Origin of the sequence: Flavobacterium rarum (SeqCode) (genome assembly GCF_965234445.1) — a bacterium.
In the GTDB taxonomy this organism is placed as follows: domain Bacteria; phylum Bacteroidota; class Bacteroidia; order Flavobacteriales; family Flavobacteriaceae; genus Flavobacterium; species Flavobacterium rarum.
Genome location: NZ_OZ248504.1, coordinates 115,343 through 230,685, shown reverse-complemented (window position 1 = coordinate 230,685; position 115,343 = coordinate 115,343). Strand labels below are relative to the sequence as shown.

Here is a 115,343-nt window from a genome sequence, read left to right as displayed (position 1 = left end):
ATAAAATGAGTACAAAATTTACTGAATACAAAGGACTTGACTTGCCAACAGTGGCGTCAGAAGTACTGAATTTTTGGAAGGAAAAAAACATCTTTGAGAAAAGTGTAACCACTCGCGAAGGACATGAGCCTTTCGTGTTTTTTGAGGGACCGCCTTCGGCTAATGGTTTGCCAGGAATTCACCACGTAATGGCACGTGCGATTAAAGATATTTTTTGCAGATATAAAACCCAAAAAGGATTCCAAGTAAAGCGTAAAGCCGGTTGGGATACGCATGGTTTGCCTGTAGAATTGGGTACAGAGAAAGAACTTGGAATTACCAAAGAAGATATTGGAAAAAAAATAACCGTAGAGGAGTATAACGAAGCGTGCAAAAAAACTGTTATGCGTTATACCGATGTATGGAATGACCTGACCGAAAAAATGGGATATTGGGTCGATATGGAAGATCCGTACGTGACATACAAATCCAAATACATGGAGTCAGTTTGGTGGTTGTTGAAGCAAATCTACAACAAGGATTTGATGTACAAAGGCTACACCATTCAGCCGTATTCTCCAAAAGCAGGAACTGGTTTGAGTTCCCATGAAGTGAATCAGCCTGGAAGTTATAGAGATGTTACAGATACAACGGTTGTTGCACAGTTTAAAGTCTTGGAAGATCAAAAAGAATTGGTTTTCAATACCTTTTATGATTACATCAGCTCCAATAATTTAAAACATTACAAGTTCGAAAGATTAGACTTGGATGAAATTCATTTCTTGGCTTGGACAACTACACCTTGGACTTTGCCAAGTAATACGGCCTTGACCGTTGGTCCTCGAATTGAATATGTTTTGGTAAAAACATTTAATCAATATACATTCCGTCCCTCGAATGTGATTTTGGCTAAAAATCTCGTAGGTAAACAATTTGGCAAAGGATTTTTTGAAAGTAGTGAACCATCCGATTTTGAAAATTTTAAAGAAGGAGACAAAAAAATTCCATTTCATATTCTTGCCGAATGCAAGGGAGCTGATTTGGTAGGAATCCGTTACGAGCAATTAATGCCGTTTGTGTTGCCGTACCAAAATCCAGAAAATGCGTTTAGAGTAATTTCAGGAGATTTTGTAACTACCGAAGACGGGACAGGAATTGTACATACTTCACCAACTTTTGGAGCAGATGATGCCAAAGTTGCCAAAGAAGCAAAACCCGAAGTTCCTCCGATGTTAGTATTGGATGAAAATGATAACCCAGTCCCATTAGTGAATTTACAAGGTAAATTTATTGAGGGATTAGGACAGTATTCTGGTAAATATGTTAAAAACGAATATTACACTGCTGCAGATGGAGCTGCTCCAGAGCGTTCCATAGATGTAGAAATTGCTATTCAGTTAAAAGAAGAAAATAAAGCATTCAAAGTAGAGAAATACGTGCACAGTTACCCACATTGCTGGAGAACAGATACACCTATATTGTATTACCCTTTGGATTCTTGGTTTATAAAAATCACGGAGGTTAGAGACCGTATGTTTGACCTTAACGAAACCATCAACTGGAAACCAAAGGCAACAGGAGAAGGGCGTTTTGGAAATTGGTTAAAAAATGCCAACGACTGGAATCTATCCCGTTCTCGTTTTTGGGGAATTCCATTACCTATTTGGAGAACCGAAGACGGAACTGAAGAAATTCTAATCGGATCGGTAGAAGAATTGTATAATGAAATTGAAAAAGCGGTTCAGGCTGGAGTTCAAGATGAAAATCCTTTTAAAGATTTCCAAATTGGAAACATGTCGGAAGCCAATTATGATTTGATTGATTTGCACAAAAATGTGGTCGATGAAATCACCTTGGTTTCTGCTTCTGGAAAAGCGATGAAGCGTGAAGCCGATTTGATAGACGTTTGGTTTGATTCAGGTGCAATGCCTTATGCACAATGGCATTATCCTTTTGAAAACAAAGAAAAAATAGACGAAAACAAAGATTTTCCAGCCAACTTTATTGCCGAAGGAGTAGATCAAACCCGTGGATGGTTTTATACTTTGCACGCTATCGGGACTTTGGTTTTTGATAAAATTGCGTATAAAAATGTAGTATCAAACGGATTAGTTTTGGACAAAAACGGGCAAAAAATGTCCAAACGTCTAGGTAACGCCGCCGATCCTTTTGAAACGTTAAAAGAGTATGGACCAGATGCAACGCGCTGGTACATGATTTCGAATGCGAATCCTTGGGACAACTTGAAATTCGATTTAGAGGGAATCGCTGAGGTACGTCGTAAGTTCTTTGGAACCTTATACAACACTTATTCGTTCTTTAGTTTGTATGCCAATATTGATGGTTTTAAATACGCAGAAGTTGAAATTCCAATAAACGAAAGACCTGAAATTGATCAATGGATTATTTCAGAATTGAATACTTTAGTGGCCGATGTAGATGGATTTTATGACGACTACGAACCAACAAAAGCGGCTCGTGCGATATCTGAGTTTGTCCAGGAAAACTTGAGTAACTGGTACGTTCGTTTGTGTCGTCGCCGTTTCTGGAAAGGCGAATATGCACAAGATAAAATTGCTGCTTATCAAACACTTTATACTTGTTTGTTAACCATAAGTAAATTGGGTGCCCCTATTGCTCCATTCTTTATGGATAAACTTTACAAAGATTTAACAGGAGCAACACAGAGCGAAAACTTTGAGTCAGTACATTTGGCCCAGTTTCCGGTTTCAGTTGAAAAGTATGTTAATAAAAAGTTAGAGAGCAAAATGCAGAAAGCGCAGACCATCTCATCACTTGTTTTATCGCTAAGAAAAAAAGAGATGATTAAGGTGCGTCAGCCACTGCAAAAGGTAATGATTCCGGTACTTGACGACAATCAAAAACTTGAAATAGAGGCAGTTTCGGAACTGATAAAAGCAGAAGTAAATGTGAAAGAAATCGTACTTTTGGACGATGCTTCCGGAATTTTGATCAAACAAATTAAGCCGAATTTCAAAGCTTTAGGCCCACGATTTGGAAAAGATATGGGGTTGATTTCCAAAGAGATACAAAAATTAAGTACAGAACAAATCGCACAATTTGATAAGGAAGGTGCGATAACCATTGTAATTGCTGGAAATAGCGTAATTTTATCACTAGAAGATGTAGAAATAACGTCTCAAGATATTGAAGGATGGCTGGTTGCTAATTCAAACGGAATAACAGTTGCGTTGGATATAACCATTTCTCCAGAACTGAAAGAAGAAGGAATTGCAAGAGAATTGGTGAATAGAATTCAGAATATTCGTAAAGATGCCGGATTTGAGGTAACGGATAAAATTAAAGTGCATTTGCAAAAAAATGATACTTTGGAAACAGCAGTAAAGGCCAACGAAGACTATATAAAATCGGAAACACTTACAGAAGTACTTGTTTTTGAAGATACTATAGCTCAGGGCACGGAAATTGAGTTTGATGGAATAACAACAAATATAATCATAACAAAAAATTAGTATTATGGTAGATGAAATTGCAAGATACTCTGACGCTGATTTGGCAGAGTTTAAGGAGATCATTCAGAACAAAATCGAAAAGGCGCAAGCCGATTTGGATTTGATAAAAAGTGCCTACATGAATGACCTTAACAATGGAACGGATGATACATCTCCCACATTTAAAGCATTTGAAGAAGGTAGTGAAATCATGTCCAAAGAAGCTAACTCTCAGTTGGCTATTCGACAAGAAAAGTTCATTCGTGATTTAAAAAACGCACTTTTCCGTGTTGAAAACAAAACGTACGGAGTTTGTAGAATATCAGGAAAATTAATCGGGAAAGAAAGATTAAAAATAGTTCCTCATGCTACAATGAGTATCGAGTCTAAAAATTTACAACGATAAATTTATTTTCATAAAATAATTAACGCTCCTTTGGGAGCGTTTTTTTTGATTAAATTAGTACTTTTACGCCATAAAATTTTCAAAAATGTCATTATTCAAAGCATACTTTCTCATCATTATAATATTATTAGTTGATCAATTTTCTAAAATTTATGTAAAAACAAATTTTATTTTAGGCGAAGAAGTTCAGGTATTCAATTGGTTTCAAATTCATTTTATTGAGAATGAAGGAATGGCATGGGGAACCAAAATCCCCGGTGAAAACGGTAAATTAATCTTAACCGTTTTTAGACTTTTCGCTGTAACTGGAATTGGCTATTGGTTGTGGGATGCGGTAGAAAGAAAAAAAAGCTCGAATTATCTTATTGTAGCCATTGCTTTGATACTTGCAGGTGCATTCGGGAACATAATCGACTCTGTTTTTTATGGAGTAATTTTTGATGACAGCCACCAGCAATTAGCTACTATATTTACAGACAAGCCTTATGGAACTTGGCTAAACGGACAAGTTGTTGATATGTTTTATTTTCCTTTCATAAAAGATTATCCAATGCCAGAATGGGTTCCGTTTTTAGGCGGTCGTAATTTTACTTTTTTCAATGCTATTTTTAACGTTGCCGATATGGCTATTTCAACAGGAGTTGGGATTTTGATCGTTTTCAACAAAAAAGCATTTCATAAAGAACATTAATACCACTTGCTCCTAAATTTCAAGGAGGATTTGGGCAAGACCACAATAAAAAATGGGGCTACTTTGCATTCGTGCTAGTGGCCCCATTTTTTATTGCGGTCGGGCTATTGCCATTACTTCGGTAATTTGGCGCTATCCCTCTTGCGGTCGTAAACCTAGATGATTCTTTTATTTAGGAGCAGTTTGTTTTTTTATTTTTAAACCGTTAAGTAAATTATCTTTGGTTCACTTCTATCATCTCTTTCGAAAAAATAACAAACCACACTTCTTTTCCCTTATTTTTGTAAAAGAACAAATCGAGAATAAATGAGAACATTAGTAATAGGCGATATACATGGTGGTTTGCGTGCTTTACATCAAATTTTGGAAAGAGCTAGAGTAACTCAAAAGGACAAACTGATTTTCTTAGGAGATTATGTGGATGGATGGAGTCAGTCACCGCAAGTAATCAATTTTTTGATTGAATTAAAAAAAACGCATGAAATTGTTTGTATTCGTGGGAATCATGACGAATTGTTACGAGAATGGCTTGAAGACAGCAAAGACAACGAGCAATGGTACCAACATGGTGGCGAAGCTACTGTTTCGGCTTATCAAAATGTGAAAGGTGAAACCAAAAATAGTCATGTAAAATTTTTGCAGAATCTTCAAGATTATTATTTGGATGAGCAAAATAGATTGTTTATTCATGCTGGATTTACCAATATGAACGGGGTGAATTTTGAATATTTCCCTAAATTGTTTTATTGGGATAGATCACTTTGGGAAACTGCATTGGCTTTGGATCCAAATATGAAACCGGACCACTTGTACTACCCCAAAAGATTAACATTATACAAAGAAATTTATATTGGTCACACACCTGTTTCCAGAATAGGTTTAACTATTCCGGTACAAAAAAACAATATTTGGAATATTGACACTAGTGCAGCTTTCAAAGGCCCACTGACAATTCTGGATGTGGACAGCAAAGAATTTTGGCAAAGTGAACCTTTACCCAGTTTATATCCTAATGAGAAAGGCAGAAATAGAATCTAAATAGTATATTTGCCAAAAATTTAGCACTTAATTTATATTATGAAAAAAATTATTACACTATTAGTATTAGCTTCTTTTGGTTTGACAAATGCTCAACAAGCCTTTAAAGGTAAGGGAGATGCAAGATTTAATGTTGGAGCAAACATTCAAGACGGCGGAACTGGAATTCAGATTTCAACTGATTTTGGATTAGGCGAAAACTTATCTTACGGTTTAGTAGGTTCTTATTTATTAAGCGTTGACGAAGTTTTAGGTCAAACACCAGAATTTCACGATCGTTTTGATGCCAAATTTAGAATCAATGCCAACTTGGGAAGCGTTCTTAACATCGACGAAAAATTAGATATTTATCCAGGTTTGAATTTAGGTCTAAAAAACTTTGGTGGTCATATTGGAGCTCGTTATTTCTTTACTGAAGGATTTGGACTTTTTACCGAAGCTGCATTCCCAATTGCAAAATACAATACAGACGCAGATGGATTTGAAAAATTAAACAACCAATTTACATTTAATATTGGTGCTTCTTTTAGCATGTAAGTTAAACCCAGAATCCGCATTAGACTTCGTAGCGAAACTGAATTATTCAATAAAAGAAAGAGCTCACGGACTATTTTTGAAGATGTAATACTTTTGTATTTTGAATTTAAAAATGGGAGTAAGTTCTTGGTTTTGAAGAAGAATTTAGTTGTAATAGATTTCTAATTCGGAATCTGGGTTAAATGGTAATAAATTAAAAAGCGTCTTGTTAATTAAAACAAGACGCTTTTTTTGTGAATTAATAATTTACTACAAATCAAATTTGATTCCTTGTGCCAAAGGTAAACTTGTAGTGTAGTTGATGGTATTGGTTTGACGACGCATGTACACTTTCCAGGCATCAGAACCAGATTCTCTACCGCCACCTGTTTCTTTTTCTCCACCAAAAGCTCCACCAATTTCGGCACCTGAAGTTCCAATGTTTACGTTTGCAATTCCACAATCCGATCCTACTACAGATAAGAAATGTTCTGCTTCACGCAAATTGTTGGTCATAATCGCAGAAGATAATCCTTGTGCTACACCGTTTTGGACATCGATAGCATTTTCTACAGTTCCAGAATATTTTATTAGATACAAAACAGGAGCAAACGTTTCGTGTTGTACAATTTCGAATGAATTCTGTGCTTCAGCAATTGCTGGTTTTACATAACAACCGCTTTCGTATCCTTCACCTGTAAGTACGCCACCTTCAACAAGGATTTTTCCACCTTCGGCAACAACTTTTGTTAATGCGTTATTATACATATCTACCGCAAGAGTGTCGATAAGTGGTCCAACGTGATTGTTTTCGTCTAATGGGTTTCCAATTCTCAACTGACCATAAGCAGATACTACAGCATCTTTTACTTTATCATAAATACTTTCATGAATAATTAAACGACGAGTAGATGTACATCTTTGTCCTGCCGTTCCTACGGCTCCAAAAACGGCTCCAATAACGGTCATTTTGATATCGGCATCTGGTGTTACAATGATTGCATTGTTTCCACCTAATTCCAACAATGATCTTCCTAAACGACCCGCAACATCTTGTGCTACAATTTTACCCATACGAGTAGAACCCGTAGCCGAAATTAAAGGCACACGTTTGTCGGCAGTCATTAATTGTCCAATTGAATAATCTCCGTTGATTAAACAAGAGATTCCTTCTGGAAGGTTATTTTCTTTAATTACTTCGGCAATGATATTTTGACAAGCAATTCCACACAATGGTGTTTTCTCAGATGGTTTCCAAACGCAAACATCACCACAAATCCAGGCTAGCGCTGTATTCCAAGCCCAGACTGCTACTGGAAAATTAAATGCTGAAATGATTCCAACCACTCCCAAAGAATGGTATTGCTCATACATTCTGTGTCCTGGGCGCTCTGAGTGCATGGTTAGTCCGTGCAATTGACGTGACAATCCAACTGCAAAATCGCAGATGTCAATCATCTCTTGTACTTCGCCATATCCTTCTTGCAATGATTTCCCCATTTCATAAGAAACCAATTTTCCTAATGCTTCTTTATTTTGACGCAATTTATCTCCAAACTGACGTACAATTTCGCCACGTTGCGGTGCTGGCATTAATCGAAATGTTTTGAAAGCTTCTGTAGCAGTTTGCATTACTTTTTCGTAATCTGCCGGTGTACTCGTTTTCACAGAAGCAATTAATTTTCCATCTACTGGCGAAAAACTTTCTAGGATTGCTCCGTTTGAAAAATGGTTAATTCCTGTCGAAGTTCCTTCGTTTATGGCTTTAACTCCCAATTGCGCTAATGCCTCTTTCATCCCAAATTGATCTGCTATTGTTGTCATTGTAACTTTTTTGGTTAAAATTGTTATATTTTTGCGTAAAGATATTATTTTAAGATTAATATTTATAGTCTTTAGAGGTTAAATTCATATTTGAAATTAAATCACCTTCTTTAGAAACATCAATCCTAAATTTAAAGAATAGTAAAATTATACCATTTTAATGGGTTGTTGTCATTTTTTATAAAAAAATACGACTATTAAAAAAGAAGAGAGTAATTTTATAAACTGTTATAAAATTAAAAAAAAACTCTTCAAATATGACTTTTATTCATCGTTCTCTTATTGGTTTGTTTTTAATGTCACTTCCATTATTCGCTCAAAAAAGTGCTTTTCACGTTGTCCCTTTGGGTATAAAAGGAGGTATTGACGAAAAAAATCTGTCGGCCTATTTGGTTGCTCCCATAAACACACAAGATTACATTTGTCTTGATGCAGGAACAATAAATGCTGGGATTGAAAAAGCCATTTCGAACAAAGTTTTCAAAGTTTCGGAAAGTGAAGTTTTGCGAAAATACATTAAAGGATATTGTATTTCTCATGCCCACTTGGATCATGTTTCGGGTTTGATTATCAACTCTCCGGCAGATTCTTCCAAAACGGTTTATGCCACCAAAAAATGTATGGAAATGATGCAAAAGCATTATTTTAATGGAGAGACTTGGGCCAATTTTGGAGACGAAGGTGCGGGTTTTCAGATTAAAAAATATCATTTTCAAACGCTCATTCTCGGAGAGCAAACCAAAATTACCAATACCACAATGACGGTAAAAGCCTTTCCGCTAAGTCATGTAAATCCTTTTGAGAGTACCGCTTTTTTAATCCAAAACGAATATGATGCTGTATTGTATTTGGGGGATACAGGTCCTGATTCCGTTGAAAAAAGCAATGATTTAAATGGCTTATGGAAATCCATCGCTCCTTTGATTCAGAACAAACAGTTAAGAGGAATTTTTATTGAAGTATCATTCCCAAATGAGCAACCGGATAATTTATTATTTGGTCATTTAACCCCCAATTATTTAATGACAGAATTGCATAAACTGGAAGATTTGACTGGTAAAGGAGCTTTGAAGAACTTCAAAATTATCATCACGCATTTGAAACCACCTACCAAAAATATGATAAAAATTAAAGAGCAATTGAAAAAACAGAATGATTTGGGAGTGGAACTTATATTCCCAGAACAAGGAAAACGTTTTGAATTGTAGCTGTTTGTCAGCATTTTTTACTGTTAAAAGATGAAGATTTTTTAAGATATATAATCTCACAAGCTGATGAATAATCTAACAAAAATATAGAACTGTAACAAATTCTAAAATCAAATGTCTATTATAAGAACTAACATTTTCTATATTATAAAAAATATGAAACCAAAAAACATTTGCTTAATCGGATTGTCATTTTTTGTTTTAAGTTATATCCTGTTTTCCCAAGGTTCTAAATTAGATTATTTTAAAAAACCGGTAGATTTTGCGCATTGGTTTAACTTGATTGGAGCTATATTACTGATTTCATTCAATAAAGTATTTCCAAAGAATAATCTTAATTCAGTAGCCTCTTTTTTAACAGCTTTAGGAGTTATTGCTCATATAGGTCTTTGTACTATTGACTTTATGATGTGGAGTTTTGGGAATGATGAAATTGCTAAAACAGAATTAAGCAACCATATAAGTAATACTCCATCTATTTTGTATCCTTTCGTTATTATTGGACCTTCTATGCTTTTTGTTGGACTAGCAGCGCACGCATTAAATTTCATCAAAACCCATACTATAATAGCTGCAATGGTTATTATTGGAGCACCCTCCGTTGGTTTTTCTTTTTTTATATTGAAAAATGGAAATTTAATGCTATTAAGTTGCTTACTTTTTGCTTTGGGATTAGTTTTGCTACTTTACAGAAAGGAAAACGTAAAAATTATAACCGAATAAAATCTTTAAAACTTCATTTTCTTTCTTTTATCAAATAAATATAAACCGGAAAGTGGTCGCTGAAACCAATTTCTGTGAGGGAATGCCGTAAAGGATAGCCCTTGTATTTGCCATTTTTCTGGATTAAAAAAGGTTTATTGTAAATTCCTGCTTTCCAATATTGAAACGAGCTGTAATCCTTTTGCAACAGCGAACCCGAAACTAAAATTTGATCAAAAATATCCCAAGAATCCCGAAAAGCAATTGTTCCGAGTCCCTTATTGGCCATTTCTTCGAAAGGGTTGTAAATTCCTAATGGATTAACATCCTGAATTTTGCCTTTGGCGCCCATTGCTTTTTTCACACTATTATTAAAAGGACTGTCGTTTAAGTCGCCCATGGTAATAATCTTAGTATTAGGATTGATGTGTTGCAAAGAATCGATTATTTTCTTGTTCAACACTCCTGCTAACTCACGGAACGGACTTGTTTTCTTTTCGCCTCCAGAGCGCGATGGCCAGTGATTGACTATAATATGAATTTCTTCCCCATTCAAAAAACCAGTCACCAGCAATTGATCTCTGGTATAAACTCGATAATTTTTGGTGTTGAGTTGGATAACATCTTCGGTTTCTACATTCTCAGATGAATCCGTTTTTGCTACTTCTTTCGTCAGTTGCTCTCCTTTATATACATACAACGGAATGTTCAAATAACTGGTAGGTTGAAACTGTTTTTTTTGATATAACAAGGCAACGTCGATTCCTCTTTTATCAGGTGAATCAAAATGAATGATTCCATAATCCTTATCAATCAATTTGGGCTGTTTAATTAAATCTTCAAGTACTGTTCTATTTTCAATTTCGACACCACCAATAAATGTTGGAGAATTCGAATTTTCTGAGGTTCCAATCTCGGATAATACACGGGATAAATTTTCTAATTTTTGATGGTATTTTTTGGAGCTCCAATGTTGGTCTCCCTTTGGTGTCCATTCTTCGTCATTGGTGATTGGATCGTTAATGGTGTCAAAAAGGTTTTCGAAATTATAAAAGGCAACGGTATGAATCACAAAAGTTTTGTTCTGTGCATTTCCTTTAAATAAAAAAAGAATTACAAATAAGAATGAAACGCTTACTTTTATCATTAGTTAAGGTGTAAAATTGGGTTAGTCTTTTGTAAAAATAGTAAATTGATTACAATAATTTGGTTTGTTTTAGAATTGTCTATATTTGTTTTTGTCTTTTATAAAAACATTTATTCCAAAAATTAAGCATGCATACTATTCCATTTCCATTTATGACAAACAAATGCGTTTTGTATCAATTTCTATTGCTTATTTTTGTTTTACAATCTACAAACAGTCAAGCTCAAACTACTATGATTACACCACCCTATTTGCAAAAAGGAGACACTATTGCTATTGTGGCAACTGCTCGAAAAAATGTTGATGACAACTTGAAACCTACAATTGACTTACTGCATTCGTGGGGTTTGGAAGTTGTTATTGGGAGCACTATCGGATTGGATTTGAATCAATTGGCGGGAACAGATGAACAACGTGCATCCGATTTTCAAAAACAAATGGATAATCCAAATATCAAAATGATTTGGTGCGCTCGTGGCGGATATGGTACAGTGCGTATGATTGATTTGTTGGATTTTTCCAAATTCAAACAACACCCAAAATGGTTAGTAGGATTTAGCGATGTAACGGTTTTGCACAATCATCTCAATACCATGGGTTACAAATCGATTCATGGAACAATGCCAGTAAGTATTGAAAGAACAGCGCCCGAATCTATTGAAACGTTGAAAAAAGCATTGTTTGGACAACCACTTGAATATAAAATTGACCCTTTTACGATGAATCGTTTTGGAAAAGCAACAGGCGAATTAGTTGGTGGTAATTTATCGATTTTGTACAGTTTGTTGGGATCTAAATCGGCAATTGATTGTACCGATAAAATTTTATTTATCGAGGATTTGGATGAATATCTTTACCATATTGATCGAATGATGATGAACTTGAAACGCAATGGCTGTCTGGAAAGCATCAAAGGAATTATTGTAGGCGGAATGACCAAAATGAAAGACAATGACATTCCGTGGGGAAAAAATGCGATGGAAATTGTGCAAGATGTGACTCGAAAATACAATATTCCGGTGCTTTATAATTTTCCTGCAGGACACGTTCATGATAATCGAGCTTTGATTATGGGGAATGTTGTGAGTATGGACGTTAATGAGAGTTGCAATACGGTGACTTTTAAATAAAAAGAATATAGAGTAAAGAGTACAGAGTAAAGAATAAAGAAAATAGACTTTTCGAAAATTAGATAATCTTAGACGATCTTATATTTGACTTGAACTCCCATTTAAAATCTATATTCTATGTTCTCTTTTCTTTTTTCTAAAATCTAAAATCTAAAATTTCTATGGCTTCACACAACGAACTGGGAAAACTGGGAGAAGAACTTGCCGTAGAATATCTTCGGGAAAACGGATATACTATTCTGGACACCAATTGGACGTTTCAAAAAGCTGAGATTGATATTATTGCCCAAATAGAAAATACACTAGCCATTGTAGAAGTCAAAACCCGTTCGTCTCTCGAATTTGGATTGCCCCAAGATTTTGTAAAACCAAAAAAAATTCAACTTTTGGTAAAAGCAGTAGATGCATACGTAATTGAAAGAGATTTGGATATTGAAGTTCGGTTTGATATTATTGCCATCAATAAAGAGGACAAATCCTTTGCAATTGAACACCTTATAGATGCTTTTTATTATTTTTAAAGAAATTTAACAATGTTATATTTGTAACAAATTGTTTTTTGCGTATCTTTGTGCAGAAATTAAGCCCAAAAACTAAGTACTAACTACGTAAAAACCACAGTGAATTATGAAAACAGTTTCTTCAATTGTTGAAAATTACATCAAAACTAAACCCTTTTTGTTAAATGCTTTATCATTAGGCATAATCAACTTGACTTCATTGTCAAGGAATATAATGAACGAATTGGAAAGTGAATTTGGAAAAGAGGTAAAACAAGGAGCTGTAGTAATGGCGCTTAAAAGACTTACAGAAGAATTAGATTTTAGATTGAATCATAAAATCAATAAAGTAATAAAAAACATTGGTGAAATTACCGTTCGTTCGGCTTTGACGGATTATACATTTGCTGTTTCGGACACCGTTTTGAACAAACAAGCCGATTTAATTACTGATATTAATTCTTTACCTGATATTTTTTATACTTCGTCCAAAGGAGTGAATGAGACTAACATTGTGGTAAGCAATAGCGTAAATCACTTGGTTGAAAAACATTTTGCTACCGAAAAAATGATTCAGAAATTGGATAATTTGGCTTCCATAACTGTAAAATTGCCCAAAGAGAATATGGTTGTTCCTGGAATTTATTATTTCATTTTTCAACGTTTGGCTTGGGAAGGAATTATAATCAATGAGGTAATTTCAACATCGAATGAGTTTACGATTTTGGTAAGCGAAAATGAAGTTGATGTTGCTTTTAAAGTGATTAAAGATTTGAAAAACTAGAAAATTTATGTGATTTCAACAAACAAATAGCTAATAATGGCAATACAGTTAACCGCAGATTCGCAGATTATTTTATAATCTGCGAATCTGCGGTTAACTATTTAAAACAAAACTATAATCACTAAAAAGCGCTTTGTTTTAACTATTTTTGAAACTTAAAATTTTTTCTTAATTATGTTAGCTCCATCCTTTCAAAAGTTAAAAGACAAATTATCGGTATCTATTGATCCCAAACGTATTTTGACCAATCCGTTGCAAACGCTTGCTTATGGAACCGACGCCAGTTTTTACAGACTGATTCCAAAAATCGTAATTCTGGCCCACAACGAATCGGAAGTTATCGAAATTATAAAACAAGCCAAAATACTTGATATTGCTTTGACATTTCGTGCGGCCGGAACTAGTTTGTCAGGGCAAGCTATTTCTGATTCTGTTTTGGTAGTGGCTACACATGGCTGGAAAAGTTTTGAGCTTTTGGATAACAATACTAAAATAAAATTAGAGCCTGGAATTATTGGTGCCAAAGCCAACAATTATTTAGCGCCTCATGGCTTGAAAATTGGCCCTGATCCTGCTTCAATAGGAGCGGCTATGATAGGCGGCATTGTCGCTAACAATGCAAGTGGAATGTGCTGCGGAACGGCTCAAAACTCTTATCAAACCATAGCAGATATCCGAATTGTATTGCATGACGGAACCATTCTAGACACTTCAAATGAGAAGAGTATTGCTGCTTTCCAAAAAGATAAAGCGGTTTTAATTGAAGAAATTGAAAATCTCAGAGATACAATCAAAAGCAACGAAATACTGTATCATCTTATCAAAAATAAATTCAAAATAAAAAACACCACAGGCTACAGCATCAATGCATTGGTTGATTATCAAGATCCCATTGAAATCATCAAACATTTGATGGTAGGGTCGGAGGGGACATTGGCTTTTATTTCTAATGTGACTTTCAAAACGGTTATTGATGAAAAACACAAATCCTGTTCTTTACTCATTTTTAATACGATACAGGATGCCTGCAATGCCACTATTTTATTAAAATCTGCACCCGTTGCAGCGGTTGAATTGTTGGACAGGGAATCGATTCGATCTGTAGAAAATGACGATGATGCGCCAGACTATTTCAAAATATTACCCGAATCGGCATGTGCTTTATTAGTCGAATGCAGGGATAACGATCTGGATACTATGTTGGTAAAACAACTAAAAGTTCGTTCAGAAATTGAATCTATTCCCACTTTTTCGGAATATGAATTTACTTCAAATCCCAAGCAATATTATTTCAATTGGAAAGCCCGAAAAGGATTGCTACCAACAGTTGGGGGACTTCGAAAAAACGGAACAACCGTGATTATAGAAGATGTTGCTTTCCCTTTGCCACAACTGGCCGAGGCTTGTCTGGCATTGAAAGATTTGTTTAAAAAATACGAATACCATGATGCTGTTTTATTTGGTCATGCCTTAGAAGGAAACCTGCATTTTGTGTTTTCTCAGGATTTTTCGAACCAAAATGAAATCGATAGGTACGAAAAATTAATGTCCGAATTGGCTGTTTTGGTGGTCGATCGTTTTAATGGTTCTTTGAAAGCCGAACACGGAACAGGTCGCAATATGGCACCTTTTGTAGAAAAAGAATGGGGAACTGCCGCTTATGAAATCATGAAACGTATCAAGACTATTTTTGACCCCAATAACAAAATAAATCCAGATGTACTCATTAATCCCGATCCCAAAGCACATCTCAAAAATTTAAAACCACTCCCCGAATCCAATGCAATTATTGACAAATGCATGGAGTGCGGATTTTGTGAACCGCATTGCGTATCGGAAGGACTGACTTTGTCTCCAAGACAACGCATTGTGATTGCCAGAGAAATCAGCCGATTGGAAAGCACGAATGATGATCCGAAGCGATTGGCAGACATTCAAAAAGAGGTTACGTACCAATTGGATGAAACCTGTGCAACCGATGGACTTTGTGCTTTGGCATGCCCTGTACATATTGATACCGGAAAATTTGTAAAAGAATGGCGCGCCAATGAATTGGATTCAGGGAATAAAAAAGTGGCTACATATATTGGTTCACACATGGCGGGAACAACTGCAATTTTGAGAGTTGGATTGAAAATAGTTACTGTTTTTCATATTATTCTTGGAACCACTATCATGACAGCATTGTCCAATGCATCCCATTTTATAACCTTTGGAAAACTTCCGAAATGGATTCCCGAAATGCCAAAAGGAGCCAAAAAAATAAACACCAAAAAATTAACCGCTGATTCGCAGATTATTTTTTAATTTTCACTCAAAGATTTAAAGAATTTTAAATTAAAATCTGCGGTTGACCTTTTAATACATAACAAATGAATACAACCTCTGATTTAAAAGTCGTTTACTTTCCTTCTTGCATCAATAGAAGTATGGGTAAAAATAGTTTTCAAAACTCAGATGATCTTCAATTGACCGCGCTAACTCATCAATTATTGGTTCGTGCCGGTTTTACAATAATTTATCCTGAAGCTTTAGACACGCATTGCTGCGGAATGCCTTTTTCGAGCAAAGGTTATGCCGAAGCCAATCATGCACAATCTGAAGCTTTAGAAAAAGACCTTCTGAAAGTTTCAGAAAACGGAAAATATCCTATTTTGTATGACATGAGTCCTTGTTTTTACCATTCGAAAGAGGAATTTTCGAAAACGCTAAAAATTGTCGATCCTATTGACTTTATGCTCGATTATGTGATGCCTCTTTTAACGGTAAAAAGTAAAAAAGATACGATAGCGGTTTTCCCGGTTTGCTCGGTTAAAAAAATCGGAAAGATGGACCAACTACTTGCTTTATCCCAACTCTGTGCCAATAACGTAACTATTATTGACAGCAATTGTTGCGGTTTTGCAGGAGATAGAGGTTTCCTTGTTCCTGAATTGAACGAACACGGATTACGAGAATTAAAAGCTCAAATTCCCACCAGTTGCAAAGAAGGGTATTCCACCAGTAGAACCTGTGAGATTGGATTAGAAAGAATGAGCGGTATTGATTTTAAATCTATTTTTTATCTGATTGAAGAAGTGACGAGGTAAAAATTTAGATTGAAAAAAAGATATTCCACAATAAGTAATAATTAAAAAGTTGAAGTTAGGTTTTTATTATTTCAAGTATATCTCAATACATTTAGCATTGCCAATTATACTTTTTGATAAGTGATAAAATATAATAAATGATTTTATTTCTGCATGTTTTATCACTTAACGTGTGGTTTTGGTCTAAAATATAACATAAAAGACATATTTATTGTCTAAAAAACAAATACTTTCGCGCCATTCTATATTGGTTATAGTTTTTATTTTATAATTATACTTGAGAAATTGAATCATCAATCTTGTGTTAGTTTTATATTGTAAAGCCACAAGGGCACGCAAAAATTTATTTCATAAACTTTCTTGTTTAAATTAATTGGATTGTTTGTTTAAGTTTTTAATACTTCGAAACTATGTGTCTTTGTGCGTCTTTGCTTTTTTCGGAAGAAAAAATTTATTTTTTAACATTGAAGCTCTTTTTATTTTTAATAAAAAAGAGGGAATAATAAATTATATCACCTTTGAAAAGGCAATTTGTTTTTTAAATTATAAAATGGATTTTCTTACTGTTGTTGCTGTTGTTCAATATAGCTAATTTGCTCTTTAACTTCTTGTGGAATTTATTCAAAAACGACATTGTTTATTTCTTCATAATGCCTGCCATCTTCGTAGCCAATAGAGACACAGACCGATAAAGTTTGTATGGCGAATCCTTTGAAAGTTCCTTTTATAGGGGTGCAATCATAAAAATTTCAACAACATTAGCTTCGACAATGGTGATTCCCTTAATGTAAGTAATTTTTTCGAATTACATGTTGCACCACTTTTCTATTGTGCTTGATTTTGCTATAACTTTTAAGATAGAGTTCATAAACAGATAATGAGAGTAATAATCTTCGCCAATACATTACGTCCTCATTTCCGTTTAGATTGTAATTGATAGGAGCATAATAAGCCTGTGTCATAAAGATAGTTTGCAAACACCTTTCTATCAATTTTCCAATATTCGAAAAGCTCCAGCCCAGTCCCCTAGGCATTGTTACTTGCAATATTCCATTGTAAAGTAAGAGGTCTTTGTTGAGTTTGTTTGCAATTTTTAATGCATCAGATGTTTCCAGTTTTTTGGGAAGATCAGGAGAATTCATAAAATGATACAGCGAATTGATGTGCTCCCATAATTCTTTTGTTATTTTATCTTGAGAACCTCGAGCATTTTCGCGTGCTTTTATAACCAGATTTATAACCGAATTATGATTCAAATTGTCGCAAATAATATATTTAAGGACATAATTAGTGTCATATTGGACCTCATTAATTTGGTCGTAGGTTAAGTCGGTATAGCATCTTAATAAAAGTTTGTATCCTTGACAATCATCAGTTTCTTTGTCAAAGGACAGGATGTAACTGGTGTTAAGAGTTAGCAACATGCCATCGGTTCTTTCCATATATCTGTTGAGCCAAAACATTCCGTCTGCAACTCGACTTAGCATATTTGCTTTCATCTAATTCGATTTATAAATTGTAAAAAAAGCTTTTTAGTAGTAATAGGACAATTGTAGTTTTTTCGATCATAATTTTTTGGGCGTGACCCTGTTGAGCAAAGGGGCTTATTTGTAGAACCGCTTATACAGCCCCTTTGCTCAACAGCGTCGGGCTATCACGAGCGCATGGCGCCTTGCTTTATCCCTCACGCGATTCCGTAACTCATCATCAGCTAGGTGCATACAAGTTCACACCGGCCGAAAATTGTGGCCTAAATAGTTCTCTATTTTAGCACTTGTAGATAATAGGTTCTACAATAGTTTCTATTATAGATTCTATAATAGGAGCCTGAGATTGTTTTAATTGGTGAGCAAAAACATTTCGGTTGTAACCCCACTTTGCATTGTTGTTTTCATTTGAATGGATTTTAAAAGTGATATAAATTTTTTAGAAATCGGATAATTGTGTTTTCTTTATTAACACTTGTTGATAATGGGTTTTACAATCGTTTCTATTTTAGATTCAATAATAGGAGCCTGAGATTCAAATCGACTTAGCATGTTTGTTTTCATTTTGATTGATTTAAGAATTGAGATAAATAGATTTTGATTTTATTTGAAAATCTTGTAATAAAATTGTTTTCTGTTTTATTGTTTGGTTTTTCCAAAACAATAGGTTCAACAGTAGTTTTAATAGGTTTTGTTTTTTCTTTTTTCGGGATGATTTCAATATTTGAATCTTCTAAATTAGGTATTTCAGGTTCTGCTGATATTGTTATTTTTTCGATTACAGGTTCGTTTGAAATTGCTGCTGTAAGCTCAGTTGGTGTCGCTTCATTCAAATGGTTTAAAACCATTTCTGGTAAAAAGGCAAACATTGGCTTGTCGTTTTTTTCTGTGTTTAATGTCTTTGTTTTCATTTTATTCATTTTAAATTTTAAAATGAAATTACTTTATGATCCAAGTGTCTTTGCTTCCTCCGCCTTGTGAAGAGTTGACTACCAATGAGCCTTCTGTTAATGCGACTCGAGTTAGTCCTCCAGGCACTATTTCTACTCCATTGGGCCCGCATAAAGCATAAGGTCTTAGATCTACATGGCGTAATTTCAATTGGCCATCTATTAAGCAATGGATTGTACTAAGTTGAATAATTGGTTGTGCTATAAAATTTCTGGGATTGGCTAGAATGGCAATTTTTCCATTATCAAGTTCTTCTGGGTAGCTTTGTTTCCCATGATCATTCCGTAACCGCCACTTCCATTGGTTTCTTTAATTGCCATATTTTCTTATCGGCAAATACCAATTCTCTTTCTTCTTTGTTTTCCATTTGGTATGTTGGAACATTTTTAAGTATAGGTTCTTCGTTAAGGTAATATTTTATCATGTCTGGAACATAATTTTCTACCATGCTTACTTTGTTTGAGGTAAGCATGTCTGGGAAAATCCGTTTGGTAATTTCTCGATTTTCCAATATGTAACTCACGCCACTAGGACATCATAGGTTGTCTTCCAGTACATAAAATTCACCCATTGCCCCTCGAATTAAATCAATTCCAGCAATATGGACATGAATGTTATGAGGCGCTTTTATCCGTGAGCTTCCTGTATATAATTTGGGCAAGAGGCTATTAATGAAGCAGGGATTATTTTGTCCATTATATACATCTTCCAAAAACAAATTAAGCGCTTTTAATCGCTGTTTGATTCCAGTTTGGACTTCGCTCCATTCTGCTTTTGTAATGATATCAAAAGGAAAAATTCTTTCTATTTCTTATTCGTCGTCACTATAAATGGTAAATGTTATACGCTGATTCATGAACTAATCGGAAGCCTGAATTTGTTTAGTGTTTAGATTTTCTGGATTTAAATTCTGTAAAGTTTGAAGAACTTGAGCATAAGAATCTCTCACGCCTTCATTCGAGAACATCTCGTCCCAACTTTTTGGGTTCAGTTTTGGCATCACTTTCATCATATTTCTCAGTAATAAATAATTAATTAATGAGTATGACATATAATGGCTTTTGGAGCTTCATTTTGAACTAAATTATTAAATTATTATAACCGAAATAAACAAAGTTGTGATTATTTAGTAATTTATATGACTTTCTTTTTTAGCTAATCTTTTTTTTGTCAATTCTAATTTTTTTAATTGAATTTTTTTTCGATTTCGCATTGGCTATGTCGATGTTTTAAATACAACCCCCATTTGGTATTGGGTGTTTTGTTGTTTGAATGGTTGATTTTTAAAGATATTCTGCTTTTTATATGGGGAAGCGATAATCAGAATAAAAAAGTGGGTTTAAACAAAAAAAAAGACCATCATTGCTGATAGTCTTTTTAATAATGCTCCCTCTCTTGGGCTCGAACCAAGGACCCTCTGATTAACAGTCAGATGCTCTAACCAACTGAGCTAAGAAGGAAAGTGTGATTCACTTTTAAAGCGGTGCAAAGATATGATTTTATTTGAATGTACCAAATGTTTTTTGAAAATTTAATAAAGTCTTTTGAAGCGTTGGTTTTACTGGGGTTAAGCCAAAAAAGCCTGACATTGCTGTCAGGCTTTTAATAATGCTCCCTCTCTTGGGCTCGAACCAAGGACCCTCTGATTAACAGTCAGATGCTCTAACCAACTGAGCTAAGAAGGAAAGTGTGATTCACTTTTGAAGCGGTGCAAATATATAAATTTATTTAAATGTGGCAAACAAAAAATGCAAAAAAAGCATTCTTTTTTACTTGCCCACTATGGCTTTGTAAATATCATTTCCATTGGCAAAAAGCAATAGACTGATAAGTAATACAAAACCAACCATTTGAGCATTCTCTAGGAATTTATCACTTGGTTTTTTACCGCTTACGATTTCAAATAATAAAAACATTACATGTCCACCATCAAGTGCTGGAATAGGCAATAAGTTCATAACTCCAAGCATAATCGATAATATCGCTGTAATGCTCCAGAAAAGTTCCCAGCTCCAAGAACTTGGAAAAATGTCAAATATCGCTTTAAAACCGCCTACTTGTTTGTATGCTTTGGTTTCTGGATTGAAAATCATTTTCAATTGTTTTCCGTATCCTACCAATTGATCTTTTCCTTTTTGAATACCAAAAGGAATCGATTCCATAAAACTGTATTTTTGATGTGTAATTTTGTAATAACCTAATTTTTCAAGTGTTTCAAGTCCTAAACCACCAAGTTGAACACCAAGTTTGCCTTCATTGTTCACTTTTACATTTACAGCTACTTGTTTTTGATCTCTCAAAACTATTGCAGAAATTGTTTTATTTTTGTTGTTTTCTAAAACTGATTTGGCTTGATCAAGATATTTTGTGGTTTGACCATTTAGAGACAAAAGAATATCTTTTGCTTTAAGGTTTATATTCAACGATTCATCTGGTATATTTCCGATAGCAAAAGGAATTCGAATAGTAGCTAATGGAGCTTTCTCGAATTTAGACAATTGATCCACAAAATCATTTGGCATTATAATGGTTTGTTCTATACCATTTCTGTCGATAACCACTTGTTTGGCCAAAATAACTTTAGAACTGATTTCCTTGTCAAAACGCACAATTTTTTCGCCATCAACAGCAACGATTTTGTCTCCTGATTTGAATCCAGCATTAATCATCGCTTGGTTTTCTATCAACAGACCGTCTTTCATATCGGCATTTGAAATATAGGAATCCCCATAAGCATAAGCCATGCCTATATAAATGATAAAAGCCAGTATAAAGTTAACAGTTACTCCACCCAACATAATAATCAAACGTTGCCAAGCTGGTTTGGACCTAAATTCCCAAGGCTGTGGTGGCAAAGCCATTTGTTCCTTGTCCATGCTTTCGTCAATCATTCCGGATATCTTTACATAACCACCAAGAGGCAACCAGCCAATACCGTATTCGGTTTCTCCAATTTTCTTTTTTAGAAGGGAATATTTAACGTCAAAAAACAAATAAAATTTCTCGACTCTGGTTTTGAATAATTTTGCAGGGATGAAATGTCCTAATTCGTGAAGTATAATAAGTAATGATAGGCTCAATAAAAATTGAGAAAGCTTGATAACTATTTCCATTTTTTAAATTTCGGTTCTTTAATGACGGACAAAAGTACTATTTTCTATTTTATTATTTACGCTATATTTTTGGGTATCGTTTTAAATGTTTGTTAATTAATGCGTTTTTCATTTTTATTTTCATGTTAGTACGATAACTTTACTAGATATAAATCTTGTTTTAATACAATTTGAATTAAAACACTAATATCCTTGTATTTATGTCTTCACAGTTATTTTCTCCTCTACAAATAAAAAGTATTACGTTCAAAAATAGAATTACAGTTTCGCCTATGTGCCAGTATTCCTCAGAAGATGGATTTGCCAATGATTGGCATTTGGTGCATCTTGGCAGTCGGGCAACAGGTGGTGCGGGTTTAATCATTCAAGAAGCGACAGCCGTTTCACCAGAGGGAAGAATTTCTCCAGGTGATTTGGGTATTTGGAGTGATGATCACATCAAAAAACTACAATCTATCACTAAGTTTATCAGTAGACAAGATTCGGTTCCAGGAATCCAATTGGCTCATGCTGGAAGAAAAGCCAGTGTTTCATCTCCTTGGTATGGCAATAAAAAACTGGCTCAAAATCAAGGTGGTTGGGAAACAGTTGCGCCAAGTGCTATTGGGTATCACGATAATGAACAAGGGCCAACTGCATTGGATAAAGCAGGAATTCAAAAAGTAATTTCTGATTTTAAATTGGCAACTAGAAGAGCGGAGCAAGCAGGATTTCAAGTGCTTGAAATTCATGCGGCGCACGGTTATTTATTGCATCAGTTTATGTCACCTTTGTCGAATACTAGGACGGATGAATATGGCGGTTCTTTTGAAAACCGTACTCGATTGCTTCTGGAAGTACTGCATGTCGTTCAATCAGAATGGTCGAAAGAGTTTCCTTTAATGGTCAGAATCTCTGCTACAGACTGGGCAGATGGCGGTTGGAACGCTGAAGAATCAGTACAACTTTCTAAAATTTTAAAAGAGAAAGGAGTTGATTTAATTGACGTTTCTTCAGGCGGATTGGTGTCGCATCAACAAATTCCGTTGGGACCTAATTACCAAGTTCATTTTGCCGAAAAAATCAAAAAAGAAACGGGAATTTTGACAGGAGCAGTTGGTTTGATTACCACTTCTCAGCAAGCCGAAGCTATTATAGCAAGTGGTAAAGCCGATCTGGTTTTCTTCGCTAGAGAGTCGCTTAGGAATCCAAATTTAGGTTTGACTTTTGCACAAGAATTAGGAGTTGATGTTCAATGGCCAAAACAATACGATAGAGCAAAAACAAGATAAGCTACTGTCTAAACGATTTTCCTGCGAGGTCTTTTTTTGACCTTGTAGGTATTCAACTTAAAGGTTATTCAATCAATCGTGTGCGTTTTAAAAATTAAAAATTTAATTTTTCTATACACCATTAAGATATTAAGGTTCATTAAGTCTAACAAAACTTAATTTTTCTTAATCACTTAATGGTAAAATTTTTCTTTTTTTTTACCCACAAGATTGAGTGTAGAACCAATTTAAAAATCAATCCTTCAAGGATTTGGAAATCTTGCAGGATTGTAAACTACTATAAAAAAATATGCAAAAAATTAAAACGGCACTATTGTCATACGGAATGTCTGGAAAAGTCTTTCACGCTCCTTTTTTGGAATTTCATACAGGTTTTGAACTGGTTGGTTCTTGGGAAAGAAGCAAACAGTTGATTCAATTGGATTATCCAGATGTAAAAAGTTATCCAACACTTGAAACTTTGCTTCAGGATGATATTGATTTGGTCATTGTAAATACGCCGGTAGGAACTCATTTTGAATATGCTAAGCAGGTTTTGCTTGCCGGGAAACACGCTGTAGTAGAAAAAGCCTTTACGACTACAGTCGCCGAAGCTCAGGAATTGGTGAATTTGGCCAAAGAAAAAGGATTGAAATTATCGGTTTTCCAGAATAGAAGATGGGACAGTGATTTTAAAACGGTTCAAAAAGTGGTGAAAGACAAAGTGTTGGGAGAATTGGTAGAAGCGGAATTCCATTTTGATCGCTACAATCCGCTATTGAGTCCGAAGGGGCATAAAGAAACGGTTAATTCGGGTGCAGGAATTTTAAAAGATTTAGGACCTCATATAGTTGATCAGGCGTTGTCGTTATTTGGATTTCCCCAAAGTGTTTTTGCCGATATAAGAATCACACGTGCGCTTTCTTTGGTAGATGATTGGATAGATATTGTGCTGTATTATCCAGCTTTTAGAGTGCGGTTGAAAGCAGGCTTTTTTGTTCGAGAAGCCAATCCTGCCTATGTTATTCACGGTAAAAAAGGGTCTTTCCTGAAACCACGAGGTGACGTACAAGAAGACGAATTGAAATTGGGTAAGAAACCCAATCTGAGTTCTTGGGGAACAGAAGCTCCCGGAAATGAAGGATTGTTGCATACGGAGATAGATGGCAAGATTATCAAAGAGAAGGTTCCAACTTTACAGGGTAATTATTATGATTTTTTTGATGGCGTCTATCAGTCGATTGTGAATGACACCAAAGAACCGGTTTCTGCTCTTGAAGGTTTGCAGGTGATGCAAATTATTGAAGCTTCTATTCAAAGTAATGCGAAAGGGGAAGTGGTTGTGTTTTAACCCTTTGGTGAATGGTGATTAGTTTTTAATTGCCTCCAGCTTTAGCTGGAGAAATAAAATTGGAATAGTTGTTAATGGCTTTAGCCAAAATAGGATGCTATTTTGGCTAAAGCCATTTTGATTTTCATTCAATTTTCCTCCAGATAAAGCTGGAGGCAATTCAATTTTCTAATTCTAAGCTCATTTTAATAATCAATATCTCGTTTTGCAGTTTGGGTGAGGGATTACTTCACTATACATTTATTTTCATAGGTGTTCAGTGAATTTCATTTGAAGCTAGCTACCAAAGTAGCGCGGATAGCCCGACAGCATAAGGGAAATGGGCCGACTAAGCGATATGCTGAGTTGGCCCATTTTTCTTATGGTGGCACCCCCAAATTATTCAAATAGGTTACTGTTTTTTCAACAATAACGTTGTAATTTATTGTATTAATGCTGTTTGAGTCTTTGGATTGTTTCTTTTCGTACTTTTGACACAAAGGATTTCCAAAAAAACAATTATTTTGATAGATTTAAATTTTATAGGAAGAACACGAACCAAGGCCAAATACAAGAAAACGTATAAAGATGTCAAAGCCTCGTATTTGTTACGAATTCGATTGGCAGTTTCTATGTTTTATTTTGGTATGGGTTTGAGTTTTGCCACTTGGGCGAGTAGAATTCCGGATATTAAAACGATGTTGCATTTGAGTGATGGGAGTCTGGGTAGTGTGTTGTTTGCTATTCCGCTTGGACAACTGGTAATTATGCCTTTTTCAGGAAAATTGGTTACTCGTTTTGGCAGTTACCGCGTTTTGATTTTCTCGTTGTTATTCTATCTATTTAGTTTGACCAATTTGGGTTTGGCCAAAGAAGTATGGCAATTATCTCTTGGATTATTTCTCTTTGGGATATTTGGAAACTTAGCCAATATTGCCGTAAACACTCAGGGCGTTTATACCGAGGTGCTTTTTAAAAAAACCATTATGTCTTCCTTTCATGGAATGTGGAGTTTAGCAGGATTTACTGGAGCTGTGATTGGTTTGGGGATGCTTGCATTGCATTTAACTCCTTACGAACATTTTTTAGTAGTTGCTGGAGTTGTACTTTTGTTAATAGCTTTTAACTATAAATTTTTAATAAAAGCCAAAGAAACTTTGAAACCCGAAAAGAAAAAATTGTTTTCAAAACCGGATAGTGCTTTGCTTTGGTTGGGAGTGATTGGTTTTTGTTGTATGGCAAGTGAGGGAGTGATGTTTGACTGGAGTGGTGTTTATTTTAAAGATGTGATTCAAGTACCTGGACCATTGGTTATCTTGGGCTACACCTCGTTTATGATTACGATGGCGAGTGGGCGGTTTTTTGGAGACCATCTGATTCATCGATTTGGTAAACAGTTAATTCTTAAAATTGGTGGGATTCTAATTTCGGTTGGGCTTTTTACATCCGTTCTTTTTCCTTATTTAATTCCTTCTACCATTGCTTTTATGCTGGTTGGATTTGGTGTTTCTACCATCGTTCCTACGCTTTATAGTGTTGCGGGAAAAAATCCAACGGTTCCTGCAGGAGAAGCTTTGACTATTGTTTCGAGTGTGAGTTTCTTAGGTTTTTTGATGGGGCCTCCTATAATTGGTTATATTGCTGAGATTTCAAGTCTGCGATATTCTTTTGCTTTCATTGGGATTTTTGGTTTTTTCATCGCTTTTATGGTAAGCCGAATTAAAGCCATTGAATGAAAATAAGAAAATAAATACTTTTTAGATACAACTTGGCAGTTTTTTACTTAAGTTTATAACATGAATAGCAGGCGAGTATTATTTCTATTCGATTAAAATTCAAAATACCACTTTTTTTCCAAAACTTTTTTTTCTTTTTTAAACGAATCTAATTCTTGGATACGCGATTTATTGTGTCCAAATAATTTTTCAAAATAAGTATGGGTAAATCTTTGTTAGGAATGCTTTTTTTATTGAAAATCACTTTTGTATTTGCCCAAAAACCTACAGGAATTAAAGGGAAAATCATTGATGTTAAAACTCAAAAGCCAATAGAAAATGTTGTGGTTACGATTGAAAACACACAGTTGATGCAACTCACAACAGCTGATGGTATTTTTAGTTTTTATGCAGTAGTCCCTGGAAATCAATTATTGCTTTTGCACAGTCAAGGGTTTAAGGACGCATTACTGCCCGTTTTGATCGCCAAAGATGAAATGCTAGATTTGGGCAATGTTCCATTAGAAGACAATCAAACTTCCGAGCAACAAACAGGAATAATTACACTTCTTGAAAGCGATTTGAGCGATGATAATAGTGGATCTGAAAGTACTTCGGGACTTTTACAATCTTCCAGAGATGCTTTTCAGCAAGCAGCAGCTTTCAATTGGGGGCAGGCTCGTTTTAGAATCCGAGGCCTGGACAGTCAATATGCGACAACCATGATTAATGGGGTTACGATGAACAAACTGTTTGACGGTAGGCCACAATGGGGTGATTGGGGAGGCTTGAACAATGTGGTTCGGAATCAGGAATTTACTGTGGGTTCTTTTCCTTCAGATTATGCTTTTGGCGGAATTTTGGGTACTCAGGAAATTAATACCCGCGCTTCGATTTACAAACCAGGGACGATTCTTTCTTTTACGGGGACAAATACCAATTATTCTTGGCGAATGGTAGGAACTTATGCATCAGGAATGAATAGCAAAGGGTGGGCATTTGTGGTTTCGGCAGGAACTCGCTGGGCTGATGAAGGGTATTTTGAAGGCACTAATTACAATGCTTTAGCCGGTTTTATAAGTGTTGAAAAGAAGGTTAACGACCATCATTCTTTGAATTTTTCTGGATTCTACACGCCCAATTCCCGGGCTAAAAATTCACCAAATACTGCAGAAGTTACCGAATTAACAAGCAAGAAATACAACTCTTATTGGGGTTGGCAAGACGGCAAAAAGCGAAATGCCAGAATAAAAACCATCGAAGAACCCATCTTGATGCTGAATCATTTTTATACAATCAATGAATTCACAACTCTGAATTCAAGTTTGACCTATCAATTTGGGAAAATCACCAACAGTAATATTGATTACCAAAATGGTAATAGTCCCGATCCCACTTATTATAGAAAAATGCCTAGTTATTACAGTTCCTTGTATGCGCCAGATAATGGTGAGTTTTCGGGAGCGTTTACTCCCGATTATGAGAATGCAGAAAAAAGCAAAGAACAGTTTCTAGCCAATAATCAAATCGATTGGAAGGCGATGTATTTTGCAAATCAATCTCCGGTTTTGGATGGCAACGGTCAAATAACCGGTTATGTTCCCGCCAAAAGTAAATATGTTTTGTATGAAGACCGAACGGACGATCAAACGATAACGGCCAATTCTACTTTCAATACACAAATAAGTGATAATCTTTTCTTGACGGCTGGAGGTTTTTTTTGTAATTTAAAATCCCATAATTACCAACAACTGACAGATTTGTTAGGAGGTTTGTATTTTGATGATGTCGATGTTTTTTATAATGGAAGTCAAGCGCAATCCGATTTGAATCATCCCGATAGACAAGTTGTGGAGGGAGATGAATATGGTTATAATTTTAATTATGATGCGAATACGATAAACCTTTTTACCAACTTTAAATTCACTTATGATAAAGTTGATTTTTATTTGGCGCAAAATTTTATAAGCACCAATTATCAAAGGGAAGGTTTGTACCAAAACGGAATTTACGCTACCAATTCTATTGGCAAAAGCGAGAAAGTGCAATTTGAGAATTTTGGTTTTAAGGGCGGAATTCTTTTCAAAATTTCGGGTAGGCAACAGTTGAATTTTAATGGAGCCTATCTTTCAAATGCGCCAACAATCCGAAATACATTTCCGAATTCAAGATTGAACAATTCGGTTGTAGATGGATTAGAAAGTGAGAATATAAGCAGTTTGGATGTGAGTTATTTTTATCGAACACCAAAATGGCAAACGCGTTTGACTCTCTTTTATGCCAAAATAAAGAACATCACCCAAACCTCTTTCTTTTATGCCGAGGGAATTTTTGATGACGGAGCAGGATATGCCAATACAGATGCTTTTGTAAGTCAGACCTTGAAACATTTGGATAAGAAAAATTTAGGAGCCGAATTCAATTTTCAATACCAATTGAATCCAACATTAATGACTAATTTCTCGGCTGGATATGGTCAATATACAATTGACAGTAATCCAAATGTTACGATTACCAATGATGCTCAGGCAACTTCTGAAAATCCAAATCCCGTATTTGATTTTGGAACAGCATCATTAAAAAATTACCATCAGGCGGGAATGCCTCAGCAGGCTTTTGCTTTAGGAATCGAATACAGAGACCCTAAATATTGGTGGATTGGTGCCAATATTAATTATCTAGCCGAAAGTTTTATAGATATTTCTCCTATTTCCAGAACAGCAACTTTCTATAAAAATCCAGCCAGCGGTTTTAATTTTCCAGAAGCCTCCGAAGAAAGAGCGAAAGAATTATTGAAACAAGAAGCATTTGAGCCAACAACTTTGTTAAACATTTCAGGAGGTAAATCCTGGAGAATAAAAGGTAAGAATATTGGACTTTTTGCAACCATAAATAATGTTTTGGATTTGACTTATAAAACTGGAGGGTATGAGCAAGCTCGAAATGCCAATTTCAGACAACTCAATCAAGATGTTTCCAGCGGAACGCCCAATTTTGGAAACAAATATTTTTATGGTTACGGGAGAACGTATTTTGTTAATCTTTACATCAATTTATAAATTTTAAAATAAAAGAATATGAACTTAAAATTCTATACTGTTTTTTTAGGAATTGCATTTACTTTTGGCAGTTGTGCTAAAGAAGAATTTGATGTACCAAAACTGACTTGCAATCAACCCGATTTGAAAGTAAATCGCACCGTTGAAGAAGTCCGAGCCGTTACAGGTTCCATCGTAACACAATATACTTACGATGATATTATTGAAGCTTATGTGGTTTCGAGTGATGAGGCTGGAAATTTTTTTAAGACGATTTCGTTTCAAACTTTGGCCACAGCCACAACCCCAGCAATAGGCTTTAGTGTTCCTGTAGATGCTTCGAATACCTATATTGATTTTCGATTAGGTAATAAAGTCTATATTAAGATGAAAGATCAATATAGTGATATTTACTTTGGAGGAATGCGCATTGGAAGTATTTATGTCAACACGTATAATGAAGGAGGAGTTGGCCGAATTTCTCCAAATGATTATAAAAAAGTACTTAATGCTTCCTGCACAATGGTGAGTGAGGAGCTTTTGGTGCGCACTATTTCTATAACTGATTTGTTGCAGGATTCGAACATTAATACACTGGTAGAATTGTCTGATGTGCAATTTACTTCTGATGCAATTGGGCGTCATTATTATGAAGAATCCAATGATGTTGGAGGAGCGACCAACTGGAATTTGACCGATAGATTGGGGAATCAAGTGTTATTTAGAACCAGTAGCTTTGCTGATTTTGCCGATAAAATTGTTCCAGACGGAAGCGGAAAAGTACGAGGTGTTTTGACCAAATTCGGATCTGATTTTCAATTGTTACCGCGTTCCGAAAAAGATGTTGTGTTTTCAGGTACAGCAACAGTGCCGTTCTTTGCAGAGAATTTCCAAAGTGTGGAAACCAATACTAAACTCAATTTACCGGGTTGGTCAAATATGGTTCAGAAAGGAACAAAATTTTGGTTGGGCACTGTATATGCAGGAAATGGATATGCCGAGTTTAATACCACAGGAACCAAAGTGGCATCGAATATCGCATGGCTGATTTCTCCAAAAATTGATATGGATATTTACATCAAAGAAGTACTTACTTTTAGATCTGCCCAACATCATTTGGATGTCGATTCACCCTTAAATTCAATTGAAGTATATGTTTCTAATAATTTCGACGGTTTAAATATTGATAAGGCTACTTGGATTTCGCTAAAAGTTATATTGCCTAAACAAGCTACGCCTTGGTATCAGTTTGTGGGTTCGGGAGGAGTTGATTTGTCATCGTATACTGGAAAAATAAACATTGCTTTCAAGTACACCGGCTCGGGTAAAAATCTTGCCTTGGATGGTGCTTTTCAAGTAGATGATGTTCAGATTTATGGGGATAAATAATGTATACACTTTAAAATTTTAAACCATTAAGACATTAAGGCTCATTAAGTTTTTAATCCTTAATGAAGCTTAATTTCTTAATGGTTCAGTTTTTTAATCCGTTCGGATTATGAAAAAATTATTTCTTATTTTCAATAATACTAATCGCATAACCACCTCCAGCTGCACTTAGTTGAGAAAGTTTAGAAGTATTGGTTACCTGTATTTTTCGAACGGTGTATGCTTGTGGATTCGTTTTGTAATTGGCGTCTTTTCCATCAGCATAAATCGTGGCGGTGTATTTTTTTCCTTTTTCCAAGAAAGCAAAATTGATGCTTGAAGTTCGAGGTTCGTATCCATTTACATTCCCAATAAACCAGTTGTTGGTTCCTTTTGCTTTTCTGGCAACAGTTACATATTGACCTGGCTCCGCTTCCAGATAATTGCTTTCGCTCCAATCTACCGCTACGTCTTTAATGAACTGGAATGCATCAGGAAATTTATTGTAGTGTTCAGGAAAATCAGCAGCCATTTGCAACGGGCTGTAAAGGGTTACATACAGCGCCAATTGATTGGCAATCGTACTGTTTACATGCGATTTATTGTTGGTACTAAATTTACTTAAATCCATTTCAAAAATACCTGGGGTATAATCCATCGGTCCACCAATTAATCGGGTAAAAGGCAATAATGTTACATGGTTTGGTTTTGAACCGCCAAATGCTTGGTATTCTGTTCCTCGAGCCGCTTCGTTACCAATTAAATTCGGGTAGGTTCTGCAAATTCCTGTTGGTCGAACTGCTTCATGGGCATTAACCATTATTTTATAATCAGCAGCTTTTTCAATTGCATATTGATAATGATTGATCATAAATTGGTTATAATGATTATCGCCATTAGAGATGATGCTACCAACATAACCGCTTTTTACAGCGTCGTACCCATTGTCTTTCATAAATTGGTATGCTTGATCCATATGACGTTCATAGTTACGAACAGCTCCAGAGGTTTCGTGGTGCATAATCATTTTCACGCCTTTGGATTTTGCATATTCATGCAAACCTTTCACATCAAAATCGGGGTAAGGCGTTACAAAGTCAAAAACATAATCTTTGGAATGACCAAACCAATCTTCCCAACCTTCGTTCCAGCCTTCGACTAATACACCTCCAAATCCGTTTGCAGCAGCAAAATCAATGTATTTTTTTACATTCGCATTATTAGCACCATGGGTTCCGTTTGGTTTTGATTTAGAATAATCAGTAACGCCAAGTTGTACCGATGGAAATTCATCGGTGTATGACCAGGAACTTTTTCCGCTAATCATTTCCCACCAAACACCAACATATTTTATGGGTTTAATCCAAGAGGTATCTTCGATTTTGCAAGGGTCATTTAAGTTTAAAGTCATTTTGGAAGCCAGAATTTCTCGAGCATCATCACTTACAATAATGGTGCGCCAAGGAGAATGCGTTGGTGCTTGAATGTTTCCTTTATCTCCTTTTTCGTCAGGAGTTAACCAAGATTCAAAAACCAGATTTTTATCATCCAGATTTAAGTGCATGCATGAATAATTTATCAATGCAGCTTCGTGTAAATTGATGTACAATCCGTCTGCAGTTTTCAGCATTAGAGAAGTTTGAACACCAGTTGGTGAAAAGGATGTTTGCGATAAATTATCGGTTTTTGCTTTTTCGGTTAATACTCTTATTTCAGATAATTTAGATGTAGTGTAATCATATTCTTGGGTATCATAATCTCCCGGAATCCAAAAAGCAGTATGATCTCCCGTCATGGCAAATTGTGTTCTTTCCTCTTTTATAACAAAATAAACCAAGTTTTTCTGGGTTGGAAATTCATATCGAAAACCTAATCCATCATTAAACAATCGGAAACGGACGATGATTTGTCTCTCTGTATCTTTCTGGTTTAACGTAATTGCCAACTCATTAAATTGATTTCTAATACTCTCGACTTCTCCCCAAACTGGCTTCCAAGTCTCATCAAAAGTGGCAGTTTTGCTGTCAATTATAGTAAAATCATTCAACAATGATTTTTTATCATTTTTAAGTTCAAGTCCTAATTTACTTGGTTTTATAACAGCTTTGTCTTTATAGTTTAAACTATAACTTGGAGTGCCGTCATTTTGTAATGTAAAGTTCATCGTGAATTTTCCATTAGGAGATTTCAACTGTTGTGAATTCGCGCAATGCAAAACCAAAAAGTAGAACAGCGCTGTATAAAGTAAATGTTTCATTTTTTAAAAATAAATTAGTGGTTGATTTTTGAATAGCTTTTAACGAAAACCAATTATTAATTGAGAAAAGAGATATATCGTTTTCGTGAAAGTAAAAGTAGATGCTTTGTAGTTCAAAAAAATAAGTTGATTTAAAAAAGTAGATTTTAAATTCGAAAATACATTATAAACCGTTCGTAATGAATAATTTACATCTATTTAAATTTAAAAAAAAGTGGTAATGAAGTAGGTCAAAAATTTAAAGAATCATGATTTTAATTGAAATAAAGTTCTAAAATGAGAAGTCTTTATTTGCTGTTTGTTCCAATTTGCATTACTTTTTCTTCAAACTCGTCTCTTGGTCCAGCCGATTTATTTTTGAGTTGCGAACGGTAATTGTAGATAGTTGAAATTGAATAGCGAAGAAAAACAGCAATTTTGGCGCTATCTTTTATTCCCAAACGAATGAGCGCAAAAATCCTCAATTCGGTATTGAGTTGCTCGTCATCTTTTAATTGAATGGATTCTTCCGGAATTAATAAGGAATTAAAATCAATAATGAAATTAGGAAAGAGTTGCAAAAAGGTTTTGTCGAAGTTGTTATAAAACTCTTTTAGTTCATTCTCAATATATTCTTTTGATTTTACGGTGCTTACCAAATCATTAATTTTTCCTGTAGTTGCCAATACATTTAATTTTCGTTGGTATTCATCCAGTTTTCCTAAATAATCGGAACATTGATCCATGTAGCGACCAATATATATTTCTTTCAAAAAATTAGCTTCTGTCAAGGTGTTGTTCGAAAGATTTAATTTTTCATTAAAAGTATTTAGTTCAACATTCAATTCTGAAAGTTTATCATTAGCAAAACTCAAGTCCTTTTTGGCGCTGGATAATTTTTTCATTTGTTGGAATAACAAAAGCAAAAGTGCTAGAAGAATTAGAACCAATAAACCAGCACTGATTAAAAACACAACCAATTGAAATCTATTGGTTTCATTTTGCTTTTGATACGATTCACTGATGATGGGCAGCATCTTTGAAATCGCGTAAGTTCTCAAGCGAGCATTACAAAGAACTGCATCATCGAGTGAACGTTTGATATAAGTATAGGCTCTGTCGATATCACCCTTTTCATATAGCAGGAACGCTAGTGAACGCAACGAAATGTATTCTTTTTTGGCTAACTGTAAATCAGATAATGCCGAAATACTGAGCCATTTTTCCTCCTGATTCTTATCTTTTTTTTGTTTATATGCTTGCGAAATGATATAGGCTATAATTGCCCGATTGGGATCGTTTTGATGAATCTTTGGAAAATAAGGAAGCAGTAAATCAAGCGTTTTTTTATGTTTTTTATGATCCAAATACCAATCGGCCTTTGCTATAATGTATGGTGTAGAATTTGTTGGATAAAAATTGACGCACGAATCACGGTATTGTTTGGAAAGCAAAAGATATTTTTCTTTTTCGTGTTGCGAAGAAGCATTATCGGCCATTTGTCCATAAATGACTCTTGTCACACCATAAAAAGAACCTTTTAAATTGGGAGTCGATCCAATTTTTATAGCATTCAATGCATCAATTCCTTCTTTGTACATGCCTAAAGTGCCCATTATGGCTACGAGATTCAATTTGGAGTGATTAAATTTTTCAGGTTCGTTTAAATCTTCTGCTATCTGTAAATTTCTTTTAGCATAAACCAAAGCCGAATCCGATTGGTACGACTTGTAATCATCATATAATTTTCTCGTAATCTCATACTTTTGAATCGGTGTGTCTTTATACTTTTCTATTTTTTTTAGTTGGGTAATTTCGTGTTCTTTCTTTTGAGTATAAAAAGAATTGTTTTCAATAGTTTTGTCAATTTCAAGCAATAGTTCATCTGAATTATTTTGGGCAAATAAAGGGAAAGATAAAATTGAAATTGTAACCAAAAGTAGGAAGCGATTCATTCAAGTAGGATTTGTTTTTGTAAAAATAATCAAAAAATTAAAAGCAAAAACCGCCTTGAATCATAAAAGATACAAGACGGTTTTATATTTTAAAGAATAAAAAATTTATTCTATTTCTGAAACTCTTAAGGTATTTACCATTCCTTTATCAGTAATTGGCATTGCGGCAAGGTTAATTAAGAAATCACCTTTTTTTACAAATCCCTTTTGTTTAACGATATTATTCACATCAGTTACAGTGTCGTCAGTACTCACTGATTTTTCATAATAAAAAGATTTTACTCCCCATAATAAATTTAGTTGAGTTAAAATTCTTTTATTGGAAGTGAAAACTAGAATATGTGCAGAAGGTCTCCAAGCCGAAATTTGGAAAGCAGTATATCCACTATTGGTTAAAGTACAGATTGCTTTCGCCTTAATGACATTCGCCATAATAGCTGCATGTTGACAAATAGTTTTTGTAATAAAACGATTGGTTCTTACTTGTGGAGAATTTTGAGGCACTTGGATAAGTGGAGAGTCTTCAACTGCTTCAATGATTTGAGTCATTTTTTGAATAACTTGTACTGGATAATTACCAGTAGCAGTTTCTCCAGAAAGCATTACAGCATCAGCACCATCCATTACAGAATTTGCAACATCATTTACTTCGGCACGTGTTGGTGTTAAACTTGTAATCATTGTTTCCATCATTTGAGTGGCAACAATAACAGGGATTCTAGCAGTTTTGGCTCTTCGGATTAATTCTTTTTGAACTAATGGCACTTCATGTGCAGGAAGCTCAACACCTAAGTCACCACGAGCAACCATCAATGCATCACAATAAGCAACAATTCTATCAATGTTTTCTAATGCTTCAGGCATTTCGATTTTAGCAATAATTGGGATTTTATAATCAGAATGTTTTGCTATTAATTCTTGCAAATCTTGTAAGTCTCTTGGTGTTTTTACAAATGAAAGTGCAATCCAATCTAGTTTTTGTTCAATTGCAAAAATGGCATCAGCAACATCTTTCTCTGTCATTGCAGGTAAAGAAATCTTTGTGTTAGGTAAGTTCACCCCTTTCTTAGATTTCAATTCGCCACCTTGTATAACTTTGGCAACTACTTCTGTTTTTTTGTCTGTTTCTACGATTTCGAAAATTAGTTTTCCGTCATCTAGTAATATTCTCTCACCAGGATTTACGTCATTTGGAAAGTTTTTATATTTCATGAATACTTTCTTTGAAGTACCTAAAATATTTTCTGCAGTGGTAAAAGTGATTAAGTCACCATCATTAACTACTACACCATCTTCCATAACTCCAACACGAAGTTTTGGTCCTTGTAAATCACCAAGTATTCCAGTAGTATATCCAAATTCTTCATTTATTCCACGTATAATGCCTATTTTGTTTTTAACATCTTCGTAATCGGCATGTGAAAAATTTACTCTAAATACATTTACACCTGCTTCAATCATGTCTTTAATGATCTCTCGTGTACTACATGCAGGCCCAAGTGTGGCTACAATTTTGGTTTTTTTGTTTGTAAGCATTTGTATTAAAAAATTAAATTGTTTTTAGATTTTATTTTATTTGTATCAATAATATATATTGTTGCAATATTATAAATGGTATTCAAAGCATTCTGTATTCTCAATATATTTAAATCGTTCTCACTATTATCTACTTTCAAAAAGTAATCTACTTTTTTAAATTCAGGAAGCATATATACCTTTGTGGCTACTTCTAAATTTACATTCGAAAATAAACTTTGATTACTTTCATTTTGTATTATAATAACTTCATTTTTATTCTGAATTAAATCCCAAGAAATGTCATTCTTTGTTTCATAATAATGAAATCTAGAAAAATGTGCTTCTCCTTCTTTAACTGTAATTTGAATTTCCTTATCAGATTTATTCAAATTTACATTAAGTTTTTGATTGATATAATAAGCCAATCTATAGTCTTCTAATGAAGTATGTATAGCAATTAGACAGTAATCTATTTCGTCAAATTCGCCAATATCTAATTTGTGAACTGCCATTTCATTAAAAAATAAGATGTAAATATAGCATTTCTATTCAAGCAAAGAGTCGCCAAATAGCTATGATTTTGATATTTTATTAACGAAAACGATGTAGTTTTAATAACGGAATAGTTATTTTCTGTCAATTTTTTCTTGAAATGCAAAGTAGGCTCTTTGAGAAGCCTTTTCTTCTGCTTTCTTTTTTGAAGTAGCTCTTGCTTTTGCTATTACTTTTTCGTCAATACTAAGTTTCACTCCAAATAGTCGCTGTCCGTCAATAGCATTGTCTTCAAAAATGTCATAATTAAAAAGTTTTTTTTCTTTTTGACACCATTCGATTACTAAACTTTTATAGCTAATAACTTTTCCTTCTAGTCTTGCAATATCCACATAAGGAATGATTACTCTTTTTTGTATGAATTTTTCACAGTATTCGTATCCTCGGTCAAGGTATATAGCCCCAACTAATGATTCAAAGATATTGCCATGAATATTTTCCCCAAAATGATGGACAGGGACTTTGCTTTCGATAAATCGGATAAGATTTAAATCTTTTCCTAACTCATTCAAATGTTCTCTACTTACAATTTTGGATCGCATTTTTGTTAAATATCCTTCATCTCCTAGTGGAGCTTCATTAAATAAATAAGCAGCAATTACTGAGCTCAACATTGCGTCTCCTAAGAATTCAAGTCTCTCATAATTAACAGGATTCCCTTTTATATCCAGCTTGTTGGAAGAGCGATGGGTGAAGGCTTTTTTATAAAATTCTAAATTTATTGGGCTGAAACCAAGTATTGGCTGTATGGTATCAAAAAAAATCCCGTCTTCTAGAGAACGGGATTTCGAGAATATTTTTCTAATTATACGCATTAAGCTTTAAAATCTAATTTTTTAACCAATACACAAGCATTATGACCACCAAAACCAAATGTGTTACTCATAACTACATTCATTTCTCTTTTTTGAGCCACATTAAAAGTGAAATTCAATTTAGAATCAATGTTTTCATCATCTGTAAAATGATTAATAGTAGGAGGTACAATTCCGTGTTGTAATGAAAGGATAGAAGAAATTGTTTCTATTGCACCTGCTGCGCCAAGTAAATGCCCTGTCATTGATTTTGTAGAATTCAGATTCATAGTGTAAGCATGATCACCAAATACATGTTCAATTGCTTTAGATTCTGCTAAATCACCAAGAGGTGTTGATGTACCGTGCATGTTTACACCATCAACATCTGTTGGTTTTAAACCTGCATCTCTTAGACAGTTTAACATTACGTTTTTGGCACCCAATCCTTCTGGGTGTGGTGCAGTAATATGATAAGCATCTGCAGACATACCGCCTCCACCAATTTCACAATATATTTTTGCCCCACGAGCTACAGCATGTTCGTATTCTTCTAGTATTAAAGCACCAGCACCTTCGCCTAATACAAAACCATCACGGTCTTTATCCATAGGTCTGGAAGCTGTTTTAGGATCATCATTTCTAGTTGATAAAGCGTGCATTGCATTAAATCCACCCATACCTGCAATTGTTACAGCTGCTTCAGAACCACCAGTAACCATTATATCGGCATGCCCTAAACGAATATAATTGAATGCGTCTATAATAGCATTTGTAGAAGAGGCACAAGCAGATACTGTTGCAAAATTGGGTCCTCTAAAACCGTATTTTATAGAAATATGCCCGCAAGCAATATCTGAAATCATTTTAGGAATAAAGAAAGGGTTGAATTTTGGAGTACCATCACCAGCAGCAAAATTAAGAACTTCTATTTGAAAAGTTTCTAAACCACCGATTCCAGATCCCCAAATTACTCCTGCGCGATCTTTGTCTATGGTATCCAAATTAAAATTAGCGTCTTTCATAGCTTCGTCTGAAGAAACCATCGCATATTGCGCATAGCGATCCATTTTACGGGCTTCTTTTCTGTCGATAAATTCTTCAACATTAAAGTTTTTTAATTCACAAGCAAAATGTGTTCTAAACTTTGCAGCATCAAAATAGGTTATTGGTGCCGCACCGCTAATACCGTTAATAAGACCATTCCAATATTCTTGAATATTATTTCCAATGGGAGTAAGAGCACCTAATCCTGTTACAACAACTCTTCTTAAAACCATAACGTTTTTGTTTTGTTATCTTTAAACAAATAAAGCCCATGCTTTCTATACTTTAAAAGTATTATAAAAGATTCATGGGTATTATAATATAAATATAGTTTGATTGAAATTCAACCGAAAATTTAATTTAAAAAAATAATAACACCCGAATACAAAAGTATATTCGGGTGCTTATTTATTATTTTTTAGCTTCCTCGATGTATGAGATAGCTTGACCTACAGTAGCAATGTTTTCTGCTTGATCGTCTGGAATTTGAATATCAAATTCTTTTTCGAATTCCATAATAAGCTCTACAGTGTCTAATGAGTCAGCTCCTAAATCATTAGTGAAGCTTGCTTCTGTTACAACTTCGTTTTCGTCAACACCTAATTTGTCTACGATAATCGCTTTTACTCTTGATGCAATGTCTGACATAATCTTTTAATTTTAGAATTTAATTTGTTGGCAAAAATAAAACAACTTTATTTTAAAACAACTATTTAGTTAATAAATGTGAGCACTAATTTATAAAATTAATTTCAACAAAGATTTCTTATTCCTATTTATTTTCATTTTTTATGCCTTTTTTTGCATAAATTTAAATAATCGAATTATGAAAAAAATACTGATATTTGCTTCTGGATCGGGGACTAACGCTGAAAATATTATAAAATATTTTGACAATAGAACTACAGGAACTGTAGTAGCAGTTTTTACAAATAATTCAAATGCAACTGTACTTGAAAAGGCTAAAAAATTATCGGTTCCGACCGTTATTTTTTCAAAAGAAGAATTATTTAAAGGAAATGTATTACAAAAAGTCGCAAATTTTCATCCTGATTTAATTGTTTTAGCTGGTTTTTTGTTAAAATTTCCTGAAAATTTGATAGAAAATTATCCAAATCAAATCATAAATATACATCCGGCACTGTTACCAAAATTTGGAGGGAAGGGAATGTATGGAATGCATATTCATAATGCCGTAATCGAGAATAGAGAAATAGAGACCGGAATTACTATTCATTATGTAAATGAAAATTATGATGAAGGAAATATTATTTATCAACAGAGCGTCTCTCTTTCTGAAACAGACACGCCCGAATCGGTTGCTGCTAAAATCCATACTTTGGAACAGCGCTATTTTCCAGAGGTAATTGAAAAACTTATAACTTATAACTTATAATTTCAGACTTTGAAATACGACGTACATATATATACAGATGGGGCTGCAAAAGGCAATCCTGGAAACGGCGGTTATGGTGTTGTTATGGAATGGGTTGGAAAACCTTATAAAAAGGAATTCTACGAAGGTTTTCGATATACAACCAATAATAGAATGGAGCTTTTGGGTGTTATAGTTGGTTTGGAAAAGCTCAAAAATGAGAATACTTCGGTTTTAGTAATTTCAGATTCTAAATACGTTGTAGACTCTGTACAAAAAAAATGGGTTTTTGGCTGGGAAAAAAAAGGCTTTGTAGGTAAAAAAAATCCAGATCTTTGGAAACGTTTTTTAATTATATACAAAAAACACCAAGTAGATTTTAAATGGATAAAAGGGCATAATAATCATCCACAAAATGAAAGATGTGATGAATTGGCTGTGATGGCCGCAACACAAAAACAACTTTCGATTGATGCATTTTACGAAAAAGAAGAAGGGAAATTTTTGTGAAAACTTTGAGAGAATCAATCTTTGCTATTTTGCAACTTTAGAAGTATCTTTGCACCCTAATTCGAAACTCATCAAATGAATAAATTATTGATTGTTGGAACAGTAGCTTTCGACGCAATTGAAACTCCTTTCGGGAAAACAGACAAAATTCTAGGTGGAGCTGCCACTTATATTGGAATTTCAGCTTCTTTTTTTAATGTAAAATCGGCTATAGTATCTGTAGTTGGTGATGATTTTCCACAAGTATATTTGGATTTGTTGACCGATAGAAATATTGATATTTCTGGAATTGAAGTTGTTAAAGGAGGTAAAACTTTTTTCTGGAGTGGGCTGTACCACAATGATTTGAATTCAAGAGACACTTTGGTTACCGAACTTAATGTTTTGGCCGATTTTCAACCAAAAGTACCTCAAGATTATAAAAATGCCGAAATTGTGATGTTAGGAAATCTGCATCCTTTGGTACAAAGCAGTGTTTTGGATCAAATGGAAACAAAACCCAAATTGGTTGTTTTGGATACAATGAATTTCTGGATGGATTGTGCTTTACCAGAATTATTGGAAATCATCAAAAGAGTGGATGTAATTACAATTAACGATGAAGAAGCGCGTCAACTTTCTGGAGAATATTCATTAGTAAAAGCAGCTGCGAAAATCCATGAGATGGGACCAAAATATGTGGTAATCAAAAAAGGAGAACATGGCGCTTTGTTGTTTCATGGAGAAGAAATTTTCTTTGCTCCAGCATTACCATTAGAAGAAGTGTTTGACCCAACAGGAGCTGGAGATACTTTTGCAGGAGGTTTTGCAGGGTTTATTACTCAAAGCGAAAATGTTTCTTTTGACAACATGAAAAAAGCGGTAATATACGGTTCAAATTTGGCCTCGTTTAGTGTTGAGAAATTCGGAACCGAAAGAATGATTGATTTAGATAAAAAGGAAGTGGTCTCAAGGTTGAAACAGTTCAAATCTTTGACCCAGTTTGAAATAGAATTGTAAAGTTCTGAAGCCTCGGAAACGAGGCTTTTTTGATTACTACAGTCAATTAGTATAAAAAAGAGTACGAATTTACGCGATGTGAATTCTTAAAAATATTTTGTTACCATTTAAATACCAATAACTACAAACACAAACACAATGAGCGACGCTTTAAAACACGAATGTGGTATAGCTTTAATAAGACTTCTTAAACCTTTAGAATTCTATAAAGAAAAATACGGGACCGCATTCTATGGCATACAAAAAATGTATTTGCTTATGGAAAAACAGCACAACCGTGGTCAAGACGGTGCAGGTTTTGCAAGCATAAAAATGGATGTGGAGCCAGGTGAAAGATACATAAGCCGCGTTCGATCCAATCATGCGCAACCGATTCAAGATGTTTTTAAACAAATAAACGATAGAATAAACGAAGAAATGGTGGCTCATCCTGAATATGCAGATGATGTTCCACAACTGAAAGCCAATATTCCATACATTGGAGAATTGTTTTTAGGCCACGTTCGATATGGTACTTTCGGAAAAAATAGTATCGAAAGTGTGCACCCTTTTCTACGTCAAAGCAATTGGATGCATCGAAATCTAATTTTAGCTGGAAATTTTAATATGACCAATGTCAAAGAACTTTTCCAAAACTTGGTAGAATTAGGACAACATCCAAAGGAAATGGCAGATACCGTTACTGTAATGGAAAAAATCGGTCATTTTTTGGATAAAGAAGTGATGCAATTGTATCAAGATTGTAAATTGGAAGGACTATCAAAAAGAGAAGCTTCACCAGTAATTGCAGAACGATTGGATGTTGCTAAAATATTAGAACGATCTTCCAAAAATTTGGATGGAGGATATGCAATGGCTGGCCTTTTGGGTCATGGAGATGCTTTTGTATTTAGAGATCCTGCCGGAATACGACCTGCATATTATTATCAAGATGATGAAATTGTTGTAGTGGCTTCTGAACGTCCCGTAATTCAAACTGTTTTTAATGTTCCTTTTGACAAGGTTAAAGAGATTGATCCAGGAAGTGCTCTTATAATTAAAAAAAACGGAGACGTTTCTATGAAAGAAATTCTAACTCCTACTGTAAAAAAAGCTTGTTCTTTTGAGCGTATCTATTTTTCTAGAGGAAGTGATGCAGAAATCTATCAAGAAAGAAAAAAATTAGGAAAACTTATCTTGCCTGCTGTTTTGGAGTCTATAGACAACGACACAGATAATACGGTATTCTCCTATATTCCAAACACTGCCGAAACTTCTTTTTATGGATTAGTAGAAGCAGCTCAAGATTTCTTGAATCAAAGAAAGAAAAATTATATTCTTCAAAACAGAGATCTATTAAATGAAGAAACACTTGAAAAATTACTTTCAGTAAAAATTAGAACAGAAAAAGTAGCTATAAAAGATGCAAAACTAAGAACTTTTATTACAGAAGACAGTAGTAGAGATGACTTAGTAGCTCACGTTTATGATGTTACTTATGGAGTCATAAAACCAACTGATAATTTGGTTATAATTGATGACAGTATAGTAAGAGGGACAACCCTAAAAATGAGCATCATCAAAATGATGGATCGTTTGAATCCAAAAAGAATTGTAATTGTTTCTTCTGCACCACAAATACGTTTCCCGGATTGTTATGGAATTGATATGGCAAAACTGGAAGGATTAGTAGCTTTCAAAGCAGCATTAGAGTTGTTGAAAGAGAGAAATCTATATCATGTTGTAGACGAGGTTTATGCAAAATGTAAAGAGCAGGAAAATTATCATGATAATGATGTTGTAAATTATGTAACAGCAATATACGAACCATTTACTCCACAAGAAGTTTCTAATAAAATTGCTGAGTTATTAAGTTCACCAGACATTAATGCTGAGGTAAAAATTATTTTTCAAACTGTAGAAGATTTACATGTTGCTTGTCCTAAAAATCTTGGAGACTGGTATTTTACTGGTGATTATCCTACTCCTGGAGGAAACAGGGTTGTAAACAGAGCTTTTATGAATTTTTATGAAGGGAAAGATGCCAGAGCATATTAACGATATTCACCAGATAAACGGGTTTGTAGGTATTTCATCGAGTTTATTTTAAAAAAATTATTTCTCAAGTTATATTTGTACCACCATGATTTTAGTAGGTTAAGTTTATGGTAGATTTGGGGCAAAAAGGGTGAAAGTAACATTTCACCTTTTTTATTGGAATAAAGTCAAGGTGTTTTTTTTGTTTATAATATTTTTATTTGAAAGTTTTATTGATAAATACGCTGGTAATCAGAAATATAGCTTTTTAACGAGTTTAATGAACATTCATCGAATAATTTTTTTTAATCTATATAGCCACAGTATATTTGACCACCATGATTTTAGTAGGTTAAGTTTATGGTAGATTTGGGGCAAAAAGGGTGAAAGTAACATTTCACCTTTTTTATTGGAATAAAGTCAATGCATTTTTTTGTTTATAATATTTTTATCTGAAAGTTTTATTGATAAATACGCTGTTAATCAGAAATATAGTTTTTTAACGAGTTTAATGAACATTCATCGAATAATTTTTTTTAATCTATAAAGCCACAGTATATTTGACCACCATGATTTTAGTAGGTTAAGTTTATGGTAGATTTGGGGCAAAAAGGGTGAAAGTAACATTTCACCTTTTTTATTGGAATAAAGTCAAAGCATTTTTTTGTTTATAATATTTTTATCTGAAAGTTTTATTGATAAATACGCTGATAATCAGAAATATAGTTTTTTAACGAGTTTAATGAACATTCATCGAATATTTTTTTTCAATCTATAAAGCCACAGTATATTTGACCACCATGATTTTAGTAGGTTAAGTTTATGGTAGATTTGGGGCAAAAAGGGTGAAAGTAACATTTCACCTTTTTTATTGGAATAAAGTCAAGGTTTTTTTTGTTTATAATATTTTTATCTGAAAGTTTTATTGATAAATACGCTGATAATCAGAAATATAGTTTTTTAACGAGTTTAATGAACATTCATCGAATAATTTTTTTTAATCTATAAAGCCACAGTATATTTGACCACCATGATTTTAGTAGGTTAAGTTTATGGTAGATTTGGGGCAAAAAGGGTGAAAGTAACATTTCACCTTTTTTATTGGAATAAAGTCAAGGTTTTTTTTGTTTATAATATTTTTATCTGAAAGTTTTATTGATAAATACGCTGATAATCAGAATATAGTTTTTTAACGAGTTTAATGAACATTCATCGAATAATTTTTTTTAATCTATATAGCTAATGTATATTTGACCACCATGATTTTAGTAGGTTAAGTTTATGGTAGATTTGGGGCAAAAAGGGTGAAAGTAACATTTCACCTTTTTTATTGGAATAAAGTCTCGAAAGAGAATAGAAAAGAGAGAATAGAAAAGAGAGATAAAAAAAATAGACGAACAAACCCAAAGTTCATCCGTCTATTCTCTATATTTTGTACTCTATTTTCTCCTAAACTATTTCTCTAAAGCAAAACGTCTTGATACTTCAGTCCAGTTAATAACATTAAAGAAAGCTTCAATATAATCGGGTCTTCTATTTTGATAATTCAAGTAATAAGCATGTTCCCATACATCCATAGCAAGTATCGGAGTACCATCACAACCAACTTCTGGCATCAACGGATTGTCTTGATTTGGAGTTCCACAAACTTCTAGTTTACCCCCTTTTTGCACACATAACCAAGCCCATCCAGAACCAAATTGTGTAGCTCCAGCTTTAGCAAATTTTGCTTTAAATTCTTCAAAAGTACCAAATGAACTTTCAATAGCCTCTAGCAATTCACCAGTTGGTAACCCACCGCCATTTGCAGACATCACAGTCCAAAACAAATTATGATTGTAAAAACCACCACCATTATTACGAACCGCTGCATTCGTTTTATCTAGGTTAATTAAAATGTTCTCGATAGTTTTTCCTTCTAAATCAGTCCCAGCAACCGCTGCATTCAAATTTGTTGTATAAGCATTATGATGTTTAGAATGGTGAATTTCCATCGTACGAGCATCAATATGAGGTTCTAATGCGTCATACGCATAAGGTAATTGTGGTAATTCAAAAGCCATAATATAGTTGTTTAATGATTTATAAATATTTTATTCAAATTTAAACATTTAACTTTGGAATATAAAATTCTATTTTGTTATAATTTCATCAAATAAAATGATAGTTAAATTCGGTTTAAACAAATCCCTGTAATTAGGAGCTATTTCCTGCTATCCGTTGCAATCTTTTCTTTTTTTAAAGAAAAAAAAGAAAAGGATTTCTACTGCTATCAGGGCTAGGGCATCAGGGTTTTCAGGAAGCTTTAGTATATATCAGAAATCTAAAATCGTTAATCAACATTCTAAAATCCAATGGAAAGACCTTCTTTCGCTATATATGACGCTTCCGCAGGTTCCGGAAAAACATACGCTCTTGTCAAAGAATACCTCAAAATCATTCTCACGGCAAATAAGAATGACGCATATCGCAATATCCTAGCCATTACGTTTACCAACAAAGCGGTGCATGAAATGAAAAGCCGAATCGTAGGCAGTTTGTCCGAATTTGCCAAAGACGAACCCAATGCCAAAGCGTTGGATTTAATGAAGGATTTGGCTGTGGATACAGCGCTTTCAATCATTCAGATTAAAACCAAATCACAGCAAATCATCAAACACATTATTCACAATTATGCTGCTTTTGATATTTCGACCATTGATAAATTTACGCATAAAGTGATTCGTGCTTTCGCCCACGATTTGGGGTTGCCCATGACTTTCGAAGTAACTTTGGATACCGAAAACTTATTGATTGAAGCCGTAGATGCAATCATTGCACAAGCAGGAGAAGACGAAACCCTGACCAAATTACTTATCGATTTCACGATGGAAAAAACCGATGATGATAAATCTTGGGACATCTCACGGGAAATTCTAGAAACAGGAAGATTAGTCCTAAATGAAAATAATCGAAACGAGATTGTTCAATTTCACGATAAATCGATAAGTGATTTTATAGCTGTAAAAGAAAAATTAGTTAAAGTATGTGCAGCTTTAGAAAAAGAAAATGCAACCCTTGCCGAAACATCGTTATCATTAATTGAAAAAAATGGAATTGATTTAAAATCATTCTCCAGAGGAACTTTTCCAAATCATCTTCAAAGTATTGCGGATGAAAAGTTCAATCCAAAAAATAAAATGTTTCGCGAGTTCGAAGACATTGCTATTAATAAAACAGCCAAAGACAGAGCTTTAATAGAAAATATCATTCCCGATTTACTAAATACTCTTGCAGAAATTTACAAGAACTTCGAAAAACGGAATTTCTACAAGGCATTCTTAAAAAACATAACCCCTTTATCTTTATTGAATACGGTAAGCAATGAATTGGCCAAAATTCAGAACGAGCAAAACGTACTTTCGATAACGGAGTTCAATGCGATTATTCATCGCGAAATCCAAAACCAACCTGCTCCTTTTATATATGAACGATTGGGAGAACGCTACCGCCACTTTTTTATAGACGAATTTCAAGATACTTCCGAAATGCAATGGCAAAACCTTATTCCGCTCATTGATAATGCGCTTTCGGGTCAAGATGATTCGGGTCAAAAAGGGACATTGATGATTGTTGGCGACCCCAAACAATCCATTTACCGCTGGCGAGGTGGAAAAGCAGAGCAATTTATAGAATTAAGTAAAGACCAAAACCCTTTCAACAATCCCGATAAAAAATTAGAACATTTAGACAAAAATTATAGAAGTTTTTCGAAGGTAATCGAATTCAATAATGATTTCTTTCAATTGTTGTCGTACGAATTTAACAACGCTGATTATAAAGATTTATATGAAAATCACAGCCGTCAGAAGATTAATAATAAAGAAGGTGGCTATGTGAATATTTCTTTTTTGCCCAAAATTGAAGAGCAAGAAAGTGACGATGAAGAGACTCTGGATAAAACGGCACAATATGTTTTAGCGACTTTAAACACCATTCAAAAAGTTATCAACGAAGGATTTGAATTCAAAGACATTGTAATTCTCACTCGAAAAAGAAGTCAAGGAATAGCTATTGCCAATTATTTGACAGAACAAAGCATTCCGCTTTTGTCCTCCGAAACTTTGATGATTCAAAACGCGACCGAAGTTCGGTTGATAATTCACCTATTAAAATATTTAAAAAACAGTTCCGATTTAGAATCAAAAGCCAACGTTTTACAATACTTGGCACAAAACAAACAAAAGGAATTGCCTGTTCACGATTTTATAGCCAAAGGAATGGAATTGAAAGAGGAACTGGCTTTTGAACAATGGTTAGAGAACTGCAATATTGCGCTTTCGTTTCAAAACATTAGGAAAAAATCATTGTACGAAGCAGTTGAAATTATTGTTTCAAAATTCCTAAAGATCAATGAAACTGAAAATTCATCTTCGATAGGAACAGCATATGTTCAGTATTTCCTAGACATTGTTCTCGAACGTGATGTCCGCAATCAAGCGGGTATTTCGGACTTTCTTAATTATTGGGATAAAAATTCAGAGAAATTTAGCATTCCTTCTCCAGAAGGGACAAATGCCGTACGAATTATGACGATTCACAAATCAAAAGGATTAGAATTTCCAGTTGTGATTATGCCATTTGCCGAAGAAGATTACAACAGAAAACCGAAAGATAAATTGTGGCTTAACTCAGAAGAACAAGATTTTGACATGCCAAAAGTGCTGGTGGATAACAGTAGCGCTATTGAAGAATTTGGTTCAGCAGCTTCGGCGGTTTATAATTTAAAGAAGCAAGAAGAATTGTTGGATAATATTAATGTGTTGTATGTGGCTTTGACCCGAGCCGAAGAGCAATTGTATATTATTTCTCAAAATGTTAAGCCAAGGAAGGATGGAGAATATCCGAGTAATATGGCTTCTTTTTTTATAAAATATTTGATTCAGCAAGGGCTTTACGATGAAAATCAATTGGAGTATCCTTTTGGAAATCCTGCAAAGTTGTCTGTCAAAGAAAAACATATAGATACAACAAAGAATATCCCAGTAGTTTTGGAGGTATTGAACCCTAAAAATATAAAAATAGCACAAAAGGAAGCATTAATGTGGGGAACATACCAACAGGAAGCAATTGAATTTGGTAATGTAATTCACGAAATTCTTTCTTTTGTAACCACAAAAAATGATGTAGAACAAGCTATAAATAAAGCCCTTGAAAACGGATTAATTTCGACACTTCAGAAGGAAATTGTTTACAATACGATTATTGAAATCGTAAATCATAAAGATTTAGAAATGCATTTTGCTGAAGGTAACGAGGTTTTGAATGAAAAAACGATTATTCAAAAAGAAGGAGGGACAATAAAACCTGACCGAATAGCGATTAATAAAGAAAGAGAAGTTTTTTTATTGGATTACAAAACGGGGCTTTCTAATGCAAAGTATAAATTTCAATTGGATAATTATCAAATGGCTATTGAGAAGATGGGCTACAAAGTAGTAAAAAAAGCTTTGGTATATATAGGAACCGAAATCGATGTAGTACATTTGTAAAAAATAAATTAATTGTCAAATAATAGAAGTTTGAAGTACTTTTGGGCTCTAAACTTTTAGCTTTTAAATCAAAATAAAATGTACGGTAAAATTCAACAACATTTACAGTCTGAACTTCAAACTATTGAGGAAAACGGAATTTTCAAAAAAGAAAGAATAATTACTTCGCCACAAGGAGCTGAAATTACTATTTCAACAGGAGAAACCGTTTTAAATTTTTGTGCCAATAATTATTTGGGACTTTCTTCACATCCAGAAGTAGTTCAAGCGGCCAAAGACGCTATGGATACACATGGTTTCGGAATGTCATCGGTACGTTTCATTTGCGGAACACAAGATATTCATAAAACTTTAGAAAAAAAGATAGCCGATTTTTACGGAACAGAAGATACTATATTATATGCTGCGGCTTTTGACGCCAATGGAGGTGTTTTTGAACCTTTGTTTGGGGAAAATGACGCCATTATATCGGATAGTTTAAATCATGCTTCTATTATAGACGGTGTTCGTTTGTGTAAAGCAGCTCGTTATCGTTATGAAAATAGCAATATGTACGATTTAGAACAGCAATTAATTAAAGCAAATGAGGCAGGAGCTCGTTTTAAAATAATAGTTACTGACGGTGTTTTCTCAATGGATGGAATTGTAGCGCCATTGGATAAAATATGTGATCTTGCGGATAAGTATGATGCATTGGTAATGGTGGATGAGTGTCATGCAGCTGGTTTTATAGGTGCTACAGGAAAAGGGACTCTCGAAGCCAAAGGTGTAATGGGGCGTGTCGATATTATTACGGGAACTTTAGGAAAAGCACTAGGAGGTGCTATGGGAGGTTATACGACGGCCAAAAAAGAAATTATAGAATTGCTACGTCAACGTTCTAGGCCTTATTTATTCTCCAATTCTTTGGCTCCAGCAATTGTGGGTGCCTCAATTAAGGTTTTTGAATTATTAGAAAAAGACACTTCACTAAGAGATCAATTAGAGTGGAATACCAATTATTTCAAAAAAGGAATGAAGAATGCAGGTTTTGACATTGTAGAAGGAGATTCAGCAATTGTTCCAGTGATGTTATATGATGCAAAATTGGCTCAAAATATGGCCAATGAGTTATTGAAAGAAGGGGTTTATGTAATTGGTTTCTTTTTTCCTGTGGTCCCTAAAGATAAAGCTAGGATTAGAGTGCAATTATCCGCGGCCCATACAAAAGACCATTTGGACAAGGCAATTGAAGCCTTTGTGATTGTAGGTAAGAGACTTGCTGTAATATAATTGTTAAATTTTCTGTTTTGGGATTGTATTATTTAACATTTTATTTTGAAGTTACAGAAATTCATCCTACTTTTGTTTGAAATTAACTAATTGTAATTAAAAAAACAAAGTATGAAACATCTTAACAAACTTTTAGTTGCTGGTATGATGGTGATGGGATTGAGTTCTCAGGCACAAGACAGTAACAATAAATGGGCTATCGGTTTCGGAGTAAACGCGATTGACTACAGATCTAGTGCTGGTGGAGACTTTATGAGTCATTTTGATCAGCCATTTAAAGTAAGTGACAACTGGAACATTCTTCCTTCAGTATCTTACCTAAACGTTTCAAGATATGTGGGTTCTGGTTTTATTGTTGGAGTAACGGGTTCTATCAACCAAGTTGATAAATATGTAATTCCAGTTGCAGGACTTACTCCAGATAAAAATGATTATTTAGCTGTAAATCCTGGAGATTTAATGTACTACGGAGTAGATGCAACTATAACTTATAGTTTCATGTCATTAATTAAATCTAAAGTAATTGAGCCTACGTTAAGCGTTGGTGGAGGTTATACTTTCTTAGGTGACGAAAGTTACGGAACTGTAAATCCTGGTGTTGGATTAAACCTTTGGTTTACAGAAAACGTTGGTCTTTCTTTATTAGGAGTGTACAAAAAATCTTTTGGGGATAGAAATTATCCAGGTGCAATTCAAACTCCAGATGCTCCTTCTTACACTCAATATTCTGCAGGACTTACTTTCAAGTTTGGTGCTAAAGATACTGATGGAGACGGAATCTATGACAAAGATGATGCTTGTCCAGAAGTTGCAGGTTTAAAACAATTCAACGGTTGTCCTGATACTGATGCTGATGGAATCGAAGATTCTAAAGACAGATGTCCTACAATTGCTGGTCCAGCTGAATTCCAAGGATGTCCTGATACAGACGGAGACGGTGTAGCAGATATTGATGACGCTTGTCCTACTGTTGCAGGTTTGAAACAATTTAAAGGTTGTCCAGATACTGATGGAGATGGTGTAACTGATGCTTTAGACAAATGTCCTACTGTTGCAGGTCCTGCTTCAAATGATGGTTGTCCAATTCCTCCAGTTTTAGATGCTGATAAAGATGGTGTTCCAGATTTAGAAGACGCTTGTCCAATTGTAGCTGGTCCTGCTAGCAACAAAGGTTGTCCAGAGGTTACTCAAGAAGTAGTTGAGCAATTAAGAGTTCAAGCTAGATCTATTTTCTTTGTAACAGGTAAATCAACTTTAGATGCTGCTAAACCTGCAACTGCAACTAGTTTGGATGCTATCAAAGAAATTTTGAAAAACTACCCACAAGCTAGATTTGAAGTTAATGGTCATACTGACAATGTTGGTAAACCAGCAATGAACAAAAAACTATCTCAAGCTAGATCTAAAGCTGTAGTTGATGCATTAGTTGCAAGAGGTATTAACCCAGCGAATTTAACTTCAAATGGATATGGTGATACAAAACCAGTTGCTTCTAACAAAACAGCTAAAGGTAGAGCCGAAAACAGAAGAACAGAAGTTATCTATGTTGGTGGACCTTCTGGAATGAAAGTTAACATGAAATAATATTTTTAAATATTTTTAAATTATATTTATTAAAAGCCATTCTTAATTGAATGGCTTTTTTTATATTTATAAAATGACAGACATTTCTTTTTTAGATAAAATTGCAACTGTTATTATAACAGAATACAATAATATATTGGCCGAAACAATAATAGTTTTGCCCAATAAACGCGCCAAAATATTTCTTATTGAAGCATTAAAAAGACAAACAAAAGAGAATATATTTTCGCCAGATATAATAAGTATTGAAGACTTAATTCAAGATATTGCCGGAATAAGAACAATAGACCCTATAGAATTATTATTTGAATTTTATGAAGTATATTTATCCATTACATTAAAAAAGGATCAACAATCTTTTGAACTTTTTGCCAATTGGGCTAAAACACTCTTACAAGATTTTAATGAAATCGATCGCTATTTGTTAGATTCCAATTATGTTTTGTCCTATTTAAAAGATATTGAAGACATCAAAAAATGGGGGATTGAAGTCGAAAATAAAACTAAGTTATTAGAAAACTATATTGATTTTTGGAAATTATTGCCCAATTACTACCAATCTCTTTATGAGCATTTGCTAAAAAAAGGATTTGGATATCAAGGGTTGATTTACAGAGAAGCAGTAAATAAAATACTTGATTTTTCGAAATTAGTTAAAGGAAAACAATTTGTATTTGCTGGTTTTAATGCCTTGAATACTTCTGAAGAAAAAATCATTCAACATCTTATTGCAAATGAACAAGCTAAAATTTATTGGGATGTCGACCAAACATTTCTAAATGATCCCTATCACGATGCAGGTTTATTCGTGAGACGTTTCAAGGAAAGCTGGAAGTATTATAAATCTCATCCTTTTGAATGGATTGTGGATGATTTTTCGAATCCCAAAAACATTCACGTTATTGGTACACCCAAAACTATTGGACAAGCCAAGATTGCAGGTAGTATTATTGAAAAAATCAATAGTAAAAACCCTAATGCCTCATTGGATAAAGTGGCAATTGTATTAGGTGAGGAAAACCTATTGATTCCACTCTTGTATTCTCTTCCAAATTCTGTTGGAGCTTTGAATATTACTATGGGCTATTCGAGTAAAAACAATCCGGCCCAAATTTTGATTGCTAAATTGTTTAAAATGCATACCAATGCATTGTCTAGAAGTAATAGTAGCTATGTTTTTTATTATAAAGACGTATTGGATGTACTAACCCATCCGTTAATTGAACCTTATGCCAATACAACTGCATTGGTTGGAATTATTAATAAAAATAATTACACTTTTATCAGTCATCATAAATTATTGGAGTTAAATGCTAATCCTAGTGATTTATTCTTGCTTGTATTTCAAAAATGGGAGAAAGGATCTATTGCTGTTTTAGAAATAATCTCCAGGTTGTTACTATTGGTTAAAAACAATTTGAGTAATGAGAATGAAGAGGAAAAAATAACCAAATCTTTTGTTTATGCCATTTTTAAAGTAATTAATAAGTTAATTAATTATTATTCTCAACACAAAGAAATTGATACGATTGACACATTACATGCTATTTACAAACAAGTAATTGATCTAGCGGAAGTTTCTTTTGAAGGAGAGCCATTAAATGGATTGCAAATAATGGGTGTTCTCGAAAGTAGAGTATTGGATTTTGAAACCGTTATTATCACTTCTATGAATGAAGGCAAGTTCCCTGCGGGTAAATCGCAAAATTCTTTTATTCCTTATGATGTAAAAAGAGAATTGGGTTTGCCTACTTTTAAAGAGAAAGATGCTATTTATACCTATCACTTTTATCATTTGTTGCAACGAGCCAAAAATATTTATTTATTGTATAATACCGAAAGTGAAGGTTTGGATGCAGGAGAAAAAAGTCGTTTCATAACCCAACTAGAAGTAGAGAAACAACCCAAGCACAATTTAACCCACGAAATTTTCAATGCTGTTTTACCAGAAACGGCGTATCAACCAATGGTGATTCCGAAATCGGAAAAGGTGATGTTGAGGTTAAAAGAAATTGCTGAAAAAGGGTTTTCACCCTCGGCATTGACGAGTTATATACGGAATCCGATTCAGTTTTATTTTCAAAAGATTTTACGAATAAGTGAAGTCGAAGAAGTTGAAGAAAACATTGCGTTGAATACTTTGGGGACTATCATTCACGAAACTTTACGGGTTTTGTATGAACCTTTCGTTGGTAAATTCATTTCTGAAATTGATATTCAAAATTGTATCAAGAAAATTGAATCTGAAGTTTTGATTCAATTTAAAGTAGTTTACAAAGAAGGGGAAATCAAAAAAGGAAGGAACTTATTGGCTTTTGAAGTAGCCAAGCGAAATGTTTTCAATTTCTTGAAAGTCGAATTAGAAAGTATTAAAAATGGAGATGCCATTAAGATTTTGGAACTTGAAAAAACATTTGAAAGAATCGTGCAACATCCAAGTTTGCCTTTTCCAGTTTTGATTAAGGGAAATGTAGACAGAATTGAAGAATGCAACGGTATCATCAGAATCATTGATTACAAAACGGGTAAAGTGGAGAAATCCAGTGTTTCGCTTAAATCTTGGAAAGGATTAACGGATGATATTAAAAATGACAAAATCATTCAGGTTCTAGCATACGCCTATATGTATGAAGGAAACGCTAATGGAAAACCTATTGAGGCCGGAATTATTTCGTTTAAAAATCTTAAATCTGGTTTCTTGCCTTTTAATATCAAAGAAGAAAAAGAGAGTGTTTCTATTATTAACCAAGAAATCCAATCCAATTATTTGGAGCAAATTGTTTTGTTGTTGAATGAAATATTGGATGTAACAATTCCTTTTGAGGAGAAAATATTATAAAGGAATGCGCAAAAAATGGAGCAACTTATTTGAGTTTTTTAAAAGCACTATTGCTATAAATCTTTCTGTGAGTTTTGTTGCTCTTCTTTTTGGGGGATTAATAGCTTTCAATTATTCGGTTCTCAGTTTTGGTTTTGTTTTAAGTTTATTTTTCAAAGAAGTTAATGCTAAAAACGAATATGTGTTTTATTTTAATAATCAGATTTCCAGAATACAGCTTTGGGTTTATTCCTGGTGTTTTACTTTTGCTTTTTTAATTATTTCTGTTTGTTTTTTTAATGCAATAAATAAGTTGTTTTGAAATATCACCTATTAGAAATTGACAGCGTTCAGAAATCTTTTGGCAACAAAAACATATTGTCGGATGTTTATTTAAAATTCGAAACAAAAGACGTTATTGGTCTTCTTGGCAGAAACGGTTCGGGTAAGTCAACTTTGCTAAAAATTATTTTTGGAATTGAGTCTGCCGATTTTAAATTTGTTAGAATTGATGGCTGTGTAAAATCCAAAACCAAAGATTTGTTTGGCGATATTAGTTATTTGCCTCAGGTTAATTTTTTACCGAATTTGTTTTCAGTAAAAAAAGCGATACAACTTTCCATATCAAAGGAAAAGATTTCAGCGTTTTATGGTGATGAAATGATTTTCACAATGTTAGACAAGAAAATTGCCCATTTGTCAGGTGGTGAATTACGATATTTAGAAATTAAAATCATTCTCAACAATTCTTCAAAATTTGTTTTATTAGATGAGCCTTACAATGGTTTATCTCCTTTGATGGTTGAGAAGGTAAATGAATTAATAGTAGAAAATTCTATGAATAAAGGGATTATTATTTCGGATCACAATTATGAAAACGTAATCAAAGTGTCAAACAAATTAGTTTTACTAAAAGAGGGTAAGGCACATCATCTAGTTTGTAAAGAAGAATTGATAGAGAAAGGATATTTGAAAGAAGGAATGCTTTAAATTTTTTTTAAAAACTTAGCTAAAACAGTTAGTAATTCGGCTTGATTTTCAATAGAACTCATGTGACCATCTTCAAAAGTGACCAATTCAACATCAGTTCCTTTTATTTGTTCGAGGTTTTCTTCGTAATTGAGAACGGGGTCTTTTTTTCCTAGAATCAATAATTTTGGGTAGGTTGTGGTGTGTAAAAGAAATTCCCGATCTTTTCGAACTTTCATTCCTTCCAATGAGGCTACAATTCCTTGCAAAGAGGTTTGTAGAGCCTGAATTTTTACTTGTTCAATTTCTTTGATAAGGATTTCTCGGTTCTCTTCGCTGAACAAATTGGCAATCGATAATCTGATGAAAGTTTCGTAATCTTTCTTAACTGCTTTGATCGCTCGGTCTCTGTTTTTCTTTCTTTCGGGACTGTCTTCTTTGGAAGTAGAGTTGAGCAATACCAATCCTTTCATTTTTTCGGGATACAATTCGGCGAAAGCCAAAGCGACATAACCGCCCATAGAATGTCCAACAAGAATGGCTTTTCGAATTCGTAATTTGGATAAAACCTCATGAACGACATCGGCGTTTTCTTCCATGGTTTGTATGTAACCCAAACTTTCGGTTTTGCCGTGTCCCAATAAATCGATGGTTATAATTCGGTTTCTTTTGCTTAATTCGGTAACATAAGCATCCCACATGGTTTTGTTTTCCAAAAAACCGTGCAGAAAGACTAAGGCAGTTCCTTTTCCAAAATCGGAATACGAAATTTGTGTGTTTTTGTAGAGAAGTGTTTCCAAAAGAGTGAAGATTATGTTGAAAGATTACAATTGCAAAATTAAATTTTTAAATTCCTAAATGCTACATTTGAGGAAAGCATTTTATAAATTATGAATAGACTTGTAATTATTGGGAACGGTTTTGATTTGGCTCATGGATTGCCAACTTCATATAAAGATTTTATTGATGATTATTGGAAAAATGTTTTGGTAGAACTTTCGAAAACTAACAAATCTGAAGATGGTTTTTTAACAATTGATATTTCAAGAGCCAGTAATAATTTTGAGGTTCAAGAAGATTGGAATAAAGTTGTTAATAATTTTGAATCTATAAATTTTTTTGTTCGTAAACATGAAAAGTACTGTTCTTTAAATATTGCTAATAATTTTTTTAAAACAATTAATAATAAGTTAGATATTGAAAATTGGGTGGACATTGAAAATATTTATTATGTTATTTTAAAGGAAAAAGTTAAAGGTAATCACAATAATTATCCTTGGGATGTTAACCAATTAAACTTAGAATTTGAACAAATCAAAAATCTACTAGAAAAATATTTGAATGAAAAAGTAGTTGAAAAATACAAATTAGATTTTACCAATTATGAAAATAATGGTTGGGATAAGTTTTACAATGCACTAAAGCCAATATCATTATTTAGTAATGAAAACAATATTTTGAAAGAGTTTATTAAAGCTGAAGATGTCGATGAAATAAAGGAACATTTCGAAGAAGAGAGAGAGGAAGAATTAGCAAATAATCTATATTTTCTTAATTTTAATTATACACCAATAGCAAGTATTTATTCTGAAATATTTCAAAAAGATGATAGGATTGAAAGCGAAGTGAATTTTATTCATGGAGAGTTAAAAAACGTCAGCAATAACAAAGTGAATTTTGGTTTTGGAGACGAAATGGATGAGGATTATAAATTAATTGAAAATATAGATGACAATGAATATTTGAAGAATTTTAAATCTTTTAAGTACCTTCAAAATTCAAATTATAATGATTTACTAAGGTATATTGATAGTGAAAAATTTCAAGTCCTGATTATGGGACACTCTTGTGGTTTGTCCGATCGGACTTTATTGAATACTATTTTTGAACATAATAATTGTCGTTCGATTAAAGTATTTTATCATGAGAGAAGAGACGAGAATGGTAAAGTAATTAATGATAATTATACAGAAATCACTCAAAATATTTCACGCCATTTCAATAAGAAAAAATTAATGAGAGAAAAAATAGTGAACAAAACACTTTGTCAACCCTTGCCTCAAATTCAACTTCCCTTAAAATAAAAACGGCTCCCATTTCTGAAAGCCGTTCATATTAAATTTATAAAAGTTTAAAAACGATTATCGCCATCCAAAAGATTTCCCAGTCCGCCTAGTAAACTTCCTTCTTCGCGACTGTTTCCGCCAGCTCTCGGTGCAGATGCAATGATTCTATCGGCCAATCTACTGAAAGGCAATGACTGAATGTATACTGTTCCTGGTCCTTTCAAGGTAGCGTAAAACAAACCTTCCCCACCAAAAATAGAGTTTTTGATTCCGCCTATAAATTCAATATCATAATCAACATCTTTGGTAAATCCAATGATACAGCCAGTATCTACTTTTAAGACTTCGCCAGGAGCTAATTCTTTTTTTGCCATTGTTCCGCCAGAATGAACGAATGCCATTCCGTCTCCTTCTATTTTTTGCATGATGAAACCTTCGCCTCCAAAAAGACCGCGACCGAGTTTCTGAGAGAATTCTATGCCAACCGAAACGCCTTTGGCAGCGCATAGAAACGAACTCTTTTGGCAGATAAATTTCCCTTGAAATTGTGTTAAATCAATCGGAAGAATTTTTCCGGGATAAGGAGAAGCAAACGAAACCTTGCTTTTGGTATTGCCTTGGTTTAAAAATGCCGTCATGAATAAGCTTTCGCCTGTGAGGACTCTTTTTCCGGCATTCAAAAGTTTGCCAAACAAACCTGAACCTGATTGTTGTGCAGAACCATCACCAAATATGGTTTCCATTTGAATATTGTTTTCCATCATCATAAAGCTACCAGCTTCGGCAATTACGATTTCTTGTGGATCTAGTTCTATTTCGACATACTGCATTTCTTCACCAAAAATCTGGTAATCTATTTCGTGTGCTTGCATGATTTCTAGTGTTTTAATTTTTTAGATGAGTCGAATTTGAGTTTAGTATGTTACAATAGAAAAGGAAAATTTTTTTGTCACGTCCGATTAATTTTTGTATTTGTTCTATAATAAAAAAAGCACGAAGAAATGAGGGTTTCTCCGTGCTTTTAAAATGGCTTTTTTAAATTAAAATTGAGCTACCTCGGTAGAATCTTTCATAGCTGTTGTTGAAGATTTTCCTGTGGTTACAGTATTTTGAACAGCGTCAAAATAAGATGTACCAACAAAACCTTGGTGTTTTACAGCTTTGAAACCGTGTTTTTGCAAGGCAAATTCTCTTTCTTGTAATTCAGAGTATCCTGCCATTCCTCTTTCTTTGTAGGCTTTAGACAATTCGAACATACTAGTGTTCAATGCGTGGAATCCAGCCAAAGTGATGAATTGGAATTTGTATCCCATAGCGGCCAAATCTTCTCTGAATGTTTCCATCTCTGCTACTGATAATTTTGCAGCCCAGTTGAAAGAAGGTGAACAATTGTAAGCCAACATTTTGCCTGGATATTTTGCATGAATCGCATCTGCAAAGCGTTTTGCATAGGCCAAATCTGGGTTGCTGGTTTCCATCCAAATCAAATCAGCATAAGGAGCATAGCTCAATCCGCGGTCAATTCCTTGCTCAACTCCACAGTTCACGTAAAAGAATCCTTCGGCAGTTTTTTCTCCTGTGATGAATTTGGTGTCTCTTGGATCGATATCACTTGTTAGTAAATTGGCAGCATCGGCATCTGTTCTAGCAACTACCAATGTTGGAGTTCCCATAACATCCGCAGCCAAACGCGCAGCGATTAACTTGTTGATTGCTTCTTGAGTAGGTACCAAAACTTTTCCGCCTAAATGTCCACATTTTTTAGCTGAACTCAATTGATCTTCGAAGTGAACACCCGCAGCTCCAGCTTCGATCATTGATTTCATCAATTCAAATGCATTTAGATTTCCTCCAAAGCCAGCTTCGGCATCGGCAACGATAGGTACAAGATAATCTTTTTTGTCAGCAGTTCCATTCACCACTTGTATTTGATCGGCACGTAAAAGTGCGTTGTTGATTCTTTTTACTACCAAAGGAACGCTATTGGCTGGATACAAGGATTGGTCAGGGTACATTTCTCCTGCTACATTAGCATCAGCAGCTACTTGCCATCCGCTTAAATAAATCGCTTCAAGTCCAGCTTCAACTTCTTGAATGGCTTGGTTTCCAGTAAGGGCACCCAATCCAGCAACGAAATCTTGAGAATTAAGTCTATCCCAAAGTTTGTTTGCCCCAATTTTGGCTACACTATGCTCAATTTGGTATGAACCTTGTAGTTTTACTACTTCTTCGGCAGTATATGGACGTTCGATGCCTTTCCATCTTGGGTTTGTAATCCAGTCAGCAATTAATTCTTGAATTCTTGTTTCTGTGGTCTTCATGGTGTTTTAAGTTTAATAGATTTTGTTTATAATTTTGTTGTTTTTTTATTATTTGAATAATGAAGTAGTCTTTACTTTTTATATTGCTAAAGATATTTATACCCAATTAAAGTTAAAAATTCTATGAAATTGTCATTTACTACTAAAGTATCTAATAGTTGTTCTGCCAAATGATAATTTTTTTTCTCATGGTTTTCATCTCCAACTATTTTTTTAATTTTTTCAAATTCTTCCATAGCCACACGATGGTAATAATCTTCAGTCAAAGTTTTCCCATTATCTAAAATCACTTCGTTTTGTAGCCATTGCCACAATTGAGATCTAGATATTTCTGCTGTTGCTGCATCTTCCATCAAATGGTGTAAAGCAGCCGCACCTTGTCCATTCAGCCATGATGCTATATAAAGAACTGAAATACTGATGTTTTTTCGAACACCTTCTTCAGTGATAGTGCCTTTTGGTACAGCTAATAAATCCTCTGCAATAACGTTTACATCCTCTCTTGTTATAAATATTTGATTTGGAGTAGGCATGTATTTATCGAAAACGGATTTTGCTAAAGGCACCAAATCGGGATGCGCTACCCAAGTACCGTCGTGTCCGTTCTGAACTTCTCTTCGTTTATCAGTAACTACTTTGTCAAACGCAATGTTATTAGCTTCTTCGTTATTCTTGATGGGAATTTGAGCTGCCATTCCGCCTATTGCATGGATGTTACGTTTGTGGCATCGTTGAATTACCAATTGTGAATAGGCGCTCATAAATGGTGTGTTCATTGTTACTTGATCGCGATTCGGAACGATGTACGTTTTGTTTTTTCTTAGTTTTTTTATGAAAGAAAAAATATAATCCCAACGGCCACAATTCAATCCTACTATATGATCTCTTAATTCAAAAATGATCTCGTCCAATTGAAAACTTGCGGTAATTGTTTCGATCAAAACGGTTGCTTTGAAAGTTCCGTTTTGTTCGCCTAAGTATTCTTGTGCAAATTCGAAAACTTCATTCCACCATCTTGCTTCAAGATAATGTTCCAACTTTGGTAAGTAGAAATAGGGAGCCGTTCCGTTTTTAAATAATTCCTCATGATTGTGAAAAGCATATAGTCCAAAGTCGAGTAAAGAACCTGATGTTTCTTGACCATCGATTAATATGTTTTTTTCATTCAAATGCAAACCTCTTGGTCTTACAATTAAAACAGCTGTTTTTTCATTAAGTGCGTATTTTTTATTTTTTGTAGTGTCTTCCAGAGTTATGGTTTTGTTTACTGCATCAATCAGATTTTTTTGACCTTCCATTAAGTTACTCCATGTAGGAGAGGTGCTATCCTCAAAATCGGCCATAAAAGTATTGGCTCCAGAATTAAGTGCATTGATGACCATTTTGCGATCTACAGGTCCAGTAATTTCGACCCTTCTGTCTAATAAGTCTCTTGGAGTAGTTGCAGTAACCCAATTACTATCTCTAATCATTCTAGTTTCAGCAGGGAAAGATGGTAAAGCTCCAGCATCAAAAAGGACTTGTTGTTTTTTGCGGTCTTCTAATAACGAAAGTCTTCTGTTATTAAATTTTCGATGCAATTCAGTTAAAAACTCCATGGCATTATCCGTCAATATTTCTGGATACTGCTCTGTGATTCCATTTGTAATTTGGAATTTTTGTTCGGTGGTTTCGGTTTGGTTTTTCATAGCTCAATCATTTTGATATTGCAATACTACAAAAAGTTTTTTACAAAACAAGCGAACGTTCGCAAAAAATGAAAAATAATTTTTTTATGGTTTGAATTTTTTTAGTTTATCTTTGATTTTATGAACGTAGAAAAGGAATATATCAAGCTAATATTTGGGCTTAAACTCAAGCAGGCTAGGACAAACAAAGATTTGTCATTATTTGGTTTAGCCAAAATAACGGAGCTCTCCAAATCGTATTTGAACGAGATAGAAAAAGGAAAGAAATATCCGAAAACAGACAAAATCATTCTTTTGGCGGAGAAATTGGAAGTGACATACGACAACATGGTGTCTTTGAAACTGGATAATAATCTTGCTCCGATAGGTGAAATATTAAAATCGGGAATTTTGAAAGAGATTCCGCTAGACCTTTTTGGGATCCAAGAGGCAGATTTAATTGATATTATTGCCAATGCTCCTGCTAAGGTCAATGCCTTTATTAGTACTATTATCGAAATTGCACAGCATTATAATTTAACCCGAGAAAGTTTTTTCTTGGCTTCCTTGCGTTCGTATCAAGAAGCGCATAATAATTATTTTGAAGATCTTGAAGAAAAAGTATTATTGTTCTGCAAAGCTTTTCACATTAATATTGACGCAAATATATCTATAGAAGAGTTGTCTGCTGTTTTAATTGAGGAATATGGTTATACAATTAAGGAAATTGTTTTCTCAGAACAAGACGAGTTGGGTGATTTACGATCTATTTTTGTTCCAAAAAGCAAAACATTATTGCTTTCAATAGGGATTGATTCTTCTCAGAAAGCGTTTATTTTAGCTAAAGAAATTGCCTATAATTATTTGGAAATTACCGAAAGGTTGTTCACTTTTAGTTGGATAAAATTTGAAAATTTTGATCAGGTTCTTAATAATTTTTACGCCTCTTATTTTGCTGGAGCCTTATTATTACCAAGACAACATTTGATAGACGAATTAGATTCCTTTTTATCAAATAGCAATCCAAAACCACAAGAGATGGTCAAACTAATGGGGAAATTCAATGTTTCTCCTGAGTCATTTTACCAAAGATTGACAAATATTCTGCCAAAAGATTTTCAAATAAAAAACCTCTTTTTTCTTCGGTTGTCTCACGAAATTGGAGCAGACACGTATCAAATCAAAAAAGAGTTACACATTACCAATCAGCAGGAGCCACATGCCAATGAAATGAACGAGCATTATTGCAGAAGATGGGTTTCTATAAAAACCATTGTAGAGTCCTTGAAGCAAAAAAAAGAACATTTTTTTGACGCTCAGATTTCGCGCTATGAAAACAGTAATAATGAATATCTTGTTTTTTCATCAGCTACGCCTGATCCTTTCAAGAAAAATTGCTTGAGAAGTATTTCGGTTGGGATATTAATAACACCTTCGGTTAAGAAGAAATTTAAGTTTATTGAAGGTGATGCGGTTCAAAAACAATTGGTCGGAGTAACTTGTGAAACCTGTTCTGTTAAAGATTGTATGGAAAGAGCCTCGCCTCCGATTCATCTGAATCAAAAACTTAGAAATGAAAAGACTGATGCTACTGTTCAGGATTATATGTCTAAGTATAGTTGAGATAAAATGATTGCTGATTTTTGATTAACGATTTTGACACTAACTATAGCGCAAAGACATAAAATTAATGCTTTCTTGCTATTTTTTCTATATCTAGTTCTCGCAAAGACTCTAAGGCGCGAAGAAAATAGTTCTGAACTTTGCGCCTTAGCGTCTTTGCGAGAAATAACAAAGCTTAATCCTTAATGGCATTGAGCGGTACCAAAATGTAGAAGCATCTCAGATGTTAGAGATCCGAAAAATATACGGGGCTTTATTTGCTATTGCAAAATCTTAAATCAAAATTCATTAATCTCCAATCTAAAATCTCTTAACGTTAATCAGCCCATTTGTAATAACGAGCCCCAATTAAATTTGGAATTTCTGTTTCTATTCGATCCAAAACCCATTCATTTTTAGGTTCTTTTGCACTTTGTTTTTGTTCCTTTTTGTGTAACTTTTCATAAGTATCAAAATCAATTTCAAAACTTTTTTCCAATGTTTCAAAAAGGGAAATATTAGCTAGTCCCGATTTCCATTCGGGTTGAATGGTGCCTTCAAATACTTTAGATTTAGAACCACTTCCGTAAGCAAGAAATCCGAATTTGGTATTGGTTATTTCTTTATTTGTATCATAAAAATGTGCCAAAGTAGAAAGTAATCCCATAAAGATAGAGCCGGTATATAAGTTTCCAATTAAGGAGGAAGCCAATTCTGCGGGTAGTAATTTTTTGGTCACAAATGTTTGATAATCTTCAGATTTACTGATTTCTTTTAATTTGTTTTGGTATTCTGAGGGGGTTTCTTCTCCTGTAAGAATCAAAGTTGAAGCATCCAAGGCATATATTTCAGACAGCATTCTTCTCCCTTGAAAAGCATAAGGTAAATGCATTACAATACTTTTCCAAGATTCATAAATTGTTCCTTGAGTGTTTTTTAGTTTTTTGAATGAAAAATAAGCCTCTTTTGTTCGATCCATATAACATTGGTTCGAATATTGACCATCAAAAACAGGTTGGTCTTTGTGGATTTCAATTTCACTTTCTAAATTGTCAAACCAAGATTCGTTGGTAGTGTTTCCAGTAATTTCTGTTTTTGAAAGTGTGCGATAAGGCTTGAAAAAGTCAAAAACTCCTTTCGTGCTTACTCCCCAATGATTTTCAAAAGTAATAATCCTTGGATTTGTAGAAATTAACATCGCCAAAGCTCCAGCTCCTTGAGTATATTCGCCAGTAGAATTTAAGTCGTATTTGGCAAAATCGGTGGTGACTACTATTGCTTTTTTGGTTGGATTAAGTTGAACAAAGTCCAAACAGTTTTGCATGGCATCAACACCGCCAATACAGGCAAAAGTAAAATCGACTACATCGCATTCGGATAAAGTATGTTCTCCGAATTTTTGTTCCATTAGAGAAATTAAGAAAGAGCTTATGGGTTTGGAACTGTCAATTGCACTTTCGGTTCCAACATAAATTCTTGCAATTTCATTTAGGTTTACATTATTGTCTTGAATTAATTTAGTCAAAGCATTGGCTCCAAACACCACTGTGTCTTGATGTACGTCGGGCAAAGTCATTTTTAATAAACCTAATCCTTTTTCTAGTTTTTCGGGTTCTATCTTTCTAGCAAGTGCTAATGTTTTTATGGGTAAGTGTAATTTGGCAACATCAAAAGCTATAGCGTCAATTCCGATTTTCATTTCCAATTTTTTTAAGCAAAATTATGACTCCAAATTAGAATTTCAATTTTTTTAGATACACAAAAAAGGTGTTTTTTGTGTTTTTGTTTAATTATAAAAAATGCAATTGCAAAATCGATTATTTGTCAACAAATTTATTAATTAAAGAGTTTTATTTGATTAATTCATAAAAGAGGATTTTTGAATTTTTTAAGTAATGTTTAACAAACAAACAGATATTTAGGATGTTAGTACTTAATTTTTGATGAATTGTTAGTTTTTTGATTAAACACTTTAAAATCATTATAAATAACACAGTAAAACAGTGAAAATGGTTGTGATTCGTTCCTAATTTACTTAAATTTGTTCGACTTTTTAAAAAATAAAACATTTATATTATTATGGCAAAATCTGCAATATTGAAGTCGTCTATAGCTAAAAAAGTAGCTATGGCGCTTTCAGGACTTTTTTTGATTTCGTTTCTATCGCTGCACTTTTTTATTAATTTCATATCAGTTTTTAGTGCTGATACTTTTAATGCGATGTCACATTTTATGGGTTACAATCCGTTGATCCAGTTTGTAATGCAACCTGTTTTGGTCGCAGGTGTTATTTTTCACTTTGTAATGGGTTTCGTTTTGGAACTTAAAAACAGAAGTGCAAGACCGATTAAATATGCAAATTACAATGGAGCCGCAAATGCTTCGTGGGCTTCTAGAAATATGATTATTTCTGGATTGGTAGTTTTAGCATTTTTAGGATTGCATATGTATGATTTTTGGTTTCATGAAATGGTTTACAAGTATGTAGAGGTAAATCCAATTGAAGAAACAAGATATTTTGGTGAATTGGTTCACAAATTTGAGAACCCAGTTCGTACAGGATTATACTGTGTTGCGTTTGTATTATTGGCTTTGCACTTATGGCATGGTTTCAATTCTTCTTTTCAATCCGTAGGGTTTGACAATAAGTACGCCAAAGCGCTTCACAAATTAGGATATGCATTTGCAATTGTAGTTCCTTTTGGTTTTATTTTCATTGCATTATTTCATCATTTTAATCAAATTTAATATTCAATTATAATGGCATTAGATTCAAAAATTCCTAGTGGTCCAATTTCGGACAAATGGACAAATTATAAAGATCATATTAATTTAGTAAATCCAGCAAACAAACGTAATATTGATATTATTGTTGTTGGAACTGGACTTGCTGGAGGTTCTGCTGCAGCAACTTTGGCAGAATTAGGGTATAACGTAAAAACATTTTGTTTTCAAGATTCTCCACGTCGTGCACACTCCATTGCAGCACAAGGGGGGATTAATGCAGCAAAAAATTATCAAGGAGATGGAGATTCAACTTTCCGTTTGTTTTATGATACTATAAAAGGAGGAGATTACCGTTCTCGTGAAGCAAACGTTCACCGTTTGGCTGAAGTTTCGACAAATATAATTGACCAATGTGTGATGCAAGGAGTTCCTTTGGCACGTGAATATGGTGGATTGTTAGACAATCGTTCTTTTGGAGGAACTTTGGTAGCCAGAACATTCTATGCTAAAGGTCAAACTGGTCAACAATTGTTGCTAGGGGCTTATTCTGCAATGAACCGCCAAATTGGTCGTGGAAAAATAAAATCGCACACCCGTCACGAAATGCTAGATTTAGTATTGGTTGATGGTAAAGCAAGAGGAATTATTGCTCGTGATCTTGTAAGTGGAAAGATAGAAAGGCACTCAGCTCATGCTGTAGTAATTGCTTCTGGAGGATACGGAAATGTATTTTTCCTTTCTACTTATGCTATGGGAAGTAATGCTACTGCAGCATGGAAAATCCATAAAAAAGGCGCATTTTTTGCAAATCCTTGTTACACTCAAATTCACCCAACTTGTATACCAGTTTCTGGAGACCACCAGTCAAAATTAACATTGATGTCAGAGTCATTGCGTAATGATGGTCGTATTTGGGTTCCTGCAAAACTAGAAGATGCAAAAGCAATTCGTGAAGGAAAGAAAAAACCAGCTGATTTGTCCGAAGCAGAAAGAGATTATTACTTAGAAAGAAGATATCCATCTTTTGGAAATTTAGTTCCTCGTGATGTAGCTTCTCGTGCTGCCAAAGAAAGATGTGATGCCGGTTTTGGAGTAAACAAAACAGGTGAAGCAGTTTATTTGGATTTTGCTGCAGCCATTCAACGTTACGGAAAAGAACAAGCCTATGTAAAAGGTTTGGATGCGAACGATAAAGCGCTTATCATCAAATTGGGAGCAGCTGTTGTTGCAAACAAATACGGTAACTTATTCCAAATGTATGAGAAAATCGTAGACGAGGATCCTTATACAACTCCAATGATGATATACCCAGCGGTACACTATACTATGGGTGGAACTTGGGTTGATTATAACTTACAAACAACAATTCCTGGATGTTTCTCTATTGGGGAATCAAATTTCTCAGATCACGGAGCAAACAGATTAGGAGCTTCTGCTTTGATGCAAGGTTTGGCTGATGGATATTTTGTATTACCTTATACCATTGGAGATTATTTGGCTCCGGATATTAAAACAGGAACAATCTCTACAGATTTACCTGAATTTGTTGAAGCTGAGAAGAAAGTAAAAGATCAGATCGAAAAATTCATAAACAATAAAGGAACACATTCTGTTGATTATTTCCACAAGAAATTAGGAAAAATCATGTGGGACAAAGTAGGTATGGCTCGTAATGCTAAAGGATTGACTGAAGCTATCGAGGAAATTGCAGCTTTGCGTGAGGAGTTTTATAAAGATGTTAAAGTACCAGGAACTGCGGATAGTTTCAACCAAGAACTAGAGAAAGCAGGACGCGTTGCTGATTTCCTTGAACTAGGAGAATTGTTTGCTAAAGATGCATTACACCGTAATGAATCTTGTGGAGGACACTTCCGTGAAGAATACCAATCTGAAGAAGGTGAAGCACAACGTGATGATGAAAACTTTGCTTATGTTGCGGCATGGGAATACAAAGGAAAACCAAGCGATGCAGTTTTACACAAAGAACCATTGGTATTTGAAAACATTAAATTAGTAACTCGTAGTTATAAATAGTAGGTTGAATAAGTCTTAATACTTAATTCAAACTACTTAATACATTCTAAAAATGAAACTTACATTAAAAATATGGCGTCAAAAAAACGCCCAAGACAAAGGAAAAATTGTTGAGTACCCATTAGATGGAATTGAAGGAGACATGTCTTTTCTTGAAATGCTTGACGTTCTTAACGAAGGGTTAATTAACAAAGGAGATGAGCCAGTTTCTTTTGATCACGATTGTCGCGAAGGAATTTGTGGAACTTGTTCTTTGTTTATCAATGGAGAAGCGCACGGACCAGATAGGGGAATACCAACTTGTCAATTGCACATGAGAATGTTCAAGGATGGTGATGTAATCTTTATTGAACCATTTAGAGCCAAAGCATTTCCAGTTATAAAAGATTTAGTGGTGGACAGAAGTTCTTTTGACAGAATTCAACATGCAGGTGGATTTATATCTGTAAATACTTCTGGAAATCCAGTTGATGCAAACACTATTCCAATTCCTAAACATGATGCAGATAGAGCTTTTGATGCGGCTACTTGTATTGGTTGTGGAGCTTGTGTAGCTACTTGTAAAAACTCTTCGGCTATGTTATTCGTTGCTGCAAAAGTGTCTCAATTTGCACTTTTACCACAAGGTAAAGTAGAAGCTACAGATCGTGTATTAAATATGGTGGCTCAAATGGATGCTGAAGGTTTTGGTAACTGTACCAATACTGGTGCTTGTGAAGTAGAATGTCCAAAAGGAATTTCCCTAGAGACTATTGCTCGTATGAATAGAGAATATTTATCTGCAAGTTTGCAAGGATAATTTACAATACAATTTAGTTAACTAAAAGAAACGCATCCATTCATTTGGGTGCGTTTTTTAATGGATTAATATAAAGAGATTATTGTTGAATCCAGATTTCTAATGCGGTATCTGGATAAAAAGAAGTTTAAATATAATGTTCTAACTAAAAAACCATTTATATAATGAAAAAAATTATACTAATTATTGCTCTAATTTTAAGTGCAAAAAACTATGCTCAAGTAGCTATTAGTCCTTCTTATAGAGGAGCAGATGATGAGTTCAAAAAAGGGGATATAGAAGCATTTAAAAAGACAACCACTGTTTTTGTTCTTTCAAATGTCTATGAAAAAGCGGAATACGTGAAAATATTAACAGAGGCTTGGACAGTAACTCCTTTTTTAGTCGTTGATTTTAATACTTTTAATATTCTTGATTATGCAAATGGAAATTTTTCAATTGCCAAACTTTATGGTGATATCATAGTATCATCTAAAGGAACAGTATATACCCATAATAATTTAATACTAAGAAATATTAATCCAGAAAAATTTGAAAAAAACTTTATAAAACTTAAAAAGGGAGACAAACATTATTCAAGCAAATTAGAAAGCATTTTTATTGAAAATTCAACTGATTTAGCTAGAGTACCTCTTTGTTCGACTAATAGCTTTCTTATTGAAATGATGAAAAGTAGAGGTTCAGATGAAAAGACCTCTTCACTTTATGAAAAAATGTATACAGAGCAATGTTTTACAAATGCAAATCTTGGGATGTTGAAAAATTATTTTCAACAAATTAGCCTATCTCTAACCAAAGAAGAACATTATGGACTCTATGATGATTTTTCAAGGCCAGAAATAAAAGATCTTAAAGATAAAGTGCTCTATATTCCAGAAGTATATAAAATGGAATACAATCCATGGAAAATGACTGAAAAATTAAGAGAAGAAAAAGAGGTTAAAGAACTTTTAGAAGATTATGAATATAAATACGAATTTATTTCTGATGCTGATTTAGAGCAAAAGATTTTAAATAATGAAGCTATTTTTTATTTAAGATACGTTAGTATGAATGCTAATAAATATTTGCAAGTTGTAAATGGTAAAACTGGAGATCCCGTTTATTATTCTTATGGAGCCTTAACTTATAACTTAAAGGATAATGATTTTGATGAGATCAATAATGAGGCCAATAAGGCATTAAAAAAGGCAGAAAAAGGCAAATAAAATTTTTTTTTATGATTTTTAAAACGCATCTATTCATTTGGATGCGTTTTTTTGTTTCTATAAACGTTCCCAGATCTTTTTTTATCTTTTGCGTATCTTTGTTAAACAGTAAATTTTTCAATATGAAAATCGCACTCATTCAATCATCATTGTATTGGGAAAACCCAGAGAAAAACAGAATCGATTTCGAATTAAAAATCAATTCGATTGCAGAAAAAGTTGATTTAATAGTACTTCCCGAAATGTTTACTACTGGTTTTACTATGAAGCCCGACGTTGTTGCCGAAACCATGCAGGGAGAAACAGTAATCTGGCTTATTTCTTTAGCGAAAGCAAAAAATACCGCAATAATGGGGAGTTTAATTATTGAAGAAAACAAAAATTTCTATAACCGATTGCTATTCGTTTTCCCAACAGGGGATATTCAGTTCTACGACAAAAAACATTTGTTTACATTGGCTGGAGAAGATAAAATTTATACAGCAGGTACCAAAAAATTAATTATTGAATACAAAGGATGGAAAATTTGTCCACTGATTTGTTATGATTTGCGTTTCCCTGTTTTTTCTAGAAACGCAGATCATTATGACTTACTCGTTTATATCGCCAGTTGGCCCAAAACACGCATTAACGCTTGGGATGCGTTACTCAAAGCACGCGCTATTGAAAACATGTGTTACACTGTAGGGGTTAATAGAATTGGAGAAGATGACAACAATTTTCAATACAACGGTCATTCTCAAGTTGTAAATTTTATGGGAGATTACATAGTAGAACCTGTTGAGAATGATGGTGTTTTTATAGTCGAATTAAACAAAGCAGAACAGCTTTTGGCTAGAGAAAAATTTAATTTTTTAAGTGACCAAGATCCTTTTGTATTAAAATGAATTGGTTTTAGGTTTAGGCTTTGCAATTTTCTTTTTTGGTTCTGGCGTATACGGAATACTCAAATCAAAAATTTGATTAACATCCCAATTGACCCTCACATCAACTTCTTTGGATAAGTAGATAACTTCTTCCGCTTGCTTTTTTTCAAGATAACTACCAGTGTCCCATTCCTTGTTTTTGTTGTCGTCATAAATGGCGCGAAGGGTGTACAGAAAAGGTTCAAGAAGATTGAATTCAATTTCTGTTTTGCTCTCGGTATATTCACTAGCTTTAACAATTGTCCCTTTTTCATCGGTCAATTGAATGATAACGGGAAATCGGTTTACATTTTTCAGAGACACTATAAGATTCCCATAATCCGAACGGTTTCTTGTACTGGTCCTAAAAGATAAAGTGTCATTGGTTTTTTCAAAAAAATCGGTAACAGCGCCAGGCATCATTTTCAAATTGTATTTCTGTGCTTCTTCTATTTTAAAATCTACAAACAATTCTTGAGTGTACTCATTATAAGCTGTGGTAAAGTCAACTGCTACCGAATCTTTATCAATAAGTTTCATTTTTGATTTGTCAAATTTCACCAATGGAGTATTGGATTCCAATGTAAATCGGTCTCTAAAATTCAATACACCACTTTGCACGGCTTTAAGATTTACAGTGTCAATTTTTTGTTTTTTAATTTTAAAAGAAAAATCTTTTTTGTACTTGCCTTTTTCAAAATTTAGCGAAAGCGAATCTGCTTTCAAAGGATTAAACCAAACTTGCAATGAATCTTTTTTGTTTAGTTTCGTAATAAAGGTAGGGATGATTTGATCTTTGTTTTTCAAGGTGATTTTTGGCTTCTCTCCTTTGCTATTTTCCTTCCCTTCAAATCCTAATACCAATCTGTTACCTGAAGCTTGACTTGGTTTTAAAGCTTTAAATGGCAATTCTTCTTTGAATAATTCCAGTTCAAATACAGTGTCATTTGGAATGGAAACTATTTGTTTGTTAAATCCAATTCGGTCTGATTTTGGATCAAACTTGTTATTTTTATTATTGTCTTTCAATGCAATCAAAAAGTATTTTCCTGCTTTCAAATTTTCTAATCGAAACGTTTTTAAACTGTCCAATGTATTGGTAATGTATCGTGGATTCTCCTTGAAAATTGTAGAATCGTTGAATTTTTCATTGGCTTCATACAGCATAATCGAAACAAAAGAGGCAACTTCCTTATCATAAGCATCTTTTACTCTTCCGCCAAGTGCCAAAGAATCGATATAATCTCCGGTAGAAAAAACATATTTAAATTGGTTGTATGGATTTCCTTCGTTATTATCGGCAATACTTTGTCCAAAATTCAGACTATAAGTGGTGTTTGGGAGTAACGTATCTTTTAAAGTGATCGTTAGATTTTTTGTTGCAGTTGTCGGAATGATTAATGGTTCATTCTTCATCGGTGGCGAAATTATCAACTGCTTGTTTATGTCTTTAAGTTTTATATTTTCGTCAAAAACAAGTTTGATTTTGTTGCCCTGAAATTTCACAGAATAATTTTCTGGGTAACTGGATTTTAATGTCGGTGCAATGGTATCTTTCAAACCACCAGTTATAGAGCCTCTTTTGGCACAACTCATAAAAAAAAGCAACAGAAAAAAAGGAATATATTTAAAAATGTTTTGGAACATAATGAGCTAAAATTTGATTCTACAAAATAACAATTATATTTACTTTAATCGAAATGTTTTGCCAATTATTAGGAGCTATTTCCTGCTGTACACTATATCTTTTTATAAGGTGAAGAAAAATCACCTCATAAAAAGGATGCCGTTTCCATCAGGGCTAGTTGTTGCTAGCAAGGGAATCCCATTTTAAAAGAGCTTTTCTCATACTTATTCATTAAATTTGCACCCAAAATAGATCTACAATGAGCAATATTAGAATCACCAAACAATTTAGTTTCGAAACCGGTCACGCATTATACGGATATGACGGAAAATGCAAAAATGTTCACGGGCATAGTTATAAATTGTCCGTTACTGTTATCGGAACACCAATTACAGATCGAAACAATGTAAAGTTTGGAATGGTTATTGACTTTTCGGATTTGAAAAAAATCGTCAAAGAAGAGATTGTTGATCAGTTTGATCATGCAACTGTTTTTAACGAAACAACTCCACATATTGAATTGGCAAACGAATTGAAAAACCGTGGACACCATGTAATATTGGTAGATTATCAACCTACTAGTGAAAATATGGTAGTCGATTTTTCTCAAAGAATCATCAGCAGATTGCCTGAAGGCATTCAACTTTTTTCATTGAAATTGCAAGAAACCGAGTCGTCATTCGCCGAATGGTTTGCCAGCGACAACCAATAATTTATACCTAGTTCATGCAATTATCAAACAATAAAAAAATCTACTTCGCTTCCGATCAACATTTTGGAGCTCCAACTCCTGAATTAAGTTTTCCAAGAGAAAAAAAGTTTGTTGCTTGGCTCGATGAAGTAAAAGTAGATGCCGAAGCCATTTTTCTTTTAGGTGATTTATTTGATTTTTGGTTCGAATACAAAACAGTTGTTCCCAAAGGATTTGTTCGTGTTTTAGGTAAACTAGCCGAAATTCGCGACAGCGGAATCCCGATTTATTTCTTTGTAGGAAACCATGATTTATGGATGGCCGATTATTTTGAAACCGAGTTGAATATTCCTGTTTATCATGACAATCAAGAATATACTTTTGGAAATAAAACCTTTTTGATAGGTCATGGCGATGGTAAAGGGCCTGGCGATATGGGATACAAACGCATGAAAAAAGTGTTTACGAATCCGTTTTCCAAATGGCTTTTTAGATGGTTACATCCCGATATTGGAGTGAAATTGGCGCAATACCTTTCGGTGAAAAATAAATTAATTTCTGGTGATGAGGATGTGAAATTTTTGGGAGAAGAAAATGAATGGCTTATACTCTATGCCAAGCGAAAACTAGAAAGCAAACATTACAATTATTTTGTCTTTGGACACCGTCATCTGCCGATGATCAAGTCAGTAGGCGAGAATTCAGAATATGTTAATCTAGGCGATTGGATTAGTTATTTTACCTATGGCGTTTTTGATGGCGAAACATTTGAGGTGAAAAAGTTTGGATAAATTTTACTACTACTTGCTTTCGGTATCTTATAATTACAATCAAAATGGCAACTGGCAATCATAAATTAGACAATCCCGTTTGGTATTCAATATCCGAAACGCATAAAGATTTCGGAATAGATTTTGGAACTATAAAATTTTATCATCCCGATTACTGCCCTTTTGGTGGTTTTATAGCCATTGATACTATAGAGCAATCTATTTCAGCATATGCTAAACTTGCCAATACTTTTTTTATAATTGGACAAAAACCAACTGTTCCTAATAATCTAAAATTGAATACTGAATTAATCTGCTTGCAAATGATTATTCATGACAAAATTGAAGGAAAAATTGAAGAACAAATTATAAAATTGCAGGAGGAGCATATTGAGGATTTATTAGGATTGGTCAAAATTATTTATCCAGAATATTTTAAAAAGAAAACTGCTTCTTTAGGAAATTATTACGGAATTTACAAAAACAATCAGCTTGTTGCTGTTACCGGAGAACGCATGCAAATGGAGGATTACATTGAAGTAAGCGCGGTGATAACACATCCTGACCATACGGGGAAAGGATATGCGAAACAATTAGTCACTCATACGGTTAATACTATTTTTGAGCAAAATAAAACTCCCTTTTTACACGTGTCTGAATCAAATATTGGCGCGATAAAGCTCTATGAAAAATTAGGTTTTCAAACCCGAACAAAAATAAGTATTTGGAATATAGCCCAAAAATAGGATTTTGACATTTAGTCAATTATTATCGCCCTTACGCTTGATTTTCATGATCTTCTAAATCTTTAGTTAGATCTAGTTTTCTGAATTCTGGCGAAAGAAATCCAGTAAAGAGCACAATGATGAGTGTCATACTTCCACCAAATACTACTGCTGTTACTGTTCCCATTAATTTCGCGGTCAATCCGCTCTCAAAAGCGCCTAATTCATTCGAAGAGCCTACGAATATTGAATTTACAGAGGCAACTCTCCCTCGCATGTGATCGGGAGTTTTAAGCTGTAAAATAGTTTGGCGAATCACCATAGATATCCCATCGACTACGCCACTAAAAAATAATGCCAAAAGCGAAACCCAAAATGTTGTGGATAGTCCAAAAATAATGATGCAAACTCCAAACAAAAAGATGGCTGTCAAAAGTTTCATTCCCGCATTTTTGTTCACAGGTACATAAGCTGTAAAAAACATAGTCAAGATGGCGCCAATAGCTGGAGCAGCTCTCAAGAAACCAAATCCTTGTGGGCCTACTTTTAGAATGTCCAAGGCGAAAATGGGTAGTAATGCAACTGCTCCACCAAATAAAACGGCCGCCATATCCAGTGTCAAAGCACTTAAAATGGTTTTATTGTTGAATACAAATTTGACTCCTTCTTTCAAACTTTCCATTACAGGTTCGCCAATTTTTGGATTCAAAATAGGTTTCTTTTCTATTTGGGTTAATAGCAATAAAGCAAACACAGAAAACGCTAGTACTAAGCTCAAAGACCAATGAACTCCTATTAAATGAATGGAAAAACCCGCAACAGCAGGTCCTACGACTGAACCAACTTGCCAAACTGAACTGCTCCAAGTTGCAGCATTTGAATAGGCGCTTTTGGGAACAATCAATGCCAATAGGGAAAAAACGGTTGGGCCTATAAAAGAACGAACAATTCCGCCTAAGAATACTAAAAAGTAAATAATGTATAAGATTGTATTTGTAGAAATTCCATTTGCGATTTCGGGTAAAGTAATTAAAAACAATCCTAAACTTATAACCGAAAAACCCAGAATACACTTGAGTAAAAGCCCTTTTTTTTCATTTTGATCCACAAAGTGACCGGCAAACAAGGAGACTGCAATGGCTGGAATAATCTCCATTAAACCAATAATACCTAAGGACAAAGCACTTTTTGTGATTCTATAGACTTCCCATTCAATAATAATGAACTGCATGGACCAGGCAAAAACCATGGCAAAACGAATTAATAAAAAGGTGTTGAATTCCTTGAATCTGAGGGCTGCGTAAGGGTCGTTTTTTTTCATTTTAAATTATTGAATGTCTTTTAGTCGTAATTGAATGCTCACTTTGTCATTCCACTCATTTTCATCGATGCAATATACGGCTTCAAATTCTTTTTGATGGTCTGTTGTTTTCTTTTTATTTCCTAGTCCAAATCCTATAGCTGTAAGGCCTTCGGAATTGTTTTGCTTAACGAATAATTTTAAATGCTCCTCCTCAGAACCTAAAGTTTTAGCATAACCAGTATCTTTAACTTTTTTGGAAAGGAAAATTGGGGTCATGTTTAATGGCCCAAAAGGCTCGAACTGTTTTAATATACGAATTAACTTAGGCGTAATATTTTCAAAATTGATTTCGGCGTCAATGGTAATTTCTGGAGTTAATTGATCAGGCTGAATGGTTTCGTGTACTATTTTCTCAAATGCATTTTTAAAAATTTGGTAGTTTTCTTCCTTTAAAGTCATTCCTGCAGCATACATATGTCCTCCAAATTGCTCCAAATGTTCCGAGCAAGCTTCTAGAGCATTATACACATCAAATCCTTTTACAGAACGTGCCGAAGCGGCGTATTTGTCACCACTTTTTGTAAAAACGAGTGTCGGGCGGTAATAGGTTTCTATCAATCGAGAAGCCACTATTCCGATAACTCCTTTGTGCCAATCTTCTTGAAAAACTACTGAAGTATAGTTTTTTTCTTCTTGGTTTTCGATGATTTGCAAAAGTGCTTCTTTGGTAATTTGTTTGTCTAAATCTTTTCGATCCGAATTGTATTGTTCAATTTCGGAAGCAAATTGCTGTGCTTGTTCAAAATTAAATTCAGTCAATAGTTCAACAGCATGATTACCATGTTTTATTCGTCCCGCAGCATTGATTCGAGGCGCAATTATAAAAACAACGTCTGTGATGTCTAGTGTTTTCTTTTTTACTTGATGTACTAATGCTTTGATTCCAGGTCTCGGTTCAGCATTTATTACTTGCAAACCAAAGTAGGCCAAAACACGATTTTCACCTGTCATTGGGACAATATCTGCGGCAATGGCTGTTGCTACTAAGTCAAGGTATAATACAAGGTCTTCTATTGTTTGGTCGCGGTTTGTTCCTAAGGCTTGGATGAGTTTAAATCCTACACCACAACCGCATAATTCATCATAAGGATAATGACAATCTTCTCTTTTTGGATCCAAGACAGCAACTGCTTCTGGTAAAGATGGGCCTGGTCTGTGGTGATCACAAATGATGAAATCAATGTTTCGTTCTTTTGCGTAAGCGACATGGTCGATTGATTTTATACCACAATCCAAAGCAATTATGAGTGAAAAACCGTTATCATCGGCAAAGTCAATTCCTTTATACGAGATACCATATCCCTCAGCATACCGATCTGGAATATAGGTAGCAACGTTTGGGTAAAACGTTCTTAAGTAGGAAGAAACTAGAGATACTGCGGTGGTTCCATCGACATCATAATCGCCAAAAACGAGTATGTTTTCTTGATTTACTATCGCTTTTTCAATGCGTTCGACGGCTTTGTCCATATCTTTCATCAAGAAAGGATTGTGTAAATCATCTAAGCTGGGTCTAAAAAAGTGTCTGGCTTGCTCAAATGTTTCTATGCCTCTTTGTATTAATAATGTAGCAACAAATTCTTCTACATTCAAAGCTTGAGCTAAATGCTTTATTTTTTCTTCATTAGGTTTTGGCTTTAATGTCCAACGCATTTTTGTTGAGTGGTTTTTATAGATTAAGAATAGCAATTAAAGTCTTGTACAAGCGATAATCTTTGGAATACGAATTTAAAATTTTTAAATTAAAAACAGCATTAAAAAAGGTTTTTAATTTGTTTGTAAAGATGATTTAAAACAAAATAAAATTTGTAAATTTGATACATATAAGCGTAGTTATAGTAAATTTTAAAATATAATGGAACAAAAAAGCTACTACAAAAACTGGTATGCATTAACAGATAATGCTATTGTGGAGACCCTTTGCAAAAGTATAAAACAAATGCGTTTGAACAAAAACATTTCGCAGGAGGAACTTTCAGAGAAATCGGGTGTCAATAGAATTACCATAAGCAGGATGGAAACAGGGAAAGCTATCAATTTAATGACTTTGATTCAGTTGCTGCGTGCTTTAGAAAAATTAGAATTATTAAATTACTTGAATGAAGAACCCGAAGTAAGCCCGATAATGGTTATGGAAGCTCAGAGAAAGCTTCGTAAAAAAGCTTCGCCTACTTCTAGAAATTCGGATCCTAACCCATATTAATTATGATTGCAATTGCCGATGTGAAAATTTGGAATCATAAAGTTGGGGTTGTTCTTTGGGATCAACAAAAGAATTATGGTGTTTTTGAATACGACAAACAATTTTTTAAATTAGGGCTTGATCTATCTCCTATAATGATGCCTATTGCGGATGCTCAAAGAGGTAGAAAAGTTTTTTCGTTTCCGTTATTAAACCCTGATACTTTTAAAGGACTGCCGGGATTATTGGCGGATAGTTTGCCGGATAAATTTGGTAATCAAATCATTGATGCCTGGCTGGTACAACAAGGTAAAAGCAGTAGTGATTTTACTCCTGTGGACCGACTCTGTTATATCGGAAAACGAGGAATGGGTGCTTTGGAGTTTGAACCTGCTAGCAACGCTGCCGTTGAAAAATCGAATCCTATTGAAATTCAGGAATTGGTAAAATTTGCCAAGGAAGTTTTGGATGCACGTAGTGATTTTCATTCCAATATGGATTCCGAAAAAGGGTTTTCGGATATTTTGCAAGTGGGTAGTTCTGCGGGAGGGGCAAGAGCCAAAGCCATTATTGCGTACAATAAAACTTCGGGTGAAGTACGTTCGGGACAAGTTGATGGACTGGATGGTTTTGATTATTGGCTGATTAAGTTTGATGGTGTTACCAATCATCAATTGGGAGATCCCAAAGGGTACGGAAATATTGAATATGCTTATTATTTGATGGCTATTGATGCTGGAATCGTTATGTCTGAAAGTAAATTAATGTCAGAGAACGGTCGTTCGCATTTTATGACCAAGCGGTTTGATAGGCAAAACAATCAAAAAATTCACATGCAAACGCTGTGCGGGATTGCTCATTTTGACTACAATCAACCACGGGCTTATTCTTATGAGCAGGCTTTTCAGGTAATGCGTCAAATGCGTTTGCCTTATTCGGATATGGAAGAATTGTACAGGCGCATGGTTTTTAATGTAATGTCCAGAAATCAAGACGACCATACCAAGAATATTTCTTTTTTGATGTTTCCGAATGGGGATTGGCAATTGTCTCCAGCCTATGATGTGACTTATGCTTACAACCCAGACAATTTTTGGTTAAAAGCACATCAAATGAGTGTGAATGGAAAAAGAGAAAATATTTTATTGGAGGATTTATTGGCAGTTGCCAAAAACATAAACCTTAAAAAACCAAGACCAATAATTGAGTTGTGTAACGAAGTGCTTTCGAATTGGAAAGATTATGCTTTTAAGGCAGGAATAGACCAAACACAAGTAGAGCAAATTGGCAAACAAATTATCAATTATAAAATGTAGCGTTTATGTTTCATTATATTTATAAATAAAGAATAATGAAACATAAATGCTACAATAAAAATGTTTTATTTTTGAACTAATGCTACTCCTTCAAATTGAATTCCGTCCCAACCTGTTTTTATAAAATTACGAATATTTTGATGATTGGTTCCATTGGGATCTCCTAAAACTTCTTCAAAATAATAGGCTCCAAAAGAAGCTAATGTTTCTGTAGCAGATAGTTCTTGCAAAAGTGCAAAAGCAAATAATTTACAAGAACCTGAGTTTTCTCCAGCAGCATTGTGTTGTTCGCCATTTTGAAAAGCAGTTGGTGTAAACGTGTAGTTTTCTTCAATTGTTGCAATAGTTTCTGTAAATGAGACAGATTCGGGTGCTTGTTTTAATTTTTCTAAAAATGTTGATATAGACATGTTGACGAATTTATGTTAAAATTGAGAGGCGATAGTTTGAGCAGCGTTTACTGCTCCATCCATATAGCCTGGATTTTGTGTGGCTGTTTCTGAACCTGAAATGTATAATTTATTTTCAAAGAATTTATTTTTATACATTGCATGCCCATTGTTTTGATGCCCCATTATTAATTGATCATAAGGAAGAAAGGTAAGAGTGTCTTCTCGCCAAACTTTCTCATAGTAGGCAGTGTAATTTTTCGCTTCCACACCAAAAAAGGCAATGAGTTGCTGAATTACTTTATCTTTTCTTTCTTCTAGTGTAAGGGTATTTGTTCCTCCATTCAAAAAACCTTTTAAGGCAAATTTGGTATGATCTGCACTACTGTGATCGTACATTTCTTGAATGATACTGGCTTGGCTGTATAAGGTACCCGAAAAATTATTTTCTTTCCAAAAGGCAGTTGGGTATTCTACTGCAAATTTAATGGATTCTCCCATCCAAGTGTGTGTTTTCTTGGCCAATTGCAATAAGGAATCAGGTAAATAGGGTTCAAATACTATAGTTTTTACTAGCAAATGAGGGGGTAAAGTAGATATCACTTTATCGGCCAAATAGGTTTCGCCTTTTTCAGTTGTAATTTCGATTTGGTTATTTTCCAATTTTAAAGCAATCACTTTTGAGTTGTTTTTTAGATTATCCAAACCAATTTTAGCAATCAAAGTGTTTATTAGTTTCGCAGTCCCACCTTCTAATCGAAAGGAAGCCGCTTCTGCCTCTGGAATTTCAAATTTTTGAGGAGGCACAAAAGACATTGTTTCAAATAGTGAAATGCCACTAGTATGTTGTTTAAAATAAGATAACTGGAGTTCGTCTAATAAAGCCAAAAGGGAAGGATGTTGTTGACTGAACCACGTAGCTCCCATTTCTATAGTTACACCAGATTCTCCTGAAATAGTCTCAATTCGCCCACCAATTCTTGAATTTGCTTCTAATAATTGACATTGAATTCCTTTTTTTTGAAGTAAATAAGCAATGGTCAGACCAGTTAGTCCAGCACCAAGAATATAAATTTTAGGTTGAGGCATGATTTATTCGTCTTTCGAAAATTTACTTTTCTTGGCTTCTTTTACAATTGGTTTTCCAGCTACTACGACTACAATTTCACCACGAGGCGCAATTTTTTCAAAGTGAGTAAGGACTTCACGAGTAGTCCCTCTTACGTTTTCTTCGTGTAGTTTTGACAATTCTCTACACACACAAATAGTACGTTCTTCTCCAAAATAGGTAATAAATTCGGCTAAAGTTTTGACTAACTTATGTGGGGAAACATACAAGATCATAGTGCGAGTTTCTTCTGCAAGTTCGAGATAACGGGTTTGTCTTCCTTTTTTTTCGGGTAGGAAACCTTCAAAAATAAACTTGTCATTGGGCAATCCGCTATTGACAAGAGCAGGGACAAAAGCCGTTGCGCCTGGTAAACACTCTACGGTTATTCCATTTTCGATACAAGCGCGAGTCAGTAAAAAACCTGGATCTGAAATGGCTGGTGTTCCTGCATCTGAGATTAAGGCGATTGTTTCTCCAGCTTTCATTCTAGAAACTAAATTTTCGATTGTTTTGTGCTCGTTGTGCATGTGATGGCTATACATATGCGTGCCAATCTCAAAATGCTTGAGCAATTTTCCACTTGTTCTAGTGTCTTCAGCTAGTATTAAATCTACTTCTTTTAAAATCCGAATGGCACGAAAAGTCATGTCTTCGAGGTTGCCAATAGGTGTAGGGACGATATATAATTTTGACATTTTTGTTGCTTAAAGAAAGAGATAATAATATAAATCAATAATGGATGTATTTCTTAAAAAGACAGAAATTTTTTCTCAATGATTTCCATAAAACGATGTTCATAATCTTCTTTTCCATCCCAATTATTATAATCCGGCTTTACCATTTCGTCAATGAAACTTTTGGTGTCTTGAAAATTATCATAAGTAATTAATTGGTTCAATACACGATTATAATCTTCATTATTTCCGCCAAAAAGATGTTTTACAAAAGCTATTCGGTCGTTCAAACCAATGGTAATTCCTTTGGTTAGTTTGTCATTTAGAGTGATGGTTTTGGGTTCTTCTTTCTCTAATTGTTGAGTGTTTAAAGCAGTTTCTTTTTGAAAATCAAAAGGCAAAGTAGATTCGATTGTATTGATTTCTGAATTTTTCGCTAAAGGAGTTGCCTTTACAAAATGAGGTTCGGTATAATTGCCTCCCAAAAGATCTTCAAAAGAAATTTGAACTGCTTCCGATTTCTTAGGTGTTACTTCTTGTTTTACTGCTTCAATTTCTTCAAAAATTGGATCAGTTTTGATCTCTTCCTTTGCTTCTTCTTCAATTTCAATAATATTTTTCAATTCAACCGTCTCGACAGCTTTAATTAAATCATCTTCAATTGGTTCAGATGTTTCATTCTTATTGATTTCTGACTCTTTTTCAGCTTCAATCTCTTCAATTGTTGTATTTACTGGTTCAATCTCTTTGTAGCTAATTGATTCGTTTTCAATGCTAGTTTCTTTAATAGCATCAGGAACAAGATCTAAAGCTACTTCAGTATTTTTAGTTTTTATTTGCAATTCAGGGACTTTGATAGTTTCAAAAAACTCCTTCATTTTCTCTACCACTTCTGCTTGCCCAATAGTTGGTTTAGGGTCTCCAAAATGTTCTTCGACAAATCGTAAAACAGCTAGTTTTTCATATAATTTCTGCGTTTCTAAAAATAGTTGATTGATATCAGATTTGTTTTTTAGCTGTAATATTCTATGTGCAATGCTGATTAAATCGGCTTCCAATTTTTTTTTCATAACTTTTGAAATTATTAGGAGTAAGGCTTTTTTTAAAATTTGGTTATTCGAGTCTTGTGTAAAGACAATAATTTACTTTATTTTTATTTATCGAAATAAATCTTCGTAAATCTTCGTTTTGATAAAAATTATCTACTTTTGAAACGAGGTAAAAATTGATTTTTATCCAATCGATTTATTACCGTTACAAAGTAATAAAAACTATTCATTTTTTAAGGTAGAAAAATACAAAATGTTTCTCGAAAATACAGTAAATCATAAAGAACAATTTGGGTGGATTGAAGTCATTTGTGGCTCTATGTTTTCGGGTAAAACTGAAGAACTCATTCGAAGATTAAAACGGGCTCAATTTGCCAAGCAAAAGGTAGAAATTTTCAAGCCTGCAATTGATACGCGTTATCATGAGGAAATGGTGGTTTCTCACGACAGTAATGAAATTCGTTCAACACCCGTTCCAGCTGCAGCCAATATCGCTATTTTAGCCCAAGGATGTGATGTGGTTGGGATTGATGAAGCACAGTTTTTTGATGATGAAATTGTCACTATTTGTAATGACCTTGCCAATCAAGGAATTCGAGTGATTGTTGCTGGTCTCGATATGGATTTCAAGGGAAATCCTTTTGGCCCGATGCCTGCACTTATGGCAACTGCCGAATATGTAACAAAGGTTCATGCGGTATGCACAAGGACGGGAAATCTAGCGAATTATAGTTTTCGTAAAACGGCAAATGATAAGCTCGTAATGTTAGGAGAAACCGAAGAATACGAGCCGTTGAGCCGTGCTGCTTATTATCATGCTATGCGGAAAGATGAAGAGAAATAGTGTTTGGCAATAACTAAATAACATAGACTACAATTGAATTTAAATAGCACAAATATTGCAAGTATTCTACGTTCAAAATGGAATGGTAATTCTGTTGAAACTACAATTGAAAACATTTCCATTGACAGCCGTTCTTTGCAAAATGGTCCGCAAACACTTTTTTTTGCTCTAGTTGGCCCTAATAATGACGCTCATTTATATATAAAAGATTTAATTTTAAAAGGTGTTCATAATTTTGTTGTTACTCACATTCCTGATGGACTTGATGGCAAAGCTAATTTTCTGATTGTAGAAAATACATTAAATGCTCTGCAGCAAATAGCTTCGAACTATCGAAGTCTTTTTTCTTTTCCTATAATAGGGATTACGGGAAGTAATGGAAAAACAATTGTAAAAGAATGGCTCAATTTTCTTTTAAGTCCTGAATTTAATATTATTCGAAGTCCTAAAAGTTATAATTCTCAAGTGGGAGTTCCATTGTCCATATTAGGAATAAATGAACAACATAATCTTGGCATTTTTGAAGCTGGAATTTCTACAGTTTTGGAAATGGAGAAATTAGAAAAAATTATTAAGCCCACGATTGGAGTCTTAACTAATATGGGTTCTGCCCATGATGAGGGGTTTAAAAACCTAGAAGAAAAAATCAAGGAAAAAATGCTGCTTTTTAACCAGTCGGAGGTAGTGATTTATAAAAAAAGTAGTAATGTAGAGCAAATTATTAACTCTAAAACGAAAGCAATTTCTTGGTCTTTTGCAGATGCTGAGGCGACTCTTTTTATATCCAAAAAAAGACTTACACACGATAATACATTTATTGAATATAATTACAAAGGGAATGTTTCGACTTTAAAAATCCCTTTTCTTGACGATGCTTCAATAGAAAATACAATTTCTTGTTTATTGGTTTTATTGTATTTAAAGTATGATTTTAAAATTATTCAGGAACGAATTGACTTGTTGTATCCAGTTGAAATGCGACTGAAAGTAAAAAACGGAATCAATAATTGCAGTATCATTGATGACAGTTACAGCTCAGACTTTCAATCTTTAAAAATTGCATTGGATTTTCTGGAAAGCCAAAAACAACATCCTAAAAAAACAGTAATTCTTTCGGATATTTTTCAAAGTGGTTTGACCAATCAAGATTTATATTCTAAAGTATCAGAGCTGATTATTTCTAATAACATAAGTAGTGTTGTTGGAATCGGAGAAACGATTTCTGCACTTAAATCAAAATTGCCGAACGCTATTTTTTTTAAAGACGCCAAGGAATTTATTTTGCATTTGGACCAAATGAATTTGAGGAATGAAACCATTTTGATAAAAGGCGCAAGATCTTTTCAATTTGAAGAAATTGTTGCTGCATTGGCCGAGAAAACACATGAAACAGTATTGGAAATCAACCTCAATGCGATAAGTCATAATTATAATTTTTTTAAATCTAAACTTAAACCAACGGTCAAAATGATGGCCATGGTTAAGGCTTTTGGATATGGAAATGGTGGTTTTGAAATTGCCAAATTATTGGAACATCACAAAGTAGATTATTTGGGTGTTGCGTTCGCCGATGAAGGAATTTCATTGAAAACGGCAGGAATCAAATTGCCAATTATGGTTTTGAATCCCGAAAACACTAGTTTTTCGGCCATAATTCAGCACCAATTGGAGCCTGAAATTTATAGTCTAAAAGGATTAAACTCCTTCTTGAAAATAGCAGAGCAAAAGAAATTAAAGGATTTTCCAATACATATAAAGTTGGATACAGGAATGCATCGTTTGGGTTTCGAAGCCAATACTATAGATGAATTGATAGCCACTTTGAAAGGCAATCCAACCGTAATGGTAAAGAGTATTCTATCTCATTTGGCAACAAGTGATGATTTGCATCATAAAGATTTTGCAGTATATCAAATTAATTTATTCCAAAAATTATCGTCTCAATTGATAAGGGAATTGCAAATTAGTCCCATTCGTCATATTTTGAACACTTCTGGAATTAGTAATTTTCCGCAAGCACAATTTGACATGGTTCGATTGGGGATTGGACTTTATGGTGTTTCCAATGATCCAGAAGAACAAAATTATCTTGAAAACGTAGGTACTTTAAAATCTATTATTTCCCAAATTCGAACGATACAATCGGGTGAAAGTGTGGGTTACGGAAGACGATTTATAGCCAATCGAGAATCACAAATTGCGACAATCCCCATTGGTTATGCCGATGGAATTGCTAGAAGTTGGGGAAATGGAGTTGGTTTTGTAACGATAAAAAATAAAATGGCGCCTATTCTTGGAAGTGTTTGTATGGATATGTTAATGGTTGATGTCACGGAGATTGAATGCAAAGAAGGAGATGCCGTAGTGATATTTGGAGAAAGCCCGACAGTTGCCTACATGGCAGAACAATTGAAAACCATTCCGTATGAAATTCTAACTAGTATTTCGCAGCGGGTAAAACGTGTTTTTTATAGAGAATAATGACAACAAGTTTCCAAAAAATAAGTATATTCGTTATTCAATATTTTTGTAAATCTAATTAAAACCAATGTATTATGGGATTTGTAAGTGATTTTAAAGCCTTTTTGATGAAAGGTGAAATAGTAAATTTGGCAACAGCCGTAATTGTTGGGGGAGCTTTTGGAAAAATTGTCACCTCTTTTACCAATGATGTTTTGATGCCGCCAATTGGACTTTTATTGGGAAAAGTAGATTTTAAAAATCTTAAAGTTGTTCTTCAAGACGGAGTTCCAGCCGTTTTGGAAAATGGAACAGAAAAAGTTCCTGCAATAGCAGAAATTGCAATAAACTATGGTGCTTTTATTCAAACGGTGTTTGATTTCGTTATTATAGGTTTTTGTATCTTTATGGTATTAAAAGCGTACGAAAGATCCAAAAAACAAGAAGTTGTAGTTGAAGCTCCACCCGCTGGACCAACTCAGGAAGAATTGCTTACACAAATTAGAGATTTACTGAGAAAATAGACACTAAAATACTGAGATTCTGAGTTAAATAAAAAATGGTATTATTTCAAATCTCAGCAACTTAGCGTCTCAGAATCTAAGGAACTATTTCAAACCCGCTTTACACTATATATTCTAACCAAACCACTCTATAAAAGGGTGGTTTTTCTATTTTGTTTGATTTGCAACAATTTGTTAAATTTTGTTAAGCCCCTTGTTATCTTTTGAATATTACTTACTTTTGTATTTCAAAAAAAAATATTCACCCGAGCCGGAAAAGCGAACGGACGAAGTAATTATAAAATAGACATACGATGAGAATAGCAGTTGTAGGAGCTACCGGAATGGTTGGCGAAATAATGTTGAAAGTATTGGCAGAAAGAAATTTTCCTGTAACCGAATTAATTCCTGTTGCTTCTGAGAAATCAATTGGAAAAGAGATTGAATTTCAAGGAAAAAAATACAAAGTTGTTGGTATGCAAACAGCCGTAGATATGAAAGCAGATATAGCTTTATTCTCAGCTGGAGGAGGAACATCATTAGAATGGGCTCCAAAATTTGCTGCTGCAGGAACAACTGTTATTGATAATTCATCAGCTTGGAGAATGGATCCTACCAAAAAATTAGTGGTTCCAGAAATCAACGCTAGTGAATTGACAGCTGCAGATAAAATTATTGCTAATCCAAATTGTTCTACGATTCAAATGGTATTGGCTTTGGCTCCATTGCATAAAAAATACAACATAAAACGTGTGATTGTTTCGACTTACCAATCCATTACAGGAACTGGTGTAAAAGCGGTTCAACAATTTGAAAATGAAGTTGCCGGAATCGAAGGGGAGATGGTTTACAAATACAAAATCAACAGAAACTGTATTCCTCAATGTGATAGTTTTGAAGACAACGGATACACCAAAGAAGAGATGAAATTGGTTAACGAAACTAAAAAAATCTTAAGCGATGATTCTATCAAAGTAACGGCAACGGCTGTTCGTGTGCCAGTTGTTGGTGGACATAGCGAAGCTGTAAATATTGAATTCAGCAATGATTTTGATGTAAACGAAGTAAGAAACATTTTGCACCATACAGATGGTATCGTGGTTCAAGACAATTTAGATACTTTCACGTATCCAATGCCTCGTTATGCTGAAGGGAAAAATGAAGTTTTCGTAGGTAGAATTCGTCGTGACGAAAGCCAAGACAATACTTTGAATATGTGGATTGTTGCCGATAACTTGAGAAAAGGAGCAGCAACAAATACGATTCAAATTGCAGAATATTTAATCGCCGCAAAATTGGTTTAATCCATTTTTTGATATTAAATAAGAAAACTACAACTTTAATCGGTTGTAGTTTTTTTGTTTTGTTACCTTTGCCGTGATGAAAAGAAAACAGCTTCTACTTAATCTTTCTTTGGTTGTTGCAGTATTGTTCTCAATAGTGTTTCAATCGGTGGATAGTATTGGGCATTTACATGAAAAATTTTCTCAAAAAACTTGTCATCACACTTATAATTCAAGTTCTGAATTTACCCATCAGCATCACAGTTTTGACCATTGTTATGTTTGTGAATTTGGGTTCAGCAGTTTTGTAACTTCAGCCAATTATTCCCCAGCATTCTTTTCAGGAAATTGGAAAATCCCTTATTTATTCGCAAACACAAAAAACATATTATCGTTTTCGGGCAGTTTGTATTCCCATCTTGGACCTCCGAGTTGTATTTAAATAACTTTTGTTTCCGAGTTATTTCGTTTTAATTAAAATCACTAAGCCAACAATTTCAGTTATAATTGAATTTGTAGGTACCATTATTTATTATAAAACAATTTCGAATTAAGTTTTTTGACAAAGCACTTAAATTTGAAATAATACAGCTATCAAATGAAAAAATACTTATATACTCTATTTATAGGGTTTACCTCTTTTATACAAGCACAAAACACATTGTCTGGTAAAATCACAGATTCCAATAATAACCCCTTGGAAGGTGTCGCAGTCGATGCACCCGAACTGCATAAATCTACTATTACAGATGCAAACGGAACATATACTTTGACAGGACTTCCAAATGGAGATTTAACACTTGTGTTTTCATCCGTAGGATTTGCAACCCATTACAAAAAGATTCAAAAAGTTCAAAATACTCAGACATTAAATATAATTTTGGATGCTTTGGCTTTTCAAATGGATGAGGTTATCGTATCTACGCCATTTACAAAACTACAATCTCAAAACGTGATGAAAGTAGATCGAGAAAGTGTAAAATCGATGCAAGAAAAAGGAACTGCTACCTTAATTGAGGGATTGGCGACCATACCTGGAGTTTCTCAAATTTCGACTGGAACTTCAATTGGTAAACCTGTAATTCGAGGATTAAGCGGCAACCGAGTTTTGGTTTATACACAAGGAGTTCGATTGGAAAACCAACAATTTGGAGGCGAACACGGCCTCGGATTAAATGATGCAGGTGTTGAAAGTGTTGAGGTTATAAAAGGTCCAGCATCTTTGCTATATGGTTCAGATGCACTTGGAGGTGTATTGTTTTTTAATCCCGAAAAATTTGCTTTAGCCAATACTTTTCAAGGTGATTTTGGACAACGATTATTCTCAAATACACTTGGGAGCAATACTACTTTGGGCTTGAAAACATCTACCGATAATTGGAAATATTTAATCCGTGGCGCTTACAATACCCAATCCGATTACAAAATTCCAGATGGAGATCGCGTGACCAATACCCGTTTTCAAGAAATGGATTTCAAAGCAGGTATTGGGTACAGCAATGCTAAGTTTTCGAGTGTTTTGAGGTACAATTATAATAATTTAGATATTGGAATTCCAGAAGATGGGGTAGAGTACCAAACGACATCAAAGAAAACAACTTTCCCAAAACAAGGAGTTTACAATAATTTGTTTTCGTTGAATAACACTTTGTTTTTTAACGATTCAAAGTTGGATGTGAATTTGGGATATATCAAAAATGACCGTTCTGAATTTGAAGATAGTGATGTAGCAGTTTTGCACATGATTTTAAATACTTTTGATTATAATGTAAAATATTATTTGCCCACTATTGGTAAAGTAGAAACTATTGTTGGTGTCCAAGGAATGTCTCAAGAAAACAAAAACTTGGCGGAAGAATTTTTGATTCCAAATGCAAAAACAAATGACTTTGGTGTTTTTGCAACGGGTATTTATGATTGGGGAGTAAACTCTTTGCAAGCGGGTTTTCGTTTTGATTATCGTCATTTAATCTCTGAAGAAAACGGAATTGCAGGAGAAGAAGGTTATTTTGAAGCTTTGGATAAATCTTACAACAGTTTCAATGCATCTTTGGGATACAAAACAAACTTTGCTGAGGCTTTGACTTTCCGATTAAATACAGCTACAGGTTTCAAAGCACCAACTTTGGCCGAGTTATCTTCCAATGGAGTTCACGAAGGAACTTTTCGATATGAAGTAGGAAATCCAGACTTAAATACAGAGCAAAATTTACAAACCGATTTGGATTTGGAATATAAGAGTACTCATTTTGAGTTTAGTGTGAGCGGATTTTATAATCATATTAACGATTATATTTATTCTTCTCCAACGGGTGCAGAGATTGATGGATTCAAAGTGTATGATTACATTCAAAACAACGCCAATTTGTATGGAGGAGAAATTGCGCTCCACATACATCCGCACCCTTTGGATTGGTTGCATTTTGAAACCAGTTTTGAAACCGTAACGGGAAAACTGCAAAACGGTGGTTACTTACCTCAAATTCCGGCTAACAACTGGGACAATACTTTAAAATTTGATTTTTCAAAAAACAAATGGCTTCAAGATGGTTTTGCTACGTTAAACGTATCAAGTACTTTCAGTCAGAATAAAGTTAGTGGATTTGATATACCTTCAGATGATTATACCTTACTCAATATGGGTTTTGGAGGAAAAGTAATGTTTGGTAAAACCGCTTTTGATGTAAACCTGAACGGAAATAATTTATTAAACAAAACCTACATTCCACATCTTTCTCGCTTAGCCAGTGACGGAATACCAAATATAGGGATCAATTTTGTTTTGGGAGTTGCGTTTAAATTCTAGATAATATTGTCCTTATTTGATATATAAAGGATGTTTTTTGACACAGATTTCACAAATAATACAGATTTATTTTTCGTCTAATAAAAATCTGTGTAATTTGTGAAATCTGTGTCTTGTTTTTTAATAGTCAATCTTACCAATATGCCTCATTATCCGAACAATTTTTGTTTTCCTATTGTTGATGTATGAGGAAGAGCTGGTTGCTTTGTATTTTCTTGGATTGGGTAAAATTGCTGCGATTCCTGCGGCTTGAGTCATTGTTAGACTCGAAGCATCTTTGCGATACCAATGTTCTGTTGCGGCATAAGCTCCATAAACGCCATCACCCATTTCAATGCTGTTGAGGTAAACTTCCATAATGCGTTCTTTACCCCAAATAAGTTCTATCAAAACCGTGAAATAAGCTTCCAATCCTTTTCGAAGGTAACTTCGGCCTTGCCATAAGAAAACATTTTTTGCAGTTTGTTGCGATATGGTGCTTCCGCCTTTTATTTTCCGGCCTCTCTCGTTACTTTTGTAGGCTTTTTGCATAGCAATAAAATCAAAACCATTATGAGTCAGGAAAGTTCCGTCTTCACTGGCAATCACCGCTTTTTGCAAATTCATTGAAATTTTATTAATTGGTTCCCAATTATGGCTAAAATAAATTTCTTTCCCAGCCGCTTTATTTTCAAAATAACGCATCACCATTAACGGTGTAAACGGTACGGGTACAAATTTAAATAACACCACAAAAGCAATCGAAATTCCAAAAAACCACAACAATGCTTTCAGTAAAAACCATTTTATTTTGGTCATAAAACTGCCAGTATTTTTTTTAACGGGCTTTTTTGTTGTTTTTTTTGGTGTTATTTTGGTTGCCATTTTTTATATTAAATCTGCTAATTCGGTTCCTATTAAACTGCCTATTGCTACGCCCATTCCTCCTAATCGTACGCCACAATACACATTTTCAGACAATTGTTCTACTATAGGATTCTTGCTATTGCCAATTCCCATGATGCCACTCCAGCGATGTTCTATCTTGAAATCTTGATTCGGCAAAATTACTTCTTTTAATAAGTCTTCCAATTTTTTTTGCACAATTTCTGTTTGACCAAATTCGGTGGTGGTTTCGGTTTCAAAGTCTAAATTTCTACCACCTCCAAGTAAAATACGATCACCAATATTCCTAAAGTAATAGTACCCTTTATCTAAATGGAAAGTTCCTTTTATGTCTAAATTTGGAATGGGTTCTGTAATTAAAACTTGTGCTCTTGCAGGTTTTACACCAACGTTAGTTAGTGTATTGGCAAAACCATTGGTAGCAAATAGTAGTTTTTTAGTTGTAAAACTAAAATCTCCAAGAGCTACTTCAACTCCATTTTCTTTTTCAAAATAAGAAGTCACCGTTTGTTGGTTTAAAATTAAAATGTCTTGCGAAACCGCTTGTTTCAATAAGGTTTGCATCATATTTCCAGTGTCTATTTGAGCTTCAAAAGGATTGAAAATCAAATATTCGTGAATACCACCGAAACCAAAACGATCTACTTCTTTGGCAAATACATCCGACTTGAACAATGGTTTTAAAATTTCGTTTATAAAAGGAAGCTTGTTCGAGCATTCGGAATAACTGCTGTCTTGATCCTTCAAAAATAGTTCATAACCGCCATAAGGTTTAAAGTCAATTGCGGTGTCGCCAAGTCTTTTTCTTAACAATTGCAACCCATTCCACCGTTTTTGAATAAGTTGAATAACTTCTTCTTCGGTATGTGATTTCAAATCATCAATAATTTCAGAAATGCTTCCAAAACAGGCAAAACCTGCATTTTTAGTACTTGCTCCCTGTGGCAACATTCCTTTTTCTAAAATCAAAATGGTACTGTTTGGATATTTTTCGCGCAAGCGTAATCCAGCATGTAGCCCAACTATACCACTCCCAACAATAGTGAAATCTACATTGCTAAACCAATTTTTTAATTCCCAATAGCTTAACTCCATTTTGCTTTTTTTTATAAAATTAAATAAATTATCGGGTTTTCACATACACATGCATTATAAAATAATTTTCATTGCTAAAAATTATTACAATAGACAAACCGTATTTTTTTATAAACACAAAAGTACTTTTAAAATATTTTGAAACGAAATATTCGGCATTTTCTGCCCATATCGTTCCCGCCAATATTCCTAAACTTGTGAACTGAACCCCAGTTCACAAGGTTTATCCATTATGTCGGGGCTAGATAGTGAATATTAGTTTTGGAAGTAATTGTTGATCTCAAGTAGTCCATACTTTTTAAAAACCAATAAATAGAGAATCTAAGGGTATTATTTCTTTTGAAACAGAAGTTTTTTAATTAAAACTGGTCTTTTGGCATTATAATTGTTTACTATAAATCATTATAAAATCAGTGTCCTTATGTTAAGCAGATCAATGTATTGCAATTGGTTTTATTGAAAATTAAAATAAAAAAAAGGTTATGTTTGATAATGTAGATCAACTTATTGAAGTTAATTTAAAATTATTATATTCATCAAAATCTCAATTTATGATGCGTATTAATTTTAAAGATGAACTAGGGTTTAATTTGAAAAATTCTAGAGGTTTTGCTGAAATATTGGAAGATAAAGGATTGATTAAATTAGAAGTAAGTCAAGGTTTTCGCTGTGATTTAACTGATTTTGGAAAACAAGTTTTTGAAAACGGAGGTTGGAATGAATACTTAAACACGGTCGAATCGTATACCAAATTTAATCCCATGATAGATTTGGATTTGGAAGTTAAAAAAATTAAAAAATCTTTTTTTAAAAAAATGATGCTAACAAGTATTATTGTTTTGATTTTGTGCTTCTTTATCACTTTATTAACGGTTGAATATCTAAAAATTTCTTAAATTTTTTTATCCTAATTTAGTACTGAATTAGGAGTTGTTTTTTATGAATATTTTATGGTTGTGGTATTATTCAAATTATGAATTATAATGCTACATTTGAAAACCAAAAGAAAATATTCAATTATTATGAGAAAAACGCTCTTTTTAATGCTAACTATGATAAGTTTAACAGCAACAGCCCAAAAAGTAATGACTCCAGAATTGCTATGGCAATTGGGTCGAATGACCCCTTTAGGAATTTCAAAGGATGGGGCAACTATTGTTTACAAAGTGTCGACACCCTCAGTCGAAGAAAACAAATCCATTTCAAAGTTGTATTCAATTCCTGTAAATGGAGGTACTGCTATTGAAATTAAGGATACCAAAGAAATCTTACTCGATAAAAACACCTCTCCAGATGGAAAGTATATTGTTTACAACGAAGAAGTAAAAATCGACAATGTTTTGGGAAAAGATTTTTACCCAAATCTTGACAAATCAAATGTTCAAATATACAATGGCCTTGATTATCGCCATTGGGATACTTGGAACGAAGGGAAATTCAACCACGTTTTTTATAAAGAAAACAAAGAAGGTGCTTTTGGAGTGGATATTCTAAAAGGGGAAACTTTTGATAGTCCTCAAAAACCTTTTGGAGGCGATGAAGATTATATTTGGTCTCCAGACAGTAAAAATATTCTATATGTATGCAAGAAAAAAGCAGGAACTCAGTATGCTATTTCTACCAATACCAATATTTTCGAATACAATCTAGAAACAGGAAAAACAACAAATAGAACCGAAGAAAATTTAGGCTACGATACAGCTCCTCAATTTTCTCCCTCTGGCAATTTGACTTGGTTGCAAATGAAACGAGATGGTTATGAAGCAGACAAAAACGATTTGATTGTTGAATTCAAAGGAATCAAAATGAATTTGACCGCCAATTGGGACGGAACTGTTGATAGTTTTATGTGGAGTAAAGACGGTAAAAAAATCTACTTTATAGCTCCAATTGATGGAACAAAGCAACTTTTTGAAGTCAATTTTCCAGGAATGACAAAAATTGCAGTTCAAGTGCATCAAATTACAAATGGTGATTTTGATGTAGCCGATTTGGTTGGTTTTTCTGGAGATGAAATTATTGTTACAAGAACAGACATGAATCATGCTGCTGAAATTTTTTCTTATAATGCAAAGAAAAACACTTGGAAACAGTTGACAAATGTAAACACTGCCACTTATGCATCTTTGACATTGGGTAAAACAGAAAGACGTTACGTTACTACTACTGATGGAAAAAAAATGATGGTTTGGGTAGTATTACCTCCAAATTTTGATACTACAAAAAAATATCCAACTTTGTTATTTTGCCAAGGAGGACCACAATCTCCTTTGACACAATCGTACTCTTTTAGATGGAATTTCTCATTGATGGCGGCAAATGGATATATAGTAGTTGCTCCAAATCGCCGTGGGATGCAAGGTCATGGAGTGGAGTGGAATGAGCAAATTAGTAAAGATTGGGGCGGACAAGTAATGGACGATTACCTTTCGGCAATTGATGATGTGTCCAAAGAAAGTTATGTAGACAAAACACGTTTAGGATGTGTTGGTGCTAGTTACGGTGGATATTCGGTGTTTTATTTAGCAGGAATTCACAACAATAGATTCAAGAGTTTTATCGCTCATGATGGCGTTTTCAATACACAAAGTATGTTTGGTACCACCGAAGAAGTTTTCTTTAATAATTGGGATTTTGGAGGTGCGTATTGGGAAAAAGATAATGTTACTGCCCAAAAAACATACACAACCTTTAATCCAATAAATTATGTGCAAAATTGGAATACTCCAATTTTAATCATTCAAGGAGGAAATGATTTTAGAGTTTGTATAGGTCAATCGCAAGAGGCATTTCAAGCGGCTCAACTTCGAGGTATAAAAAGTAGATTCCTCTATTTTCCTGAAGAGAATCATTGGGTTTTAAAACCACAAAATGCTCAAATATGGCAAAAAGAGTTTTACAAATGGTTGAAAGAAACTTTATAGGGATTACTATTTTTATATAATAATGTAACAATTTCGATATTTTTGTTACAAATAACTAAAACCAAAACTATTTTAAAATGTATAAATTATCAATAAAATCATTTTTTATTGCAACAACATTTGTTGTTGGAACTCAATCCATGCACGCCCAAGACGGATTAGTTAATTCTCTAAAGGTAAATGCTAGTGAAAAAAGTGCAGAAAGTTTCAAATTTATCGATGTCATTAATCTTGCCAATACTCCTATAAAAAATCAAGGATCATCTGGAACGTGTTGGAGTTATTCTACCAATTCTTTTTTAGAATCGGAGATGGTTAGAATGGGAAAACAACCTGTAGAATTGTCGCAAGTCTTTTCTGCGCGTAATGCTTATGTTGAAAAAGGAAAGAATTACGTGCGTATGCATGGTGCTGTAACACTTGGTGATGGTGGAGAATTGCATGATGTAACCAACATGTACAAAAAATACGGAGCTGTCCCTCAAGAAGTATATACAGGTTTAAATTATGGGACTTCTAAAAATAAGTTTGGAGAAATGGCTGCTTTAACAGAAGCGATGTTGGCCGCAATAGTAAAAAACCCCAATGGAGAATTGACTCCAAATTGGGAAAAAGCTTACGCAGCAGTTATCGATTCTTATTTGGGTCAAGTTCCAGAAAACTTTACTTATAAAGGAAAAAATTATACGCCAAAATCTTTCGCTAAGGAAGTGGTAGGAATTAATCCAGATGAATATATTGAATTTGCATCGTATTCAAATGAACCTTATTATGCAAAAACAATGATGATGGTTCCAGATAATTGGTCTTTTGATTTGGTTTATAATGTAAAAATGAATGATATGACTGCAATCATAGACAATGCATTGAAAAACGGATATACAGTTGCTTGGGCTTCGGATGTGAGTGAAAAAAGTTTCAGTTGGAAAAATGGTGTGGCTTATGTTCCGACCAAAAAGTTTGATGATATGTCTGGTGTAGAAAAGGAAAACATGTTCAACGGTCCAAAAGAAGAACTAGAAATCACCGAAGAATTGCGTCAAAAAGCATTTGATAATTACCAAACTACCGATGATCATGCCATGCATATCGTTGGGATTGCCAAAGATCAAATGGGTAAAGAATATTATATTGTAAAGAATTCTTGGGGAGCTACTAATGACTATAAAGGATACTTGTATGTGAGCAAGAATTTTGTAAAATACAAAACAACTTCATTAATGGTAAATAAAGGTGGTGTACCTGTAGATATTGCTAAGAAAATAGGAGCGTAACTTTATTTCTTTATCATTTTATAAAAGCCTGTCTTGATTTCAAGGCAGGCTTTTGTGTTTTATATTGATTTGTATTATGGAGCAAAAAAAATCCCATTCCGTTAAGAATGGGATTTAATATTTGATTTATTCTGGATCATTCATTTTGAAAGTGTCCATGAAGGCAGTGGTGTATACTCCAGATATATATCTTGGATCGTCCATCAATTGTCTGTGAAAAGGTATAGTTGTTTTGATACCTTCAATTACAAATTCGTCTAATGCTCTTCTCATTTTACTAATAGCTTCTTCACGAGTTTGGGCTGTAGTAATTAATTTGGCGATCATAGAATCGTAATTTGGTGGAATTGTATATCCAGAGTACACATGTGTGTCTAGACGTACTCCATGTCCTCCTGGCATATGTAGTGTTGTGATTTTTCCCGGTGAAGGTCTAAAATCATTGTAAGGATCTTCGGCGTTGATACGACATTCGATAGCGTGTAATTGTGGCAAATAATTTTTACCTGAAATTGGCACACCAGCGGCAACTAATATTTGCTCGCGAATTAAGTCGTAATCTACAACTTGTTCTGTAATAGGGTGTTCTACTTGGATACGAGTGTTCATTTCCATGAAGTAGAAATTTCTGTGTTTGTCTACCAAAAACTCAACAGTTCCTGCACCTTCGTATTTAATGTATTCTGCTGCTTTTACAGCAGCTTCACCCATTTTTTGGCGAAGTTCATCTGTCATAAACGGAGAAGGAGTCTCCTCGGTCAATTTTTGATGACGTCTTTGAACAGAACAATCTCTTTCAGAAAGGTGACAAGCTTTACCGTAAGAATCTCCAACAACTTGAATTTCGATGTGACGAGGCTCTTCAATTAATTTTTCAAGATACATTCCGTCATTTCCAAATGCTGCTGCCGATTCTTGACGCGCGCCTTCCCATGCTTTAAGTAAATCTTCAGGAGCCCAAACAGCCCTCATTCCTTTACCTCCACCACCGGCAGTTGCTTTTAACATCACAGGATATCCAAATTTGTTGGCAATTTCTGCAGCTTGTTCAAAAGATTCCAAAATTCCAACGGAACCAGGTACGCAAGGTACTCCAGCTTCAATCATTGTTGATTTTGCAGAAGCTTTGTCGCCCATACGATCAATCATATCTGGAGATGCACCAATGAATTTTATGTTGTGTTCTTGACAGATTTTAGAAAATTTGGCGTTTTCAGAAAGGAATCCGTAACCCGGGTGTATTGCGTCTGCATTTGTAATTTCGGCAGCAGCAATTATATTAGACATCTTTAAATAAGACAAATTACTAGGAGGAGGGCCTATACAAACGGCTTCGTCGGCAAACTTCACATGTAAACTTTCTGCATCGGCAGTAGAATAAACAGCTACTGTTTTGATGCCCATTTCTCTACATGTTCTAATAATACGAAGTGCGATTTCTCCTCTATTGGCTATTAGTATTTTTTTAAACATTTTTTTAAAATTAGATTAATTAGACAATTTGATACTTTAGACAAAAAGATAATAGATGAATAGATAATAGACAAAATACATAAAAGTAAATTTGATTTTTCAAATTGTACATAATTATAAAAAATCTAAAATAACACTCTTGATTTCGGGCAAAAATCTGATTTCTAAAATCGTTAATCTAAAATCTAAAATTAAGAAGGATCTACCAAGAATAAAGGTTGGTCAAATTCTACTGGAGACATGTCATCTACCAATATTTTTACAATTTTACCAGATATTTCAGATTCAATTTCGTTGAATAATTTCATGGCTTCAATTACACAAAGTACATCTCCTTTTGCAATAGTACTTCCAACTTCAACAAACATTGGTTTGTCTGGAGAAGGTTTTCTATAAAAAGTACCAATAATTGGTGATTTGATTGTGATGAAATGTGCATTTTCTACAACAGCAACTTCTGGAGTCGCCACTGCTGCAGGTGCAATTTGTTGAGGAGCTACAGCTTGTTGAAAAGCACCTTGAGTAGGCATTTGTTGCACATAAGTAGTTTCAGTAGTGCTTCCTTCTAAAGTAGTTCTGATGGTGATTTTAACATCGTCCATTTCTAATTTTACTTCTGCAACACCTGAATTTGCTACAAACTTGATTAGATTTTGAATTTCTTTTAAATCCATAATTATTATTTTTTAGTTTATTTTATTTTTTATCGTAAGCCCAAGTTAAATATATTGATCCCCATGTAAATCCGCCTCCAAAAGCAGCAAAAATGATAGTATCTCCTTTTTTGAATAAATGCTCAAAATCGTATAAGACTAAAGGTAAGGTTGCAGAGGTAGTGTTTCCGTATTTTTCGATATTCATCAATACTTTTGAATTTTCCAAATTCATTCTGCTTGAAGTTGCATCAATGATACGTTTGTTTGCTTGATGAGGTACTAGCCATTTGACGTCTTCATTGGTCAAATTATTTCTTTTTAGAATCAACTCACTTGCATCAGCCATATTAGTTACAGCATATTTAAATACCGTTTTACCGTCTTGAATGATGTTGTGCATGTTATTTTTTAGTGTATCTACAGATGTAGGAAGTAATGAACCTCCAGCTGGTATCTTCAAGAAATCACGACCCACACCATCACTTCTTAGGTATTCATCTTGTAGGCCATAACCTTCGTAGTTAGGTTCAAACAATACTGCACCTGCGCCATCTCCAAAAATAATACAGGTAGCACGATCTGTGTAATCTACAATAGAAGACATTTTATCTGCTCCTATTAGCAAAACTTTTTTATACCTACCAGATTGTACATACGCAGCGGCTGTTGACATTCCGTATAAAAAACTTGAACAAGCGGCTTGCAAATCGTAAGCAAATGCATTTGTTGCTCCAATTTCTGTAGCTACATAAACACCAGTAGCAGCAACATGCATATCTGCAGTAGCAGTAGCCATAATAATTAAATCTATTTCTAGAGGATTTATATTTGCTTTGGCAATTAAATCTTGAGCGGCTTTAATTGCCATATAAGATGTTCCTTTATCGGCATCTTTTAGAATTCTTCTTTCTTTTATTCCGGTACGAGAGGTAATCCACTCATCATTTGTATCTACCATTGTTTCAAGGACTTTGTTTGAAAGTACAAAGTCTGGAACGTATCCTCCAACTGCGGTAATTGCTGCGGTAATTGTATTCATTGTATGCTATAATTTATTGACAAATGGTACCATTTGAAAAATTTTTTAAAGACTTTAAAATTACAATAAAAAAACCAAATTAATTTGTTTAAGGTTTCTTATTTAAGCTGAATTATAAACAACAAAAAAAACTCTCACTAGGTGAGAGTTCCAATATCATTTACAAAAATGTATTAAGCAAGAGCTACAGATTTATCTATAACAACTTGTCCTCTGTAGTACATTTTTCCTTCATGCCAGTAGGCTCTGTGGTATAAATGTGCTTCTCCAGTGATTGGACAAGTAGCGATTTGAGCTACAGTAGCTTTGTAATGTGTTCTTCTCTTATCTCTTCTTGTTTTCGAGATTTTTCTCTTTGGATGTGCCATTTTACTATATTATTTATCCGTTAATAGTTGCTTTAATTTGTCCCATCGTGGGTCAATATTTTCTTCTTTTTTTTCTTCTTTTTTAGTTTCTTTCTTTTGTTCTTTAATTGTTAATTCTTTCAGTTTTGTTAAAGCTTCTGTTTTTAAGCTACCATCTTTAATTCCGGGGTGTACCCTTCTTAGTGGTACTGAAAGTACTATCGTTTCATAAATGTATTGAGAAACATCAATTTCAAATTCGCCAAAAGGCAAAATTAATAGTTCCTCATTGTCATTATTAAAAGCATCTCCAAATCGAACAATTAATTTCATAGTCCCTTTTATAGGCATATCAAAATCTTCACTGGTAAGATCGCAAGGAACATTTATTGTTCCGGCATGTTTGAAAGTAATTTCCAACATGGTGCTTTTCTTTTCTATAACTACATTTACTTTGATGTTTGAATTTTGAAATTCATTATAATCAAAGATTTCAAAGAACGCATTATTTATTTGATACTCAAATTTATGTTTTCCTAGCTTCAATCCTACGAAAGGAATTAAATATTCTTTTGTCTTGCTCATTTCAACAACAATTTGCCCTAAACTTCGGGAGTGCAAAGATATAAAATTATTGCAAATCTAATAATGTTATTCACCTTTTTTTGTTTATAACTGTTTTTCTTTTGTTTTTAAGGGCTTTTGACTGATTTCTGTGTATTGATTTCTGGAATTATAAATATCAATTGCAAGATAAACAGCTTCTTTGAAGGAATTATAGTCGGCTTTGTTCTTTCCTGCAATATCATATGCAGTTCCGTGATCGGGTGAAGTTCTAATTTTATTTAGTCCAGCAGTATAGTTCACGCCGTTACCAAAAGATAATGTCTTAAAAGGTATCAATCCTTGATCGTGATAGGTTGCTATAATGGCATCGTATTTTTCATATTGATTGCTTCCAAAGAAACCATCTGCAGCAAAGGGACCGAAAACCAATGTTCCTTTTTCGAACAATTTTTTTAATGCAGGTTTTAGAATTGCATCATCTTCAGTACCTATTACGCCACCATCACCACAATGTGGATTTAATCCTAAAACAGCAATTTTTGGCTTATTGATACTGAAATCTTGTATTAAAGATTGCTTAACGGTTTCAATTTTTTTAATAATTAATTCCTCTGTTAAGTGTGCAGCAACTTCGTTTAAAGGAATATGGTCTGTTAACAAACCAACTCTTAAATTATCTTGTACCATTAACATAAGTGCATTTCCTTCTAGCTCTTGGTCCAAATAATCGGTATGCCCAGGAAATTTAAAATCTTCTGATTGTATGTTGTATTTGTTTATTGGTGCTGTTACCAAAACGTCTATAATTCCTTCTTTTAATGCTTTGGTAGCTGAAACGAAAGATTTCACGGCATATTCTCCGATTTTATCATTGTTTGTACCTGGGTTTAGGTCAATTCCTTCTCTCCATAGATTGAATACATTAATCTTACCGATAACAATTTGATCAAGTTTGTCTATACCGTGAAGGGCAATAGTTGATTCAAAGTTTTTGCGTATAAAAGAGAGTATTTTTACATTTGCAAAAATAACAGGGGTACAAAGTTCCAACATTCGAGAATCTTCAAATGTTTTTAGAACCACTTCGCTTCCAATACCGTTTAAATCTCCAATTGAAATCCCTACGATTATATTTTCTGCTTTTTTCATAATGTCCTCTAGTTATTTATTGCTATTTTTGAAGTGCAAATTTAGTAAAATAAAATAAGAAATGTTTACAGGAATTATAGAAACCCTTGGTACAGTTCAAGAGGTTAAAAAAGAGAAGGATAATATTCATATTACAATAGATTCGTCTATTACTGAAGAGTTGAAAATTGACCAAAGTGTGGCACATAATGGAATTTGTTTGACTGTTGTGGCTATAGCAGGAACGACTTATACCGTTACTGCAATTGGTGAAACTATCAAAAAGACAAATATTTCAAACTGGGAGGTTGGAAATGAGGTAAATTTGGAAAGAGCGATGAAATTGGGAGATCGTTTAGACGGGCATATTGTACAGGGACATGTGGACCAGGTAGGAACATGTATTGTGGCCAAAGAAACTAACGGCAGTTGGTTTTATACTTTTGAATATGATCCAACATTGCAAAATATTACTATAGAGAAAGGTTCAATAACGGTAAATGGGGTAAGTTTGACTGTGGTGGATAGTGGGGCAACTAATTTTAGCGTAGCTATTATACCGTATACTTATGAACATACCAATTTTAATTCTTTTGTTGTAGGTACCAAAGTTAATCTTGAATTTGATGTTATTGGGAAATATGTTTCCAGATTGTATGGGAATAAATAATACGCTAAACAGCGATTGTTTTTGATTTACAAAAAAGCGTTCATTTAAATGGACGCTTTTTTGTTTTGAATGTGTTTGTATATTTTATAGGTACCGTATAGTATGGCTAGTAGTACAAGTATTTTTATGTTTTGATCAATAGGTAATTCAGGATGTCCTGGATTGTCATCGTCTGCTGCTGCTGGTGCTGGAGGGGTATTTGCGAAAATTACCGTTTCCATTAGAAGAAATGTCAGAGTAATGTAAAAATTAGCTTTTAAATTCTTCATAGTTTTGCAAAAATTGGATTTTCAATTTAACTAAAAAATTGGTCTTTAATTGTATAAGTCCTTCTTTTTTTAGAATAATTAATGGGCAAAACTATAAATATTTTTTAAACTACCAATATTAAATGAGCGATTAAGTGTTAAATTTAACGTTTAAATTAAATTTTATTTTTATTAAGTAAGAAAAAATTCATATCTTGAATGATATGTAAGTGAATTAGTTGTTTAAAAACTCCAAACCATAGATTTATCATCGGATTTGAAATTTGTTACGCCTTTAACAAAAAAAAAGCCTCTCAATTGCTTGAAAGGCTTGTAAACTGTGGTCCCACCTGGGCTCGAACCAGGGACCACCTGATTATGAGTCAGGTGCTCTAACCAGCTGAGCTATAGGACCGGTTTAGAGTTTGCAATATTACTACAATTATTTTGTTGTTACAAGTATTTTCAAGGTAGATTTTGAGATTATTTGTGGAATTTGTCAAAACGGTTTCAAAAACTGCTGATTATGAATTGACTATATTTTGAATTTATTTATTTTATTTCTTGACATAATTCGATTAATACACCATTGGTGCCTTTTGGGTGCAAAAAAGCGACCAATTTATTGTCGGCTCCTTTTTTTGGGATTTCGTTTAGGACTATAAATCCTTCGGATTTGAGACGTTCGATTTCGAAAAGAATGTCTTCTACGTCAAATGCGATGTGGTGGATTCCTTCTCCTTTTTTTTCAAGGAACTTGGCTATGGGACTATCGGGATTGGTGGCTTCTAGAAGTTCTATTTTGTTGGGACCGTTCATAAAGAAGGACGTTTTTACGCCTTCGCTGGCGACTTCTTCTTGTTTGTAGGCTGGTGCACCAAAGAGTTTTTCGAAAAGTAAATTGGATATTTCTAGGTTTTTGACTGCGATGCCGATATGTTCTATTTTTCTCATGGTGTGTTGTTTTGCGTTTTTAAATAGTTACAAAAAAGAATTATTTCTCTTTAGGCCCTGATGGAAGTGGCATCTCTCGATATGGAAAAACAAGGCTTTTTTGCCGTAGTTTTTGTTAATAGGGAATATAGCGGACAGCAGGAACTTTACCTTCTAAAAAGCCCAATTTTCCGCTCCTAATTATTCTCCTAAATCATAAAACAAATATAAAAAACTTTATGAGTTTATGACTTTGTAAGGTGGTCTCTTAAAAAAATAGTATTTTTGCAACATGGAAACAAATAGACAGAAAAAAATAGGTGGGGTTATCCAAAAAGATTTGGTTGATATTCTGCAAGGTGAAGTGAGAAAAAATGGAATTACAAATTTGATAATTTCAGTATCCAAAGTTACGGTGACTACAGATTTGTCTGTGGCGACGGTACATTTAAGCATTTTTCCTCAGGAAAAAGCGAAGGAAACGTTGTTGGCAATCAAGACAAATTCGACTTTGATTAAACACGATTTATCGCAAAGAGTGCGTTTGCAATTGCGTAAAGTTCCGAATTTGGTTTTCTTTATTGACGATTCTTTGGATTATATCGAGAAGATTGACAATGCTTTGGCGAATAGGGATAATCCTATAGAGAACAGAGATTTGTTGGACAAACGCAGATTTCAATAAAGTTTGAATTTTCCTCTTTACATAGCCAAGCGGTATATTTTTAGCAAAAGCAAAAATAATGCTATCAATATTATTAATCGTATTGCCAGTATGGGGATTATTGTGGGAGCAATGGCGTTGTTTGTCGTGCTCTCTGTTTTTACAGGTTTGAAAGAATTTAGTCTTTCGTTTACAAATGATATTGATCCTGATCTTAAAGTGAACAGTACGCTAGGAAAATCCTTTTTTATTGTACCCAAACAGGAAAAAGAGATTTCAGAAATTGAAGGCGTTGCGCATTATTCCAAAATTATTGAAGAACGTGTTTTGTTTACTTTTAACGGGAAACAAGAGGTTACTTACTTAAAAGGTGTTGATTCTACTTTTAGCACTGTTAGCAATTTTAATAAAAAACTATACAACGGGCAATGGCTGAAACCAGACACGTACCAAGTGGTGGTAGGGTATGGACTTGCTCAAAAGTTTTCGTTGGGCTTGCTGGATTACAACAATTCATTTGAGGTTTTTGTACCAAAACCGGGAAAAGGCGCTATAGAAAACCCCGCTCAAGCATTTAATTCAACTGATGTTTTTCCAGTTGGGATTTACGCAATTAGTGAGGATTTGGATTCTAAATATGTGTTTGCTGATTTGGGTTTGGCACAGGAATTATTGGAATACAAAACCAATCAGATTTCTGGTCTTGAAATCAAATTAAAGCAAGGTGCTGATGAAAGTGCTGTTATCGGGAAACTTCAATCGATTTTTAAGAATAAAATCACCATTAAAAACAAGGAACAGTTAAACGAAGCCTTGTATAAAATGCTTAATACCGAGAATATTGCAGTGTATTTGATATTTACTCTGGTTATTATAGTAGCGCTTTTTAACTTAATTGGCGCATTGATTATGATGATCTTGGATAAAAAAGGAAACTTAAAAACACTTTTTAATCTGGGAACCGATATTAAAGATTTGCGAAATATATTTTTACTTCAAGGAACTCTCTTGAGTGTTTTTGGTGGAATTATTGGTTTGCTTTTGGGTGTTGTATTTGTTGTGTTGCAACAGCAATACCAAATGATTATGATAACTCCGACACTGGCTTATCCGGTGGTTTTTACATTAGAAAATTTAGGGATAGTTATGGCGACTATTGTTACGCTTGGTTTTATTGCTTCACTGATTGCGAGTAGTAGAGTGAGTAAGAAGTTGTTGAATTAAGATTTTTGATTAACGATTTTTGATTTAAAAAATACTGATTATAAAATCTGTGAAATTTTGTTAGGGATATCTTCTTTTGAATGCCAAAATGCTAAGATATAAACCTCGTTATTTTCCCAAATGTAATACAAACCATAAGGAAATTTATCCAGCCAAAATATCCTGACTTTAGAATAACGGCATTGGAAACTTTCGGGGTTTTTTGAAATAGTTTTAAAACCCAATCGAATTTCCTTTTCTACTCGTTTTGCTAGAATAATGTTCTTCGAGGCATAATAGGAAATTACATTTTCGATTTCAACTGTAGTATTTGTTTTTAAAGTGAGTTTGCTATAACTCATATTTGGATTTTAAAGAATCTAAAAATTCAAATGCATCTACTCCAGATTTAGGGTTTTCTTGATGTTCTAATAATCGATTATCGAGTTCTTTTTTTTGATTTTCGGATAAAGAAACAGGTTCGATTTCGTGCAACACAAAATTCTTCACTTTCTGAATAACAGAAGCGTCATTGATGTTTTGAAGTAAATCAATTAAAAAAGATTTTTCGGTTTGAACACTCATAATAAAGATTGTTTACAACAAATATAATGAAAATTAGAAAACAATAATTGGGGTTCTTTGATTATTACACAACCTCATATCCTGCATAAGCTTCTTCAATCTCATTTAGAACGGCAAATAATTCTTCGGGAAGATCAAGAGTAACTAATTTTTGTTTATAAGTTTTAAAAGAGTGAATTCCTTTGAAATAATTGGTATAATGTGGACGAGTCTCAACAATTCCGAGTCTTTGTCCTTTCCATTCCATGGCCCAAGTGAGGTGATTTCGTACGGCTTCGACTCTGTCGGCAACGGTAGGTTTTGCTAAATGTTCACCTGTTTTGAAGAAATGTTTGATTTCGTTGAAAATCCAAGGATATCCAATAGCAGCGCGACCAATCATAATTCCGTCGATGCCGTATTCATTTTTATATTGTAATGCTTTTTCGGGAGAATCAATATCACCATTACCGAAAATAGGCATAGTGATTCTTGGATTGTTCTTGACACGAGCAATATGAGACCAATCAGAATGGCCTTTGTACATCTGGGCACGGGTTCTGGCGTGGATGCTCAAAGCTGCTACGCCAATGTCTTGCAAACGTTCGGCAACCTCATCAATATTTATAGAATTGTCATCCCATCCCAAACGGGTTTTTACAGTAACAGGTAAATGAGTACTGTCGATAACGGCTTGAGTCAGACGAATCATTAAATCAACATCTTTTAGTACTCCGGCACCTGCACCTTTGCATACCACTTTTTTGACAGGACAACCAAAATTGATATCAATTAAATCGGGGTTTACGGTAGAAACTATTTTGGAGGATAATGCCATGGCTTCTTCATCACCTCCAAAAATCTGGATTCCAACTGGACGTTCGTAATCGAAGATGTCTAATTTCATTCGGCTTTTGATGGCGTCACGAATTAATCCTTCGGAAGAAATAAATTCGGAGTACATCAAATCGGCACCATGCTGTTTGCACAATCTGCGAAATGGAGGATCGCTCACATCTTCCATAGGTGCTAACAGTAGGGGGAATTCGGGTAATATAATGTTGCCAATCTTGATCATCGTCCTTAAATTTTTTGCAAAATTACGGTTTTTAGACGAATAGTAGAAAGAGTAAAGAAGAAAGACTTCTTATTAAAGGTGTTAGTTTACGAATTCGACACTTTGAAACTGTTTATTTTAGACTATATTTGCAGATTAATTGTCGCTTTACGGCATTTGCGTGAGGGATAGAAGTGGAAAGCCCACAGTCTCGTCTTTTTCGACGAGACGAGGACTTGTAGCGGATAGCCCGACCCTTGTGGTCACGCCCATACTTCGACTACGCTCAGCAGGACATAAAATTTGATATTATTAGAACATGAAACATATTAGGAATTTTTGCATTATTGCACATATTGATCACGGAAAAAGCACATTGGCAGACCGATTATTGGGAGCAACTCAAACGGTAACGGCCCGTGAAGAAAAGGCGCAATTGCTGGACAATATGGACTTGGAGCGTGAACGTGGTATCACGATTAAAAGCCATGCCATACAAATGGAGTACACGTATAAAGGACAAGAATACATCTTGAACTTGATTGATACTCCAGGGCACGTGGATTTCTCTTATGAAGTTTCCCGCTCTATTGCAGCTTGCGAAGGAGCACTTTTGATTGTTGATGCTGCACAAAGTATTCAAGCACAAACAATCTCTAATTTGTATTTGGCATTGGAAAACGACTTGGAAATTATTCCGGTTTTGAATAAAGTAGATTTACCAAGTGCCAATCCGGAGGAAGTAAGTGACGATATTATTGATTTACTGGGTTGTAAATTGGAAGATATTATTCATGCTTCGGGTAAAACTGGTTTTGGAGTAGAAAATATATTGGCAGCCATTATCGAAAAAATACCGCCTCCATCTGGAAATGTTGATGAGCCGTTACAGGCATTGATTTTTGACTCTCATTACAATCCGTTTCGTGGAATTGAAGTTATTTTTCGTGTAAAAAACGGACAGATCAAAAAAGGGCAAAAAATTAAGTTCATGGCTACTGGCAATGAGTATTTTGCAGATGAAATTGGGACTTTAAAACTAAATCAAGTTCCGAAACAAGTAATTTCGGCAGGTGATGTTGGGTATTTGATTTCGGGTATAAAAGAAGCCAAAGAAGTAAAAGTAGGGGATACATTGACGGATGCTAAAAATCCAACAACAAATATAATTACAGGTTTTGAAGATGTGAAACCAATGGTTTTTGCGGGGATTTACCCAGTAGATACCGAAGATTATGAGGAGTTGAGAAACTCGATGGAAAAATTACAGCTGAATGATGCTTCGTTGGTATTTTTGCCAGAAAGTTCGGCCGCATTAGGATTTGGTTTCCGTTGTGGGTTTTTAGGAATGTTGCACATGGAAATTATTCAGGAGCGTTTGGAGCGAGAGTTTAATATGACGGTTATCACAACAGTTCCTAACGTTTCGTATTTGGCCTACACCAAGAAACATCCTGAAACACCACTTATTGTAAATAATCCTTCGGACTTACCAGAACCATCTCGTTTGGATCACGTTGAAGAGCCTTTTATAAAAGCAACCATCATTACCAAAGCGGATTATGTTGGAAATGTAATGAGTTTGTGTATTGAAAAACGCGGATTGATTACCAACCAAACGTATTTGACTACAGAACGTGTTGAGTTGACTTTTGATATGCCATTGGCTGAAATTGTATTTGACTTTTATGACCGATTGAAAACCGTTTCTAAAGGATACGCTTCATTTGATTATACGCCAATAGGAATGAGAACGTCTAGTTTGGTTAAAGTGGATATTTTGTTGAACGCTACAATCGTAGATGCTTTGTCGTCTTTGATGCATACTGATAATGCGTATTCAATTGGTAAAAAGATGTGTGAGAAACTGAAAGAATTAATTCCACGTCAGCAATTTGACATTCCTGTTCAAGCTGCAATTGGAGTAAAAGTTATCTCTCGCGAAACGATAAAAGCCTTACGTAAAGATGTAACTGCCAAATGTTATGGTGGGGATATTTCCCGTAAACGAAAATTATTGGAAAAACAGAAAAAAGGTAAAAAACGTATGAGATTGGTTGGAAATGTTGAAATTCCGCAAGAAGCATTTATGGCGGTGTTGAAATTGAATGATTAGATTTCTGAGTATTAAGATTTAAGTACAAAGTATTAAGATACAAACCTGATGATGTGAAAATTATCAGGTTTTTTATGTTTTTAGTTCCCCCCTTCGGGAGTTAGGGGGCTTATTTATCCTTCAACCAATCAAACAAACGTTTAGCATCAGAACCTTTAAACAATTGGGTTCCTTCGTTCATCGTTGCTGCAGAACCGCAGGCAACACCCCAACGAATGACTTCTTTCAGACTTTTATTTTGCGAAAGTGCCCAAACCATGCCACCCACCATGCTATCACCGGCACCAACGGTACTTTTCTTGGCTACATTGGGAGCAGGAACAAACTCATAATTGTCTTTGGTTACGAGAACCGCTCCTTGAGGCCCGAGAGAAACCACAACAATTTCGGCTCCGCCTTTGGCAATGATTTGTTTGGCGGCTTCATTGACTTCTTCCATTTCTAGTCGTTCAACTCCAATTAATTTGGCGAGTTCTCCAACGTTTGGTTTTATGAGGTAAGCGCCTGTTTCCAATACTTTTTTCAAGGCTTCTCCAGAAGTATCGACTATCAATTTTGAATTCGATTTTTTTGCAATTTCAGCTACTTTTTGATAAAAATCAGTAGATAAACCTTCATTTAAACTACCGCTGGCTACCATAAATTTTGGTTTCAAGTTGGCTATGGCATCCAGGAAAGCTTGCTCTTCTTCATTGGTGATTTCTCCTCCAGTAAAACCAAAACGGTATTGCGAATTAGTGTTTTCATCTACTGCCACAAAGCTTTCTCTTGTCCATGTTTGGATGGGGATGGCTTGAAAATCTATAGACTCTTTGGCAACCAGTTCTTCCAACATTTTTCCCAACGGTCCTCCCGAAGTAAAGACTGCTAATGAAGTTCCTCCTAAACGTGAAATGGCTTTGGTGACATTGATTCCGCCGCCACCAGCGTCGAAGCGGGGTGCTGAACAACGAATTTTCTGTTCGGCAACTAAGCCTTTAAAATGGGTGCTTTTGTCTAAAGCTGGATTTACGGTTAGGGTAACAATATCGAATGAGTTCATATTTTTTTGGAATGTATTTAAATTGAAATAGACTTAAGTGTATGCTATGCAATTTACTAAAATTTAAACCAAAATTAGGTCTTACACCATTTAGACTTTAAATTTATCTTGATAAAACAATCTAGTTCTACGTCTGTTCGAGTGTTTCGTTAAAAAATGTGATAGCTTTTTTTAATGAAATGTATCGAGAACCATCACCATGTAGGCTTCTCGATATAATTTAGAAAAGTAAAGCTATCGCATTACTTTTCTAAATCACTCGAAGAGACGTTGCGTTTTTATTGCAGTAAAATCAAAGGTTAAATGGTATTACATTATAATTAGTGTAAATAAAAAACAAAATGTAAAATACTGAAATTCATTACATTAAAAATAAAAATCTTTGTATCTTTAAACTCCCCAAATTAATAAAATCAGAATTATGAGAAAAACTCTATTTCTATTTTTATTACTTTGTTCGACTAAATCTTTGTCACAGGGAATCTTAGTCGATACTACTTCTTTGAGTATACCTGAGCTAGTTCGAGAAGAGTTAATGCAAAATGCTTGTGCCAATGAAAGTAATTTTAAGTTTTCATCCCACCAAGGCATTGGTAAGTTCACGAGTACAAATCCTAATTTTCCAATATCGGATGGAATTATTATTCGAAATGGATTAGCCAAATATACCGAAGGAATTTACACAGGTGCCAACGAAAGCAGTCAATTGAATACGGCTACCGATAGTGATTTACAAGCCATAAGCGACAGTAATGGACAATTAGTACCTATTACAGACGTTGGCTATATTCAATTTGATTTCACCCCATTATCGAGTAATTTTAGTTTCGATTTCCTTTTTGCCTCCAATGAATACGGCGAATTTCAATGTGGTTTTAGCGATGTTTTTGCTTTTGTTTTAACCGATTTAACCACAGGAATCGCTACCAATCTTGCTGTTCTCCCAGGAACTTCGACACCAGTTTCGGTCATTAATATTCGTGATGCACAATACAATTCATCCTGTTTGTCTGCCAATGCCAATTTGTTTGGTCTTTATAATGTAACCAATCCAGGAGCATCTGCCATAAATATGAGAGGGGAAACTAAAGTATTAACAGCTTCTTCTACCGTGATTCCGAATCGTACGTACAGCATAAAACTAGCTATTGGCGATTACAATGACAGCAGTTATGATTCGGCAGTATTTATAAAAGGAGGTAGTTTTAAAACGACCATGGATTTAGGTCCCGATAGTACCATTTGCGAAGGCGAAAGAATTACGCTCCAATCTGACTTAGTGGGGAATTACACTTATGTTTGGACATTTAATGGCAGTGTAATTGCTGGAGAAACTTCTAGTTCATTGATTCTAAACAAGGCAGGGACTTATGGTGTTACCGCAACACTTTCTGGTTGTGTTATTAAAGACGAAGTAGTAATTACCGATTTAGTTATAAAGACTCCAAAAAATCTAATCACATGTTATACGGGGAATCCAACCTATCAATATGATTTAACTCAGAACAATTTAATCACATTAGGTTTAAATCCTGCAGAATATTCGCTTAATTATTTTGATTCTTTGGCAAGTGCCAACTCCAATGGACCTACAATTCCCGACAGTCAATTGTCTTCTTTTACCAGTGTAGGTAATCAAACCATTTATATCAAAGCAGTACACGTTTCCAATAAAAACACGTATTGTAGCAATTTACTTTCCTTTGATTTATTAATTACGGTACCTATAAATGTGGTAACACCTGCAGATTTAAGTTTTTGCGACACCAATTTTGGAAGAGTGCCTGTAGATTTGACCGTGCAAGAAACTCCAATTCTTAATGGGCTAAATCCATTAGACTACAAAATCACATTTCATACCAGTCAGGCAGACGCAAACAATGCTTCCAATGCAATTGCCAGTCCGCAAAACTACATCACCTCATTGTCCAAATCTCCAGAAACCATTTGGGTACGAATAGCGGACAGTAAGAGTTCTGTTTGTTTTGCAACAGTAAATTTTAAAGTTATTGTATTTTCACTTCCAACCGTTGATGATATTCCAGATGTGATTGCTTGTAGTGGCTATACTTTGCCACCAATAGTTTCGGGAGAATATTTTACTGGTCCAAACGGTACGGGTATAAAACTAAACATTGGGGATGTCATTACAAAAACAGGAACCTATTATATTTACAGTGGTCCAACAGCCACTAACAAATGTACCAACCAAAATTCGTTTAAACTTACTTTTATTATTGAAATCAATTTTCCAAAAGAAGGCTGTGGCAAATATTTCGTTCCAAGAGTTGATGCAGGCGCTTTTTATACCGCAACTGGAGGCACTGGAAGTCTTCTTCCTGCTGGAACGGTATTATCTACAAGTCAAACTATTTATTATTATGCTATAATTAATGGTGTTGTTTGTCGAGACGAAGCCATTCCTATCACCGTTTATCCATTGCCTTTGGTAGATCAACCCAATGATGTGTTGACTTGCGATTCTTATACTTTGCCGCCATTGACCAATGGAAATTACTTTGCTTTCTCCGGAGGTTTAGGAGCAGCATTGAATGCGGGAGATCGTATAACCTCAAGTCAGACTATCTATATTTTTGTAGATGATGGAAAATGCACTAATGAACATTCGTTTAGAGTCGACATTGTCAATTCTTCAGCCTTTATACCCATAACCGAATGTGGAAGTTACACTTTGCCCGCAGTCGCAATTGGGGGTTATTATGACAGTCCAAACGGCTCGGGAAAATCTATTCCAGCAGGAACGGTAATCACAAGTTCGCAAACGGTTTATTATTATGTAGTAACTACATCTTCTCCAAATTGTACTAATGATTTAAAATATGAAATCACCATAAAACCATTGCCTTTAATTGACAAACCTAGCGACCGATTGGAATGCCAAAGTTATATTTTACCACCTCTATCAAATGGTAATTATTATACCAAAACAAAAGGAGGAGGAATTCCTTTAAATGCTGGAGATGTCATAACTCAAACCCAAACCCTTTATATTTATGTTGTTGGAACGGATTGTACCAATGAGCATCGTTTTAAAATCGAAATCCGACCGCTACCGCTAGTAGATAATTTTACAGATGTGGTTACTTGTACCGATTTTAAACTGCCCAAATTAAAAAACGGAGATTATTACACGGCAACAGGAGGTCCTCACGGATTAGGAGTGTTGCTTCTTGATGGAACGATTATAAATACAACGCAAACCATTTTTATTTACAATGAATGGCCTGATTTTACAAAATGCAGTAACGAATCTTTTTTTAAAGTCAATGCCAACGGAATTGATGTTGGTACTTTTGAAGATGTAAATACTTGCGACAACTATACTTTACCTTCTTTAAAAATTGGTAATTATTATGCACTGCCCAAAGGCAAAGGTGCAATAATCCCAGTGGGAACTGTTTTGAGAACTTCTCAGAAAATATATGTGTATGCCAAAGTTGGAAATAGATTAAGCTGTTTTAGCGAGAAAAGTTTTCAGGTAAATATTTCCACAGCACCAGCTTTAGTTCCTACTGCAGATATAGCCGTTTGCGGAAGCTATACCTTACCTCCGTTATCGATTGGGGAATATTTTTCGGAAACTAATGGAAAAGGGGTGCTTTATTTGGCTGGACAACAAATAACCAGCAACCAAAAAATATACATTTTTGCCAAAGCAGTTGCCAATTCCAACTGTACTTCGCAAGATGATTTCAACATTACTATTTATCCTTTAAAAAATTTAGCTTTAAAAAATTCAGCCATTTGTGTTGATTATCAAACGGGTGTAATTATCAATCCAGCTCCATTAAATTCAACACTCAATGCAACAAGTTATACTACAGAATGGTATTTAGACGGAAATAAAATAAACACAGGAGCCAATTATACCGCCATTCAGGAAGGAACTTACACCGTGGTTCCTATCAAAAACACTCGTGACATAGGAGATGATTGCGGGTACAATCCTGCCACAATAATTGTCGAAAAATCCAGTCCAGCAATTGCAACGGTAACTGTTACCGATGCTTTTGAAGACACTATTGATCTTATTGTCACGATTACAAATGGCTTTGGAATCTATGAATACCAAATGGACAACAGCAATTTTCAGAACAGTAATATCTTTTCCAATGTAGATTCTGGACAGCATATTATAACTGTAAAAGACACCAAAGGAAGCTGTGACAACCGAGTTTTAGTGGCCAATGTTCTTAAATACCCTAAATTTTTCACTCCAAACAATGATGGTTACCACGATACTTGGAACATCATTGCTCTTGCTTTTCAGCCCGATGCGATAATAAATATCTTTGACCGCTACGGAAAATTTCTAAAAGAACTCAGCCCATCAGGCCCAGGATGGGACGGAAATCACAATGGAAATCCACTGCCTTCCACCGATTACTGGTTTCAGGTTT

Annotated in this window: 94 protein-coding genes, 3 tRNA genes and 1 pseudogene (1 of these 98 cut by a window edge); 52 read left to right on the top strand and 46 right to left on the bottom strand. The window is 34.3% G+C overall.

What is annotated here, in order from left to right; all coding sequences use genetic code 11:
• Positions 1-5: 5 nt before the first annotated feature.
• The 5 genes from ileS to AC8GF4_RS16005 all read left to right on the top strand — a co-directional run bounded on the left by ileS (position 6) and on the right by AC8GF4_RS16005 (position 6,124).
• Complete coding sequence (gene ileS, locus AC8GF4_RS16025) at positions 6-3,473, top strand: isoleucine--tRNA ligase (protein ID WP_506596036.1); 3,468 nt, start codon at positions 6-8, stop codon at positions 3,471-3,473.
• Positions 3,474-3,477: 4 nt separating this feature from the next.
• Positions 3,478-3,858, top strand: coding sequence for a TraR/DksA family transcriptional regulator (locus AC8GF4_RS16020; RefSeq protein ID WP_506596034.1), 381 nt, complete (start codon positions 3,478-3,480; stop codon positions 3,856-3,858).
• A gap of 85 nt (positions 3,859-3,943) precedes the next feature.
• A complete protein-coding gene (locus tag AC8GF4_RS16015) occupies positions 3,944-4,549 on the top strand; it encodes a lipoprotein signal peptidase (protein WP_506596033.1) in 606 nt (201 codons plus the stop codon).
• A 306-nt stretch (positions 4,550-4,855) separates the two neighbouring features.
• Positions 4,856-5,587, top strand: coding sequence for a metallophosphoesterase (locus AC8GF4_RS16010; RefSeq protein WP_506596031.1), 732 nt, complete (start codon positions 4,856-4,858; stop codon positions 5,585-5,587).
• 39 nt (positions 5,588-5,626) lie between these two features.
• A complete protein-coding gene (locus AC8GF4_RS16005) occupies positions 5,627-6,124 on the top strand; it encodes a DUF6646 family protein (protein WP_506596029.1) in 498 nt (165 codons plus the stop codon).
• Between the two features lie 249 nt (positions 6,125-6,373).
• Here the strand turns inward: AC8GF4_RS16005 and amaB are convergent, their stop codons facing one another.
• Positions 6,374-7,927, bottom strand: a complete 1,554-nt coding sequence (amaB, locus tag AC8GF4_RS16000) for an L-piperidine-6-carboxylate dehydrogenase (protein ID WP_506596028.1) — start codon at positions 7,925-7,927, stop codon at positions 6,374-6,376.
• 257 nt (positions 7,928-8,184) lie between these two features.
• Between amaB and AC8GF4_RS15995 the strand changes: the two genes are divergently transcribed.
• Both AC8GF4_RS15995 and AC8GF4_RS15990 read left to right on the top strand, forming a co-directional pair.
• Positions 8,185-9,135: an MBL fold metallo-hydrolase gene (locus tag AC8GF4_RS15995; protein ID WP_506596027.1), complete on the top strand. Its 951-nt coding sequence runs from the start codon at positions 8,185-8,187 to the stop codon at positions 9,133-9,135.
• A 156-nt stretch (positions 9,136-9,291) separates the two neighbouring features.
• Positions 9,292-9,858, top strand: coding sequence for a hypothetical protein (locus AC8GF4_RS15990; RefSeq protein WP_506596025.1), 567 nt, complete (start codon positions 9,292-9,294; stop codon positions 9,856-9,858).
• A gap of 13 nt (positions 9,859-9,871) precedes the next feature.
• On the opposite strand, the gene AC8GF4_RS15985 is transcribed toward AC8GF4_RS15990, so the two are convergent.
• Positions 9,872-10,984, bottom strand: a complete 1,113-nt coding sequence (locus AC8GF4_RS15985) for an endonuclease/exonuclease/phosphatase family protein (protein ID WP_506596024.1) — start codon at positions 10,982-10,984, stop codon at positions 9,872-9,874.
• A 233-nt stretch (positions 10,985-11,217) separates the two neighbouring features.
• On the opposite strand from AC8GF4_RS15985, the gene AC8GF4_RS15980 reads away from it, so the two are divergent.
• The 5 genes from AC8GF4_RS15980 to AC8GF4_RS15960 all read left to right on the top strand — a co-directional run bounded on the left by AC8GF4_RS15980 (position 11,218) and on the right by AC8GF4_RS15960 (position 16,487).
• Positions 11,218-12,114 (top strand): S66 peptidase family protein, encoded by an 897-nt coding sequence (locus tag AC8GF4_RS15980; protein ID WP_506596071.1) that lies wholly within the window; start codon positions 11,218-11,220, stop codon positions 12,112-12,114.
• A gap of 161 nt (positions 12,115-12,275) precedes the next feature.
• Positions 12,276-12,635 carry a YraN family protein gene (locus AC8GF4_RS15975; protein WP_506596023.1) on the top strand — a complete coding sequence of 120 codons (360 nt, stop codon included), beginning with the start codon at positions 12,276-12,278 and terminating at the stop codon, positions 12,633-12,635.
• Between the two features lie 106 nt (positions 12,636-12,741).
• The gene (locus tag AC8GF4_RS15970; RefSeq protein WP_506596021.1) at positions 12,742-13,398 is read left to right on the top strand and encodes an aspartate kinase; all 657 of its coding nucleotides are present in this window, start codon (positions 12,742-12,744) and stop codon (positions 13,396-13,398) included.
• A gap of 174 nt (positions 13,399-13,572) precedes the next feature.
• A complete protein-coding gene (locus tag AC8GF4_RS15965; RefSeq protein ID WP_506596019.1) occupies positions 13,573-15,705 on the top strand; it encodes an FAD-binding and (Fe-S)-binding domain-containing protein in 2,133 nt (710 codons plus the stop codon).
• Positions 15,706-15,770: 65 nt separating this feature from the next.
• Complete coding sequence (locus tag AC8GF4_RS15960; protein WP_506596017.1) at positions 15,771-16,487, top strand: heterodisulfide reductase-related iron-sulfur binding cluster; 717 nt, start codon at positions 15,771-15,773, stop codon at positions 16,485-16,487.
• A gap of 782 nt (positions 16,488-17,269) precedes the next feature.
• Here the strand turns inward: AC8GF4_RS15960 and AC8GF4_RS15955 are convergent.
• From AC8GF4_RS15955 to rseP, 9 genes and pseudogenes are all read right to left on the bottom strand, one after another.
• Positions 17,270-17,986, bottom strand: a complete 717-nt coding sequence (locus AC8GF4_RS15955; protein ID WP_506596016.1) for an alpha-E domain-containing protein — start codon at positions 17,984-17,986, stop codon at positions 17,270-17,272.
• Between the two features lie 548 nt (positions 17,987-18,534).
• Complete coding sequence (locus AC8GF4_RS15950) at positions 18,535-18,885, bottom strand: hypothetical protein (RefSeq protein WP_506596014.1); 351 nt, start codon at positions 18,883-18,885, stop codon at positions 18,535-18,537.
• A 28-nt stretch (positions 18,886-18,913) separates the two neighbouring features.
• Positions 18,914-19,153 carry a circularly permuted type 2 ATP-grasp protein gene (locus AC8GF4_RS15945; protein ID WP_506596070.1) on the bottom strand — a complete coding sequence of 80 codons (240 nt, stop codon included), beginning with the start codon at positions 19,151-19,153 and terminating at the stop codon, positions 18,914-18,916.
• A 49-nt stretch (positions 19,154-19,202) separates the two neighbouring features.
• The gene (locus AC8GF4_RS15940) at positions 19,203-19,397 is read right to left on the bottom strand and encodes a circularly permuted type 2 ATP-grasp protein (RefSeq protein ID WP_506596068.1); all 195 of its coding nucleotides are present in this window, start codon (positions 19,395-19,397) and stop codon (positions 19,203-19,205) included.
• Between the two features lie 33 nt (positions 19,398-19,430).
• A pseudogene (locus tag AC8GF4_RS15935) lies at positions 19,431-19,670 on the bottom strand (circularly permuted type 2 ATP-grasp protein); the annotation flags it as partial.
• Positions 19,671-19,784: 114 nt separating this feature from the next.
• On the bottom strand, positions 19,785-19,976 hold the full coding sequence (locus tag AC8GF4_RS15930) for a hypothetical protein (RefSeq protein WP_506596013.1): 192 nt from the start codon (positions 19,974-19,976) through the stop codon (positions 19,785-19,787).
• A gap of 335 nt (positions 19,977-20,311) precedes the next feature.
• Positions 20,312-20,385, bottom strand: a tRNA-Asn gene (locus AC8GF4_RS15925).
• Positions 20,386-20,536: 151 nt separating this feature from the next.
• Positions 20,537-20,610, bottom strand: a tRNA-Asn gene (locus AC8GF4_RS15920).
• Positions 20,611-20,694: 84 nt separating this feature from the next.
• Positions 20,695-22,038: an RIP metalloprotease RseP gene (gene rseP, locus AC8GF4_RS15915; RefSeq protein ID WP_506596011.1), complete on the bottom strand. Its 1,344-nt coding sequence runs from the start codon at positions 22,036-22,038 to the stop codon at positions 20,695-20,697.
• 200 nt (positions 22,039-22,238) lie between these two features.
• Between rseP and AC8GF4_RS15910 the strand changes: the two genes are divergently transcribed.
• The 5 genes from AC8GF4_RS15910 to AC8GF4_RS15890 all read left to right on the top strand — a co-directional run bounded on the left by AC8GF4_RS15910 (position 22,239) and on the right by AC8GF4_RS15890 (position 30,760).
• Positions 22,239-23,309 carry an NADH:flavin oxidoreductase/NADH oxidase gene (locus AC8GF4_RS15910; RefSeq protein WP_506596009.1) on the top strand — a complete coding sequence of 357 codons (1,071 nt, stop codon included), beginning with the start codon at positions 22,239-22,241 and terminating at the stop codon, positions 23,307-23,309.
• Between the two features lie 289 nt (positions 23,310-23,598).
• Complete coding sequence (locus AC8GF4_RS15905; RefSeq protein WP_506596007.1) at positions 23,599-24,639, top strand: Gfo/Idh/MocA family oxidoreductase; 1,041 nt, start codon at positions 23,599-23,601, stop codon at positions 24,637-24,639.
• A gap of 503 nt (positions 24,640-25,142) precedes the next feature.
• Positions 25,143-26,354, top strand: coding sequence for an MFS transporter (locus AC8GF4_RS15900; protein WP_506596005.1), 1,212 nt, complete (start codon positions 25,143-25,145; stop codon positions 26,352-26,354).
• Between the two features lie 200 nt (positions 26,355-26,554).
• A complete protein-coding gene (locus AC8GF4_RS15895; RefSeq protein ID WP_506596003.1) occupies positions 26,555-29,392 on the top strand; it encodes a carboxypeptidase-like regulatory domain-containing protein in 2,838 nt (945 codons plus the stop codon).
• Between the two features lie 18 nt (positions 29,393-29,410).
• Positions 29,411-30,760, top strand: a complete 1,350-nt coding sequence (locus tag AC8GF4_RS15890; protein WP_506596001.1) for a DUF5689 domain-containing protein — start codon at positions 29,411-29,413, stop codon at positions 30,758-30,760.
• Between the two features lie 118 nt (positions 30,761-30,878).
• Here the strand turns inward: AC8GF4_RS15890 and AC8GF4_RS15885 are convergent, their stop codons facing one another.
• The 7 genes from AC8GF4_RS15885 to AC8GF4_RS15855 all read right to left on the bottom strand — a co-directional run bounded on the left by AC8GF4_RS15885 (position 30,879) and on the right by AC8GF4_RS15855 (position 39,489).
• Positions 30,879-32,996, bottom strand: coding sequence for a glycoside hydrolase family 97 protein (locus tag AC8GF4_RS15885; protein ID WP_506595999.1), 2,118 nt, complete (start codon positions 32,994-32,996; stop codon positions 30,879-30,881).
• Between the two features lie 287 nt (positions 32,997-33,283).
• Entirely contained in the window at positions 33,284-34,930 is a 1,647-nt protein-coding gene (susR, locus tag AC8GF4_RS15880) for a SusR family glycan utilization regulator (RefSeq protein ID WP_506595997.1), read from the bottom strand.
• A gap of 105 nt (positions 34,931-35,035) precedes the next feature.
• Positions 35,036-36,466, bottom strand: a complete 1,431-nt coding sequence (gene pyk, locus AC8GF4_RS15875) for a pyruvate kinase (protein WP_506595995.1) — start codon at positions 36,464-36,466, stop codon at positions 35,036-35,038.
• Between the two features lie 5 nt (positions 36,467-36,471).
• Positions 36,472-36,960, bottom strand: coding sequence for an IPExxxVDY family protein (locus AC8GF4_RS15870; protein WP_506595993.1), 489 nt, complete (start codon positions 36,958-36,960; stop codon positions 36,472-36,474).
• A gap of 114 nt (positions 36,961-37,074) precedes the next feature.
• On the bottom strand, positions 37,075-37,815 hold the full coding sequence (rnc, locus tag AC8GF4_RS15865) for a ribonuclease III (protein ID WP_506595991.1): 741 nt from the start codon (positions 37,813-37,815) through the stop codon (positions 37,075-37,077).
• Positions 37,815-39,074: a beta-ketoacyl-ACP synthase II gene (fabF, locus tag AC8GF4_RS15860; RefSeq protein ID WP_506595989.1), complete on the bottom strand. Its 1,260-nt coding sequence runs from the start codon at positions 39,072-39,074 to the stop codon at positions 37,815-37,817. The genes rnc and fabF overlap by 1 nt, the downstream gene beginning before the upstream one ends.
• Before the next feature lie 178 nt (positions 39,075-39,252).
• On the bottom strand, positions 39,253-39,489 hold the full coding sequence (locus AC8GF4_RS15855) for an acyl carrier protein (protein WP_007137004.1): 237 nt from the start codon (positions 39,487-39,489) through the stop codon (positions 39,253-39,255).
• A 178-nt stretch (positions 39,490-39,667) separates the two neighbouring features.
• On the opposite strand from AC8GF4_RS15855, the gene purN reads away from it, so the two are divergent.
• The 4 genes from purN (at position 39,668) to AC8GF4_RS15835 (ending at position 43,762) form a co-directional block, all read left to right on the top strand.
• Positions 39,668-40,237, top strand: coding sequence for a phosphoribosylglycinamide formyltransferase (gene purN / locus AC8GF4_RS15850; protein WP_506595987.1), 570 nt, complete (start codon positions 39,668-39,670; stop codon positions 40,235-40,237).
• 9 nt (positions 40,238-40,246) lie between these two features.
• Positions 40,247-40,726 (top strand): ribonuclease HI, encoded by a 480-nt coding sequence (rnhA, locus tag AC8GF4_RS15845; protein WP_506595985.1) that lies wholly within the window; start codon positions 40,247-40,249, stop codon positions 40,724-40,726.
• Positions 40,727-40,801: 75 nt separating this feature from the next.
• The gene (locus AC8GF4_RS15840) at positions 40,802-41,725 is read left to right on the top strand and encodes a PfkB family carbohydrate kinase (RefSeq protein WP_506595983.1); all 924 of its coding nucleotides are present in this window, start codon (positions 40,802-40,804) and stop codon (positions 41,723-41,725) included.
• A 138-nt stretch (positions 41,726-41,863) separates the two neighbouring features.
• Complete coding sequence (locus AC8GF4_RS15835) at positions 41,864-43,762, top strand: amidophosphoribosyltransferase (RefSeq protein WP_506595981.1); 1,899 nt, start codon at positions 41,864-41,866, stop codon at positions 43,760-43,762.
• Between the two features lie 1,433 nt (positions 43,763-45,195).
• Here AC8GF4_RS15835 and AC8GF4_RS15830 read toward each other — a convergent pair.
• A complete protein-coding gene (locus AC8GF4_RS15830; RefSeq protein WP_506595979.1) occupies positions 45,196-45,804 on the bottom strand; it encodes a superoxide dismutase in 609 nt (202 codons plus the stop codon).
• A gap of 291 nt (positions 45,805-46,095) precedes the next feature.
• On the opposite strand from AC8GF4_RS15830, the gene AC8GF4_RS15825 reads away from it, so the two are divergent.
• From AC8GF4_RS15825 to AC8GF4_RS15805, 5 genes are all read left to right on the top strand, one after another.
• Positions 46,096-49,272 (top strand): UvrD-helicase domain-containing protein, encoded by a 3,177-nt coding sequence (locus tag AC8GF4_RS15825; protein ID WP_506595977.1) that lies wholly within the window; start codon positions 46,096-46,098, stop codon positions 49,270-49,272.
• A 78-nt stretch (positions 49,273-49,350) separates the two neighbouring features.
• The gene (gene kbl, locus AC8GF4_RS15820) at positions 49,351-50,544 is read left to right on the top strand and encodes a glycine C-acetyltransferase (protein ID WP_506595975.1); all 1,194 of its coding nucleotides are present in this window, start codon (positions 49,351-49,353) and stop codon (positions 50,542-50,544) included.
• Positions 50,545-50,655: 111 nt separating this feature from the next.
• On the top strand, positions 50,656-52,128 hold the full coding sequence (locus tag AC8GF4_RS15815) for an OmpA family protein (protein ID WP_506595973.1): 1,473 nt from the start codon (positions 50,656-50,658) through the stop codon (positions 52,126-52,128).
• A gap of 73 nt (positions 52,129-52,201) precedes the next feature.
• Positions 52,202-54,967 carry a PD-(D/E)XK nuclease family protein gene (locus AC8GF4_RS15810; RefSeq protein ID WP_506595971.1) on the top strand — a complete coding sequence of 922 codons (2,766 nt, stop codon included), beginning with the start codon at positions 52,202-52,204 and terminating at the stop codon, positions 54,965-54,967.
• A 297-nt stretch (positions 54,968-55,264) separates the two neighbouring features.
• Positions 55,265-55,936: an ATP-binding cassette domain-containing protein gene (locus tag AC8GF4_RS15805; protein ID WP_506595969.1), complete on the top strand. Its 672-nt coding sequence runs from the start codon at positions 55,265-55,267 to the stop codon at positions 55,934-55,936.
• Here AC8GF4_RS15805 and AC8GF4_RS15800 read toward each other — a convergent pair.
• Positions 55,933-56,715 (bottom strand): alpha/beta fold hydrolase, encoded by a 783-nt coding sequence (locus AC8GF4_RS15800; RefSeq protein WP_506595967.1) that lies wholly within the window; start codon positions 56,713-56,715, stop codon positions 55,933-55,935. The genes AC8GF4_RS15805 and AC8GF4_RS15800 overlap by 4 nt on opposite strands.
• A 90-nt stretch (positions 56,716-56,805) precedes the next feature.
• Here AC8GF4_RS15800 and AC8GF4_RS15795 point away from each other — a divergent pair, with 90 nt between their 5' ends.
• Positions 56,806-57,999: an AbiH family protein gene (locus tag AC8GF4_RS15795; RefSeq protein ID WP_506595965.1), complete on the top strand. Its 1,194-nt coding sequence runs from the start codon at positions 56,806-56,808 to the stop codon at positions 57,997-57,999.
• Positions 58,000-58,046: 47 nt separating this feature from the next.
• Here AC8GF4_RS15795 and AC8GF4_RS15790 read toward each other — a convergent pair whose 3' ends face one another.
• The 3 genes from AC8GF4_RS15790 to aceB all read right to left on the bottom strand — a co-directional run bounded on the left by AC8GF4_RS15790 (position 58,047) and on the right by aceB (position 61,990).
• Entirely contained in the window at positions 58,047-58,853 is an 807-nt protein-coding gene (locus AC8GF4_RS15790; protein WP_506595963.1) for a TIGR00266 family protein, read from the bottom strand.
• A 168-nt stretch (positions 58,854-59,021) separates the two neighbouring features.
• Positions 59,022-60,302 (bottom strand): isocitrate lyase, encoded by a 1,281-nt coding sequence (aceA, locus tag AC8GF4_RS15785; RefSeq protein WP_506595962.1) that lies wholly within the window; start codon positions 60,300-60,302, stop codon positions 59,022-59,024.
• A gap of 86 nt (positions 60,303-60,388) precedes the next feature.
• A complete protein-coding gene (aceB, locus tag AC8GF4_RS15780) occupies positions 60,389-61,990 on the bottom strand; it encodes a malate synthase A (protein ID WP_506595961.1) in 1,602 nt (533 codons plus the stop codon).
• 120 nt (positions 61,991-62,110) lie between these two features.
• Here aceB and AC8GF4_RS15775 point away from each other — a divergent pair, with 120 nt between their 5' ends.
• Positions 62,111-63,592, top strand: a complete 1,482-nt coding sequence (locus tag AC8GF4_RS15775) for a helix-turn-helix domain-containing protein (protein WP_506595959.1) — start codon at positions 62,111-62,113, stop codon at positions 63,590-63,592.
• Between the two features lie 316 nt (positions 63,593-63,908).
• Here AC8GF4_RS15775 and AC8GF4_RS15770 read toward each other — a convergent pair whose 3' ends face one another.
• Complete coding sequence (locus tag AC8GF4_RS15770) at positions 63,909-65,270, bottom strand: hydroxymethylglutaryl-CoA synthase family protein (RefSeq protein WP_506595957.1); 1,362 nt, start codon at positions 65,268-65,270, stop codon at positions 63,909-63,911.
• Positions 65,271-65,650: 380 nt separating this feature from the next.
• Here AC8GF4_RS15770 and AC8GF4_RS15765 point away from each other — a divergent pair, with 380 nt between their 5' ends.
• The 5 genes from AC8GF4_RS15765 to AC8GF4_RS15745 all read left to right on the top strand — a co-directional run bounded on the left by AC8GF4_RS15765 (position 65,651) and on the right by AC8GF4_RS15745 (position 71,226).
• On the top strand, positions 65,651-66,319 hold the full coding sequence (locus tag AC8GF4_RS15765; protein ID WP_506595954.1) for a succinate dehydrogenase cytochrome b subunit: 669 nt from the start codon (positions 65,651-65,653) through the stop codon (positions 66,317-66,319).
• Positions 66,320-66,331: 12 nt separating this feature from the next.
• On the top strand, positions 66,332-68,332 hold the full coding sequence (locus AC8GF4_RS15760; protein ID WP_506595952.1) for a fumarate reductase/succinate dehydrogenase flavoprotein subunit: 2,001 nt from the start codon (positions 66,332-66,334) through the stop codon (positions 68,330-68,332).
• Between the two features lie 52 nt (positions 68,333-68,384).
• Positions 68,385-69,131: a succinate dehydrogenase/fumarate reductase iron-sulfur subunit gene (locus AC8GF4_RS15755; RefSeq protein ID WP_506595951.1), complete on the top strand. Its 747-nt coding sequence runs from the start codon at positions 68,385-68,387 to the stop codon at positions 69,129-69,131.
• A gap of 164 nt (positions 69,132-69,295) precedes the next feature.
• Positions 69,296-70,339: a hypothetical protein gene (locus AC8GF4_RS15750; RefSeq protein WP_506595949.1), complete on the top strand. Its 1,044-nt coding sequence runs from the start codon at positions 69,296-69,298 to the stop codon at positions 70,337-70,339.
• Between the two features lie 122 nt (positions 70,340-70,461).
• The gene (locus AC8GF4_RS15745) at positions 70,462-71,226 is read left to right on the top strand and encodes an amidohydrolase (protein WP_506595948.1); all 765 of its coding nucleotides are present in this window, start codon (positions 70,462-70,464) and stop codon (positions 71,224-71,226) included.
• Here the strand turns inward: AC8GF4_RS15745 and AC8GF4_RS15740 are convergent.
• Positions 71,218-72,891: an Ig-like domain-containing domain gene (locus AC8GF4_RS15740; RefSeq protein ID WP_506595946.1), complete on the bottom strand. Its 1,674-nt coding sequence runs from the start codon at positions 72,889-72,891 to the stop codon at positions 71,218-71,220. The two genes, AC8GF4_RS15745 and AC8GF4_RS15740, sit on opposite strands and share 9 nt — an antisense overlap.
• Before the next feature lie 239 nt (positions 72,892-73,130).
• On the opposite strand from AC8GF4_RS15740, the gene AC8GF4_RS15735 reads away from it, so the two are divergent.
• The 3 genes from AC8GF4_RS15735 to AC8GF4_RS15725 are packed head-to-tail and all read left to right on the top strand — an operon-like array spanning position 73,131 to position 75,078.
• Positions 73,131-73,583, top strand: coding sequence for a 6-pyruvoyl trahydropterin synthase family protein (locus AC8GF4_RS15735; protein ID WP_506595945.1), 453 nt, complete (start codon positions 73,131-73,133; stop codon positions 73,581-73,583).
• A gap of 14 nt (positions 73,584-73,597) precedes the next feature.
• Positions 73,598-74,353, top strand: coding sequence for a UDP-2,3-diacylglucosamine diphosphatase (locus AC8GF4_RS15730; RefSeq protein WP_506595944.1), 756 nt, complete (start codon positions 73,598-73,600; stop codon positions 74,351-74,353).
• Positions 74,354-74,397: 44 nt separating this feature from the next.
• Positions 74,398-75,078 (top strand): GNAT family N-acetyltransferase, encoded by a 681-nt coding sequence (locus AC8GF4_RS15725; protein WP_506595942.1) that lies wholly within the window; start codon positions 74,398-74,400, stop codon positions 75,076-75,078.
• 31 nt (positions 75,079-75,109) lie between these two features.
• On the opposite strand, the gene AC8GF4_RS15720 is transcribed toward AC8GF4_RS15725, so the two are convergent.
• Together AC8GF4_RS15720 and recJ are read right to left on the bottom strand one after the other, a co-directional pair.
• Positions 75,110-76,378 carry an MFS transporter gene (locus tag AC8GF4_RS15720; RefSeq protein ID WP_506595940.1) on the bottom strand — a complete coding sequence of 423 codons (1,269 nt, stop codon included), beginning with the start codon at positions 76,376-76,378 and terminating at the stop codon, positions 75,110-75,112.
• Between the two features lie 6 nt (positions 76,379-76,384).
• Positions 76,385-78,073 (bottom strand): single-stranded-DNA-specific exonuclease RecJ, encoded by a 1,689-nt coding sequence (gene recJ / locus AC8GF4_RS15715; RefSeq protein WP_506595939.1) that lies wholly within the window; start codon positions 78,071-78,073, stop codon positions 76,385-76,387.
• A gap of 202 nt (positions 78,074-78,275) precedes the next feature.
• Here recJ and AC8GF4_RS15710 point away from each other — a divergent pair, with 202 nt between their 5' ends.
• Positions 78,276-78,623 carry a helix-turn-helix domain-containing protein gene (locus tag AC8GF4_RS15710; protein ID WP_506595937.1) on the top strand — a complete coding sequence of 116 codons (348 nt, stop codon included), beginning with the start codon at positions 78,276-78,278 and terminating at the stop codon, positions 78,621-78,623.
• A 2-nt stretch (positions 78,624-78,625) separates the two neighbouring features.
• Positions 78,626-79,918, top strand: a complete 1,293-nt coding sequence (locus AC8GF4_RS15705; protein WP_506595935.1) for a type II toxin-antitoxin system HipA family toxin — start codon at positions 78,626-78,628, stop codon at positions 79,916-79,918.
• A gap of 65 nt (positions 79,919-79,983) precedes the next feature.
• Here AC8GF4_RS15705 and AC8GF4_RS15700 read toward each other — a convergent pair whose 3' ends face one another.
• Genes AC8GF4_RS15700 through AC8GF4_RS15685 form a run of 4 tightly spaced genes read right to left on the bottom strand, consistent with a single transcriptional unit; the run spans position 79,984 to position 83,162 of the window.
• Positions 79,984-80,328, bottom strand: coding sequence for a HopJ type III effector protein (locus AC8GF4_RS15700; RefSeq protein ID WP_506595933.1), 345 nt, complete (start codon positions 80,326-80,328; stop codon positions 79,984-79,986).
• A 15-nt stretch (positions 80,329-80,343) separates the two neighbouring features.
• The gene (locus tag AC8GF4_RS15695; RefSeq protein ID WP_506595932.1) at positions 80,344-81,396 is read right to left on the bottom strand and encodes a flavin monoamine oxidase family protein; all 1,053 of its coding nucleotides are present in this window, start codon (positions 81,394-81,396) and stop codon (positions 80,344-80,346) included.
• Positions 81,397-81,399: 3 nt separating this feature from the next.
• Positions 81,400-82,113: a 16S rRNA (cytidine(1402)-2'-O)-methyltransferase gene (gene rsmI / locus AC8GF4_RS15690; protein WP_506595930.1), complete on the bottom strand. Its 714-nt coding sequence runs from the start codon at positions 82,111-82,113 to the stop codon at positions 81,400-81,402.
• A 53-nt stretch (positions 82,114-82,166) separates the two neighbouring features.
• Positions 82,167-83,162, bottom strand: a complete 996-nt coding sequence (locus tag AC8GF4_RS15685) for a DUF8457 domain-containing protein (RefSeq protein ID WP_506595928.1) — start codon at positions 83,160-83,162, stop codon at positions 82,167-82,169.
• 232 nt (positions 83,163-83,394) lie between these two features.
• Between AC8GF4_RS15685 and AC8GF4_RS15680 the strand changes: the two genes are divergently transcribed.
• The 6 genes from AC8GF4_RS15680 (at position 83,395) to AC8GF4_RS15655 (ending at position 91,037) form a co-directional block, all read left to right on the top strand.
• On the top strand, positions 83,395-83,985 hold the full coding sequence (locus AC8GF4_RS15680; RefSeq protein ID WP_506595926.1) for a thymidine kinase: 591 nt from the start codon (positions 83,395-83,397) through the stop codon (positions 83,983-83,985).
• A gap of 33 nt (positions 83,986-84,018) precedes the next feature.
• Positions 84,019-86,466: a bifunctional UDP-N-acetylmuramoyl-tripeptide:D-alanyl-D-alanine ligase/alanine racemase gene (locus AC8GF4_RS15675; RefSeq protein WP_506595924.1), complete on the top strand. Its 2,448-nt coding sequence runs from the start codon at positions 84,019-84,021 to the stop codon at positions 86,464-86,466.
• Positions 86,467-86,540: 74 nt separating this feature from the next.
• A complete protein-coding gene (mscL, locus tag AC8GF4_RS15670) occupies positions 86,541-86,969 on the top strand; it encodes a large-conductance mechanosensitive channel protein MscL (protein ID WP_506595922.1) in 429 nt (142 codons plus the stop codon).
• A 293-nt stretch (positions 86,970-87,262) separates the two neighbouring features.
• Positions 87,263-88,252: an aspartate-semialdehyde dehydrogenase gene (locus AC8GF4_RS15665; RefSeq protein WP_506595921.1), complete on the top strand. Its 990-nt coding sequence runs from the start codon at positions 87,263-87,265 to the stop codon at positions 88,250-88,252.
• 76 nt (positions 88,253-88,328) lie between these two features.
• Positions 88,329-88,673, top strand: coding sequence for a hypothetical protein (locus AC8GF4_RS15660; RefSeq protein ID WP_506595919.1), 345 nt, complete (start codon positions 88,329-88,331; stop codon positions 88,671-88,673).
• A 156-nt stretch (positions 88,674-88,829) separates the two neighbouring features.
• Positions 88,830-91,037, top strand: a complete 2,208-nt coding sequence (locus tag AC8GF4_RS15655) for a TonB-dependent receptor (RefSeq protein WP_506595917.1) — start codon at positions 88,830-88,832, stop codon at positions 91,035-91,037.
• A 120-nt stretch (positions 91,038-91,157) separates the two neighbouring features.
• Here AC8GF4_RS15655 and mtgA read toward each other — a convergent pair whose 3' ends face one another.
• Both mtgA and AC8GF4_RS15645 read right to left on the bottom strand, forming a co-directional pair.
• Positions 91,158-91,901: a monofunctional biosynthetic peptidoglycan transglycosylase gene (mtgA, locus tag AC8GF4_RS15650; protein WP_506595916.1), complete on the bottom strand. Its 744-nt coding sequence runs from the start codon at positions 91,899-91,901 to the stop codon at positions 91,158-91,160.
• Between the two features lie 3 nt (positions 91,902-91,904).
• A complete protein-coding gene (locus AC8GF4_RS15645; RefSeq protein WP_506595914.1) occupies positions 91,905-93,017 on the bottom strand; it encodes an NAD(P)/FAD-dependent oxidoreductase in 1,113 nt (370 codons plus the stop codon).
• A 482-nt stretch (positions 93,018-93,499) separates the two neighbouring features.
• Between AC8GF4_RS15645 and AC8GF4_RS15640 the strand changes: the two genes are divergently transcribed.
• From AC8GF4_RS15640 to AC8GF4_RS15630, 3 genes are all read left to right on the top strand, one after another.
• Entirely contained in the window at positions 93,500-93,913 is a 414-nt protein-coding gene (locus AC8GF4_RS15640; protein WP_506595913.1) for a hypothetical protein, read from the top strand.
• A 126-nt stretch (positions 93,914-94,039) separates the two neighbouring features.
• Complete coding sequence (locus AC8GF4_RS15635) at positions 94,040-95,941, top strand: S9 family peptidase (RefSeq protein WP_506595911.1); 1,902 nt, start codon at positions 94,040-94,042, stop codon at positions 95,939-95,941.
• Positions 95,942-96,018: 77 nt separating this feature from the next.
• Positions 96,019-97,215 carry a C1 family peptidase gene (locus tag AC8GF4_RS15630; protein WP_506595909.1) on the top strand — a complete coding sequence of 399 codons (1,197 nt, stop codon included), beginning with the start codon at positions 96,019-96,021 and terminating at the stop codon, positions 97,213-97,215.
• Positions 97,216-97,341: 126 nt separating this feature from the next.
• Here AC8GF4_RS15630 and accC read toward each other — a convergent pair whose 3' ends face one another.
• From accC to pdxA, 6 genes are all read right to left on the bottom strand, one after another.
• Positions 97,342-98,688 (bottom strand): acetyl-CoA carboxylase biotin carboxylase subunit, encoded by a 1,347-nt coding sequence (gene accC, locus AC8GF4_RS15625; protein WP_506595907.1) that lies wholly within the window; start codon positions 98,686-98,688, stop codon positions 97,342-97,344.
• 191 nt (positions 98,689-98,879) lie between these two features.
• The gene (gene accB / locus AC8GF4_RS15620) at positions 98,880-99,362 is read right to left on the bottom strand and encodes an acetyl-CoA carboxylase biotin carboxyl carrier protein (protein ID WP_506595906.1); all 483 of its coding nucleotides are present in this window, start codon (positions 99,360-99,362) and stop codon (positions 98,880-98,882) included.
• A 22-nt stretch (positions 99,363-99,384) separates the two neighbouring features.
• Positions 99,385-100,383, bottom strand: coding sequence for a beta-ketoacyl-ACP synthase III (locus AC8GF4_RS15615; RefSeq protein WP_506595904.1), 999 nt, complete (start codon positions 100,381-100,383; stop codon positions 99,385-99,387).
• Positions 100,384-100,556: 173 nt separating this feature from the next.
• Positions 100,557-100,751, bottom strand: coding sequence for a 50S ribosomal protein L32 (gene rpmF / locus AC8GF4_RS15610; protein ID WP_022828950.1), 195 nt, complete (start codon positions 100,749-100,751; stop codon positions 100,557-100,559).
• A gap of 9 nt (positions 100,752-100,760) precedes the next feature.
• Positions 100,761-101,315, bottom strand: a complete 555-nt coding sequence (locus AC8GF4_RS15605) for a YceD family protein (protein ID WP_506595902.1) — start codon at positions 101,313-101,315, stop codon at positions 100,761-100,763.
• A gap of 84 nt (positions 101,316-101,399) precedes the next feature.
• The gene (gene pdxA / locus AC8GF4_RS15600; protein WP_506596066.1) at positions 101,400-102,449 is read right to left on the bottom strand and encodes a 4-hydroxythreonine-4-phosphate dehydrogenase PdxA; all 1,050 of its coding nucleotides are present in this window, start codon (positions 102,447-102,449) and stop codon (positions 101,400-101,402) included.
• A gap of 58 nt (positions 102,450-102,507) precedes the next feature.
• Between pdxA and AC8GF4_RS15595 the strand changes: the two genes are divergently transcribed.
• Entirely contained in the window at positions 102,508-103,095 is a 588-nt protein-coding gene (locus tag AC8GF4_RS15595) for a riboflavin synthase (protein ID WP_506595900.1), read from the top strand.
• A gap of 44 nt (positions 103,096-103,139) precedes the next feature.
• Here AC8GF4_RS15595 and AC8GF4_RS15590 read toward each other — a convergent pair whose 3' ends face one another.
• From AC8GF4_RS15590 to mce, 3 genes are all read right to left on the bottom strand, one after another.
• Positions 103,140-103,364, bottom strand: a complete 225-nt coding sequence (locus AC8GF4_RS15590; RefSeq protein WP_506595899.1) for an Fjoh_0651 family PID-CTERM protein — start codon at positions 103,362-103,364, stop codon at positions 103,140-103,142.
• A gap of 320 nt (positions 103,365-103,684) precedes the next feature.
• Positions 103,685-103,758: transfer RNA gene (locus AC8GF4_RS15585), tRNA-Ile, on the bottom strand.
• A gap of 137 nt (positions 103,759-103,895) precedes the next feature.
• Positions 103,896-104,297 (bottom strand): methylmalonyl-CoA epimerase, encoded by a 402-nt coding sequence (gene mce / locus AC8GF4_RS15580; protein ID WP_506595897.1) that lies wholly within the window; start codon positions 104,295-104,297, stop codon positions 103,896-103,898.
• A gap of 271 nt (positions 104,298-104,568) precedes the next feature.
• Here mce and rbfA point away from each other — a divergent pair, with 271 nt between their 5' ends.
• Both rbfA and AC8GF4_RS15570 read left to right on the top strand, forming a co-directional pair.
• A complete protein-coding gene (gene rbfA / locus AC8GF4_RS15575; protein WP_506595896.1) occupies positions 104,569-104,961 on the top strand; it encodes a 30S ribosome-binding factor RbfA in 393 nt (130 codons plus the stop codon).
• A gap of 3 nt (positions 104,962-104,964) precedes the next feature.
• Positions 104,965-106,164: an ABC transporter permease gene (locus AC8GF4_RS15570; RefSeq protein WP_506595894.1), complete on the top strand. Its 1,200-nt coding sequence runs from the start codon at positions 104,965-104,967 to the stop codon at positions 106,162-106,164.
• A 38-nt stretch (positions 106,165-106,202) separates the two neighbouring features.
• Here AC8GF4_RS15570 and AC8GF4_RS15565 read toward each other — a convergent pair whose 3' ends face one another.
• The 3 genes from AC8GF4_RS15565 to dusB form a co-directional block, all read right to left on the bottom strand.
• Entirely contained in the window at positions 106,203-106,505 is a 303-nt protein-coding gene (locus tag AC8GF4_RS15565; RefSeq protein ID WP_506595893.1) for a type II toxin-antitoxin system RelE/ParE family toxin, read from the bottom strand.
• On the bottom strand, positions 106,495-106,728 hold the full coding sequence (locus tag AC8GF4_RS15560; protein WP_506595892.1) for a hypothetical protein: 234 nt from the start codon (positions 106,726-106,728) through the stop codon (positions 106,495-106,497). The genes AC8GF4_RS15565 and AC8GF4_RS15560 overlap by 11 nt, the downstream gene beginning before the upstream one ends.
• Before the next feature lie 64 nt (positions 106,729-106,792).
• Entirely contained in the window at positions 106,793-107,785 is a 993-nt protein-coding gene (dusB, locus tag AC8GF4_RS15555) for a tRNA dihydrouridine synthase DusB (protein ID WP_506595890.1), read from the bottom strand.
• Positions 107,786-108,083: 298 nt separating this feature from the next.
• On the opposite strand from dusB, the gene lepA reads away from it, so the two are divergent.
• Positions 108,084-109,880: a translation elongation factor 4 gene (gene lepA / locus AC8GF4_RS15550; RefSeq protein ID WP_506595889.1), complete on the top strand. Its 1,797-nt coding sequence runs from the start codon at positions 108,084-108,086 to the stop codon at positions 109,878-109,880.
• A gap of 109 nt (positions 109,881-109,989) precedes the next feature.
• Here lepA and AC8GF4_RS15545 read toward each other — a convergent pair whose 3' ends face one another.
• Entirely contained in the window at positions 109,990-110,922 is a 933-nt protein-coding gene (locus tag AC8GF4_RS15545) for a 1-phosphofructokinase family hexose kinase (RefSeq protein ID WP_506595887.1), read from the bottom strand.
• A 421-nt stretch (positions 110,923-111,343) separates the two neighbouring features.
• Here AC8GF4_RS15545 and AC8GF4_RS15540 point away from each other — a divergent pair, with 421 nt between their 5' ends.
• On the top strand, positions 111,344-115,343 hold the 5' portion of the coding sequence (locus AC8GF4_RS15540; RefSeq protein WP_506595885.1) for a T9SS type B sorting domain-containing protein. It continues 59 nt past the right edge of the window; 4,000 of the gene's 4,059 nt are visible here — the first part of the coding sequence; its start codon is at positions 111,344-111,346; its stop codon lies off the right edge, out of view.

Bases quoted from the DNA above. Each gene is read 5' to 3' on its own strand.
- ileS (WP_506596036.1), top strand. From the start codon at position 6: ATGAGTACAAAATTTACTGAATACAAAGGACTTGACTTGCCAACAGTG.
- AC8GF4_RS16020 (WP_506596034.1), top strand. From the start codon at position 3,478: ATGGTAGATGAAATTGCAAGATACTCTGACGCTGATTTGGCAGAGTTT.
- AC8GF4_RS16015 (WP_506596033.1), top strand. From the start codon at position 3,944: ATGTCATTATTCAAAGCATACTTTCTCATCATTATAATATTATTAGTT.
- AC8GF4_RS16010 (WP_506596031.1), top strand. From the start codon at position 4,856: ATGAGAACATTAGTAATAGGCGATATACATGGTGGTTTGCGTGCTTTA.
- AC8GF4_RS16005 (WP_506596029.1), top strand. From the start codon at position 5,627: ATGAAAAAAATTATTACACTATTAGTATTAGCTTCTTTTGGTTTGACA.
- amaB (WP_506596028.1), bottom strand. From the start codon at position 7,927: ATGACAACAATAGCAGATCAATTTGGGATGAAAGAGGCATTAGCGCAA.
- AC8GF4_RS15995 (WP_506596027.1), top strand. From the start codon at position 8,185: ATGACTTTTATTCATCGTTCTCTTATTGGTTTGTTTTTAATGTCACTT.
- AC8GF4_RS15990 (WP_506596025.1), top strand. From the start codon at position 9,292: ATGAAACCAAAAAACATTTGCTTAATCGGATTGTCATTTTTTGTTTTA.
- AC8GF4_RS15985 (WP_506596024.1), bottom strand. From the start codon at position 10,984: ATGATAAAAGTAAGCGTTTCATTCTTATTTGTAATTCTTTTTTTATTT.
- AC8GF4_RS15980 (WP_506596071.1), top strand. From the start codon at position 11,218: ATGATTACACCACCCTATTTGCAAAAAGGAGACACTATTGCTATTGTG.
- AC8GF4_RS15975 (WP_506596023.1), top strand. From the start codon at position 12,276: ATGGCTTCACACAACGAACTGGGAAAACTGGGAGAAGAACTTGCCGTA.
- AC8GF4_RS15970 (WP_506596021.1), top strand. From the start codon at position 12,742: ATGAAAACAGTTTCTTCAATTGTTGAAAATTACATCAAAACTAAACCC.
- AC8GF4_RS15965 (WP_506596019.1), top strand. From the start codon at position 13,573: ATGTTAGCTCCATCCTTTCAAAAGTTAAAAGACAAATTATCGGTATCT.
- AC8GF4_RS15960 (WP_506596017.1), top strand. From the start codon at position 15,771: ATGAATACAACCTCTGATTTAAAAGTCGTTTACTTTCCTTCTTGCATC.
- AC8GF4_RS15955 (WP_506596016.1), bottom strand. From the start codon at position 17,986: ATGAAAGCAAATATGCTAAGTCGAGTTGCAGACGGAATGTTTTGGCTC.
- AC8GF4_RS15950 (WP_506596014.1), bottom strand. From the start codon at position 18,885: ATGAAAACAAAGACATTAAACACAGAAAAAAACGACAAGCCAATGTTT.
- AC8GF4_RS15940 (WP_506596068.1), bottom strand. From the start codon at position 19,397: ATGCTTACCTCAAACAAAGTAAGCATGGTAGAAAATTATGTTCCAGAC.
- AC8GF4_RS15930 (WP_506596013.1), bottom strand. From the start codon at position 19,976: ATGTCATACTCATTAATTAATTATTTATTACTGAGAAATATGATGAAA.
- rseP (WP_506596011.1), bottom strand. From the start codon at position 22,038: ATGGAAATAGTTATCAAGCTTTCTCAATTTTTATTGAGCCTATCATTA.
- AC8GF4_RS15910 (WP_506596009.1), top strand. From the start codon at position 22,239: ATGTCTTCACAGTTATTTTCTCCTCTACAAATAAAAAGTATTACGTTC.
- AC8GF4_RS15905 (WP_506596007.1), top strand. From the start codon at position 23,599: ATGCAAAAAATTAAAACGGCACTATTGTCATACGGAATGTCTGGAAAA.
- AC8GF4_RS15895 (WP_506596003.1), top strand. From the start codon at position 26,555: ATGGGTAAATCTTTGTTAGGAATGCTTTTTTTATTGAAAATCACTTTT.
- AC8GF4_RS15890 (WP_506596001.1), top strand. From the start codon at position 29,411: ATGAACTTAAAATTCTATACTGTTTTTTTAGGAATTGCATTTACTTTT.
- AC8GF4_RS15885 (WP_506595999.1), bottom strand. From the start codon at position 32,996: ATGAAACATTTACTTTATACAGCGCTGTTCTACTTTTTGGTTTTGCAT.
- susR (WP_506595997.1), bottom strand. From the start codon at position 34,930: ATGAATCGCTTCCTACTTTTGGTTACAATTTCAATTTTATCTTTCCCT.
- pyk (WP_506595995.1), bottom strand. From the start codon at position 36,466: ATGCTTACAAACAAAAAAACCAAAATTGTAGCCACACTTGGGCCTGCA.
- AC8GF4_RS15870 (WP_506595993.1), bottom strand. From the start codon at position 36,960: ATGGCAGTTCACAAATTAGATATTGGCGAATTTGACGAAATAGATTAC.
- rnc (WP_506595991.1), bottom strand. From the start codon at position 37,815: ATGCGTATAATTAGAAAAATATTCTCGAAATCCCGTTCTCTAGAAGAC.
- fabF (WP_506595989.1), bottom strand. From the start codon at position 39,074: ATGGTTTTAAGAAGAGTTGTTGTAACAGGATTAGGTGCTCTTACTCCC.
- AC8GF4_RS15855 (WP_007137004.1), bottom strand. From the start codon at position 39,489: ATGTCAGACATTGCATCAAGAGTAAAAGCGATTATCGTAGACAAATTA.
- purN (WP_506595987.1), top strand. From the start codon at position 39,668: ATGAAAAAAATACTGATATTTGCTTCTGGATCGGGGACTAACGCTGAA.
- AC8GF4_RS15840 (WP_506595983.1), top strand. From the start codon at position 40,802: ATGAATAAATTATTGATTGTTGGAACAGTAGCTTTCGACGCAATTGAA.
- AC8GF4_RS15835 (WP_506595981.1), top strand. From the start codon at position 41,864: ATGAGCGACGCTTTAAAACACGAATGTGGTATAGCTTTAATAAGACTT.
- AC8GF4_RS15830 (WP_506595979.1), bottom strand. From the start codon at position 45,804: ATGGCTTTTGAATTACCACAATTACCTTATGCGTATGACGCATTAGAA.
- AC8GF4_RS15825 (WP_506595977.1), top strand. From the start codon at position 46,096: ATGGAAAGACCTTCTTTCGCTATATATGACGCTTCCGCAGGTTCCGGA.
- kbl (WP_506595975.1), top strand. From the start codon at position 49,351: ATGTACGGTAAAATTCAACAACATTTACAGTCTGAACTTCAAACTATT.
- AC8GF4_RS15815 (WP_506595973.1), top strand. From the start codon at position 50,656: ATGAAACATCTTAACAAACTTTTAGTTGCTGGTATGATGGTGATGGGA.
- AC8GF4_RS15810 (WP_506595971.1), top strand. From the start codon at position 52,202: ATGACAGACATTTCTTTTTTAGATAAAATTGCAACTGTTATTATAACA.
- AC8GF4_RS15795 (WP_506595965.1), top strand. From the start codon at position 56,806: ATGAATAGACTTGTAATTATTGGGAACGGTTTTGATTTGGCTCATGGA.
- AC8GF4_RS15790 (WP_506595963.1), bottom strand. From the start codon at position 58,853: ATGCAAGCACACGAAATAGATTACCAGATTTTTGGTGAAGAAATGCAG.
- aceA (WP_506595962.1), bottom strand. From the start codon at position 60,302: ATGAAGACCACAGAAACAAGAATTCAAGAATTAATTGCTGACTGGATT.
- aceB (WP_506595961.1), bottom strand. From the start codon at position 61,990: ATGAAAAACCAAACCGAAACCACCGAACAAAAATTCCAAATTACAAAT.
- AC8GF4_RS15775 (WP_506595959.1), top strand. From the start codon at position 62,111: ATGAACGTAGAAAAGGAATATATCAAGCTAATATTTGGGCTTAAACTC.
- AC8GF4_RS15770 (WP_506595957.1), bottom strand. From the start codon at position 65,270: ATGAAAATCGGAATTGACGCTATAGCTTTTGATGTTGCCAAATTACAC.
- AC8GF4_RS15765 (WP_506595954.1), top strand. From the start codon at position 65,651: ATGGCAAAATCTGCAATATTGAAGTCGTCTATAGCTAAAAAAGTAGCT.
- AC8GF4_RS15760 (WP_506595952.1), top strand. From the start codon at position 66,332: ATGGCATTAGATTCAAAAATTCCTAGTGGTCCAATTTCGGACAAATGG.
- AC8GF4_RS15755 (WP_506595951.1), top strand. From the start codon at position 68,385: ATGAAACTTACATTAAAAATATGGCGTCAAAAAAACGCCCAAGACAAA.
- AC8GF4_RS15750 (WP_506595949.1), top strand. From the start codon at position 69,296: ATGAAAAAAATTATACTAATTATTGCTCTAATTTTAAGTGCAAAAAAC.
- AC8GF4_RS15745 (WP_506595948.1), top strand. From the start codon at position 70,462: ATGAAAATCGCACTCATTCAATCATCATTGTATTGGGAAAACCCAGAG.
- AC8GF4_RS15740 (WP_506595946.1), bottom strand. From the start codon at position 72,891: ATGTTCCAAAACATTTTTAAATATATTCCTTTTTTTCTGTTGCTTTTT.
- AC8GF4_RS15735 (WP_506595945.1), top strand. From the start codon at position 73,131: ATGAGCAATATTAGAATCACCAAACAATTTAGTTTCGAAACCGGTCAC.
- AC8GF4_RS15730 (WP_506595944.1), top strand. From the start codon at position 73,598: ATGCAATTATCAAACAATAAAAAAATCTACTTCGCTTCCGATCAACAT.
- AC8GF4_RS15725 (WP_506595942.1), top strand. From the start codon at position 74,398: ATGGCAACTGGCAATCATAAATTAGACAATCCCGTTTGGTATTCAATA.
- AC8GF4_RS15720 (WP_506595940.1), bottom strand. From the start codon at position 76,378: ATGAAAAAAAACGACCCTTACGCAGCCCTCAGATTCAAGGAATTCAAC.
- recJ (WP_506595939.1), bottom strand. From the start codon at position 78,073: ATGCGTTGGACATTAAAGCCAAAACCTAATGAAGAAAAAATAAAGCAT.
- AC8GF4_RS15710 (WP_506595937.1), top strand. From the start codon at position 78,276: ATGGAACAAAAAAGCTACTACAAAAACTGGTATGCATTAACAGATAAT.
- AC8GF4_RS15705 (WP_506595935.1), top strand. From the start codon at position 78,626: ATGATTGCAATTGCCGATGTGAAAATTTGGAATCATAAAGTTGGGGTT.
- AC8GF4_RS15700 (WP_506595933.1), bottom strand. From the start codon at position 80,328: ATGTCTATATCAACATTTTTAGAAAAATTAAAACAAGCACCCGAATCT.
- AC8GF4_RS15695 (WP_506595932.1), bottom strand. From the start codon at position 81,396: ATGCCTCAACCTAAAATTTATATTCTTGGTGCTGGACTAACTGGTCTG.
- rsmI (WP_506595930.1), bottom strand. From the start codon at position 82,113: ATGTCAAAATTATATATCGTCCCTACACCTATTGGCAACCTCGAAGAC.
- AC8GF4_RS15685 (WP_506595928.1), bottom strand. From the start codon at position 83,162: ATGAAAAAAAAATTGGAAGCCGATTTAATCAGCATTGCACATAGAATA.
- AC8GF4_RS15680 (WP_506595926.1), top strand. From the start codon at position 83,395: ATGTTTCTCGAAAATACAGTAAATCATAAAGAACAATTTGGGTGGATT.
- mscL (WP_506595922.1), top strand. From the start codon at position 86,541: ATGGGATTTGTAAGTGATTTTAAAGCCTTTTTGATGAAAGGTGAAATA.
- AC8GF4_RS15665 (WP_506595921.1), top strand. From the start codon at position 87,263: ATGAGAATAGCAGTTGTAGGAGCTACCGGAATGGTTGGCGAAATAATG.
- AC8GF4_RS15660 (WP_506595919.1), top strand. From the start codon at position 88,329: ATGAAAAGAAAACAGCTTCTACTTAATCTTTCTTTGGTTGTTGCAGTA.
- AC8GF4_RS15655 (WP_506595917.1), top strand. From the start codon at position 88,830: ATGAAAAAATACTTATATACTCTATTTATAGGGTTTACCTCTTTTATA.
- mtgA (WP_506595916.1), bottom strand. From the start codon at position 91,901: ATGGCAACCAAAATAACACCAAAAAAAACAACAAAAAAGCCCGTTAAA.
- AC8GF4_RS15645 (WP_506595914.1), bottom strand. From the start codon at position 93,017: ATGGAGTTAAGCTATTGGGAATTAAAAAATTGGTTTAGCAATGTAGAT.
- AC8GF4_RS15640 (WP_506595913.1), top strand. From the start codon at position 93,500: ATGTTTGATAATGTAGATCAACTTATTGAAGTTAATTTAAAATTATTA.
- AC8GF4_RS15635 (WP_506595911.1), top strand. From the start codon at position 94,040: ATGAGAAAAACGCTCTTTTTAATGCTAACTATGATAAGTTTAACAGCA.
- AC8GF4_RS15630 (WP_506595909.1), top strand. From the start codon at position 96,019: ATGTATAAATTATCAATAAAATCATTTTTTATTGCAACAACATTTGTT.
- accC (WP_506595907.1), bottom strand. From the start codon at position 98,688: ATGTTTAAAAAAATACTAATAGCCAATAGAGGAGAAATCGCACTTCGT.
- accB (WP_506595906.1), bottom strand. From the start codon at position 99,362: ATGGATTTAAAAGAAATTCAAAATCTAATCAAGTTTGTAGCAAATTCA.
- AC8GF4_RS15615 (WP_506595904.1), bottom strand. From the start codon at position 100,383: ATGAATACAATTACCGCAGCAATTACCGCAGTTGGAGGATACGTTCCA.
- rpmF (WP_022828950.1), bottom strand. From the start codon at position 100,751: ATGGCACATCCAAAGAGAAAAATCTCGAAAACAAGAAGAGATAAGAGA.
- AC8GF4_RS15605 (WP_506595902.1), bottom strand. From the start codon at position 101,315: ATGAGCAAGACAAAAGAATATTTAATTCCTTTCGTAGGATTGAAGCTA.
- AC8GF4_RS15595 (WP_506595900.1), top strand. From the start codon at position 102,508: ATGTTTACAGGAATTATAGAAACCCTTGGTACAGTTCAAGAGGTTAAA.
- AC8GF4_RS15590 (WP_506595899.1), bottom strand. From the start codon at position 103,364: ATGAAGAATTTAAAAGCTAATTTTTACATTACTCTGACATTTCTTCTA.
- mce (WP_506595897.1), bottom strand. From the start codon at position 104,297: ATGAGAAAAATAGAACATATCGGCATCGCAGTCAAAAACCTAGAAATA.
- rbfA (WP_506595896.1), top strand. From the start codon at position 104,569: ATGGAAACAAATAGACAGAAAAAAATAGGTGGGGTTATCCAAAAAGAT.
- AC8GF4_RS15565 (WP_506595893.1), bottom strand. From the start codon at position 106,505: ATGAGTTATAGCAAACTCACTTTAAAAACAAATACTACAGTTGAAATC.
- AC8GF4_RS15560 (WP_506595892.1), bottom strand. From the start codon at position 106,728: ATGAGTGTTCAAACCGAAAAATCTTTTTTAATTGATTTACTTCAAAAC.
- dusB (WP_506595890.1), bottom strand. From the start codon at position 107,785: ATGATCAAGATTGGCAACATTATATTACCCGAATTCCCCCTACTGTTA.
- lepA (WP_506595889.1), top strand. From the start codon at position 108,084: ATGAAACATATTAGGAATTTTTGCATTATTGCACATATTGATCACGGA.
- AC8GF4_RS15545 (WP_506595887.1), bottom strand. From the start codon at position 110,922: ATGAACTCATTCGATATTGTTACCCTAACCGTAAATCCAGCTTTAGAC.